Annotated in this window: 103 protein-coding genes, 1 tRNA gene and 2 pseudogenes (1 of these 106 cut by a window edge); 67 read left to right on the top strand and 39 right to left on the bottom strand. The window is 62.7% G+C overall.

Going from position 1 to position 115343, the window contains the following annotated elements:
* Positions 1–28 carry the 3' end of a formyltetrahydrofolate deformylase gene (gene purU, locus DK261_RS32095; protein ID WP_007931173.1) on the top strand. Its footprint begins 821 nt before the window's first position, so only the last 28 of its 849 coding nucleotides appear in the window; the start codon falls outside the window, past its left edge; the stop codon is at positions 26–28.
* Positions 29–137: 109 nt separating this feature from the next.
* Positions 138–320 carry a hypothetical protein gene (locus DK261_RS32090; RefSeq protein ID WP_016703378.1) on the top strand — a complete coding sequence of 61 codons (183 nt, stop codon included), beginning with the start codon at positions 138–140 and terminating at the stop codon, positions 318–320.
* Here DK261_RS32090 and DK261_RS32085 read toward each other — a convergent pair.
* The 5 genes and pseudogenes from DK261_RS32085 to DK261_RS34025 all read right to left on the bottom strand — a co-directional run.
* Positions 307–1302: a lysylphosphatidylglycerol synthase transmembrane domain-containing protein gene (locus DK261_RS32085; protein ID WP_110177441.1), complete on the bottom strand. Its 996-nt coding sequence runs from the start codon at positions 1300–1302 to the stop codon at positions 307–309. The two genes, DK261_RS32090 and DK261_RS32085, sit on opposite strands and share 14 nt — an antisense overlap.
* A complete protein-coding gene (locus tag DK261_RS32080) occupies positions 1299–2075 on the bottom strand; it encodes a DUF2334 domain-containing protein (protein ID WP_028683246.1) in 777 nt (258 codons plus the stop codon). The genes DK261_RS32085 and DK261_RS32080 overlap by 4 nt, the downstream gene beginning before the upstream one ends.
* Complete coding sequence (locus DK261_RS32075; protein ID WP_110177439.1) at positions 2068–3189, bottom strand: glycosyltransferase family 1 protein; 1122 nt, start codon at positions 3187–3189, stop codon at positions 2068–2070. Before DK261_RS32075 ends, DK261_RS32080 begins: the two co-directional genes overlap by 8 nt.
* A gap of 169 nt (positions 3190–3358) precedes the next feature.
* Complete coding sequence (locus DK261_RS34030; protein WP_371920946.1) at positions 3359–4123, bottom strand: methyl-accepting chemotaxis protein; 765 nt, start codon at positions 4121–4123, stop codon at positions 3359–3361.
* A gap of 93 nt (positions 4124–4216) precedes the next feature.
* Positions 4217–5248: pseudogene (locus tag DK261_RS34025) on the bottom strand (cache domain-containing protein); the annotation flags it as partial.
* 180 nt (positions 5249–5428) lie between these two features.
* Here DK261_RS34025 and DK261_RS32065 point away from each other — a divergent pair.
* A complete protein-coding gene (locus DK261_RS32065; RefSeq protein WP_009050484.1) occupies positions 5429–6916 on the top strand; it encodes a helicase HerA-like domain-containing protein in 1488 nt (495 codons plus the stop codon).
* Positions 6917–6931: 15 nt separating this feature from the next.
* Here DK261_RS32065 and DK261_RS32060 read toward each other — a convergent pair whose 3' ends face one another.
* Positions 6932–7387, bottom strand: coding sequence for a DUF721 domain-containing protein (locus DK261_RS32060; RefSeq protein WP_009050483.1), 456 nt, complete (start codon positions 7385–7387; stop codon positions 6932–6934).
* A 306-nt stretch (positions 7388–7693) separates the two neighbouring features.
* Between DK261_RS32060 and secA the strand changes: the two genes are divergently transcribed.
* From secA to DK261_RS32040, 4 genes are all read left to right on the top strand, one after another.
* Positions 7694–10435 carry a preprotein translocase subunit SecA gene (secA, locus tag DK261_RS32055; RefSeq protein ID WP_110177437.1) on the top strand — a complete coding sequence of 914 codons (2742 nt, stop codon included), beginning with the start codon at positions 7694–7696 and terminating at the stop codon, positions 10433–10435.
* Between the two features lie 123 nt (positions 10436–10558).
* Entirely contained in the window at positions 10559–11776 is a 1218-nt protein-coding gene (argJ, locus tag DK261_RS32050; protein WP_028683243.1) for a bifunctional glutamate N-acetyltransferase/amino-acid acetyltransferase ArgJ, read from the top strand.
* A gap of 104 nt (positions 11777–11880) precedes the next feature.
* Entirely contained in the window at positions 11881–12513 is a 633-nt protein-coding gene (locus tag DK261_RS32045) for a glutathione S-transferase (protein ID WP_028683242.1), read from the top strand.
* On the top strand, positions 12510–13448 hold the full coding sequence (locus tag DK261_RS32040) for a Nudix family hydrolase (protein ID WP_110177435.1): 939 nt from the start codon (positions 12510–12512) through the stop codon (positions 13446–13448). The genes DK261_RS32045 and DK261_RS32040 overlap by 4 nt, the downstream gene beginning before the upstream one ends.
* A 79-nt stretch (positions 13449–13527) precedes the next feature.
* Here DK261_RS32040 and DK261_RS32035 read toward each other — a convergent pair whose 3' ends face one another.
* Genes DK261_RS32035 through DK261_RS32025 form a run of 3 tightly spaced genes read right to left on the bottom strand, consistent with a single transcriptional unit; the run spans position 13528 to position 17108 of the window.
* A complete protein-coding gene (locus DK261_RS32035) occupies positions 13528–14106 on the bottom strand; it encodes a cob(I)yrinic acid a,c-diamide adenosyltransferase (protein ID WP_009050478.1) in 579 nt (192 codons plus the stop codon).
* 2 nt (positions 14107–14108) lie between these two features.
* Positions 14109–16145, bottom strand: a complete 2037-nt coding sequence (locus DK261_RS32030) for an ATP-binding protein (protein WP_009050477.1) — start codon at positions 16143–16145, stop codon at positions 14109–14111.
* Between the two features lie 45 nt (positions 16146–16190).
* On the bottom strand, positions 16191–17108 hold the full coding sequence (locus DK261_RS32025; RefSeq protein WP_110177433.1) for a putative 2-dehydropantoate 2-reductase: 918 nt from the start codon (positions 17106–17108) through the stop codon (positions 16191–16193).
* Positions 17109–17253: 145 nt separating this feature from the next.
* Between DK261_RS32025 and DK261_RS32020 the strand changes: the two genes are divergently transcribed.
* Complete coding sequence (locus tag DK261_RS32020; protein WP_007931144.1) at positions 17254–17739, top strand: YajQ family cyclic di-GMP-binding protein; 486 nt, start codon at positions 17254–17256, stop codon at positions 17737–17739.
* A 136-nt stretch (positions 17740–17875) separates the two neighbouring features.
* On the top strand, positions 17876–18715 hold the full coding sequence (locus DK261_RS32015) for a mechanosensitive ion channel family protein (RefSeq protein WP_009050475.1): 840 nt from the start codon (positions 17876–17878) through the stop codon (positions 18713–18715).
* Between the two features lie 191 nt (positions 18716–18906).
* Here the strand turns inward: DK261_RS32015 and DK261_RS32010 are convergent, their stop codons facing one another.
* Positions 18907–20253, bottom strand: coding sequence for an OprD family porin (locus DK261_RS32010; protein ID WP_009050474.1), 1347 nt, complete (start codon positions 20251–20253; stop codon positions 18907–18909).
* Positions 20254–21176: 923 nt separating this feature from the next.
* Here DK261_RS32010 and DK261_RS32000 point away from each other — a divergent pair.
* Together DK261_RS32000 and DK261_RS31995 are read left to right on the top strand one after the other, a co-directional pair.
* Complete coding sequence (locus DK261_RS32000) at positions 21177–21602, top strand: HIT domain-containing protein (protein ID WP_009050473.1); 426 nt, start codon at positions 21177–21179, stop codon at positions 21600–21602.
* A 3-nt stretch (positions 21603–21605) separates the two neighbouring features.
* Complete coding sequence (locus tag DK261_RS31995; RefSeq protein WP_009050472.1) at positions 21606–21812, top strand: SlyX family protein; 207 nt, start codon at positions 21606–21608, stop codon at positions 21810–21812.
* Between the two features lie 78 nt (positions 21813–21890).
* Here the strand turns inward: DK261_RS31995 and DK261_RS33780 are convergent, their stop codons facing one another.
* Positions 21891–22496 carry a cold-shock protein gene (locus DK261_RS33780; protein WP_009050471.1) on the bottom strand — a complete coding sequence of 202 codons (606 nt, stop codon included), beginning with the start codon at positions 22494–22496 and terminating at the stop codon, positions 21891–21893.
* 459 nt (positions 22497–22955) lie between these two features.
* Between DK261_RS33780 and DK261_RS31985 the strand changes: the two genes are divergently transcribed.
* The 22 genes and pseudogenes from DK261_RS31985 to DK261_RS33740 all read left to right on the top strand — a co-directional run.
* Entirely contained in the window at positions 22956–23429 is a 474-nt protein-coding gene (locus DK261_RS31985; protein ID WP_009045289.1) for a Dps family protein, read from the top strand.
* A 262-nt stretch (positions 23430–23691) separates the two neighbouring features.
* Positions 23692–23913: an FmdB family zinc ribbon protein gene (locus DK261_RS31980; RefSeq protein WP_110177431.1), complete on the top strand. Its 222-nt coding sequence runs from the start codon at positions 23692–23694 to the stop codon at positions 23911–23913.
* A 96-nt stretch (positions 23914–24009) separates the two neighbouring features.
* Positions 24010–25785 carry an aspartate--tRNA ligase gene (gene aspS, locus DK261_RS31975; protein ID WP_009050470.1) on the top strand — a complete coding sequence of 592 codons (1776 nt, stop codon included), beginning with the start codon at positions 24010–24012 and terminating at the stop codon, positions 25783–25785.
* A gap of 117 nt (positions 25786–25902) precedes the next feature.
* The gene (locus DK261_RS31970; protein ID WP_007931120.1) at positions 25903–26649 is read left to right on the top strand and encodes a YebC/PmpR family DNA-binding transcriptional regulator; all 747 of its coding nucleotides are present in this window, start codon (positions 25903–25905) and stop codon (positions 26647–26649) included.
* A 162-nt stretch (positions 26650–26811) separates the two neighbouring features.
* Positions 26812–27336: a crossover junction endodeoxyribonuclease RuvC gene (ruvC, locus tag DK261_RS31965; RefSeq protein WP_007931118.1), complete on the top strand. Its 525-nt coding sequence runs from the start codon at positions 26812–26814 to the stop codon at positions 27334–27336.
* Between the two features lie 114 nt (positions 27337–27450).
* Positions 27451–28059 (top strand): Holliday junction branch migration protein RuvA, encoded by a 609-nt coding sequence (ruvA, locus tag DK261_RS31960; RefSeq protein WP_009050469.1) that lies wholly within the window; start codon positions 27451–27453, stop codon positions 28057–28059.
* The gene (ruvB, locus tag DK261_RS31955; protein ID WP_009050468.1) at positions 28060–29118 is read left to right on the top strand and encodes a Holliday junction branch migration DNA helicase RuvB; all 1059 of its coding nucleotides are present in this window, start codon (positions 28060–28062) and stop codon (positions 29116–29118) included.
* Between the two features lie 139 nt (positions 29119–29257).
* Entirely contained in the window at positions 29258–29725 is a 468-nt protein-coding gene (gene ybgC, locus DK261_RS31950) for a tol-pal system-associated acyl-CoA thioesterase (protein WP_009050467.1), read from the top strand.
* Positions 29715–30410, top strand: a complete 696-nt coding sequence (tolQ, locus tag DK261_RS31945) for a protein TolQ (protein WP_007931111.1) — start codon at positions 29715–29717, stop codon at positions 30408–30410. Before ybgC ends, tolQ begins: the two co-directional genes overlap by 11 nt.
* A 14-nt stretch (positions 30411–30424) precedes the next feature.
* On the top strand, positions 30425–30877 hold the full coding sequence (gene tolR, locus DK261_RS31940; protein WP_007931110.1) for a protein TolR: 453 nt from the start codon (positions 30425–30427) through the stop codon (positions 30875–30877).
* Positions 30877–31956, top strand: a complete 1080-nt coding sequence (tolA, locus tag DK261_RS31935; protein WP_007931108.1) for a cell envelope integrity protein TolA — start codon at positions 30877–30879, stop codon at positions 31954–31956. The genes tolR and tolA overlap by 1 nt, the downstream gene beginning before the upstream one ends.
* Positions 31957–31994: 38 nt before the next feature.
* Complete coding sequence (gene tolB / locus DK261_RS31930) at positions 31995–33254, top strand: Tol-Pal system beta propeller repeat protein TolB (protein WP_007931107.1); 1260 nt, start codon at positions 31995–31997, stop codon at positions 33252–33254.
* Positions 33255–33306: 52 nt separating this feature from the next.
* Complete coding sequence (gene pal / locus DK261_RS31925) at positions 33307–33804, top strand: peptidoglycan-associated lipoprotein Pal (RefSeq protein WP_003178634.1); 498 nt, start codon at positions 33307–33309, stop codon at positions 33802–33804.
* Positions 33805–33810: 6 nt separating this feature from the next.
* Complete coding sequence (ybgF, locus tag DK261_RS31920; RefSeq protein ID WP_007931106.1) at positions 33811–34635, top strand: tol-pal system protein YbgF; 825 nt, start codon at positions 33811–33813, stop codon at positions 34633–34635.
* Positions 34636–34801: 166 nt separating this feature from the next.
* Positions 34802–35449 carry a 7-carboxy-7-deazaguanine synthase QueE gene (gene queE, locus DK261_RS31915; protein WP_009050465.1) on the top strand — a complete coding sequence of 216 codons (648 nt, stop codon included), beginning with the start codon at positions 34802–34804 and terminating at the stop codon, positions 35447–35449.
* A 1-nt stretch (position 35450) separates the two neighbouring features.
* Complete coding sequence (gene queC / locus DK261_RS31910; RefSeq protein ID WP_053269774.1) at positions 35451–36152, top strand: 7-cyano-7-deazaguanine synthase QueC; 702 nt, start codon at positions 35451–35453, stop codon at positions 36150–36152.
* 63 nt (positions 36153–36215) lie between these two features.
* Positions 36216–36291: transfer RNA gene (locus DK261_RS31905), tRNA-Lys, on the top strand.
* 546 nt (positions 36292–36837) lie between these two features.
* Positions 36838–39138 (top strand): hypothetical protein, encoded by a 2301-nt coding sequence (locus DK261_RS31900; protein WP_016703390.1) that lies wholly within the window; start codon positions 36838–36840, stop codon positions 39136–39138.
* A 95-nt stretch (positions 39139–39233) separates the two neighbouring features.
* Positions 39234–40916 carry a hypothetical protein gene (locus tag DK261_RS31895; RefSeq protein ID WP_016703391.1) on the top strand — a complete coding sequence of 561 codons (1683 nt, stop codon included), beginning with the start codon at positions 39234–39236 and terminating at the stop codon, positions 40914–40916.
* 4 nt (positions 40917–40920) lie between these two features.
* A complete protein-coding gene (locus DK261_RS31890; protein ID WP_028683230.1) occupies positions 40921–41889 on the top strand; it encodes a hypothetical protein in 969 nt (322 codons plus the stop codon).
* Entirely contained in the window at positions 41886–42809 is a 924-nt protein-coding gene (locus DK261_RS31885; protein ID WP_028683229.1) for a hypothetical protein, read from the top strand. The genes DK261_RS31890 and DK261_RS31885 overlap by 4 nt, the downstream gene beginning before the upstream one ends.
* 80 nt (positions 42810–42889) lie before the next feature.
* A pseudogene (locus tag DK261_RS33740) lies at positions 42890–43049 on the top strand (DNA polymerase V subunit UmuC); the annotation flags it as partial.
* 14 nt (positions 43050–43063) lie between these two features.
* On the opposite strand, the gene DK261_RS31875 reads toward DK261_RS33740, so the two are convergent.
* Together DK261_RS31875 and DK261_RS31870 are read right to left on the bottom strand one after the other, a co-directional pair.
* Positions 43064–43786 carry a FadR/GntR family transcriptional regulator gene (locus DK261_RS31875; protein ID WP_009050459.1) on the bottom strand — a complete coding sequence of 241 codons (723 nt, stop codon included), beginning with the start codon at positions 43784–43786 and terminating at the stop codon, positions 43064–43066.
* 109 nt (positions 43787–43895) lie between these two features.
* Positions 43896–45632, bottom strand: coding sequence for an IlvD/Edd family dehydratase (locus DK261_RS31870; protein WP_016703395.1), 1737 nt, complete (start codon positions 45630–45632; stop codon positions 43896–43898).
* Between the two features lie 193 nt (positions 45633–45825).
* On the opposite strand from DK261_RS31870, the gene DK261_RS31865 reads away from it, so the two are divergent.
* The 7 genes from DK261_RS31865 to araH all read left to right on the top strand — a co-directional run bounded on the left by DK261_RS31865 (position 45826) and on the right by araH (position 54387).
* On the top strand, positions 45826–47148 hold the full coding sequence (locus DK261_RS31865; protein ID WP_016703396.1) for an MFS transporter: 1323 nt from the start codon (positions 45826–45828) through the stop codon (positions 47146–47148).
* A 20-nt stretch (positions 47149–47168) separates the two neighbouring features.
* The gene (gene araD1, locus DK261_RS31860; RefSeq protein WP_016703397.1) at positions 47169–48161 is read left to right on the top strand and encodes an AraD1 family protein; all 993 of its coding nucleotides are present in this window, start codon (positions 47169–47171) and stop codon (positions 48159–48161) included.
* Between the two features lie 43 nt (positions 48162–48204).
* Positions 48205–49785 (top strand): aldehyde dehydrogenase (NADP(+)), encoded by a 1581-nt coding sequence (locus DK261_RS31855; RefSeq protein WP_041984495.1) that lies wholly within the window; start codon positions 48205–48207, stop codon positions 49783–49785.
* A 50-nt stretch (positions 49786–49835) separates the two neighbouring features.
* The gene (locus DK261_RS31850; protein WP_041984498.1) at positions 49836–50711 is read left to right on the top strand and encodes an SMP-30/gluconolactonase/LRE family protein; all 876 of its coding nucleotides are present in this window, start codon (positions 49836–49838) and stop codon (positions 50709–50711) included.
* Between the two features lie 88 nt (positions 50712–50799).
* On the top strand, positions 50800–51804 hold the full coding sequence (locus DK261_RS31845) for a substrate-binding domain-containing protein (protein ID WP_009050453.1): 1005 nt from the start codon (positions 50800–50802) through the stop codon (positions 51802–51804).
* Between the two features lie 59 nt (positions 51805–51863).
* Entirely contained in the window at positions 51864–53408 is a 1545-nt protein-coding gene (gene araG, locus DK261_RS31840; RefSeq protein ID WP_038634463.1) for an L-arabinose ABC transporter ATP-binding protein AraG, read from the top strand.
* A gap of 10 nt (positions 53409–53418) precedes the next feature.
* Positions 53419–54387 (top strand): L-arabinose ABC transporter permease AraH, encoded by a 969-nt coding sequence (araH, locus tag DK261_RS31835; protein ID WP_009050451.1) that lies wholly within the window; start codon positions 53419–53421, stop codon positions 54385–54387.
* Between the two features lie 83 nt (positions 54388–54470).
* On the opposite strand, the gene DK261_RS31830 is transcribed toward araH, so the two are convergent.
* Positions 54471–55619 carry an aldose epimerase family protein gene (locus tag DK261_RS31830; RefSeq protein ID WP_110177429.1) on the bottom strand — a complete coding sequence of 383 codons (1149 nt, stop codon included), beginning with the start codon at positions 55617–55619 and terminating at the stop codon, positions 54471–54473.
* Positions 55620–55811: 192 nt separating this feature from the next.
* Here DK261_RS31830 and DK261_RS31825 point away from each other — a divergent pair, with 192 nt between their 5' ends.
* Positions 55812–56594: an SDR family NAD(P)-dependent oxidoreductase gene (locus DK261_RS31825; RefSeq protein ID WP_009050449.1), complete on the top strand. Its 783-nt coding sequence runs from the start codon at positions 55812–55814 to the stop codon at positions 56592–56594.
* 67 nt (positions 56595–56661) lie between these two features.
* Here the strand turns inward: DK261_RS31825 and DK261_RS31820 are convergent, their stop codons facing one another.
* Complete coding sequence (locus DK261_RS31820) at positions 56662–57546, bottom strand: AraC family transcriptional regulator (protein ID WP_110177427.1); 885 nt, start codon at positions 57544–57546, stop codon at positions 56662–56664.
* Positions 57547–57967: 421 nt separating this feature from the next.
* On the opposite strand from DK261_RS31820, the gene DK261_RS31815 reads away from it, so the two are divergent.
* From DK261_RS31815 to DK261_RS31760, 12 genes are all read left to right on the top strand, one after another.
* Positions 57968–58159, top strand: coding sequence for a Flp family type IVb pilin (locus DK261_RS31815; RefSeq protein ID WP_009050447.1), 192 nt, complete (start codon positions 57968–57970; stop codon positions 58157–58159).
* Positions 58160–58857: 698 nt separating this feature from the next.
* Positions 58858–59049, top strand: a complete 192-nt coding sequence (locus tag DK261_RS31810; RefSeq protein WP_009050445.1) for a Flp family type IVb pilin — start codon at positions 58858–58860, stop codon at positions 59047–59049.
* A gap of 27 nt (positions 59050–59076) precedes the next feature.
* On the top strand, positions 59077–59595 hold the full coding sequence (locus DK261_RS31805) for a prepilin peptidase (protein ID WP_009050444.1): 519 nt from the start codon (positions 59077–59079) through the stop codon (positions 59593–59595).
* A gap of 14 nt (positions 59596–59609) precedes the next feature.
* Entirely contained in the window at positions 59610–60929 is a 1320-nt protein-coding gene (locus DK261_RS31800) for an ATPase AAA (RefSeq protein ID WP_009050443.1), read from the top strand.
* A gap of 16 nt (positions 60930–60945) precedes the next feature.
* Positions 60946–61752 (top strand): Flp pilus assembly protein CpaB, encoded by an 807-nt coding sequence (gene cpaB, locus DK261_RS31795; protein WP_009050442.1) that lies wholly within the window; start codon positions 60946–60948, stop codon positions 61750–61752.
* A 37-nt stretch (positions 61753–61789) separates the two neighbouring features.
* The gene (locus DK261_RS31790) at positions 61790–63127 is read left to right on the top strand and encodes a TadE/TadG family type IV pilus assembly protein (protein WP_028683223.1); all 1338 of its coding nucleotides are present in this window, start codon (positions 61790–61792) and stop codon (positions 63125–63127) included.
* 8 nt (positions 63128–63135) lie between these two features.
* On the top strand, positions 63136–63606 hold the full coding sequence (locus DK261_RS31785) for a TadE/TadG family type IV pilus assembly protein (protein WP_009050440.1): 471 nt from the start codon (positions 63136–63138) through the stop codon (positions 63604–63606).
* Complete coding sequence (locus DK261_RS31780) at positions 63606–64109, top strand: TadE/TadG family type IV pilus assembly protein (protein WP_009050439.1); 504 nt, start codon at positions 63606–63608, stop codon at positions 64107–64109. Before DK261_RS31785 ends, DK261_RS31780 begins: the two co-directional genes overlap by 1 nt.
* Positions 64103–65323 (top strand): AAA family ATPase, encoded by a 1221-nt coding sequence (locus DK261_RS31775; RefSeq protein WP_009050438.1) that lies wholly within the window; start codon positions 64103–64105, stop codon positions 65321–65323. Before DK261_RS31780 ends, DK261_RS31775 begins: the two co-directional genes overlap by 7 nt.
* A gap of 3 nt (positions 65324–65326) precedes the next feature.
* The gene (locus tag DK261_RS31770; RefSeq protein WP_009050437.1) at positions 65327–66760 is read left to right on the top strand and encodes a CpaF family protein; all 1434 of its coding nucleotides are present in this window, start codon (positions 65327–65329) and stop codon (positions 66758–66760) included.
* A gap of 2 nt (positions 66761–66762) precedes the next feature.
* Entirely contained in the window at positions 66763–67749 is a 987-nt protein-coding gene (locus tag DK261_RS31765; RefSeq protein ID WP_009050436.1) for a type II secretion system F family protein, read from the top strand.
* 27 nt (positions 67750–67776) lie between these two features.
* Positions 67777–68745, top strand: coding sequence for a type II secretion system F family protein (locus DK261_RS31760; RefSeq protein WP_009050435.1), 969 nt, complete (start codon positions 67777–67779; stop codon positions 68743–68745).
* 74 nt (positions 68746–68819) lie between these two features.
* On the opposite strand, the gene DK261_RS31755 is transcribed toward DK261_RS31760, so the two are convergent.
* The 3 genes from DK261_RS31755 to DK261_RS31745 form a co-directional block, all read right to left on the bottom strand.
* Positions 68820–69092, bottom strand: a complete 273-nt coding sequence (locus DK261_RS31755; RefSeq protein ID WP_009050434.1) for a DUF3613 domain-containing protein — start codon at positions 69090–69092, stop codon at positions 68820–68822.
* Positions 69093–69094: 2 nt separating this feature from the next.
* Positions 69095–69817: a lipopolysaccharide assembly protein LapB gene (locus DK261_RS31750; protein WP_009050433.1), complete on the bottom strand. Its 723-nt coding sequence runs from the start codon at positions 69815–69817 to the stop codon at positions 69095–69097.
* 107 nt (positions 69818–69924) lie between these two features.
* Complete coding sequence (locus DK261_RS31745; protein WP_009050432.1) at positions 69925–71169, bottom strand: type II and III secretion system protein family protein; 1245 nt, start codon at positions 71167–71169, stop codon at positions 69925–69927.
* Between the two features lie 511 nt (positions 71170–71680).
* Between DK261_RS31745 and nadA the strand changes: the two genes are divergently transcribed.
* The gene (gene nadA / locus DK261_RS31740) at positions 71681–72739 is read left to right on the top strand and encodes a quinolinate synthase NadA (protein WP_009050431.1); all 1059 of its coding nucleotides are present in this window, start codon (positions 71681–71683) and stop codon (positions 72737–72739) included.
* Between the two features lie 62 nt (positions 72740–72801).
* On the opposite strand, the gene DK261_RS31735 is transcribed toward nadA, so the two are convergent.
* From DK261_RS31735 to arcD (DK261_RS31680), 12 genes are all read right to left on the bottom strand, one after another.
* On the bottom strand, positions 72802–73290 hold the full coding sequence (locus DK261_RS31735; protein WP_009050430.1) for an RDD family protein: 489 nt from the start codon (positions 73288–73290) through the stop codon (positions 72802–72804).
* A 97-nt stretch (positions 73291–73387) separates the two neighbouring features.
* Positions 73388–73600 (bottom strand): cold-shock protein, encoded by a 213-nt coding sequence (locus DK261_RS31730; RefSeq protein ID WP_007931076.1) that lies wholly within the window; start codon positions 73598–73600, stop codon positions 73388–73390.
* A gap of 392 nt (positions 73601–73992) precedes the next feature.
* Positions 73993–75117, bottom strand: a complete 1125-nt coding sequence (gene gcvT / locus DK261_RS31725) for a glycine cleavage system aminomethyltransferase GcvT (protein ID WP_110177425.1) — start codon at positions 75115–75117, stop codon at positions 73993–73995.
* Between the two features lie 41 nt (positions 75118–75158).
* Positions 75159–76535 (bottom strand): L-serine ammonia-lyase, encoded by a 1377-nt coding sequence (locus tag DK261_RS31720; RefSeq protein WP_028683221.1) that lies wholly within the window; start codon positions 76533–76535, stop codon positions 75159–75161.
* A gap of 114 nt (positions 76536–76649) precedes the next feature.
* Complete coding sequence (gene gcvP, locus DK261_RS31715; RefSeq protein WP_110177423.1) at positions 76650–79502, bottom strand: aminomethyl-transferring glycine dehydrogenase; 2853 nt, start codon at positions 79500–79502, stop codon at positions 76650–76652.
* A gap of 9 nt (positions 79503–79511) precedes the next feature.
* Complete coding sequence (gcvH, locus tag DK261_RS31710; protein ID WP_009050426.1) at positions 79512–79895, bottom strand: glycine cleavage system protein GcvH; 384 nt, start codon at positions 79893–79895, stop codon at positions 79512–79514.
* A 441-nt stretch (positions 79896–80336) separates the two neighbouring features.
* On the bottom strand, positions 80337–81845 hold the full coding sequence (locus tag DK261_RS31705) for a sigma-54-dependent transcriptional regulator (RefSeq protein WP_038634446.1): 1509 nt from the start codon (positions 81843–81845) through the stop codon (positions 80337–80339).
* A gap of 229 nt (positions 81846–82074) precedes the next feature.
* Entirely contained in the window at positions 82075–82437 is a 363-nt protein-coding gene (locus DK261_RS31700; RefSeq protein ID WP_009050424.1) for a DUF5064 family protein, read from the bottom strand.
* A 61-nt stretch (positions 82438–82498) separates the two neighbouring features.
* The gene (gene arcC / locus DK261_RS31695; protein ID WP_009050423.1) at positions 82499–83428 is read right to left on the bottom strand and encodes a carbamate kinase; all 930 of its coding nucleotides are present in this window, start codon (positions 83426–83428) and stop codon (positions 82499–82501) included.
* A 97-nt stretch (positions 83429–83525) separates the two neighbouring features.
* Positions 83526–84536, bottom strand: a complete 1011-nt coding sequence (locus DK261_RS31690; RefSeq protein WP_009050422.1) for an ornithine carbamoyltransferase — start codon at positions 84534–84536, stop codon at positions 83526–83528.
* A gap of 86 nt (positions 84537–84622) precedes the next feature.
* Complete coding sequence (gene arcA, locus DK261_RS31685; protein WP_009050421.1) at positions 84623–85879, bottom strand: arginine deiminase; 1257 nt, start codon at positions 85877–85879, stop codon at positions 84623–84625.
* Between the two features lie 36 nt (positions 85880–85915).
* Positions 85916–87343 (bottom strand): arginine-ornithine antiporter, encoded by a 1428-nt coding sequence (gene arcD, locus DK261_RS31680; RefSeq protein WP_009050420.1) that lies wholly within the window; start codon positions 87341–87343, stop codon positions 85916–85918.
* A 448-nt stretch (positions 87344–87791) separates the two neighbouring features.
* Between arcD (DK261_RS31680) and arcD (DK261_RS31675) the strand changes: the two genes are divergently transcribed.
* Together arcD (DK261_RS31675) and DK261_RS31670 are read left to right on the top strand one after the other, a co-directional pair.
* Complete coding sequence (arcD, locus tag DK261_RS31675; protein ID WP_009050419.1) at positions 87792–89219, top strand: arginine-ornithine antiporter; 1428 nt, start codon at positions 87792–87794, stop codon at positions 89217–89219.
* Entirely contained in the window at positions 89216–90073 is an 858-nt protein-coding gene (locus DK261_RS31670; RefSeq protein WP_016703412.1) for a DNA-3-methyladenine glycosylase, read from the top strand. The genes arcD (DK261_RS31675) and DK261_RS31670 overlap by 4 nt, the downstream gene beginning before the upstream one ends.
* A gap of 177 nt (positions 90074–90250) precedes the next feature.
* Here DK261_RS31670 and DK261_RS31665 read toward each other — a convergent pair whose 3' ends face one another.
* The 9 genes from DK261_RS31665 to gap all read right to left on the bottom strand — a co-directional run bounded on the left by DK261_RS31665 (position 90251) and on the right by gap (position 101442).
* Positions 90251–91600, bottom strand: coding sequence for a CoA transferase (locus DK261_RS31665; protein ID WP_110177421.1), 1350 nt, complete (start codon positions 91598–91600; stop codon positions 90251–90253).
* 199 nt (positions 91601–91799) lie between these two features.
* Positions 91800–93938, bottom strand: a complete 2139-nt coding sequence (locus DK261_RS31660; protein ID WP_110177419.1) for a methyl-accepting chemotaxis protein — start codon at positions 93936–93938, stop codon at positions 91800–91802.
* 219 nt (positions 93939–94157) lie between these two features.
* Complete coding sequence (locus DK261_RS31655; protein WP_009050415.1) at positions 94158–94559, bottom strand: YbaN family protein; 402 nt, start codon at positions 94557–94559, stop codon at positions 94158–94160.
* Positions 94560–94695: 136 nt separating this feature from the next.
* Positions 94696–95304 carry a biliverdin-producing heme oxygenase gene (locus DK261_RS31650; protein ID WP_028683216.1) on the bottom strand — a complete coding sequence of 203 codons (609 nt, stop codon included), beginning with the start codon at positions 95302–95304 and terminating at the stop codon, positions 94696–94698.
* 150 nt (positions 95305–95454) lie between these two features.
* Positions 95455–98043: a TonB-dependent receptor gene (locus DK261_RS31645; protein ID WP_110177417.1), complete on the bottom strand. Its 2589-nt coding sequence runs from the start codon at positions 98041–98043 to the stop codon at positions 95455–95457.
* Positions 98044–98165: 122 nt separating this feature from the next.
* Positions 98166–99149, bottom strand: a complete 984-nt coding sequence (locus DK261_RS31640) for a FecR domain-containing protein (protein ID WP_016703417.1) — start codon at positions 99147–99149, stop codon at positions 98166–98168.
* A 103-nt stretch (positions 99150–99252) separates the two neighbouring features.
* Entirely contained in the window at positions 99253–99771 is a 519-nt protein-coding gene (locus DK261_RS31635; RefSeq protein WP_009050411.1) for an RNA polymerase sigma factor, read from the bottom strand.
* A gap of 72 nt (positions 99772–99843) precedes the next feature.
* Positions 99844–100308: a methylglyoxal synthase gene (locus DK261_RS31630; RefSeq protein ID WP_023966804.1), complete on the bottom strand. Its 465-nt coding sequence runs from the start codon at positions 100306–100308 to the stop codon at positions 99844–99846.
* 129 nt (positions 100309–100437) lie between these two features.
* Positions 100438–101442: a type I glyceraldehyde-3-phosphate dehydrogenase gene (gene gap, locus DK261_RS31625; protein WP_009050409.1), complete on the bottom strand. Its 1005-nt coding sequence runs from the start codon at positions 101440–101442 to the stop codon at positions 100438–100440.
* 223 nt (positions 101443–101665) lie between these two features.
* Between gap and edd the strand changes: the two genes are divergently transcribed.
* The 11 genes from edd to DK261_RS31565 all read left to right on the top strand — a co-directional run.
* Positions 101666–103492 carry a phosphogluconate dehydratase gene (edd, locus tag DK261_RS31620; RefSeq protein WP_009045235.1) on the top strand — a complete coding sequence of 609 codons (1827 nt, stop codon included), beginning with the start codon at positions 101666–101668 and terminating at the stop codon, positions 103490–103492.
* Entirely contained in the window at positions 103489–104445 is a 957-nt protein-coding gene (locus tag DK261_RS31615; RefSeq protein ID WP_009050408.1) for a glucokinase, read from the top strand. Before edd ends, DK261_RS31615 begins: the two co-directional genes overlap by 4 nt.
* Before the next feature lie 264 nt (positions 104446–104709).
* Positions 104710–105441, top strand: a complete 732-nt coding sequence (locus tag DK261_RS31610) for a response regulator (RefSeq protein ID WP_007926317.1) — start codon at positions 104710–104712, stop codon at positions 105439–105441.
* A 31-nt stretch (positions 105442–105472) separates the two neighbouring features.
* On the top strand, positions 105473–106900 hold the full coding sequence (locus tag DK261_RS31605) for an ATP-binding protein (protein WP_198421981.1): 1428 nt from the start codon (positions 105473–105475) through the stop codon (positions 106898–106900).
* Positions 106901–107143: 243 nt separating this feature from the next.
* Entirely contained in the window at positions 107144–108403 is a 1260-nt protein-coding gene (locus tag DK261_RS31600; RefSeq protein WP_110177415.1) for an AGE family epimerase/isomerase, read from the top strand.
* 118 nt (positions 108404–108521) lie between these two features.
* A complete protein-coding gene (locus DK261_RS31595; RefSeq protein ID WP_009050405.1) occupies positions 108522–109829 on the top strand; it encodes an ABC transporter substrate-binding protein in 1308 nt (435 codons plus the stop codon).
* Between the two features lie 190 nt (positions 109830–110019).
* Complete coding sequence (locus DK261_RS31585; RefSeq protein ID WP_008032969.1) at positions 110020–110928, top strand: carbohydrate ABC transporter permease; 909 nt, start codon at positions 110020–110022, stop codon at positions 110926–110928.
* A complete protein-coding gene (locus tag DK261_RS31580; RefSeq protein WP_025805845.1) occupies positions 110921–111766 on the top strand; it encodes a carbohydrate ABC transporter permease in 846 nt (281 codons plus the stop codon). The genes DK261_RS31585 and DK261_RS31580 overlap by 8 nt, the downstream gene beginning before the upstream one ends.
* Before the next feature lie 3 nt (positions 111767–111769).
* Positions 111770–112930: an ABC transporter ATP-binding protein gene (locus DK261_RS31575; RefSeq protein WP_016703424.1), complete on the top strand. Its 1161-nt coding sequence runs from the start codon at positions 111770–111772 to the stop codon at positions 112928–112930.
* Between the two features lie 121 nt (positions 112931–113051).
* Entirely contained in the window at positions 113052–114401 is a 1350-nt protein-coding gene (locus DK261_RS31570; protein ID WP_038634427.1) for a carbohydrate porin, read from the top strand.
* A gap of 245 nt (positions 114402–114646) precedes the next feature.
* Positions 114647–115343 (top strand): D-hexose-6-phosphate mutarotase (locus DK261_RS31565; RefSeq protein ID WP_110177533.1); only part of this gene is annotated, 697 nt, incomplete at its 3' end.

The following is a 115343-nucleotide window of genomic DNA, read 5'->3' as shown; positions in this document are numbered from 1 at the left end:
GCACGGCAACAAGACTGTAGTGTTCTAATCGAGAGTATTCTGATCGAGAGTGCTCTGATCAAAAAATGCTCTGATCGAATTCGCCGGGCCCGGGCATCCAAGCTCCAGACCCGGCGATTTTTGATGAGGATCGGCCGATGAGTGATCCACTGGATAAAGCCACATCCAAGGCACCCGCCACCCTCGGCGAGGGCTGCCTGAGTCGCTACGACCCGGACGACATGAGCGCCGAGGACGGTACCGAGTTTCCCGGCGCCGCCGAGTTGTGGCAGCAGTTGCAGCAGGATGCCCCGGATACAGACCCGCCTAAGCCTGCTTGAGCTTCATCAGGGTGCGCAGCAAGGGGCGCCCGACCATCAGCAGGAATACCGGCCCGCCGGCCAGCAGATAGAAATAATAGGTAACGGCCCGCCAGATCAGGATGGCCGCGGCCGCCGTCGTTTTCCCCACCATGGGCGCCAGCAGCGCCGCCGATGTCAGCTCCGCCGCTCCCGCGCCGCCGGGCAGCAGGCTGAATTGCTCTGCGCTCAGGGCGAGCATCTGGATCAGAAAGGTCCAGGCCCATTGCAGGTCCACCCCCAGCCCGCGCAACGCCAGGTACAGCACGCTGTAGCGCAGCGCCCAATGCAGGCAGGTCAGGGCAAAGACTCCTGTCAGGGTCTGCCAGGGCAGTTTCAGGCTGTCGCCGAAGGCCTTGAGGAAGTGCAGCCACTTGCGCGCCAGGCGTCGACGGGTAGCGGGGCGAACCTTGAAGGGCGCCAGTAGATGGCCGCTGAGCAGGATCAGGCGACGGTGGTAGCGGGCTATCGCCAGGCAGATGCATAACCCGCCGAACAGCGAAAGGCTGCTGAGGATCAGCAGCCATTCCAGGCGCTGGCTGAGGTTCTGGAACAGCGCGTAGAACAGGATCCCCAGCAGCGCGCAGAGGAAAAACAGCAGGTCGCTCAACTGATCCATGGCAAACACCGCGCTGCCGCGGGCCGGGCGCACACCATTGCGCGCCAGCAGGGCCATCAGCGTCAGGGGGCCGCCACTGCCGCCGGGCGTGGCGCAGATGGCGAACTCGGTGGACATCACCACCGCGAGGCTCTTCCAGCGTCCCAGCTGGCCGCGGTGTCGGCCCAGCAGCAGGCTCAGGCGCAGCGAATTGATGACCCAGCACAGCAGGATCATGCTCAGCATGCCGAGCAGCAACGGCAGGGAAAAACGCTGGACCCGCCCCCACAGTTCGCCGCCGCCCAGCAGCAGCGGCACCAGGATCGCCACCAGCAAGGCCATGGCCAGCCAGATCGCCCGGCTCATGGGGTACCGCGCGCCCTTGGCGGCTGGGTGTCGAGCCAGTCGGCCTTGGTCAGCGGCTTTCGTCCTTGTTCCAGCAGGCGCTCGAGGGTGTCCAGCCAGTACTGGCGCGAGTCGGGGTAACGCATGTCCACCGGGTGCAGGCCGAGGCGAATCACCGGTGCCTGCCGCCAGCGTCGTTCACGTTGCAGGCTGACCAGCCGGGAGGCTTTTCGGCGCCAGGCGCTGCGGGCACTCCACACCAGGCCGGGGGCGGCGATCGGCGAGAAGTCCGGCAGCCGGTACAGCTGTTGCGGGCCGCTGGTGTAGCGCAGAGGCAGTTGGCGCAGGGCCTGGCGTGTGCCCGGGCTCATCAGCCAGGCGGGGGCGACAAACCCCTGCAGGGGCCAGTTATAGCGCTGGAACAGTTCCAGGCCAGCATGCAGGCGTGCCAGGGCAGCATTTTCCGAGAGGCTGTAGAACTCGCCCTCATGGGTGTACACGCGGCGCATGAACCCGTCATACGGGGTACGCGGTGGCGGACCCTCATCGCAATGGAAGTAACCGTGCAGCACCAGTTCGTCGCCCCGTTCCAGGCGCGCGCTGAGCAGCCGGCGAAACCCGGGGTGAGCATCGAGCGGGTTGTGTCGGTGAAAATCCGGTACCACCAGCCAGGTCATCGGCACGTTGCCCATGGCGTCGACGGCTTCGACGAAGGGTTGGTAGTCGATCCAGGTCTGTGGCGCGACATCGTGCAAGACCAGCAGCACGCTGGGCACACCGGCGGACTCAACCATGGGCCAGCATCGGCTGCTGGGTGCCGAGTACGGCGCGGTAGTGCTCCAGCAGGCTGGCGACCACCGTATCCCAGGCGTAGTAGCGTTCGACATGGCGGCGCGCCCGTTGGCCTCGCTCGGCACAGCCTTGGGCGAACAATTCCTGTACGGCCTGGGCCATCGCCAGCGGATTGTTTGGCGCGCACAGCAGGCCACCTTCCGCGGTGACGATTTCCTGAAAGGCCCCGGCGGCCACCGCGACCACGGGAATGCCACTGGCCATGGCTTCCAGGATCACCAGGCCAAAGGTTTCCTGATCCCCGGCATGTACCAGGGCGTCGGCGCTGGCCATCAGGCGGGCGACCTGAGGGGCCGGGCAGAACTGGTCGATCACCGTGACATTCTCCGGCACCGCGGTCGGCATGGCCGAGCCCACCAGCAGCAGGTGGTAGCGCTTGTCCAGGCGCTGCATACAGTTGAGCAGCACCGGCAGGTTCTTTTCCTTGGAGCCACGGCCGGCAAAGATCAGCAGGCGGCTGTCTTCGGCAATCCCCAGTGCGGCGCGCAGGCCAGGGTCGCGGTGGCTCGGGTGGAAGGTCTGCAGGTCCACGCCCAGGGGTTGCACATAGACGTTGCGCACGCCCAGGCCGATCAGTTTGTCGGCCATGACCTGGCTGGGGGCCAGGACCCGGTCGAAATTGCCGTACAGCTTGCGCACATAGGCCTCGACATTCGGGGTGAACCAGGGGCCCATGCGGTTGCTGACCAGCAGCGGCAGGTCCGAGTGATAAAAGCCGATCACAGGTACATCCAGCTGGCGGCGGGCATCCAGGGCCGCCCAGGCGGTGAGGTAGGGGTCGCCGACTTCGATCAGGTCCGGTTGCAGGTCATGGAGCACATTGCGCCAGGGCCCCAGGCGCAGGGGAAAACGGTAGCCCTTGCCAAAGGGCAGGGCGGGAGCGGGGACTTTATAGATGCCGTCGCGTTCGCTGAAGTGAGCCCCGGGGATCAGCAAACTGTGGCGGATTCCTGGTTGGCGTCCCAGGCGACGATGCTTGGCGTCCAGATAAGTGCGCACGCCACCGCTGGCAGGGGCGTAGAACATGGTTATGTCAGCGATATGCACGATGATCATCCCTCCGATCCGGTGTTCTCCTTAGGGTTGACCCTTATCAAGGATAGATGTTCGGTCGGGATGCCGTGGCGGTTGGCGACGCGTCTGGATGAACGGCTTGCTGTGGATCCAGGGGCGATTGTTGCCAGCCGATGCCTGGGTTTTGCCCAGGCATCGGCTGGCGGAAGGGTCAGATACGGAAGCTGCCGACCAGTTGCTTCAGGCGGGCGGCCTGCTGCTCGAGGTCGGAACAGGCACGCAGGGTCGACTGCAGGTTTTCCACCCCTTCCTGGTTCAGGGTGTTGATTTCGGTGATGTCCATGTTGATCGACTCCACCACCGAGGTCTGTTCCTCGGTCGCGGTGGCGACCGACTGGTTCATGCCGTCGATCTCGCCAATGCGCTGGGTCACGCTGTTCAGGCGTTCGCCGGCCTGGTTGGCGATCTCCACGCTGTCCTGGCTGTGGCGCTGGCTGTTGCTCATGGTGCTGACCGACTCGCGGGCACCAACCTGCAGCTCCTCGATCATGGTCTGCACCTGTTGCGCCGATTCCTGGGTGCGATGGGCCAGGTTGCGCACTTCATCGGCGACCACGGCGAAACCGCGTCCGGCCTCGCCCGCCCGCGCCGCTTCGATGGCGGCGTTGAGGGCCAGCAAGTTGGTCTGCTGGGAGATGCTGGTGATGACTTCGAGGATCTGCCCGATGTTCACCGTCTTGCTGTTGAGGGTTTCGATGTTGCTGCTGGAGGCGCTGATCATGTCCGACAGCTGGTTCATCGCCAGGATGCTGCGGTCCACCACCTGCTGGCCGTCCTCGGCCAGGCTGCGCGCATCGCTGGCCTGCTGCGAAGCCTGGGCGGCGTTGCGGGCGATTTCCTGGGCGGCGGCGCCGAGCTGATTGATCGCCGCGGCCACGCTGTTGGTGCGGCTGGCCTGCTCGTCGGAGTTGAGCATCGACGAATTGGAGGCGCTGACCACCCGCAGGGCGACTTCGTTGACGTGCTCGGTGGCCGACGACACTTCGCGGATCGAACCGTGGATGCGCTCCACGAAGCGGTTGAACGCGGTGCCGAGGATGCCGAATTCATCCTGGTTCTGGATGGTCAGGCGACGGGTCAGGTCGCCTTCGCCGTCGGCGATGTCCTGCATGGCGCGGGTCATGACGTGCAGGGGCTGCATCAGCACCCGGATCAGCATGCCCAGCAGGGCGATGATGATGGCCACGGCGATGATAGTGGCAATGATGGCGGAGGCGCGGAACTCGCTGAGCATCGAGAACGCCTTGTCCTTGTCCACGGACAGGCCGATGTACCAATTCACCGACGGCAGGCCCTTGATCGGGGTGAAGGTGACGATGCGGGTCTTGCCCTCGACTTCGATTTCGCTGAAGTCGCCACTGATGCGTGGGGTGTTCTGCGGATAGGCCTCGCTCAGGCTCTTCATCACCAGCGCCTTGTCCGGGTGCACCAGGATCTTGCCGTCGGCGCTGACCAGGAAGGCATAGCCCATGCCGTCGAAATCCAGGGCATTGAGGGTTTCGACCAGGGTCTGCAGGCTCAGGTCGCCACCCACCACGCCGATGCTCTGCCCGGCATGACGCGAGGCGGTGGCGACGGAAATGATCAGCTGGCCGGTGGCGGCATCTATATAGGGTTCGGTGAGGGTCGAGCCGCTGCTGCTTTCGGCGCCCTTGTACCAGGGGCGAACCCGGGGATCGAAACCGTCGGGCATCTTCGCATCCGGGCGGATGGTGAAGCTGCCGCTGGCATCGCCCAGGTAGGAGGCCATGAAGGTCGAGGTCAAGGCCTTCTGTTCGAGCAGGCTGGCGACCTTGGTCGATTGCGGGTCGATTGCCAGGTTCTGCGCCAGGTTTTCGATCAACAGGATGCGCCCGGTGAGCCAGGTCTGGATGTTGCTCGCGGTCACATCGCCCATTTCATGCAGGTAATTGTCCAGGTCTTCGCGGATCGCGTTGCGCTGTAAATAATCGTTGTACAGCGTAAAGGAGGCGAAGGCGGCAATAACGATGAGGGCGGCGGCAAGCAGGATTTTATGGCTGAAGCGCAGGTTTTTGTTCATGGCTTGTGGTGTCCGCTAGGTCTTAATGTCACGAGCGTGCTCTTATAAAAGCGCGCAAAATGGGCGGGGTTGAAAGTAAGTTGATATTTCCACCTCTCCTTGGGGAATTATCTGGCCTATTTTTCAGTCTTTTCTGATCTATCGGCCGGTCAAGGCTAAAGATTAACCATGGGTGACAAAATGCCGGATTCATCGCAACTCGTTATCGGTGCCGATCTCGCGGGGCAACCGATTGCCCAGGCCATGCGCCTGGCAAATCGTCACGGGCTGGTGGCAGGCGCTACCGGGACAGGGAAAACCGTCACCTTGCAACGGCTGGCAGAAACTTTCAGCGATGCCGGTGTCGCGGTGTTCGCCGCGGACATCAAGGGTGACCTGTGTGGCCTGGGCGCCGCGGGCAATCCCCAGGGCAAGGTTGCCGAACGTATTGCCGGGATGCCGTGGCTGAACCACAAGCCCCAGGCTTATCCGGTCACGTTGTGGGACATTCACGGGCAGTCCGGGCACCCGCTGCGGACCACCCTGAGCGAAATGGGCCCGCTGCTGCTGGGCAGCCTGCTGGAACTGACCGACAGCCAGCAATCGGCGTTGTATGCGGCATTCAAGGTGGCTGACCGCGAAGGCCTGTTGCTGCTCGACCTGAAAGACCTCAAGGCGTTGCTCAACCACCTCAAGGACAACCCGCAGCTGCTGGGGGATGACGCGGCGCTGATGACCACCGGCTCCAGCCAGGCCCTGTTGCGGCGGCTGGCCACCCTGGAGCAGCAGGGCGCCGAAGCCCTGTTCGGCGAGCCGGCCCTGCAACTGGAAGACATCCTGCAGCCGGCCAGTGACGGGCGCGGGCGGATTCACCTGCTCGACGCCAGCCGCCTGGTGCACGAGGCGCCCAAGGTCTATGCGACCTTCCTGTTGTGGCTGCTGGCCGAGCTGTTCGAGCAACTGCCGGAGCGCGGCGATGCGGAAAAGCCGCTGCTGGCGCTGTTTTTCGACGAAGCCCACCTGTTGTTCGCCGGCACGCCCAAGGCGTTGCAGGAGCGGCTGGAGCAGGTGGTACGGCTGATTCGCTCCAAAGGCGTGGGCGTGTACTTCGTCACCCAGTCGCCAGGCGACTTACCGGACGACGTGCTGGCGCAACTGGGGCTGCGCGTCCAGCACGGCTTGCGGGCATTCACCGCCAAGGAACAGAAATCCTTGCGCGCCGTGGCGGACGGCTTCCGGCCGAACCCGGCGTTCGATGCCCTGTCGGTGCTCACCGAGCTGGGGATTGGCGAGGCGCTGGTCGGTACCCTGCAGGAAAAAGGTACGCCGGAGATGGTCCAGCGAGTGCTGGTGGCACCGCCGCAGTCGCGCATCGGGCCGTTGACCGAGGCCGAGCGTGCGGCGCTGATCAACAGTTCGCCGTTGGTCGGCCGTTATGACAAGCCGGTCGACCGCGAGTCGGCCTATGAAGTGCTGATGGGACGCAAGGGCCTGGCACCGGAGGCCGAGGTTGCGCCAGGCAAACCGGCCGCCGAGGAGCCGAGCTTTACCGATCGGGCTGGCGAGTTCCTCGGTACCGCCGCCGGTCAGGCCCTGAAGTCCGCCATGCGCCAGGCCGCCAATCAATTGGGGCGGCAGCTGGTGCGTGGGCTGATGGGGTCTCTGCTGGGTGGCAGCAAGCGCCGCTGATCGGCGGTTGGCCAGTTACGTCCGTGATTTGGCGTGGCTGGCCAGGCGCTCCAGGGCGGCGCGCAGGTTGGGATCGGTGATGCCGTCGGCAGTGGCCTGAATGGTCTCGGCGGCGTTGCTCGACAGGTCCATGGTGTGCCCGGTCGCACCGCGTTGCACGGTGGGAGGCTGCACTTTGAACAGGATTCGCGTCAGATTGTTGAACTCATTGAACTCCAAAAGCTGACGTTGCAGGCGTTTTTGCTGATAACGCAGGCGCGTCGCCCAATGGCCGTCGGTGACGATCAGCAGCAGGCTGCCTTCGCGCCAGGAGGCAACATGGCAGTGCTCGCGCGCGGCCGGTTGCAGCTGGCTTTCCAGCAGGCGCTGCAAGTGCGCCAGGCGCTGGGCGTGGCCGAGTATGGCTTTGAGAGGCTTGGCTTCGCGAAGGAGTACGGCGGGTGCTCTGGCCGTAAGAGGGCGAAATGCCATGATCAGACACCTGAAGTTACAGAGCCGCCATGGTAGCAGAAAGCGCCGGCCTGACCTCGTTCATCGCTGCGGCGAGGCTTTATCCATTAAATCAATGGTTAACTTCGTATTCGTCCGGGTTGAAACTGGCGTAAAAGGCCTTATTGTAAGTGGGCCCCGTCACAGCGCTGTACCAGCATCGTGGAATAACGCCACTTTCCTCACCATCGTTTCCGGGTAGAATACTCGTTCGCATGCGGCCATGAGGGCTGCACGGGCGACTCACGGGGCCGCCCTCCATCCCTATGTGTGGAAGATCCTGCCGATATGTTTGCGCCTTTGTTAAAGAAACTTTTTGGAAGCAAGAACGAGCGTGAAGTCAAACGCATGCTCAAGACGGTACAGATCGTCAATGCCTTCGAAGAGCAAATGGTGGCCCTTTCGGACGATCAGTTGCGCGCCAAGACTGCAGAGTTCAAGGCCCGCATAGCCAAAGGTGAATCCCTCGACAAACTGCTTCCCGAAGCCTTTGCGGTCGCCCGCGAAGCCGGCAAGCGGGTCATGGGTATGCGCCACTTCGACGTACAGTTGATCGGCGGCATGACCTTGCATGAAGGCAAGATCGCCGAAATGCGTACCGGTGAAGGCAAGACCCTGGTGGCAACACTGGGCGTTTACCTCAACGCGCTGTCCGGCAAGGGCGTGCACGTGGTTACGGTGAACGACTATCTGGCCCGCCGCGACGCCAACTGGATGCGCCCGCTCTATGAATTCCTCGGCCTGACGGTCGGCGTGGTCACGCCGTTCCAGCCGCCGGAAGAGAAGCGCGCTGCCTACGCCGCCGACATCACCTACGGCACCAACAACGAATTCGGTTTCGACTACCTGCGCGACAACATGGCTTTCAGCATGGAAGACAAGTTCCAGCGCGAGCTCAATTTTGCCGTGATCGACGAAGTCGACTCGATCCTGATCGACGAGGCCCGTACCCCGCTGATCATCTCCGGCCAGGCCGAAGACAGCTCCAAGCTCTACACCGAGATCAACAAGCTGATCCCGCGCCTTGAGCAGCACATCGAGGAAGTGGAAGGCGAGGTGACCAAGGCCGGTCACTTCACCGTCGACGAGAAGACCCGTCAGGTCGAACTCAACGAAGCCGGTCACCAGTTCATCGAAGAGATGCTGACCCAGGTCGGCCTGCTGGCGGAAGGCGAGAGCCTGTACTCGGCGCACAACCTGGGCCTGCTGACCCACGTGTATGCCGGACTGCGCGCGCACAAGCTGTTCAACCGCAACGTCGAGTACATCGTCCAGGATGGCCAGGTGGTCCTGGTGGACGAGCACACCGGTCGTACCATGCCGGGTCGCCGTCTGTCCGAAGGCCTGCACCAGGCCATCGAAGCCAAGGAAAACCTCAACATCCAGGCCGAGAGCCAGACCCTGGCGTCGACCACCTTCCAGAACTACTTCCGTCTGTACACCAAGCTGTCCGGCATGACCGGTACCGCGGACACCGAAGCCTTCGAGTTCCATCAGATCTACGGTCTGCAGGTGATGGTCATCCCGCCGAACAAGCCGCTGGCGCGCAAAGACTACAACGATCTGGTGTTCCTGACCGCGGACGAGAAATATGCCGCGATCATCAACGACATCAAGGAATGCATGACCCAGGGCCGTCCGGTTCTGGTGGGCACCGCGACCATCGAAACTTCCGAGCACATGTCCAACCTGCTCCAGAAGGAAGGCATCGAACACAAGGTCCTGAACGCCAAGTTCCACGAAAAAGAAGCGGAAATCATTGCCCAGGCCGGCCGTCCGGGTGCCCTGACCATCGCCACCAACATGGCCGGTCGCGGTACCGACATCCTGTTGGGCGGTAACTGGGAAGTCGAAGTCGCCTCCCTGGAAAACCCGACTCCTGAGCAGATTGCCCAGATCAAGGCCGACTGGCAGAAGCGTCACCAGCAGGTGCTGGAATCCGGCGGCCTGCAGGTGATCGCGTCCGAGCGTCACGAATCGCGCCGAATCGACAACCAGCTGCGTGGTCGCGCCGGTCGTCAGGGCGACGCCGGTTCCAGCCGTTTCTACCTGTCCCTGGAAGACAGCCTGATGCGCATCTTCGCCTCCGACCGGGTGAAGAACTTCATGAAGGCCCTGGGCATGCAGTCCGGCGAAGCGATCGAGCACCGCATGGTGACCAACGCGATCGAAAAGGCCCAGCGCAAGGTAGAAGGCCGCAACTTCGACATTCGCAAGCAACTGCTCGAGTTCGACGACGTCAACAACGAACAGCGTAAAGTGATCTATCACATGCGTAACACGTTGCTGGCCGCGGACAACATCGGCGAAACCATCTCCGACTTCCGCCAGGACGTGCTCAACGCCACCGTCAGCGCGCACATCCCTCCACAATCGCTGCCTGAGCAGTGGGACGTGGCCGGTCTGGAAGCGGCGTTGCAGAGCGACTTCGGTGTGACCCTGCCGATCCAGCAATGGCTCGACGAAGACGATCACCTGTACGAAGAAACCCTGCGCGAGAAACTGCTGAACGAGCTGGTGGCGGCGTACAACGAGAAAGAAGACCAGGCCGGTGCCGAAGCACTGCGCACCTTCGAGAAGCAAATCGTTCTGCGCGTCCTGGACGACCTGTGGAAAGACCATCTGTCGACCATGGATCACCTGCGCCACGGTATTCACCTGCGTGGTTATGCGCAGAAGAACCCGAAACAGGAATACAAGCGCGAGTCCTTCACCCTGTTCTCCGAACTGCTGGATTCCATCAAGCGCGACTCGATCCGTGTGCTGTCGCACGTTCAGGTTCGCCGCGAGGATCCGGTCGAGGAAGAGGCGCGCCTGCGCCAGGAAGCCGAGGCACTGGCTCAGCGCATGCAGTTCGAGCACGCCGAAGCTCCGGGCCTTGAGCAGCCGGAAGCGCTGGAAGAGGGCGTCGATGTCGACGTGGCCCTGGCCTCCGCTCCGGTACGCAACGAGCAGAAACTGGGTCGCAACGAACTGTGCTACTGCGGTTCGGGCAAGAAGTACAAACACTGTCACGGCCAGATCAACTAAGATTTTCGCCAGACACTGAAATACCCGCGCCGCGACCGGCATCAGCCGTCGCGGCGTTTTTCCATTCGCCGCACTGCCTTTCGCGATGGCAGTGCACACATCAGGTTAAAGAGGAGCGCATTCATGGCTGTTGGTCTTGGTCCTTTGCCAACGTTGCACCCGGTTGCCGGTTTTGAACTCGGTATCGCTTCGGCGGGCATCAAGCGCCCGGGGCGCAAGGATGTTGTGGTCATGCGCTGCGCCGAGGGTTCCACAGTGGCCGGTGTGTTCACCTTGAACGCGTTCTGCGCCGCTCCGGTGATCCTGGCCAAGCAGCGTGTGCAAGGCCCTGTGCGTTACCTGCTGACCAACACCGGCAACGCCAACGCCGGTACCGGCGAGCCAGGCCTGGCCGCCGCGACCCGCACCTGCGCCAAGCTGGCCGAGCTGACGGGCGTCGACGCCAGCGCCGTACTGCCGTATTCCACCGGGGTCATCGGCGAGCCACTGCCGGTCGAGAAGATCGAAGGCGCGCTGCAGGCCGCGCTGGACGACCTGTCCGTGGACAACTGGGCCGCCGCGGCCACTGGCATCATGACCACCGACACTCTGCCCAAGGGGGCCAGCCGCCAGTTCCAGCACGACGGCGTGACCATCACTGTCACTGGTATCAGCAAGGGCGCGGGCATGATTCGTCCGAACATGGCGACCATGCTCGGCTACATCGCCACCGATGCCAAAGTGTCCCGTGAAGTGCTGCAGAACCTGTTGCTGGACGGCGCCAACAAGTCGTTCAACCGCATCACCATCGACGGCGATACCTCCACCAACGACTGCTGCATGCTGATCGCCACTGGCCAGGCAGGCTTGCCGGAAATCACCGAAGCCAGCGGCCCGCTGTTCGCCGCGCTGAAGCAGGCGGTATTCGAAGTGTGCATGGAAGTGGCCCAGGCCATCGTGCGTGACGGCGAAGGGGCGACCAAGTTCGTCACGGTCGAAGTCAACGGCGGCGGCAATCACCAGGAGTGCCTGGATGTCGGCTACACCGTGGCCCACTCGCCGTTGATCAAGACCGCGCTGTTCGCGTCCGACCCGAACTGGGGGCGTATCCTGGCCGCTGTCGGTCGTGCCGGCGTGCCGGACCTGGATGTGAGCAAGATCGACGTTTTCCTCGGCGAAGTCTGTATCGCCAGCCGTGGCGCGCGCGCCGCCAGCTACACCGAAGCCCAGGGCGCGGCGGTGATGCAGCAGGAAGAAATCACCATCCGCATCGAGCTGGGACGCGGTGATTGCAGCGAAACCATCTGGACCACCGACCTGTCCCACGAGTACGTGAAAATCAACGCGGAATACCGTACCTGATACACCGCTACTCGCTTCTACATGGACGCGACGCATCACGTGTAGGAGCGAGCCTGCTCGCGATGGAGGCCCATGGCCTCCATCTCCTCTGAAAGGTGCCCGACATGAATCTTCACCTGATCATCGGCGACAAACTCTATTCCTCCTGGTCGCTGCGCGCCGCCCTGGCGCTTGAGCTGGCCGGCGCGACTTACACCGAAGAACTGATCAAGCTGAACCAGCCCGATACCCGCGAGCGGATTCTCAAGCATTCGCCGACCGGCAAAGTCCCGTTGCTGAAGACCGAACACGGCACCATCGCCGATTCCCTGGCGATTGCCGAATACCTGGTCGAGCGTTTCCCCGAAGCCGAGCTCTGGCCGCGCGATGTGGCCGCCCGTGCCCAGGCCCGCTCGGCCTGTGCGCAGATGCACAGCGGTTTCTTCGGCCTGCGCGGCAACCTGCCGTTCGACCTGAGCCGCGATGCTGCGCTGTCGCCCATGCCACCCGAAGCCCAGGCCGATATCGAGCGGATGCTGGCCTTGTGGGCCGAGTGTCGCGCGGCCGCGACCGAGCCAGGACCTTTCCTGTTTGGCCGGGTCAGCCTGGCGGACGCCTTTTTTGCGCCGATCGCCGTGCGCCTGCGCACCTATCGGGTGGCGCTGCCGGCTGTCGATGCAGCCTATGTTGAAACGATCTATCAATGGCCAGCCTTCAAGGCGTGGCAGAAAGCCGGTTTAGAGGAAGTAGTGCGGTGAAACGAGTACATGTGGCGGCGGCCGTTATCCGTGATACCGACGGCAGGATCCTGATTGCCCGACGTGCCGATACCCAGCATCAGGGCGGCCTCTGGGAGTTTCCCGGCGGCAAGGTCGAAGCGGACGAGGCGGTGGAAGCGGCGCTGACCCGTGAGCTGCAGGAAGAGCTGGGCATTCTGGTGTCCCAGGCGCGACCATTGATCAAGGTGCAGCATGACTACCCGGACAAGCAGGTGTTGCTGGATGTCTGGGAAGTTTCCGCCTTTACCGGCGAGCCCCATGGCGCCGAGGGCCAGCCTTTGGCCTGGGTCACGGCCCGCGAGCTGGAGAACTACGAGTTCCCGGCGGCCAACCAGCCGATCGTGGCGGCGGCGCGCTTGCCGAGCGAATACCTGATCACCCCGGAAGGGTTGGAAACGCCGGCGCTGTTGCGGGGCATGCAGAAAGCCATTGCCGGTGGCGGCAGGTTGATCCAGCTACGTGCACCCAATGGCTACGACCCGCAATACCGCGACCTGGCGGTGGATGCGGTTGGCCTGTGCGCGGGCAAGGCGCAATTGATGCTCAAGGGGCCGTTCGAATGGCTGGGGGATTTCCCCTCGGCGGGCTGGCATATCACCTCGGCGCAGCTGCGCAAATATGCCAGCGCCGGGCGTCCCTTTGGCAAGGAGCGCTGGCTGGCGGCGTCCTGCCATGACGCTGAAGAGCTGTCCTTGGCGCAGCAGATGGATGTGGACTTCGTGACGCTGTCGCCGGTCCAGCCGACCCAGACCCACCCTGATGCGCAGCCGCTGGGTTGGGAGCAGGCCGCCCGACTGATCAGCGGTTTCAACAAACCGGTGTACCTGCTGGGCGGCGTCGGTCCGGACCAGCGCGAGCAGGCCTGGCAGGCCGGGGCGCAAGGGGTGGCGGGGATTCGCGCGTTCTGGCCCTGATGCCAGTCACCGGCCGGTTCGCTCCTGCATAAGCTGCAGGAGCGGGCTTGCTGGTGATCAGAGAGGGTAAAGGCGCCTGCTATTCGGGTTTCGCCGCCGCCTGCCAGAGAATCTCGGCGATCCCCTGGCGCTTGGCAATCAGGCGCGCCGCCACGAACAGCAAGTCGGACAGGCGATTGATGTAGGCCAGGCCGACCCCCTCCAGCGGTTCCACGGCATTCAAGTGCTGGCAACGTCGCTCGGTACTGCGCGCCAGGCTGCGGCAAACATGAGCCTGGGCGATCAAGGCCGAACCGCCCGGCAAAATGAAATTCTCCAGCGGCCCCAACTCTTCGTTCCAGGTATCGATAGCTGCTTCCAGGCGTTCGACTTCCGTGGCATTCAGTGCCTGATACACCGGCATGGCTAACTCACCACCCAGGTCGAAGAGGCGGTGCTGGCAGGGCGCCAGGACATCGATCAATTCCTGCAAACCCGGATGCTCGGTGCGCTGTTCAATCAGCCCGGCCAGGAGCAACCCGAGCTGGCTGTTCAGCGTATCGACTTCGCCGATGGCTTCGACCCGCGGATGGTCCTTGGGAACCCGGCGCCCGTCACCCAGCCCGGTTTCGCCTTTGTCGCCGGTGCGGGTGTAAATCTTCGACAAGCGAAAGCCCATGCTTACCTCTCCAGTGGGGGATGTTCCAGTGGTGGCGGCTGACTGCCCGCCAGTGGCAAACGCAAGGTGAAGCATGTGCCCTGGCCCTGCGTCGACTGCACTTCCATCTGGCCTTTGTGATTGTTGGTGATGATGAAGTACGAAACCGACAGCCCAAGGCCGGTGCCCTGGCCGATTTCCTTGGTGGTGAAGAACGGCTCGAAGGTCCGTTTGCGCACGTTTTCGCTCATGCCGATGCCGTTGTCCTCGACCTGGATTTCCGCCCAGGGCGGGTTCAGCCGAGTACGCAGGATAATGCGCCCGGGTTCGCTGTCGTCTACCCGCTGGTGAATGGCCTGGGCGGCGTTTTTCAGCAGGTTGAGCAGGACCTGTTCCAGTTCGTTGGCGGTACCGGGCACCGGCCCCAGTTGCGGGTCGAACTGGCGGATGATGGCCTGGCCCTTGAAGTCGAAGCCTATGGCCAGGTCGAAGTCGTTGCCGGCAATTTCCACGGCCTGGTCGATCAGTGCCGGCAGGTCACAAGGCGCCATCTGCCGGTTGCTGCGCCGGCTGAAGCTGAGCATATGGGTCACGATCTTCGCCGCCCGGGCGCCGGCCTGCTGGATGCCGTCGAGCAGTTGCGGCACTTCGCGGCTCTGCAGGTAATGGTTGACGGTTTCCAGTTCGATGCCCAACTGCTCGGCATGCTCCAGGTTCTTCGGCAGCTCGGGTGACAGGCGCCGACGAATGTTCTGCACGTTGTGCAGGATCGCTCCCAGCGGGTTGTTGATTTCATGGGCCATGCCGGCGGCCAACCCTCCCACGGAGAGCATTTTTTCCGACTGCACCATCATTTCTTCCAGGGACAGGCGCTGGGTGATGTCGTCGATCCGGATCACCACGCCGCGCCCGGCACCGCCCATCAGCGGGTAGAAGGTAAGGGCGTAATGCCGGGCCTCGTCGTCCTTGACCCAGGTGACCCGCTCGACCTTGGTGACCGTATGCTGCTCTACGGTTTCCTTGAGTTGCGGCAGGAACGGCTTGAGCGGTTCGAAGGCGAGGAAGATCGGCTGGTTCAGCGCTTCGTCCAGGCGCGTGCCGGAGAGGGCGCTGGCTTCCTGGTTCCATTGGGTGACATAGAGCTGCTCGTCCAGGGCGATCAGGGCCGAGGGCATCGAGTCGATGATGCTGTTGAGGTAGTTCTGGAAGCCGGTGAGTTTCTTTTCGATCTTGCTGCGCACCTGGACTTCCAGTTCCAGCTTGCGGTTGGTGTGGCGGGTTTCTTCGGCCAGTCCCTGGGCCTGGTCATAGGCCGCCTGGGAGTCGTCGCGGGCGCGCTTGAGTTGCTGCTCTCGCGCCTCGATGCGCGACAGCATGGTGTTGAAGGCCTCGGCCAGGCTGCCGATCTCATCGCGGTTGCCGCGGGCGGCGCGCAGGGAATAGTTTTCCTCGCGTGTCACTTGTCGGGACAGTTCTTCCAGCTGGTGGATGGGTTGGGTGATCAGCCGCTTGATCTGCCGGGCAATGATCAACCACAGCAGCACACTGAAGATCAGGATACCCAGGCTCGCGGTCAGGGTGCCGGTGTAGAAGGCCATCGGCAGTTCACTGCTGGCCACCAGCAACAGATGGCCGGGGGGCTGGCCGGCGCGGGGCAGGGTGATGATCTGGTTGCTGCGAAATTCGGTCAGTTGCCAGGCTTCGATATGCCGATAGCGCTCCGGCAGGCTCAGGCGTTCGCCATGTTGCAACTGGGCCAGGCGCGTGCCCTTGCCGTCATAGATCGCTGCGGCGCGCAGGGGGGAGTAGCTGTTGAGTTCGTTGAGTAGCTTCTCGGCGTTTTGTGGCGAATCCAGCGCCTGCGCGGCCAGGGTTGGGTTGGATACCAGCCTTCCGATGGTCTGCAAGGCTTGCGGGGCCATGCTTTCCTGGGAGATCCAGTAGGCGGCGCTGATGAAGGTCAGGTTGGCGACCAGCAGTACGGTAATCAGCAGGACGAGCAAGGCGGCCAGCAGTTTTTGGCCGACCGGCAGGTTTTCAAGGCGCTGGCGCAATGGCATCGGGGACGTCGCTAGAGAGGAACACGTGGGCAGCGTAGCCGCTGCTCAGTCGCTGGGCAATCCGCGCTGTTGCAGGTGTTCCACCAATAGCCGACGCAGGCGGCTGAGGTTGGGCAGGTGCAACTGGTGCCTGGCGGCAACGTCGCAGGCATGCCCCAATAAATAGCTGATTTCGGTCCTGCGTCGGCTGGCGACGTCCTGGTACATGGAGGAGTAGTTGGCGGCGGTCGCCTGGATCACCCGCTCCACTTCCTGCTGCAGGTTTTCGGCCGCGGTGGGCTGGCCGCAACGTTCCAGCAGTTCGCTCAACTCGACGCACAGCATCGCCACTTCGCAATGATGCTGCAGCAGGCCGCCGTTGCGGCAGTCATGCAGGACCGTCAGGGGATTGATCGCGCAGTTGAGCGCCAGCTTGCGCCAGAGGCGGGTCAGGATGTCCGCGCTCCATTCATGGGGGATGCCGCTGGCGCTCAGGTCGTCGAGCCAGAAGGGCGCGGTGGGGTGGCTGGCGTCCCCCAGCCAGGTGTAGCCATGACCGGCGAACACCACGCGCCAGTCGCCGTCGCGAAAGGCGCCTTCGGTGCTCGAGGCATAAATGCAGCGGGCCTGCGGCACCTGGGCGGCCACGGCGTCCTGGCTGCCCAGGCCGTTCTGCAGCAGGATCAGTTCGGCATCGGGCGCCAGGCGCGCGACCAACTGGCTGACGGCCTGTTGCGCGTCATAGGCCTTGCAGGCCACCAGCAGGCGGGTAATGGGTTCAGGGTTGTCGACGGTCTCGCCGGGAATGGCATGAAAACTGGCCTGCCCTTGTTCCACCAGCGTCAGCCCACCCGCGGCCTGGTAAGCCTGCAGGCGAGCCTGGTCGCGCAGGATCAGGCGTACCGGCAAGCCGGCCCGGGCCAGGCGTGTTGCCCAGAGGGTGCCGAGGCTGCCCGTGCCCAGAATGTGCCAGGTAGTCGACATCAGCGTGGTGCTCGGTTTGGCAGGCGCATGCGCGGCTCGCAGTGAAGGAGGGGAAAGACCCGTTATAATGAGCCCGGATTTTAACCGCAAACCGGGCGTGCTCCATCTTTATCGAGCTGCGCCCCTTTTTTATTGGAGAAATTACATGCCGTCGTTCGACGTGGTATCCGAACTGGACAAACACGAAGTCACCAACGCCGTGGAAAACGCCGTCAAGGAGTTGGACCGCCGCTATGACTTGAAGGGCAAGGGCAGTTTCGAGTTCAAGGAAAAGGAACTCACCGTCAACCTCACCGCTGAAGCTGAATTCCAGCTGGAAGCGATGATCGAGATCCTCAAGCTGGCCCTGGTCAAGCGCAAGATCGATGTGCAGTGCCTTGAGGTCAAGGACGCTTACGCTTCGGGCAAGGTGATGAAGCAGGAAGCGACCCTCAAGGAAGGCATCGACAAAGAGCTGGCGAAAAAGATCGTTGCCCATATCAAGGACGCCAAGCTGAAGGTCCAGGCTGCGATCCAGGGCGAGCAGGTACGGGTGACCGGCAAGAAGCGCGACGATCTGCAGGAAGCCATCGCCGCCCTGCGCGCGAAAGAGTTCGGCATGCCGCTGCAGTTCAACAACTTCCGCGACTGATCGGATTTTTCGGGAACCTCGCGAGCTTATTGGCGTCCGAGGCCCGAGTAATGGGCGGAAACGATTGAGCTTCCATGGAACCACTCGTTTCACCCTTGTTTTTGTATGCCCGACCGCCGGGAATCAGGAGAGATAGATGGATTTGAATGCTGAAGTGGACAACCTGGTCAAGGCTTCCCAAGCCTGGATTCCGATGATCATGGAATACGGCAGTCGGGTACTGCTGGCCGTCATCACACTGGCCATCGGTTGGTGGCTGATCAACAGTCTGACGCAAAAAGTCGGCAAGCTGCTGGCGCTGCGTAATGCCGACCAGGCCTTGCAGGGTTTTATCAGCAGCCTGGCGAACGTCATTCTCAAGGTGCTGCTGATTGTCAGCGTGGCCTCGATGATTGGTGTCGAAACCACTTCGTTCGTTGCCGCGATCGGTGCGGCGGGCCTGGCCATCGGCCTGGCCTTGCAAGGCAGCCTGGCTAACTTCGCTGGTGGTGTGCTGATCCTGCTGTTCCGTCCTTTCCGCATCGGCGACGTGATCGAAGCCCAGGGCATCAGCGGCACGGTCGACAGCATCCAGATCTTCCACACGGTGCTGCGTACCGGCGACAACAAGACCGTCATCGTGCCTAACGGCAACCTGTCCAACGGCATCATCACCAACCACAACCGCCAGCTGACCCGCAAAGTGATCTTCGATGTCGGCGTGAACTACGAGGCTGACCTGCAAAAGGCCCGTGAGGTCCTGCTGGACCTGGCCAAGGACGAGCGCGTGCTGGCCGATCCGGAGCCAGTGGCGGTAGTTTCCATGCTGGGTGACAGCGCCATTACCCTTTCGCTGCGTGTCTGGGTGAAGACTGCCGACTACTGGGACGTGATGTTCCGCTTCAACGAGTTGTCCCGTGATCGCTTGAAGGAAGCGGGTATCGATATTCCGTTTCCACAGCGAGTGATTCGTGTGGTTCAGGAAGCGGCTGTTTGAGTCAGTAGCGGGGATATGGGTTAAAAGTCTGATCGAGTGGTCAGGCTTTTAAAGCGGTACTCGCTGGAGAATGTTTGAAACATGGTTGTAACAATAGACTGTCGATAACCGAAGATTCAGCGAGTTGCCAGCCCCAATAAAAAGGCCCATCGAATGATGGGCCTTTTTTATTACTCGCTAAGTAACCGCTATTACAAGATCGACAGTGGGTAGTCGACGATCAGGCGGAACTCGGAGATATCGCCTTCGGCCTGATCTGCGTTAGCAGTGTGCCAGGCTTGACGAGCGCGGAACGACAGGTCTTTGGCTGGGCCAGTCTGGATGACGTACTTGGCTTCCAGGTTGGTTTCGTGGTGTTTGCCATCTTCACCGTAACCGTAGTTGCGGTATGGGCTGTCAATGTCCATCTTGGTGCCGTCGATGTCCCAGCCTTTTACGTAGCGGGCCATGAAGCTCAGGCCTGGAACGCCGTATTCAGCCATCTTCAGGTCATAACGAGCCTGTACCGATTTCTCGCCTGGGCCGTTGAAGTCGGAGTATTGGATGGAGTTGGCGAGGAAGATCGAGTCGCCACCGCGGTTGTTGTCACCCACACCGATATAGTCGAACGGAGTGTCACCGTTGACCTTCTGGAAGCCCAGGGTAAGGGTGTGCGCCTTCAGGAACGAGTAGGCCGCTGCCAGCGAGTAGGTGGTGTTGCTGATATCACCAGCTTTGGCTTTGCCAGTATCGGTGGTGCGGTAGATGTTACCGTCCAGGTTGATCGACTGGTCGCCGCCCAGTGGAATGGTGTAGTTCAGGTTGGCGTAGTACTGGTTCCAGACGTCTTCCAGTTTGCCACCATAGAGCGAAGCGCTCAGTTCAGGGGTGATCGCATACTTGCCGCCGATATAGTTCATGCTGTTGGAGGTGACAGCAAGTTTGTCAGAACTGGCGTAATTAGCATGCAACTCACCGTCGCGGTTCATTTCGTCCTGGCTGGAAGCCGAGTAGAAATGACCAGCCTCGAGATCGAGACCTTCGAGTTCGCTGCTCTGCAGTTGAATACCGCTCGCAGTTTGAGGCAGCAGACGAGAACCGCCTACGGCGAACACTGGGCTGGTGGAAGGCTGCATGTCGCCGATTTTCAGCTCGGTCTTGGAGATGCGGAACTTCGCTGCCGCACCGGCTTTACCGAAGCTGTCGTGGTTATGACCTTCACTGTCGGTGCTCAGGTTGCCCGAACCGGAATAACGGTCTTCACCGTCCAGTTTGATACCCAGGTAACCGAAAGCATCAACGCCTACCCCAACAGTGCCTTGGGTATAGCCAGACTTGAAGACACCATGGAAGCCTTGGGTCCAGTCTTTGTCGTCACGGTTGTGGTAGCCGGTCTTGTTACGGTTGTAGTAGTAGTTGCGAAGCAGCAGGTCGAGCTTGCTGTCTTCAACGAAACCTTTAGCGTCGGCCTGGTTGCCAACAAAAGGTTCGGCCATAGCCACTTGCGTACCGGCTGCTGCAACTGCCAGTGCGATCATGCTCCACTTCATCACGCGCATCGTGATTTGCTCCTTTGGTTTTTAGAAGAGTACTGCCGTCCCACCTGTTTTATTATCTGGGCGGCTCTTTCTTTTTGTGTCGGCGCAAACTTATATCACGCCGACAATGTTGGCGATACTTGCGTATCAGTCCTTTCAGCTTCTTTACGACCCTGTCGCAAAATGCTCGATCAATGTCGCAAATCCGCAGTCCGCATGTATCCGGACTGACAACTTCAGCGCTGTTTTCGAAGGCTTGAACCTGGAACAAAAAGAACTTTGGTCAAGCAGTCAAATCTCCATGGGGCAGCCTTGCCACTATTGTTATTAGTCTCAGGAAAGGCCGTTTTCCGATGGCTTCTCCCTGGGACAATATGAGTGTGAATGCAACAAGCGTGCACAAAACGCGAAGGCGCCGAGTTTTTTTCGGTGATTGCCCTTCAGGCTGTAAAAACCGCATAAAACAGTGGTTTTAAGGTCGTTTTGTTTGGGCTTGACGTTCCCTGTCCTCCTGGTGTTGCTCCTTGAAAAAAACGCATGCCATTCCAAAACGTTACCGGTTCACCCTGGTGAGTGAGTAGATGGCGGATGGTCAACGCACTGAGCGTAGACGCACTGTGAGATTTTGGTGCAAAAGTTTCTTGATGCAGCTCAATAGTCATCCGGCGTCGGGCACTGGAAGAATGCGCAGGGAAGGGGCTCTTTAGCGGTTTTCTCCTTGTTTTTTATGAGCTTCGTTCTGTCATGGTGCAGCCCGCTGGAAAATGTTCCAGGCCGGGGCGCTCTGACGTGTGGCATCTGGGATGAGTGTTGAGGCGGATCTGCGCAGCAGAGCGATGAACGCAAGAGCTTTCGCAGGTATGCTGCCGTTCTGTCGCTTGGCGGGCAGCCGGTCATGGCGTTCGCTAAGCTGAAACTTGATGAGCTGAGCGGGAGTGCGCGCGGTGTTCGCTTTAGATCCACGACTTCAACAAGACACATTGCCCATTGGGGACTTCCCCCTTTGCCGGCTGCTGTTGTCCAACGATTCCAATTACCCGTGGTTCATCCTGGTACCGCGCCGGGAAGATATCAGCGAGTTGTTTCAACTGGATGACGCGGACCAGCAGCAACTATGGCGAGAAACCACAGCGCTGGCGGAGTTGCTTAAAGACTCGTTCGATGCGGACAAGTTGAATGTGGCGACTCTGGGTAATGTCGTCAGCCAGTTGCACATGCACGTTATCGTTCGCAAGCGCGACGACGCGGCCTGGCCTGCTCCGGTATGGGGCAAGCTGCCTGCCAAGCCCTATGACGCCGAACAGGTGGCCGTGATTCGTGAGCGGTTACGACTGGTCCTGACCGATGATTTCAAGTTTCTGGAGGGCTGAGTCATGAGCCTGGAAGAACGGGTAACCGATCTGGAAAGCCGATTGGCTTTTCAGGATGACACCATTCAAGCCCTGAACGATGTGCTGGTAGGGCAGCAGCGGGTGGTCGAGCGCCTGCAGTTGCAGATGGCCGCTTTGCTCAAGCGTCAGGAGGAAATGGTGGGGCAGTTCGAGTCATTCGAAGAAGAGGCTCCGCCGCCACATTACTGAGCACCGGACGGTCTGCCGTCCAGGCAATAAAAAACCGCGAGCAGCCTGGCTGCGTCGCGGTTTTTTTATGGGCGTGAATCAGCGGCGTGGCAATGCCGCAATCACGTCTTCGGCTTGCAGGCCCTTGTCACGATTCATGACGGAGAACTCCACGCGCTGGCCTTCCACCAGGACGCGGTGACCTTCGCCACGGATGGCGCGGAAATGCACGAAGATGTCATCGCCGGAGTCGCGAGAGATGAAGCCGAACCCCTTCGAAGTGTTGAACCACTTGACGGTGCCGGTATCGCGATTGCTCATGTCGTAGGTTTGCGAAGTGTTCGCCGAAGGAGACGATTTGTAGAAGCTGACGGCCAGGTGCAGAAGAACGGCAATCGCCGCGGTCACCAGGCTGAACAGCACAGCCGGTTGACCTGCGATAACCGGCATCGGTGCCAGCAGGGTCAAGGTCTGCAAGACCACCGCCAGCACCAGAAGCGCGCTGACCAGGTTTTGCAGTTGGTGACGCGGGCCTTTGTTCCAGTAGGGGATAACCGGAGCCAGTGTCAGGTTGAGCAGGCCGAAAAAGGCCAGGTAAAGAGCATCGGGTTGTTGCAGGAAGGGAACGGCTTCGGATCGCAGGCTAGGGATAAAGGACAGCAGCAAGGCTGCTGCGCCCGTTAGCAGGTGGACGATTTTCAACATTTTAATGAACTCACGTTAAGACGGATCACAAGGAAGAGCTGAGCGTGCACGGTTCGCTTCTGAACAATGGGAGGCGGTGAGCACGTGCGCGGGATCAGCCTATGCGCTGAAGCCGAGAAATAGGCAACAGCGACACGGCCTCTATTTAACAGCAAAGCCCAGGCCTTCTCAAATCAGGTGCTGTGGCCGGGTGGAGGGCGAAAGTCCTGATTGTCCTGAGGGAATACCGGACTATCGGGCAAAGCCTTGTTCTAGAGAGCCAGCATCTAAGAAATCGGGAACGGTGGCTTCTCAGGTGGGTCACAACCGGCGTGGGCTTTCTTGCAGGTACTGGTCGCCCGCTCGGGGGGGCAATCTGTCGCACGGTCTCGGGCAATCCCGGGCTGCGGGTGCAGGGTAGTCTTGCTAGAGTGGTCCGGTACCTGACCTGTTGAATTCAATGTGCTAACGGAGATAGACATGGCAATCGATATCGGTATCAGCGCAGAAGATCGCAAATCCATCGTGGAGGGGCTCTCTCGCCTGCTTTCAGATACTTATGTGCTGTATCTGAAGACCCATAATTTCCACTGGAACGTCACGGGCCCGCAGTTCCGTACGCTGCACCTGATGTTCGAAGAGCAGTACAACGAACTGGCGCTGGCGGTGGACCTGATCGCCGAGCGTATCCGCGCCCTGGGGTTCCCGGCGCCAGGCGCCTATTCCATCTACGCGCGTCTTTCTTCGATCAAGGAAGAAGAGGGCGTACCAAGCGCCGATGAGATGATCAAGCAACTGGTGGCGGGGCAGGAAGCGGTGACCCGCACTGCGCGTGGCATTTTCCCGATCATCGACAAGGTCAGCGACGAACCCACCGCGGACCTGTTGACCCAGCGGATGCAGGTGCATGAGAAAACCGCGTGGATGCTGCGCTCGCTGTTGAGCGAGCAATAATCCCGCAGACCGAATGGCGCCGTTATCGGCGCCATTTGCTTTTATGGGGCATGACTTGTCGTCCGATCATGGCGGTTCGCCCTCAGGCCCGATGGCTGGGGTATGGCAGCGGAGTGCTGGCTTCGTTTCGGCGGGCGGTGGTCTATCGGTGCCGTCATACGGCTGCACAGGGCCGATTTAATGGATATAATCCCGCCCTTTGCTATATAACCCGGGCCTCGGCACGGGTTAAGCCAGACGTTAAGTACGCCGAGACGCTCTCATGCCCATGTACGACTACCAATGTGCTTCCTGTGGTCATCAGCTGGAAGCCATTCAAAAGATCAGCGCGCCTGCGTTGGTCGATTGCCCTGCCTGCCAGGCGCCCGAGCTGAAAAAAATGCTGTCCATGCCAGGTTTCCGCCTCGGCGGTTCGGGCTGGTATGAGACCGACTTCAAGACCGGCGCCAAGAAGAACCTGGCCGGTGGCGACAAAGCTGATTAAGTTGAACGACACGCGCGAGCTCTTGCATTATCCGGTACCCCGAGGTGCGCAAGGCCTCCCATCGAATTTCGAATTACGAGAAGTGAAACCACTACCATGATGCGCAGCCATTATTGCGGCCAACTGAACGAAAGCCTGGAAGGTCAGGAAGTTACCCTTTGCGGATGGGTCCACCGTCGTCGCGACCATGGCGGGGTGATCTTCCTCGATATCCGTGATCGTGAAGGTCTGGCCCAGGTGGTGTTCGACCCGGACCGCGCTGAAACCTTTGCCGCCGCGGACCGTGTGCGCAGCGAATACGTGGTCAAGATCACCGGCAAGGTGCGCCTGCGTCCGGCCGGTGCCGGCAACGCCAACATGGCTTCGGGCATGATCGAAGTCCTGGGCTACCAGCTGGAAGTGCTGAACGAAGCGGAAACCCCGCCGTTCCCGCTCAACGAATACTCCGACGTGGGCGAAGAAACCCGCCTGCGCTATCGTTTCATCGACCTGCGCCGTCCGGAAATGGCCGAGAAGCTGCGTCTGCGCTCGCGCATGACCACCAGCATCCGTCGCTACCTGGACGAGAACGGTTTCCTCGACGTCGAAACCCCGATCCTGACCCGTGCCACCCCTGAAGGCGCGCGTGACTATCTGGTGCCGAGCCGTACCCACGCCGGCAGCTTCTTCGCTCTGCCGCAGTCGCCACAGCTGTTCAAGCAGTTGCTGATGGTCGCCGGCTTCGACCGCTACTACCAGATCGCCAAATGCTTCCGCGACGAAGACCTGCGTGCGGACCGTCAGCCTGAGTTCACTCAGATCGACATCGAAACCAGCTTCCTCGATGAAAAAGACATCATGGGCCTGACCGAAGGCATGATCCGCAACCTGTTCAAGGAAGTGCTGGATCTGGAATTCGGCGAGTTCCCGCACATGACCTTTGAAGAGGCCATGCGTCGCTACGGTTCCGACAAGCCGGACCTGCGTATCCCGCTGGAACTGGTGGACGTTGCCGACCAGCTCAAGGAAGTCGAATTCAAGGTGTTCAGCGGCCCGGCCAATGATCCGAAATGCCGTATCGCCGCCTTGCGCGTTCCTGGCGGGGCGAGCATGCCGCGCAAGCAGATCGACGACTACACCAAGTTCGTCGGCATCTACGGCGCCAAGGGCCTGGCCTACATCAAGGTCAACGAACGCGCCAATGGCGTTGACGGTCTGCAGTCTCCAATCGTCAAGAACATCCCGGAAGCCAACCTGAACGTGATCCTCGATCGCGTGGGTGCGGTCGACGGCGACATCGTGTTCTTCGGCGCCGACAAGGCCAAGATCGTCAGCGAGGCCCTGGGCGCGCTGCGGATCAAGCTCGGTCACGACCTGAACCTGCTGACCTGCGAATGGGCTCCGCTGTGGGTCGTCGACTTCCCGATGTTCGAAGAGAACGACGACGGCAGCTTCACCGCGCTGCACCACCCGTTCACCGCGCCGAAGTGCTCGCCGGAAGAGCTGGAGGCCAACCCGGCGACCGCGCTGTCCCGTGCCTACGACATGGTGCTCAACGGCACCGAGCTGGGTGGCGGTTCGATCCGTATCCATCGCAAGGAAATGCAACAGGCGGTCTTCCGTCTGCTGGGCATCGATGAAGCGGAACAGGAAGAGAAATTCGGCTTCCTGCTGGACGCCCTGAAGTACGGCGCACCGCCGCACGGCGGCCTGGCGTTCGGTCTGGACCGTCTGGTGATGCTGATGACCGGCGCCCAGTCGATCCGTGAAGTGATTGCCTTCCCGAAAACCCAGAGCGCTGCTTGCGTGATGACCCAGGCTCCTGGCCTGGTCGACGCCAAGGCGCTGCGCGAGCTGCACATCCGCCTGCGCGAACAGCCAAAGGCTGAGTAAGGCCGACCTGAAGGCGCATCTGCGGATGCGCCTTTTTCTATTGGGTCGAGATATTTGTTGCCCGCCCGCCGTTACAGGCGTTGCGGGCATTGTTTCAAAGAGAATTTGGAGCGCGTTATGGCAGGTCATTCCAAGTGGGCGAACATCAAGCACCGCAAAGAGCGTCAGGATGCCAAGAGAGGCAAGATTTTCACCAAGTGGATTCGTGAGCTGACGGTCGCCGCTCGCCAGGGCGGTGGCGAACCCGGTTCCAACCCGCGTTTGCGTCTGGCCCTGGACAAGGCCCTGGGCGCCAACATGAGCCGCGACATCATCGATCGCGCCATTGCCCGTGGCGCTGGTGCGACCGAGGCCGACAATGTCGAAGAGCTGACCTATGAGGGGTATGGCCCGGGCGGCGTGGCGGTGATGGTCGAATGCATGACCGACAACCGCAACCGTACTGCAGCGGCCGTGCGCCATGCGTTCAGCAAATGTGGCGGCAACCTGGGTACCGACGGTTCGGTGGCGTATCTGTTCGAGCGCAAGGGGCAGATTAGCTTTGCACCGGGCGTCGATGAGGACGCACTGACCGATGCGGCGTTGGAAGCCGACGCCGATGACGTGGTTGTTCACGAAGACGGCTCGATCGATGTGTTTACCTCGTTCACTGGCTTCTATGCGGTACGCAACGCACTCGAAGAGGCCGGTTTCAAGGGCGACGACGCGGAAATCGTCATGCAGCCGACCACCAGCGCCGAGCTGGACCTGGAAGGCGCCGAGAAGATCCTCAAGCTGATCGACATGCTCGAAGACCTGGACGATGTGCAGAACGTCTACTCCAACGCGGATATTCCCCAGTCGGTGGCCGAGCAACTCGGCTGATGCTGATAGCACGATAAAAGATCGCAGCCTTCGGCGGTTTCCCCCCTTTACACACAGGGTTACGCTGTACCTGTAGGGGAGCTGTCGAAGGCTGCGATTTTTTGTTTCTCCAGCTTCTCCCGGCGTTACCTTAGGCAACCGAATTTTCTCTTTGCAGGCGTTATGACTCTTATTCTTGGTATCGACCCGGGTTCGCGCATCACCGGTTACGGCGTGGTACGTGATACCGGGCGTGGCTGCGTGTACGTGGCTTCGGGCTGTATTCGCACGGGCGCCGGCGAGCTGCATGAGCGGCTGCAAATCGTCTATCGCGGGGTTCGTGAGGTCATTCAGACCTACGGTCCGGTGACCATGGGCATTGAAAAGGTGTTCATGGCGCGTAACGCCGACTCGGCCCTGAAACTGGGCCAGGCCCGTGGCGCGGCGATTGTGGCGGGGGCCGAGGAAAGCCTGGAAATCGCCGAATACACCGCCACTCAGGTCAAGCAGGCCGTGGCGGGCACCGGCGGGGCCAACAAGGAACAGGTGCAAATGATGGTCATGCACTTGCTCAAGTTGACCAGCAAGCCGCAGATCGACGCTTCGGACGCCCTGGCGATTGCCATCTGTCATGCCCACACCCGTTCCAGCCTGCTGCCCCACGGCCTGGGTACCGCACGCAGTCGTGGCGGCCGCCTGCGTCTCTGATAGCATCTGCGCAAACATTTGATGAGTGGAGCATCCCGCGCCTGTCTGCCCGGCCCGGATCTTCGCTCTGTGACCCGCCGGCCGCTGATCTGGCCTGAGCTAAGGATCTGAAACGTGATTGGACGCTTGCGCGGCACCCTGGCTGAAAAACAGCCGCCGCACCTGATTCTCGATGTAAACGGTCTGGGTTACGAGGTGGAAGTCCCCATGACCACCCTGTACCGCCTGCCGTCGGTCGGTGAACCGCTCACCCTGCACACCCATTTGGTCGTGCGTGAAGATGCCCAGTTACTCTATGGCTTTGCCAGCAAGCGCGAGCGGGACTTCTTTCGCGAACTGATTCGCCTCAATGGCGTAGGGCCGAAACTGGCGCTGGCGCTGATGTCCAGCCTGGAGGTCGACGAACTGGTGCGTTGCGTGCAAGCACAGGACACCTCGGCGCTGACCAAGGTGCCGGGGGTCGGTAAAAAGACCGCGGAGCGTCTGCTGGTCGAGCTCAAGGACCGCTTCAAGGCCTGGGAAACCGTGCCGAGCATGTTTGCCCTGGTGCCGAACCAGCCGGATGCGCCGATGCCGGTGGCCAGTGCCGAGACCGATGCGGTCAGTGCCTTGATCTCCCTGGGCTACAAGCCGCAGGAAGCCAGCAAGGCGGTTTCCGCGATCAAGGAAAAAGGCCTGAGCAGTGAAGACATGATTCGCCGCGCCCTGAAGGGAATGATTTAAGTGATAGAAGCAGATCGTCTGATCGCCGCCACGGGCCCCCGTGAGCGCGAGGAAGTCCAGGACCGTGCGATTCGCCCCGTCAGCCTGGCCGAATACATCGGCCAGCCGACGGTGCGCGAGCAAATGGAGCTGTTCATCCAGGCTGCCCGCGGGCGCAACGAGTCGTTGGACCACACCCTGATCTTCGGCCCGCCGGGGCTGGGCAAGACCACGCTGGCCAACATCATCGCCCAGGAAATGGGGGTGTCGATCAAGAGCACCTCGGGCCCGGTGCTGGAGCGCCCCGGGGACCTGGCGGCGCTGCTGACCAATCTCGAACCGAACGACGTACTGTTTATCGATGAGATCCATCGTCTGTCGCCGATCGTCGAGGAAGTGCTGTACCCGGCCATGGAAGATTTCCAGCTGGACATCATGATCGGCGAAGGGCCAGCGGCCCGTTCGATCAAGCTCGACCTGCCGCCGTTCACCCTGGTGGGGGCGACGACTCGCGCGGGCATGTTGACCAACCCGCTGCGCGATCGCTTCGGCATTGTCCAGCGCCTGGAGTTCTATAGCACCGCGGACCTGGCGACCATTGTCGGGCGTTCCGCCGGCATTCTCGGCTTGCCGCTGGACCCGGACGGCGCCTTCGAAATCGCCCGGCGCGCCCGCGGCACGCCGCGTATCGCCAACCGTTTGTTGCGTCGGGTGCGGGACTTTGCCGAGGTTCGTGCCAAGGGCCACATCACCAAGCCCATCGCCGATCTGGCGTTGAACCTGCTGGATGTCGACGAGCGTGGCTTCGACCACCAGGACCGGCGCCTGTTGTTGACCATGATCGAGAAGTTCGACGGCGGGCCGGTGGGGGTCGACAGCCTGGCGGCCGCGATCAGCGAAGAGCGGCACACCATCGAGGACGTACTCGAGCCCTATCTGATCCAGCAGGGCTATATCATGCGTACGCCGCGGGGCCGTGTGGTGACCCGGCATGCCTATCTGCACTTCGGTCTTAACATCCCGTCACGATTGGGCGAGATGCCCGTGGTAGACGAATTCCTCGATGCCGTGGACGATTAATAACCGCTTGGGCAGCGATTTATTCGCAGCCTGTGTGGTCCTAGGGGGCTGGCATTGCCGTTATTTCGCCAGAAAGGCGTTCGAGAATGAAAAACAGTTGCCTGGCCGGATTGGCAACCTGAGGAGTAAGCACTAGAGTATGCGCGCGCAAAACGGGCTTGGGTCGTTCGCACATCGTTGTCGCGTTTATTACGAAGACACCGATGCCGGCGGCATCGTGTATTACGTTAATTACCTTAAGTTTATGGAACGGGCTCGAACCGAGCGGCTACGAGATCTGGGCTTTGCCCAATCGCAGCTGGCAGGGGAGAACCTGTTGTTCGTCGTGCATTCCAGCGAAGCGCGCTACCACGCGCCGGCGCGACTGGACGACGAGCTTCTGGTAAGTGCAGAAGTCATCGAATTGAACCGGGCCAGCCTGCGCTTCAAACAGCAGGTCAGGCGAGCCACGGATAATGCACTGCTCTGCGAAGGGCAGTTTCTGGTGGCCTGTGTGCGCACCGACAATTTGAAACCCCGGGCCATTCCCGAAGCTCTACGTGCGGCCTTTGCCGACGTGAGCGGCGCGGGTACACACTCAGAGCAGGAGATAAAGCGTGGAAGCTAACGTCGTCGACCATTCCTCCATGTGGAGCTTGGTCAGCAATGCCAGCATCGTTGTGCAGTTGGTAATGCTGACCCTGGTAGCCGCATCGGTGACCTCATGGATCATGATCTTTCAGCGCAGCAACCTGCTGCGCGCCGGTCGACGCGCCCTGGAGAGCTTCGAAGAGCGCTTCTGGTCGGGCATCGACCTGTCCAAGCTGTACCGTCAGGCGGGCAGCAACCCGGACCCTGATTCCGGTGTGGAGCAGATCTTCCGTGCCGGTTTCAAAGAGTTTTCGCGCCTGCGCCAGCAATCGGGCGTTGATCCCGAGGCGGTCATGGAAGGTGTCGCGCGTGCCATGCGTGTCGCCATCTCCCGCGAAGAAGAGAAGCTCGAGCAGAGCCTGCCGTTCCTCGCCACCGTCGGTTCGGTCAGCCCGTACATCGGTCTGTTCGGTACCGTCTGGGGGATCATGAACTCCTTCCGCGGCCTGGCCAGCGCCCAGCAGGCGACCCTGGCGACCGTAGCACCGGGTATCGCCGAAGCCCTGATCGCCACCGCGATCGGCCTGTTTGCCGCGATCCCGGCCGTTATTGCCTATAACCGTTTTGCGGCCCGTGGCGAGACCCTGATCAGCCGTTACTACACCTTCGCCGACGAGTTCCAGGCGATCCTGCACCGTAAAGTGCACACCAGCGAAGAGTGAGCAGGTAAATCCCCATGGCCCGAGTTCGCCACAAACGCAAGCCGGTTGCCGAGATGAACGTGGTGCCCTACATCGACGTGATGTTGGTACTGCTGGTTATCTTCATGGTGACCGCGCCGATGCTCAATCAGGGCGTGAAAGTCGATCTGCCCAAGGTTTCCAGCGAAGCCTTGCCGCAGGACAACAACACCCAGGTCCTGACCATTTCGATCAAGGCTGACAAGACCTACTACTGGAACCTTGGCAGTGAAGTCGACACTGACAAGCAGATGGACAAGGCCATGACCTTGCCGCAGATGACCGACGCCGTGACCAAGATCATTCGCGCCGGCAATGAAGGCGGCAAGCATACCCAGGTGTTCATTCGCGGCGACAAGTCCGTTGACTACGGTGCCGTCATGGGCGCCATGGGCGGGCTGCAGAAGGCCGGCGTCGGTAACGTTGGCTTGATTACCGAGGCGCCCTGATGCAGCAACAGCGAGAGCCGTCCGCCTCGGAAAGCTACTTCTGGCCTAGCGTGTGGGCAATTGCCCTGCACGTTCTGGTGTTCGGCATGCTGTTCGTCAGTTTTGCCATGACGCCGGAGTTGCCGCCGTCCAAGCCGATCGTCCAGGCGACCCTGTATCAGCTGAAATCGAAAAGTCAGGCGACCACCCAGACCAATCAGAAGATTGCGGGAGAGGCGAAGAAATCCGCCGCGCGCCAGACCGAAGTCGAGCAGATGGAGCAGAAAAAGGTCGAGCAGGAAGCGGTCAAGGCTGCGGAACAAAAGAAAGAAGAGGCTGCTCAAAAAGCCGAGGAAGCGAAAAAGGCCGACGAAGCCAAGAAAGCGGATGAAGCGAAGAAGGCTGATGAAGCCAAGAAAGCCGACGACGCGAAGAAGGCTGCGGAAGCGAAAAAGGCTGAAGAGAAACAATTGGCTGATATAGCCAAAAAGAAAGCCGAAGAAGAAGCCAAGAAAGCCGCCGAAGAAGAGGCCAAGAAAAAGGCCGCTGAAGAGGCGAAGAAAAAGATAGTCGAAGACGCGAAGAAGAAAGCCGCGGAAGACGCCAAGAAGAAAGCTGAAGCAGACGAGGCGAAGAAGAAGGTCGCCGAGGACGCGAAGAAGAAAGCCGCCGCCGACGCAGCCAAGAAAAAGGCTCAGGAAGCAGCGCGTAAATCCGCCGAAGATAAAAAGGCCCAGGCCCTGGCTGATTTGCTTTCCGACACGCCGCAGCGTCAGCAGGCCTTGGCGGACGAGCAGGGCGACGAAGTCGCGGGCAGTTTCGACGATCTGATTCGTGCTCGTGCGGCGGAAGGCTGGGCTCGTCCTCCTTCGGCGCGCAACAACATGACTGTCGTGCTGCAAATCGGCATGTTGCCGGATGGTACGGTGACTTCCGTGTCGGTGGCCAAGTCCAGCGGCGATGGTCCGTTCGATGCCTCGGCGGTAGCTGCGGTCAAGAACATTGGACGTTTGACAGAAATGCAGGGAATGAAGCCGAGCGATTTCGCTCCGTATCGTTCATTCAAGATGACATTCACACCTGAGGATCTAGCCTTGTGAGAAACCTTCTTCGAGGATTGCTTGTCGTTATTTGCTGTATGGCAGGGATAGCGACAGCGGATGAAAAGAACATTCTGGTCACCAGTGGCAGTGACCGGGCCACGCCCATCGCCGTAGTGCCGTTCGGTTGGCAAGGGGGCAGCGTGCTGCCCGACGACATGGCTGAAATCATCGGCAACGACCTGCGCAACTCGGGTTACTACTCGCCGATTCCAAAGCAGAACATGATCAGCCTGCCGACCCAGGCCAGCGAAGTCATCTACCGTGACTGGAAGGCCCTGGGCGCCCAGTACATCATGGTCGGCAGCATTGTCCCGGCGGGCGGTCGCCTGCAGGTGCAATACGCCCTGTTCAACGTCGCCACCGAACAGCAAGTGCTGACCGGTAGCGTCTCGGGCAGCGTCGACCAGCTGCGCGACATGGCTCACTACATCTCCGACCAGTCGTTCGAGAAGCTCACCGGTATCAAGGGCGCCTTCTCGACTCGCATGCTGTATGTCACGGCAGAGCGTTTCTCCGAGAAGAACACGCGCTACACCCTGCAACGCTCCGACTATGACGGCGCGCGTGCGGTGACCCTGCTGCAATCCCGTGAGCCGATCCTGTCGCCGCGCTTCGCGCCGGACGGCAAGCGCATTGCCTATGTGTCGTTCGAACAGAAGCGTCCGCGCATCTTCGTTCAGCACATCGACACTGGCCGTCGCGAGCAGATCACCAACTTCGAAGGCCTGAACGGCGCGCCTGCCTGGTCGCCGGACGGCCAGCGCCTGGCGTTCGTGCTGTCCAAGGACGGCAACCCGGACATCTATGTGATGAACCTGGGGTCGCGTCAGATCTCGCGTGTGACCGCAGGTCCTGGCATCAACACCGAACCGTTCTGGGGCAAGGATGGTTCGACCATCTACTTCACCTCGGACCGTGGCGGCAAACCACAGATCTACAAGACCAGCGCCGGTGGTGGCGGTGCGGAACGGGTGACTTTCGTGGGCAACTACAACGCCAACCCGAAACTGTCCGCGGATGAAAAAACCCTGGTCATGATTCACCGGCAGGACGGCTTCACAAACTTCAAGGTAGCTGCCCAGGATTTGCAGCGTGGCAACGTAAAAATCCTTACCGACAGCACACTTGATGAGTCGCCTACTGTTGCGCCCAACGGCACCATGGTAATCTACGCCACCCGCCAGCAGGGCCGGGGAGTCTTGATGCTCGTGTCCATTAATGGACGCGTGAGGCTCCCGCTTCCTACCGCTCAAGGCGAAGTCAGAGAACCGTCCTGGTCCCCTTACCTGAACTGACGCGGCGCTTTACGTTTTACTTAACACACTGGGGTTCATTAGGAGTTTCACGATGGAAATGCTGAAGTTTGGTAAGTTTGCTGCGCTGGCTCTGGCCATGGCTGTAGCTGTAGGTTGCTCCTCCAAAGGCGGCGACAACGCTGGTGAAGGCGCTGTTGATCCAAACGCTGGTTACGGCGCTAACACCGGTGCAGTTGACGGCTCCCTGAGCGAAGAAGCCGCTCTGCGCGCAATCACCACCTTCTACTTCGAATACGACAGCTCGGACCTGAAGCCAGAAGCCATGCGCGCTCTGGACGTTCACGCCAAGGACCTGAAAGCAAACGGCGCTCGCGTTGTTCTGGAAGGCAACACCGACGAACGTGGTACTCGTGAGTACAACATGGCTCTGGGCGAGCGTCGTGCGAAAGCCGTTCAGCGCTACCTGGTGCTGCAAGGCGTTTCCCCAGCTCAGCTGGAACTGGTTTCCTACGGCGAAGAGCGTCCAGTTGCTACCGGCAACGACGAGCAGTCCTGGGCTCAAAACCGTCGCGTCGAACTGCGTAAGTAATTCGTCATGCGAACGTGCCGTCGTGCTCTAACTGTCTTGGCTCTCAGCCTCGCGCCGCTTTCGGTGTGGGCTGCGGTTCCTGTGGTCGATAACAACTCGGGCTATAACAATAGCGGAGGCAGTTATCCGCCAGCGGGTTATGGCACGAACGGCGCCTATGCCGGGGGAGGGGTTTCGACCCCTGTCTCGGCACAGGGCGAGCTGTTCCAGCAACTGCAGCAAATGCAGGATCAAATCGCACGGCAACAAGGTGTGATTGAAGTACTGCAAAACGATATTGCGCGCATGAAGCAGGAAAGCCTGGAGCGTTACCAGGATCTTGATCGGCGCATTGGAGCGGGCGGTGCACCTGCCGCGACTCCTGATAATTCTTCTGCCGGTGGTGATGCAAGTGCCGCCGGTGCCGCTGCCGGGGCTGCCTCGCAAGCTCCAGCGGCAAGCAGTGAACCGGGCGATCCGGCGAAGGAAAAGCTGTATTACGAGGCAGCCTTCGACCTGATCAAGGCCAAGGACTTCGACAAGGCCAGCCAGGCTTTCGCCGCGTTCCTGCGTAAATACCCGAATAGCCAGTACGCGGGTAATGCCCAGTACTGGTTGGGCGAAGTGAACCTGGCCAAAGGCGACCTGCAAGGGGCCGGCCAGGCATTCGCCAAGGTATCCCAGCTGTATCCGAAGCATGCCAAGGTGCCGGACTCGCTGTACAAGCTGGCTGACGTAGAGCGCCGCCTGGGTCACACTGACAAGGTCAAGGGCATTCTGCAGCAGGTGGTGGCCCAATATCCGGGTACTTCCGCCGCCCAGCTGGCTCAGCGCGATCTGCAACGCATGTAATCGAGTTTGAGCTGTTTGGAAGAAACCCGCGCTTGCCGCGGGTTTTTTCGTTAGAATCCATGCCCTTTTTATGAAACACGCTTCCTGGGATTACCGTGTTTGCGGGATTCCTCGAGGTGCCTGACGGAGGCGGACAGCCTGTTTAGCTGTTACGCCCGTGGCGACTATGCAAGACACATTGAGAATTACCGAAGTTTTCTACTCGTTGCAGGGTGAAACTCGGACTGCCGGCCTGCCCACGGTATTTGTGCGCCTGACCGGTTGTCCGCTGCGTTGCCAGTACTGCGACAGTGCCTATGCCTTCAGCGGCGGCACCATCCGCACCCTCGAGAGCATTCTCGAGCAGGTCGCCGGTTTCCGCCCGCGTTATGTCTGTGTGACCGGGGGCGAACCTCTGGCGCAACCTAACGCCATTCCCCTGCTCAAGCAGCTGTGTGACGCCGGTTACGAAGTCTCGCTGGAAACCAGCGGAGCCCTGGATATTTCCGCGGTCGATCCGCGGGTCAGTCGAGTGCTCGACCTGAAGACGCCGGGATCGGAAGAGGTCCAGCGCAATCGTTATGAAAACATCGAGCTGCTGACGCCGAACGACCAGGTCAAGTTTGTCATCTGTTCCCGTGAGGACTACGACTGGGCGGTTTCCAAGCTGATCCAGTATGGTCTGGAGCGGCGGGCGGGCGAGGTGCTGTTCTCGCCGAGCCATCACGACCTGAATGCGCGCGATCTGGCCGACTGGATCGTCGCGGATAACCTGCCGGTGCGCCTGCAATTGCAGCTGCATAAATATCTTTGGAATGACGAGCCGGGGCGCTGATATGACTGATCAAGCACAGAACCAAGTGGCCGCTGAAAAGCGTGCGGTAATCCTGCTGTCCGGCGGCCTGGATTCGGCCACCGTGGTGGCCATGGCCCGTGCCGAAGGTTACCGCTGCTACACCATGAGCTTCGATTACGGCCAGCGTCATCGCGCCGAGTTGCAGGCGGCCGAGCGTGTCGCTCGCGACCTGGGCGTGGTCGAGCACAAGGTGATCGGCCTCAACCTCAACGGTATCGGCGGCTCCGCGCTGACCGACAGCTCCATCGATGTGCCCGAGGCTCCGAGCGAAGGGATCCCCGTCACCTACGTGCCGGCACGTAACACCGTGTTCCTGTCCCTGGCACTGGGCTGGGCAGAAGTATTGGGCGCGCGGGACATCTTCATTGGTGTCAACGCTGTGGACTATTCGGGGTACCCGGATTGCCGTCCGGAGTTCGTCGAGGCCTTCGAGCGCATGGCCAACCTGGCGACCAAGGCCGGGGTAGAGGGGCAGGGATTCCGTATCCAGGCACCACTGCAGAACCTGAGCAAGGCCGATATCGTCAAGGCAGGCGTCAAGCTCGGGGTTGATTACGGCCTGACCGTGTCCTGCTACCAGGCCGATGATCAAGGGCGTGCCTGCGGCAAGTGCGACAGCTGCCGTCTGCGTGCAGAAGGTTTTGCCGCGGCCGGTGTCAGCGACCCAACAGCTTATTTTTGATTTTTTTCATATTTGGTGTTGAATTCTTTTTATAAATCAGTATTATACGCGCCACCACACAGCGGGTCGTTAGCTCAGTTGGTAGAGCAGTTGGCTTTTAACCAATTGGTCGTAGGTTCGAATCCCACACGACCCACCATTTTCTAGCAGTATTTAAAATCCGAAAGGCCCACGAAAGTGAGGATTTTCGGGTTTTTTTTTGCCTGCAGAAAAGAGGGGGCGGGGCTGGAAGGTGTTCAAGGTACAACAGGGGCCTCTAAGGTCTACGTACTTGTGATGGTCCTACCGCGCTTCTTTCGGCCCATACCGCCCATGGCCCTTCAAGATCTTGTGGCTTCAGCATTCTCCCCCTCATGAAGGGAGCACAGGCCACTACCCATCCATGTCGTCTCACATGCACGAACGCGTTGCGACGATGCGTGCCTGCACCAGACCCGATGCCATTCGGCCACTCAAAGGCCGCGATCGGACAGCATCCGGTTCGATACGAAAAAGCAGAATACATGCCACATGCACCTACCAACTCTGGTAGTTGCCGGTGCTCAAGAATGCCCGAATGATGATCCGGCCGCTCACTCGTCCTTATCAATGACTCAAACAACGCTCGCCGGCACGCGGGTGACAAGGTCGAGCGTTCCGGCACGACGCTCACTTCATGTCACAGGACGTTACGGGAGACAGAGTTATGTTGGATATCGGAACCTCGGATACCTTGAAGTACGATTTCGGCGGAAGGTCATACACGATCCAGATTTACAAGGACAATCAGGACGCGAAAAAGTATTACATCGTTCCGCAGCCGCAATTCGCGATCGCCACGAGCGGTCTGCCGGAATTCTCGCTGCAGCAGTTCACGAATGGCGCGGGCGTTTCCGGACAGTGCAATTTCCAGACTGTGCTGCAAACTCCGCCGGGGGCCATCGAGGCCGTGCAGCAGAAGTTCGGCAGCGACGTCCGGATCGGCGGCTGGGACTGGACTCTCGGTACCACCTGGTTCAACTACCAGTATCCCGACAAAGACGGGCAGATACACAGCTATTCGGCGGTGGCCTGGCCTTCTCTGGCGCCGACCACCGGTGATATCGGGCAGGCGAGTGCCCGTGCGTCGTTCTTGATCTCCCTGCCGGACCAGGCCGCGGTCGCGGCGTTCATCACCGCGTTCAGCAGCCCGGGTGGTGGTGGCACGTACGATGTCCAGTACCAGATGCACGTGCCGGGATCGTTACCGGGCGTGACGGTCACGATTGGATTCGACTCGAGCGTCGCCTATCAGTACGAGCAGACCATCCAGGTCGACAAAAACGTCTGGGGTTCGGAAACCAGCCGCACCGTCGAAATCAATCAGTACCTGAGCCAGTCGCAGTCCGGCACGATCGATTATATCTGGGGCAAGATCGACCCGATGTCGGCGCAGGGGCAGGCGATCACCAACTGGGCTCAGCAAACCCTGCAGAATGCCGTCACCCAGTCTGTCAACGCGACCATCGCGATGATGCAGACGAACAATCCATCAGGAAACGACTACTCCTTCAGCATGAGCCAGGTGAGTTCGTTCTCGTACACCTACTCGCAGAACACGGTGGTCGATTGGATTGCGCAGTCGTCGAGCCTGCTGCCTGCCTTCCCGGCGGATGTGTGGGATCGGGTCTACAAGGTGGTCGACTACACCCCGCTCTCGGTCGTGTTCCAGCTGACCAACGTCGACCTGATCAGCGCCGGGGTCGCCTCGGTGCAGGTTCTGGTGCAATCGCCGTCGGGCAACGACTCCGCGACCCTGACCAAGGACAACACCAGTTGGCCCTTCAAGCGCCCCGCGGTCAGCAATCCGGATGGCTCGCCCAACCTGCGCTATTCGTACAAATACATCGTTACCTACACGGACAAAACGTCGTATGAGTCGCCGACGATCCAGGGCGACGCCGCCGCCGTGGGAGGCGCGAGCGTGACATTCACTGCCGGTTCGCTCGCAGCGCTGGCCGTTACGTTCCAGACGTCGGGCATCCAGTTTGGGACCTCTGCGCAATCGGTGCGGCAAGTGCAAGTCGACTTCGTATTCGTCAATACCAACGTGGCACCCGGCCAGGCGGCAGAGGCCAAGACGCTGAACTATGTGTTCTATGCGAACGAGGAAAAGTGGCCCGTATCGTTCCTGACCGCGCTCCCTTATACGACGAACTACACCTACTCGGTGATCTACGTCATGGGCGACGGTTCGCGCGTGTCCCTCGCGCCCAGCCAGCCAACCAACCAGAACTCTGTGCAGATCGGATCCCCGCTGGCCCTGCAGCAGGTCACCCTGTATCCGGTATGGGCGCCGGGCATGGAAAACGTCTATGTATCCGCGTACTACGTCGATCCGGACAACAGCATTTCGGTGCAGGGCAATGTCTGGCAGGTCGACCAGAAAGGCGATCCGATCGACCCGTGGAAATTTCTCGCGCCGAACAACAAGAACGCCTACTGCGACGTGACGGTGCAATACGTAGACGACGGCGAAATCATCGGTTACCCGACGCCGTGGTACGTGCCGCAGCGGCAACCGATCAACGTTACCGCGAAGCAGACTCCGACCATGGTGACCATCGATCCGTCGCTGATCCAGTGGAACCTGTATGACATGGTCAAGATCGACATCTACCTGCTGAATGCGACCGGGCAACCGATCAAGCAGCACCCGTTCCAGTTCCTCAAGGGAACGGGCAGTCAGTACTACTCGTTCATGCTCGACGGGCAGGAGCCCAGCCTGACCTGGTACTACTCGGGTGCCTACTATCCGAAGGACGCAGCGCCAGTCGTCATCCAGCAGACGAAGATGACATCGGCGTTGCTCGTGCTGCCAAGGACATGGAGCGAGAGGCAGGTGCTGGCCAACGAACGGCCCTACCTCGTTCCGCAAGAGCATGCGCACGCGATCGAGGCAGCTCACCTTCGTCTGATCACGGGCGTCAACGTGGCCAGAGAGGAAGCGCTCACGAGTGTGAAATAACGTGCGCCACCGCCCGGCTTGCGCCGGGCGGACTGCAATGTCGCGGGGGCTGTTGCCCCCGCATTCCTGCACGCACTCATAGGTTCGGAGCCACCATGGCGAACATCCTCTATCGCATCGTCGGTCACGGGCTGGACGGGGATACCCCACCGCTCAGCTTGATCGTGCTGAATCTCGTTTATCTCGACACGGAGCACAATTACTGCGCGAACCACTGGTGCGCGCTCACCGCCGCGCATCCGGAGGACACGTGGCAGTTCGACCCTGGCCCTGCCACCGCCGGCGGCGTCCTGTATGAGGGCCAGCAATTCGGCCCCACCGGCGAAGCCACGCCGATTCCACTCACGGTGGCCGACGGTACGACGATCCAGGTCGGCGCCGGCATTCCCGCCACCACCGCCGTCACCGTCACACCGCTGCTGATCGACTGGACCCGGGTCGCGCGCATCGACGTGGAGCTCGCCGGTCATTCGCTGACCTTCACCACCGCCAGCGCCACCGCCCGCTGGCTGTCGCTGCCGCCCGCAGGTTACCCATGGACGGCGACCTACACGCTGAACGACGACTCGACCTGGGTGCAGTCGGGCGCCGGTTCGACGCCGCTGCTGGTGCTACCGGCGCTGCCGCCCGTCACACCGGTCACTTTCTCGCCGGTCGCGGACTACTTCGAAACGCTGCCGATCGAATCGATCGCGCTGACCGTCGCCAACCCGGGCGGGGCGCCTGGTCACAACGTCTTCAATCCGGGCCGCACACAGCCATGGTCGACCGGCATCTTCCAGACGGCGATTTCCCCGGTCGCGTGGTGGCTCGACTACCACTATCGCTATGTCGTCACGTTCAAGCCGGAGGCGGGACTCCAGCCGTTCGACTCGGGCGAGATCGACGGGCTGGGCGCGACATCGATCACGCTCGACGAGGTCGGCATTCGCGACTTCGTCCTCGACGGCCAGATGCCCGCCCTCATCCAGAGCGTCAGCGTCCGCTATGAGTTCGGCGGGAATAGCGAGAGGAGCGCGCTGCCGGTGCGCCTCGTCGCGCGCAGCGACTATACGCCGGGTTCGTTCTCCTACTGGCTCGAGTACACGATCGCCGGCAAGACGCCGGACCAGGCCGGTCAGGAGACCGGCACCGTCATCCAGCCCGGCGCGCAGCCCGCCCTCGCGTTCGTCAAGGCCGAGTCTCCGTTGCAGGAGAAGTCGGTCACGTTGACCGCGCACAGGCTCGGCGTGGGGGATCAGGTGCAGCTTGCGCTCAGCACGAGCGAATCGGGCAACCTGGGTATCCCGTCATGGACATGGGCGATCCAGGGCTTCGGTCCGGCGGGTGTCACGCTCGACCGCGTCCATCCGTCCATCACGTACCGGTACATGGTGGTCGATCCGGATTCAGCCGCGACCAGCTTCGCGGGCACGCTGCAGGTCAACGATGAGCTCACGCCGTTCGATATCCCGACAGCCGCCGTCAGCGTGGACATCACGCCTCATACGCTACCGGCGTCGGTCACGCTCGATCCATCGCGGATCGACTGGAGCGTGAACGAGCAGGTGAAGGTGACGGTAACGTTCACCAACCCGCCAGGCGACGGGCAAGACTTCACGTTCACCCGCGAAAGCGGCTACGAGTATGCAAGTAGCACGTCCGTCGACGGTGTGACGCCGATCTACGATTACCTTGCCCTTTATTACCTGGCAGACGGGACGACGCGTATCGAGTCCGCGAACAATCAGACGAGCATGCTGCTGGTTCTGCCCCCGCGCGGCACCGGGCAGGGATAGCGCGATGGCCTGGCACCCGGCACTCGAGCGCACGCTGCAGATCGCCCGGCACTTTCACGGCAACGACGCGGAGCAGGCGCGTGCGCAGCTCCTGCGCCTGCTCGACGATCGGGTCCGGGCGGCCGACGGCTTCACGGGCAGCCTGCTGACCATGAGCGGCTTCCCGGTCGAGATCGCGTTCTCCACCGCTGACGATGCGTTGCGCTATACGTTCGACCCGGCGCTGCCCGGCAGCGATCCGCGCGGCAGGGTCGATACCGCGCTCGGGCAGCTGGCGGCGCTTGGCGCCGCGCCGGTGCCCGCGTCCACCGTCGACGCGGTTCGCCGGCTCCAGGCCGGTCATCCGCTGCGCTTCGGCGCGTATGTCGGTGGGCGGCATCGCGCGGGGCAGTGTCGCACCAAGCTCTACTTCGAGGTGCCGAAGGATGCGGCGGCCGATGCCGACGCCTTCGCCGCCGAGGTGATCGGCAGGCCCAAGTCGCTTCCGGACAAGCAGCAGCACATCGAGCTGATCGGCGTGGACCCCGACTCGCAGCGCACGGAGTTCTACTCGCGAATCGAAGGCATGATCGCGCCCGACCTGGTCGCGCTGCTGGCGCGGGTGAATCTTGCGTCGCGCTACCGCGAACTCGTCGAGCTGTTGGGCGAATGCTGCGTCCTGCCGATCTGGCGCGAACTCCCGGGCGATCTGTACGGTTTCAGCTATTCGGTCTCGGCGCGTGGCGAGCCAACCGCGTTCACGCTCTACACCCACGCACGCGCGTTGTTCGGCGGCGATGGACGGACCCGTGCGCGGATCCTGGAGCTTGGCCGGCGCCACGGATGGGATCTGCGCTTCTACGCGCAATTGACGGAGCCGCTCGCCGCGCTCGACGACCCGACAACCCATCACACCATGTTTGGCATCACCCTGTACGGCGACGCCGGACTCGGCGTCACCTTTGGCGTTGCGCCGCCACTGGAGCCGACATGAGCGGCGTCCACCCGGGCGCCAGCGCAGCCGCGCTGGATGCGCTGCTCGCCGCGCAATCGCCCAGCGGTGCGTTCGGCTCCATCGTCGATCTGCCAACAGGCCCGGTCGCCGACGAGAACGGTTTCGTGACCGCGCTGGTCCTGCATGAGCTCTCGGCATGGCCCGCGACACCAGCGCTGGCCGCGGCACGCATGCGCGCACTCGACTTCCTGGCGTGCTGCGAGCGGCCGGACCGGCGCGGCGCGTTCTCGTTCTATCCGCCCGATCGACAGCCGGAGTGGATGCCCATTGCGCTGTTGCCGGACGCCGACGACACCGCACTCTTCACCCTTGCGCTGGTCGACGGCGGCCGCTGGCCGGCGCAGCAGTTGACGCTCGCCGCGCGCCGGGTGCTCGAGGCGTTTCGCCTGAGGTGGGTCGCAGCCGATGCAAGGCCCTGGTATCGCGAAGGCGTCTATCTGACCTGGCTGGATGAATTGGTCTACCCGAACATCGTCGATCTATGCGTGAACATCAACGTTGCTGCATTGCTCAAGCGTGCGGGGCCTGAGCATGCCTGCGCACTGGCCGCGATCGTCGACATGGTGGATGCCGGACTCGCGTGGGCGGGCACATCGCCGCAGCGAGCGTTCCTGCTGACGCCTTACTATCCGCATCCGGCCGAACTCGGTCATGCGATCGATCGCGCGATCCGCCTGGGTGTGACCGAGTTGCTGCCGTGCCGGGACAAGCTGCGGGACCTTGGCTGGTCGTACGCGGCCGATCCTGCCGGCTGGCCGCTCAATACCCCGGTCTGCAGTTCGGACGATGGGCGAATCGTCTGGCGTGCGCCTGTGCTCCAGCAAGCGCGGCAACTCTGTCGTCGCCCGTCAGCCATGACGGCTGCGTCATTGCCCGCAGCCACGACGCCAAGCCCTTAGTGAAGAGGGCGAGCCGTATTCCAGATCAAAGCAAGCTCGGGCAGCACGGCACGTCGCATTCTCCTCGAGCTACGCGCTCTAGCGGCGTAGTGAGCATCTGCGACACGCATAAGCGCGACTGGGGGTTGCGCAACATCGATGTGTCCGAGGGCCGCCGAATGAAAACGCATTTTTGAGGCGGTGGGCATCAAGACCGCCATGGACCTGGCCAGGGCCGACCCAGTGGCACTGCGTCACCGGTCTGCTGGCGTGGCTTACAGCGGGGTCAGGACATTCATCACGGTGTCCAGGGCTACGCGGGTGTCGTCCAGTTGCACCAGCGAGGCGTGCCGGGCGCCGAGGGCGTCGCGATTCTTGATGGCGGTCAGGATCGCCTTGTGCCGGGGCAGGCTGAGACGCTGGATGTCGGGGCGGCGGTTGGTGATGCTGATGGACTCGCGCAGCGGCAGCGACAGCATGTTGCACATGTAGGCGAGCAAGTCGTTGCGGGTGGCGTCGGCGATCGCCCGGTGAAAATCCAGGTCGGCCTGCAAGAGCTCCTCGTGGGTCTTGGCCGTCTCCATGGACTGGTAGGCTTTCTCGATCACCGCGATGTCCGGGTCGGTCGCGGTGGTGGCGGCCATGGCGGCGATTTCCGGCTCGAGGATGCGGCGCACGCCGGCCAGGGTGTTGAAGAACTCGCTGTGAGGCGTCGACTGCATCAACCAGGACAGCACGTCCGGGTCCAGCAAGTGCCATTTCGCCCGTGGCCGCACCACGGCGCCGACCCGTGGCTTGGAGTACACCAGGCCCTTGGCACTGAGCACCCGGGTGGCTTCGCGCAGCACCGAGCGGCTGACCTGGTATTCCTCACACAGCGTTGCCTCCAAGGGCAATCTATCTTCCGGCTTGAAGCGTCCGGAGACGATGTGCATGCCCAGATCCTGAACGATCCGGGCATGCATGCTCTTACGGGGTTTGGAAGGCTGGTGATCCATAACAGGGAGGCTGCTCTGAAGAAATTGGCTGCATCATAACATCGCTCCCGTATCTATCAGGCGCTCCTGCATGCCTGGACCGGTGGGCGACAGGCCCGCATCAGCCCCCTCAGTGGGAATGCCGCGGGACCTCGGCGCCCCGGCAGCCCACCAGGAAATCGAAGTCGCAGCCCTGGTCCGCCTGCAGTACGTGGTCGATGTACAGCTGGCGATAACCGCCGACGATCAGCGACTGCGGTGCCTGCAGGTCGGCCATGCGCGCCGCCAGTTCGTCCTCCGGAATGTCCAGGTGCAGGCGCCCGCTGGCACAGTCCAGCTCGATCCAGTCGCCTTCCTTCACCGCCGCCAAGGGGCCGCCGGCCGCCGCTTCCGGCGCTACGTGCAGGACCACGGTGCCATACGCGGTGCCGCTCATGCGCGCGTCGGAAATCCGCACCATGTCGGTCACGCCCTGGGCCAGCAACTTGGCCGGCAAGCCCATGTTGCCGACCTCCGCCATGCCGGGGTAACCCTTGGGACCGCAGTTCTTCATCACCAGGATCGAGTCGGCGTCGACCTCCAGTTCCGGATCGTTGATTCGCGCCTTGTACATGTCGAAGTTCTCGAACACCACCGCGCGGCCGCGATGCTGCATCAGTTCGGCGCTGGCGGCGGACGGCTTGAGCACGGCGCCGAGGGGCGCCAGGTTACCGCGCAGCACACAGATGCCACCGTCCGCGCGGATCGGATTGTCCAGGGTGCGGATCACTTCGTCCTGGCCGTAGATCGGTGCCTCCCGGGTGTTTTCGCCGATGGATCTGCCGTTGACCGTCAGTGCATCCGGGTGGGGAATCAGCTTGGCTTCGCCGAGGCGGCGCAACACTGCCGGCAGGCCGCCGGCATAGTAGAACTCTTCCATCAAGAAGCGCCCGGACGGTTGCAGGTCGACAATGGTCGGCATGCCGCGACCGATGCGGGTCCAGTCGTCCAGATCGAGTTCGACGCCGATGCGCCCGGCGATGGCTTTCAGGTGAATCACCGCGTTGGTCGAGCCGCCGATGGCGGCGTTGACGCGGATGGCATTTTCGAACGCCTCCTTGGTGAGGATCTTCGACAGCCTCAAGTCTTCGCGAACCATCTCCACCGCGCGCATGCCGGACATGTGCGCCAGTACATAGCGGCGGGCATCGACCGCCGGGATCGCCGCGTTGTGGGGCAGGGAAGTGCCCAGGGCCTCGGCCATGCAGGCCATGGTCGAGGCGGTGCCCATGGTGTTGCAGGTGCCCGCCGAGCGCGACATGCCGCCTTCGGCCGCAAGGAAGTCGTCGAGGGTGATGGTGCCGGCCTTGACCTGTTCGCTGAGCTGCCACACCACGGTGCCAGAACCTATGTCCTGGCCCTTGTGCTTGCCATTGAGCATCGGCCCGCCAGTGACGACGATGGCCGGCACGTCGCAACTGGCCGCGCCCATCAGCAGTGCCGGGGTGGTCTTGTCGCAGCCGGTCAGCAGCACCACGCCATCGATCGGGTTGCCGCGGATGGCTTCCTCGACATCCATGCTGGCCAGGTTGCGGGTGAGCATGGCGGTCGGGCGCAGGTTCGACTCGCCGTTGGAGAACACCGGGAACTCCACGGGAAAGCCGCCGGCCTCGATCACCCCGCGTTTGACATGCTCGGCAATCTGGCGGAAGTGCGCGTTGCACGGGGTCAGCTCCGACCAGGTATTGCAGATCCCGATGATGGGCTTGCCATGGAACTGGTGGTCGGCGATGCCCTGATTCTTCATCCAGCTGCGGTACATGAAGCCGTTCTTGTCGGCGGTACCGAACCAGTGGGCGGAGCGCAGGTTGGGTTTCTTATCTGACATGATCAGCTCTCTTATTGTAAGACTATATTGTTCTGGTCTGGCCATAACATAAGCGCAAAATCTTGGGTTTGGAAGTATTGTTGGCTAAATAGTAATACTATATAGTCGTTTTCAACTGAGGTATGGCCCTGGCGGTTTTCCGCGAGAGGCGTCCCCCGAGCTTCTATAAAAACAACAATCGGAGACCGATCTCATGAGCCAGGAGCTGCGGCTTGTCCGGCGCATCACGCTGAAACTGATTCCCTTCCTGATCCTGCTGTACCTGATCGCCTACGTGGATCGTTCCGCCGTCGGCTTCGCCAAGTTGCACATGGGCGCCGATATCGGCATTGGCGATGCGGCCTATGGGTTGGGCGCCGGCCTGTTCTTCATCGGCTACTTCCTCCTGGAAATCCCCAGCAACCTGATGCTCGACCGCTTCGGCGCACGGCGCTGGTTCGCCCGGATCATGATCACCTGGGGCGCCATCACCATTGGCATGGCGTTTGTCCAGGGCCCCTACAGCTTCTACCTGATGCGCTTTCTGCTCGGCGCGGCGGAAGCCGGGTTCTTCCCCGGCGTTCTCTACTACATCACCCAATGGTTCCCGGTGCGCCATCGCGGCAAGATCCTCGGGCTGTTCATCCTGTCCCAACCCATCGCGATGATGATCACCGGCCCGGTGTCCGGCGGCCTGCTGGGCATGGACGGCATCCTCGGCCTGCACGGCTGGCAGTGGCTGTTCATCGTCATCGGCACGCCGGCGATCCTGCTGACCTGGCCGGTGCTGCGTTACCTGCCCGACGGCCCGCAACAGGTCAGCTGGATGGACCCGGCCGAAAAGGCCTGGCTCACCGGCGAGCTGAACAAGGACCTGCAGGCATACGGCCAGACCCGCCACGGCAATCCGCTGCATGCCCTCAGGGACAAGCGGGTGTTGCTGCTGGCGCTGTTCTATCTGCCGGTGACCTTGAGCATTTATGGCCTGGGCCTGTGGCTGCCGACGTTGATCAAGCAGTTCGGCGGCAGCGACCTGGCCACCGGCTTCGTGTCCTCGGTGCCGTACCTCTTCGGGATCGTCGGCTTGCTGGTGGTGCCGCGCAGTTCCGACCGCCTGAACGATCGCTACGGCCACCTGGCGGTGCTCTATGTGCTGGGGGCGATCGGCCTGTTCCTCAGCGCCTGGCTGTCGGCGCCGCTGCTGCAACTGGCGGCCCTGTGCCTGGTGGCCTTCGCGCTGTTTTCCTGCACCGCGGTGTTCTGGACCTTGCCCGGGCGTTTCTTTGCCGGCGCCAGCGCGGCGGCGGGGATCGCCCTGATCAACTCGGTGGGCAACCTGGGCGGCTACATCGGTCCGTTCGTGATCGGTGCGCTCAAGCAGTACACCGGCAGCCTGGCGTCGGGGCTGTACTTCCTGTCCTGCGTGATGCTGTTCGGCTTGCTGCTGACGGGCGTGGTCTATCGGTTGCTCGAGCGCAGGCACGTGCTGCCGGTCGAGCAGTTCGCCGCCAGTGCCCGCGGCGCCACGCGTACTTAATGGCCTAGAGGAGAAAGTTCATGCGTTTAGTGCAGTTCGAATTGAATAACGGCGAGCGTCGGGTCGGTGTGGTCGAGGACGCCCTGGTTCGTGAAGTGCAGTCGGTGGGCACGGTGCGCGAGCTCGCGCTGGCGGCCATCGAGGCGGGTGTCGGCCTGCGCCAGCAAGTGCAAAGCCTCGGCCTGGGCATCAGCCACGACTACGCCGAGCTGCTGGCAAGCCTGAGGATCCTGCCGCCGTTGGATCACCCGGACCCGGCGCACATGCTGGTCAGCGGCACCGGGCTGACCCACCTGGGCAGTGCTGCGGCGCGTGACAAGATGCACCAGCAGGGCGCTGACGACACGGCGCTGACCGACACCATGCGCATCTTCAAGTGGGGCGTGGAGGGCGGTAAGCCCGCTGCCGGTCAGGCCGGCGTGCAACCGGAATGGTTCTACAAGGGCGACGGCAGCATCGTCGTGCGCCCGGGCCAGGCCTTCCGCCTGCCGGCCTTTGCCGAAGACGCCGGCGAAGAGCCGGAAATCGGTGGCCTGTATGTCATCGGCCATGACGGCAAGCCTTATCGCCTGGGGTTCGCGGTGGGCAACGAGTTCTCCGATCACGTGATGGAGCGTAAGAACTATCTCTACCTGGCCCATTCCAAATTGCGCAGTTGCAGCTATGGTCCTGAACTCAGGGTCGGCGAGCTGCCCCAGCACCTGGCGGGCACCAGCCGCATTCTGCGCAATGGCCAGGTGCTGTGGCAGAACGAGTTCCTCAGCGGCGAAGCCAATATGTGCCACAGCCTGGAGAACCTCGAGTACCACCATTTCAAATACCGCCAGTTCCTGCGGCCGGGGGATGTGCACATCCACTTCTTCGGCACCGCGACCCTGTCGTTCGCGGACGGTATCCGCACGCAGCCGGGGGACGTATTCGAAATCAGCCAGGCGGCGTTCGGTGCGCCATTGATCAACGGTATTGCCGGCGCCGACGCGGTACTGGCGCCCGGTTGCGTAGGCGCCCTTTAAGCAGGCGCTCTTCCAGAAGACAAGCAGGTTCGAGGAGACAGGCATGACCCAGGTTTTTGGCCACAACTACATCGGCGGCCAGCGCAGCGCCGCCGGCACCGTCATTCTTCACAGCATCGATGCCAGCACCGGCGAAGCCTTGCCCCAGGCGTTCTACCAGGCCACGGCGCAGGAAGTCGAGGCCGCCGCCAAGGCTGCCGCGGCGGCCTACCCGGCCTACCGCGCCCTGAGTGCGCAGCGGCGCGCGCAATTCCTGGAGGCGGTGGCGGATGAGCTGGATGCGCTGGACGATGAGTTCATCGCCCTGGTCTGCCGGGAAACCGCGTTGCCTACCGCGCGGATCCAGGGCGAGCGCAAGCGCACCAGTGGCCAGATGCGGCTGTTCGCCGAGGTGCTGCGGCGCGGCGACTTCTACGGCGCGCGTATCGACCGGGCGCTGCCCGAGCGCCAGCCGCTGCCGCGTCCGGATCTGCGCCAGTACCGCATCGGCCTGGGGCCGGTGGCGGTGTTTGGCGCGAGCAACTTTCCCCTGGCGTTTTCCACGGCGGGCGGCGACACCGCGGCAGCGCTGGCAGCCGGTTGCCCCGTGGTGTTCAAGGCCCACAGCGGGCACATGGCGACCGCCGAGCGGGTCGCCGATGCGATCATCCGGGCGGCCGAGGCCAGCGGGATGCCCGCCGGCGTGTTCAATATGATCTTTGGCGCCGGCGTCGGCGAAGCGCTGGTCAAGCATCCGGCGATCCAGGCGGTCGGTTTCACCGGCTCGCTCAAGGGTGGGCGAGCGCTGTGCGACATGGCGGCGGCGCGCCCGCAACCGATCCCGGTGTTTGCCGAGATGTCGAGCATCAACCCGGTGATCGTGTTACCCCAGGCGCTGCAAGCGCGGGCGGAAACGGTCGCCCGTGACCTGACCGCGTCGGTGGTGCAGGGCTGCGGCCAGTTCTGTACCAACCCGGGCCTGGTGATCGGCATCCGCTCGCCGCAGTTCGCGGCTTTCACCGAGCAGGTTGCCCGGCTGATCGGCGATCAACCGGCGCAGACCATGCTCAACGCCGGCACCTTGAGCAGCTACGGCAAGGGGCTGCAAAAACTCCTGGCGCATCCGGGCATCGAGCACCTGGCCGGCGATCCGCAAGCCGGCAACCAGGCGCGGCCACAGCTGTTCAAGGCGCAGGCCAGCCTGTTGGTCGATGGTGATGAAGTGCTGCAGGAAGAAGTCTTCGGCCCGACCACCGTGTTCGTCGAAGTGGCCGACCAGGCCCAGCTCGTCGCCGCCTTGAACGGCCTGCGCGGGCAACTGACGGCGACCCTCATTGGCGAGCCCGCGGACTTCACGCAATTCGGCGAGTTGACCGGGTTGCTGGAGCAGAAGGTCGGCCGCATCCTGATCAACGGCTACCCGACCGGTGTCGAGGTCTGTGACGCGATGGTGCACGGCGGGCCTTTCCCGGCCACCTCCGATGCCCGTGGCACATCCGTGGGGACCCTGGCCATCGAGCGTTTCCTGCGCCCGGTGTGCTTCCAGAACTACCCCGACAACCTGCTGCCGGATGCCTTGAAGAACGCCAACCCGCTGCGTATCCAGCGCCTGGTGGATGGACGGCCATCGCGCGACGGGCTGTAACGCGCCTCGGCCAATGTCTGCCTGAAAACAACAACAATGCAGGAGGTTTCATGTCGTGGACCGCGCTGACCGCACACCGTGCGCAGCTTGGCGAAGGCCCGTTCTGGGATGCGCCGGATCAGGCCCTGTATTGGGTCGACATTGCCGGCCGGCAGGCATTGCGCCTGTGTGGCGAACGGCTGCTGGCCTGGCAACTGCCGGAACCGGTGTCGGCCTTCATCCCCTGTGAGCGCGGCGATGCGCTGGTGACCTTGAGCAGTGGCGTGTACCGCCTCGACCTGGGCTCCGCGCCCGCGGCGCCGCGCCTGAGCCTGCTGTGCGTGGCCGATCCGCAACCGGGCAACCGCGCCAACGAGGCCCGTTGCGACGCCCAGGGCCGGCTCTGGCTGGGCACCATGCAGAACAACATCGGCGAGCAGGGCGAAGACCTTCCCGTGCTGCGGCGCTCCGGTGGCCTGTTCCGCATCGATACCCAGGCGCGTGTCACGCCGCTGCTCCAGGGCCTGGGGATTCCCAATACCTTGCTGTGGAGCGAGGACGCCAGCCGCCTGTATTTTGCCGACAGCCTGGACGGCACGCTGTACCAGTACCCGATCGCCAGCGATGGCCGGCTCGAACCCGCGCGCAGCTGGTTCGGGCCACATCCGCGCGGTGTCCCGGACGGTTCGGCGATGGACGCCCAGGGCTATATCTGGAATGCCCGCTGGGACGGCGGCTGCCTGCTCAGGCTGGCGCCCGACGGCGAGGTCGACCGGGTGCTCGAACTGCCGGTCAGCCGCCCCACCAGTTGCGTGTTCGGCGGCGCGGACCTCAAGACCCTGTACATCACCAGCGCGGCCAGCCCGCTCGATCATCCTCTGGACGGCGCGGTGCTGGCCGTCCGGGTCGATACCCCAGGGAAGCTCTGTCATCGATTTGCCGGTTGAGGTTTCAGGCCGAACCTGTGTGCAACGAAGCGATGTGTAACGAAGCTGTGTGCAACGAACTCTGAAAACAACAACAAGGAGTCACCTTATGAATCGTCGTCGTGGGATCCGTTACCTGTGTTGTGCCGCCCTGGCCATGTCGGCCGCCAGCCTGAGCTGCCTGTTGCTCGCCGCCGAGCCGGTGAAGATTGGTTTCCTGGTCAAGCAGGCGGAGGAACCCTGGTTCCAGACCGAATGGGCCTTTGCCGAAAAGGCCGGCAAGGACAAGGGCTTCACCGTGATCAAGATCGCCGTGCCGGACGGCGAGAAAACCCTGTCGGCGATCGACAGTCTCGCCGCCAACGGCGCCAAGGGCTTCGTGATCTGCCCGCCGGACGTGTCCCTGGGCCCGGCGATCATGGCCAAGGCCAAGCTCAACGACTTGAAAGTGATTGCCGTCGACGACCGTTTTGTCGATGCCAAGGGCCAGTTCATGGAAGACGTGCCCTACCTGGGCATGGCCGCGTTCGAGGTGGGGCAGAAGCAGGGCGCCGCCATGGCCGGCGAAGCGAAGAAGCGCGGTTGGGACTGGAAGGACACCTACGCGGTGATCACCACTTACAACGAACTCGACACCGGTAAGAAGCGCACCGACGGCTCGGTCAAGTCCCTGGAGGAAGCCGGCTTGCCCAAAGACCACATCCTCTTCGCCCCGCTCAAGACCCTCGACGTGCCGGGCAGCATGGACGCGACCAACTCGGCGCTGGTCAAGCTGCCCAGCGGGGCGAAGAACCTGATCATCGGCGGGATGAACGACAACAGCGTGCTGGGCGGCGTGCGCGCCACCGAAAGCGCCGGGTTCGCCGCGGCCAATGTGATCGGCATCGGCATCAACGGCACGGACGCCATCGGCGAGCTGAAGAAACCCGACAGCGGCTTCTTCGGCTCGATGCTGCCCAGCCCGCACATGGAGGGCTACAACACCGCGAGCATGATGTTCGAGTGGGTCACCACCGGCAAGGAGCCGCCCAAGTACACCGCGATGGACGACGTGACGCTGATCACCCGGGACAACTTCAAGCAAGAACTGGAAAAGATTGGCCTGTGGAACTGAGGCCGGTGGTTTTCCCCGGCGGCCCTTTCGACCGGGCCGCCTGACCTGATGAGGTGGTTATGCACGCGCAACTGAATAAACGACAACACAGCGCCGGCGCCAGTTTGTGTTTCAACGGTATCGGCAAGACCTTCCCCGGGGTCAAGGCGCTGGACGGCATCAGCTTCACCGCCCACCCGGGGCAGGTGCACGCCTTGATGGGCGAGAACGGCGCAGGCAAGTCGACCTTGCTGAAGATTCTCGGCGGCGCCTACACGCCCAGCAGCGGCAGCGTGCAGATCGGCGAGCAGAGCATGGCGTTCAAGTGCGCGGCCGACAGCATTGCCTGCGGGGTGGCGGTGATCCACCAGGAGTTGCACCTGGTGCCCGCCATGAGCGTGGCCGAGAACCTGTTCCTCGGCCATCTGCCGGCCCGTTTCGGGGTGATCGACCGTCGTGCGCTGCGCCAGCATGCGCTGGAATGCCTCAAGGGGCTGGCCGATGAAATCGATCCCGACGAGAAGCTCGGCCGCCTGTCCCTGGGCCAGCGCCAGCTGGTGGAAATCGCCAAGGCGTTGTCCCGTGGCGCCCATGTGATTGCCTTCGACGAGCCCACCAGCAGCCTCTCGGCCCGGGAAATCGAGCGCTTGATGGCGATCATCGGGCGCCTGCGGGACGAGGGCAAAGTGGTGCTGTACGTGTCCCATCGCATGGAGGAAGTGTTCCGTATCTGCGATGCGGTGACGGTGTTCAAGGACGGTCGCTACGTGCGCACCTTCGAGGACATGAGCGCACTGACCCACGACCAGTTGGTCACCTGCATGGTCGGTCGCGACATCCAGGACATCTACGATTACCGCCCCCGGCCCCGCGGCGCGGTGGCGCTCAAGGTCGATGGCCTGCTGGGGCCGGGCCTGCGTGCTCCGCTGAGTTTCCAGGTGCACCAGGGCGAGGTGCTCGGCCTGTTCGGCCTGGTCGGCGCGGGGCGTACCGAACTGCTGCGCCTGCTGGGTGGCCTCGAACGGGCAAGCGCCGGAAGCCTGGCGCTGTGTGGCGAGGCGCTGCACCTGCGCTCGCCGCGCGATGCCATCGCTGCCGGGGTGCTGCTGTGTCCCGAGGACCGCAAGAAGGAGGGCATCATTCCGCTTTCCAGCGTCGCCGAGAACATCAACATCAGCGCGCGCGGTGCCCATTCGAGCTTTGGCTGGCTGTTGCGTGGCGGCTGGGAGAAGGGCAACGCCGACAAGCAGATCAAGGCGTTGAAGGTAAAGACGCCCAACGCGGCGCAGAAAATCGTCTACCTGTCCGGCGGCAACCAGCAGAAGGCCATCCTCGGCCGCTGGCTGTCGATGCCGATGAAAGTCCTGCTGCTCGACGAACCCACGCGCGGCATCGATATCGGCGCCAAGGCCGAGATCTACCAGATCATCCATGACCTGGCGGCCAGCGGCATCGCGGTGATCGTGGTGTCCAGCGACCTGATGGAAGTGATGGGCATCTCCGACCGCATCTTGGTGCTGTGCGAAGGCGCGCTGCGTGGCGAAAAGAGCCGCGAACAGGCCAATGAATCCAACCTGCTGCAACTGGCTTTGCCGCGCCAACGCGCCGACGGCCCGGAGAACTGAAGAGGTGAACATGACAATTCAAGACAACGCGTTGCCGACGGCGCGCAAACCCCTGGACCTGCGTGGCCTGCTCGATAACTGGGCGATGCTGTTGGCGGCGGTGGGGATCTTCGTGCTCTGCACCTTGCTCATCGACAACTTCCTGTCGCCGCTGAACATGCGCGGCCTGGGCCTGGCCATTTCCACCACCGGCATCGCCGCCTGCACCATGCTCTATTGCCTGGCGTCCGGGCATTTCGACCTGTCGGTCGGTTCGGTGATCGCCTGTGCCGGGGTCGTCGCGGCCGTGGTGATGCGCGACACCGACAGCGTATTGCTCGGGGTCGGCGCCGCGCTGCTGATGGGGCTGCTGGTCGGGCTGATCAACGGCATCGTGATTGCCAAGCTGCGGGTCAATGCGCTGATCACCACGTTGGCGACCATGCAGATCGTCCGTGGCCTGGCCTATATCTTCGCCAACGGCAAGGCGGTCGGCGTATCCCAGGAGTCGTTCTTCGTCTTCGGCAACGGCCAGTTGTTCGGTGTGCCGGTGCCGATCCTGATCACCATCGGCTGCTTCCTGTTTTTCGGCTGGCTGCTCAACTACACCACTTACGGGCGCAACACCATGGCCATCGGCGGCAACCAGGAAGCGGCGCTGCTGGCCGGGGTCAACGTCGACCGGACCAAGATCGTCATCTTCGCCGTGCACGGGGTGATCGGCGCGCTGGCCGGGGTGATCCTGGCATCGCGCATGACCTCCGGCCAGCCGATGATCGGCCAGGGGTTCGAGCTGACGGTGATTTCCGCCTGTGTGCTGGGCGGGGTGTCGTTGAGCGGCGGGATCGGCATGATCCGCCATGTGATCGCCGGGGTGCTGATACTGGCGATCATCGAAAACGCGATGAACCTGAAAAATATCGACACCTTCTACCAGTACGTGATCCGCGGTTCGATCCTGCTGCTGGCGGTGGTCATCGACCGCATGAAACAACGCTGATCCAGGGGGCTTTATCAGGGGCATGCCGACGTCGCCGGACCACTGCCTTGCCGGGTCGGCAGGGCAGTGGTGGCTACCGCGCTTCAGTCGGCGGAGAACTTCAGGACGGTGTCCTGGCTGTAGACCTGGCCGGGGTTCAGCCGGGTGCTGGGGAAGTCCGGCTGGTTGGGCGAGTCGGGGAAGTGCTGGGTCTCCAGGGTGAACGCGCCCCAGTGGCTGTAGGTCTTGCCCGCCTTGCCCTTGAGCGTGCCGTCGAGGAAGTTGCTGGTGTAGAACTGCACCCCGGGTTCGCTGGTGTAGAGCTGCAAGCGACGACCGGATTGCGGGTCGCGCACCTCGGCGGCGAGCTGGCCGACGTCGCCCTTGGCGTCGAGCACCCAGTTGAAGTCGAAGCCACCCTGTTTCGGCTCGGCGAACTTGAGCTGCGGATGATCGTCCTTGATGTGCTGGCCGATGGCGGTCGGTTGCCGGAAGTCCAGCGGCGTGCCGGCGACCGGGGCCAGTTCGCCGGTCGGAATCAGCTTGGCGTTGACCGGCGTGTAGTGGCTGGCGTGCAAGGTGGCGAGCTGGGCGAGCACATCGCCGTTACCGGCGCCGGCGAGGTTGAAGTAGCTGTGGTTGGTGAGGTTCAGCACCGTGGGTTTGTCGGTGGAGGCGCTGTACTCGATGCGCAGCTCGTTGTTGTCGTTGAGGCTGTAGGTGACCTCGACCTGCAGGTTGCCGGGAAAGCCCATTTCGCCGTCTTTGGACAGGTAGCTCAAGGTCACCCCGACAGCGTCCTTGCGCTTGATCGGCCGGGCCTTCCAGACGCGCTTGTCGAAGCCCTGGGCGCCGCCATGCAGCGAATTCGGGCCGTCGTTGAGGGGCACCTGGTAACGCTGGCCGTCCAGCTCGAACGCCCCGCCGGCCAGGCGATTGCCGTAGCGGCCGATGGTGGCGCCGAAGAACGCGGTGCCGCGCTGATAGCCCTGGACGTCGTCGAAGCCCAGGACCACGTCGTCGAAGGCGCCGTTCTTATCCGGCACCTTCAACGATTGCAGGACCGCGCCATAGGTGATGACCGTGGCTTGCAGGCCATGGCTGTTGCGCAACACATATTGCTCGACAGCGCTACCGTCGAGGGTCGTGCCAAAGGCTTTGTGTTCGCTGGACAGGCCCGCGGCCTGGGCGCCGAGGCTGGCAAGCAGCAGCGACAGGCCGAGGCCGGAAAGCCGGTGGGGGGAGTGCGGCATGGTTGAACTTCCTTTTGTTGTTCTGAATGGAATAGTTCTACTAATTTGCATTTTTTCATTGTTGCTCCCACAAATTTATCGCTTTGATTGGCTTTTTTACAATATAAAATAAGACTAATTGGTCGGCGCAGCAGAGATACCTGAATGCTTCGCTGGCCCGAACAGAAATGATCACTGCGCAGGAACCGTCATATGAACAATGAGAAAGGGGCTGGCATGCAGGCTGTGTACGCGGATCTCAACGGCAAGACCGTATTGATTTCCGGTGGCGCCTCGGGAATTGGCGAAGCCCTGGTTTGCGCCTTTGCCCAGCAAGGCGCCAGGGTCGCATTCGTGGACATGGCGCAAAGCCAGGGCGAGGCGTTGGCAGCCCGGTTATCGGCGCAGGGCCATTGCGTGGCGTTCGCGCCCTGCGACGTCACCGACGAGGCCGCTTACCAGGCCGCGATCGAGCGTTTTGCGCAGACGCTGGGGCCTGTCACGGTGCTGGTGAACAATGCCGCCAATGATGTGCGGCACAGCCTGGAGGAAGTCGACTCTTCGAAATTCGACAAGCTGATCTCGGTCAATCTCAAGCACGCCTTTTTCGCCAGCCAGGCGGTGGTGCCGATGATGAAGGCCGCCGGCGCCGGCAGCGTGATCAACCTGGGTTCCATCGGCTGGATGATGGCCTCCAGCGGGTACCCGGTCTACGCCGCCAGCAAGGCGGCCACCCACGGTCTGACCCGGGCCCTGGCGCGGGAATTGGGGCCCTGGCGGATCCGGGTCAACACCCTGGTGCCCGGCTGGGTGATGACCGAGAAACAGCTGGCGTTGTGGGTGGATGATGCCGCCCGCGAGCTGATCAGCCGCAGCCAATGCCTGCCGGGCAGCGTGGAGCCCGGGCATATCGCGCAGATGGCGCTGTTCCTGGCGTCCGATGCGTCCGCCATGTGCTCGGCGCAAAACTTCATCGTCGATGGCGGCTGGGTATAGCACCCGGCGAACGACGCCGTGGCCTTGCCAGAATGGTGGCGCGGCGTCGGCGAGCGGGTGCTCAAGTTCATCGGCCTTCGATACGCAGCGGCAGGCTGTCGATCACCTGCGACAGCGCTTGCTCCAGTTCCGCCTCTTCTTTTTTTACCAGTTCCGGGCTTCTTCGGCGTTGCCGGTATTCGCTGGGGCTGGCGCCCGTGAATTGCTTGAAGGCGCGGGCAAAGTAGGACGGGTCCTTGAAGCCGACTTCATAGCCGATGCTGGTGATGGGCATCTGGCTGTTGTCGAGCAGATTCTTGGCGCAATCCATGCGCTTGCTCAGGATGTAGTCCATGAACCCCAGGCCATGGACCTCCTTGAACAGCCGGCTGAAGCGAAACGTGGTCATGCCACAACGTTTGGCCAGCTCTTTCTGGTCGATGCTTTCACGAAAATTCTGCTCGATGTACAGCAGCACATCGCTGAGTGCCTGATGTTTCTGGTGCTCTACGGTCAGCCGGATGCTGTCCGGCAGGGACGGGCCGTGTTCGATCTGCAGCGTCTTGTTGCCGGGGCCGCCGTTGTGGCGCAGTTCGTAGAGCTGCTTCAGCGCATGCAGGAAGCGCCGGATCTCGGCACTCGAGAGCGGGAGCACCATGTATTCCCAGACCCGCGAACGCATGGCCCAGACTGCAAGTTCTTCGGAGTGCTGCACCGTGAACATGGCGATGGGAATGGAGGGAATCTTGTGTTTGATCTCCAGCAGCAGATTGAGCCCCGGCATGTCCGGGCGGTCATAGTGCATGCAGATCATGTCCGGTACGGGATGAGTGTCCTTTTCGGGCAGAGACGCGTCTTTCGACACCCGGCAATCGCAGGCTGGGCGAAACAGCGCGATCAGTTCTTCAGACGATCGGTCGCGCGTGAGGTCGAACCATAACAGAGAGGGTTTCTGGGCCGACTCAGGTTTCATTTCCTTATTCCTTCCTGGTGTCTCGCTGTCACTTCCTGGGGTGTCAGTATCGCCATTGTGCTTTGCGGGCAAAGGATCAAGTTCTGATAGCGCTTCATAAATTTTCTTGATTACCTTCTATGTCTGACAGCGAGATAAGAGTCACAGGCAGCTCCTTGCTGTTGCGATCGCCTTTTCTTGCAGCACTGGGCACAGCTGAATCAATTTAGTGTTATATGAGAACAGTTCCTTTTATGAAAAAATCCATCTGCCAGGTTTAGTTTCACTGGAGTTTCTTTGCTGTCTTGCCAAGTGGCGCAAAAAAGTCCTAGAAACCGGCAATAAACTCCTAACTCTTTGTGTTAGCCCCTGACTAGGATTCAGTCAGGCGGCACAAATACTGATCGCCTTAAAGCAACTTTTCTTATATGAGGTGAACAAGATGAAACTGCAAACAATCAAAACCTCGGTTCTGGCCTTCATCAAGGATGAAGATGGTTTGACCATCGTCGAGTATGCCGTGGCCGGTGGCCTGATTACGCTGGGCGCCGTTGCCGCGTTCGTGACCCTGGGCGGCAACGTGGCCACCGCCATTACCAGCCTGGGTTGCGCTGTTCAGGGCCAGGTGTGCTAACGACAGCCGTTGTGCCGAATCCTCGGTCCTGGGCTGGAGTTGCTTGTTGCTCGTACGCAGCCAGACTTCTCGGGTCTGGCTGCGATGAGCGGTTTCCCTCGGGCTGAGGCCGTACCTGTGGTCCATGTGTGTTTTCCCACCTTTTCTGTCTACTCTCGCCTGGACAGATGGAGCCTCCGCAATCGGTATGTGCAGTCAGCGCACAGTACATGATGGATGGCTCCAGTCTTGGTCTCGAACGAGATCAAGTCGCGAGTGATCCTTTGGCCGAGCACGGCTCCATCGCTCTGCAGCGGCCTGCAAATTCTCTTTGCAGCTTCTGGAGTATCGTCGCTGTATTGCTCGCGTGAAGATCAAATCCTGATATGAAAACCCTGGGTTACTTCGTTTCGCACTATGGTTTTTTTGCAACGAACATGGCCGGGGCTTTTGTCTTTGTCGGCTGTGGCTTCGGCCGGTCTCGCGTCGAGGGCGAGATTGTTTCAAGGCGGCTCTTCAATTATTCCTTCCTTAGATAAGCCACCTGTTCCTTGGGGATGTGCTGTTCCTGGTGTTTTTTTGCATCTTTCAACAACAGCAATAAAGTCCTAACGATCAGCAAAAAACTCCTAACCCTTCCAATGTTCCCCTGACTAATGTTCAACCAGGCAGTACGAGAGTGCTGCTCTTACATAAAAACACTTGAGTGAGGTGGGAAAATGAATCTGCAATCGATCAAGACTTTGGTTATCAAGTTCGCCAAAGACGAAGACGGCCTGACCATTGTGGAATATGCCGTGGCCGGTGGCCTGATCACTTTGGGCGCTGTTGCCGCATTTATCACTTTGGGCGGCAACGTGGCCACTGCCATCACCAGCCTGGGATGCGCAGTCCAGGGTCAAGTCTGCTAACACCAATTTCCACCGAGGGCTGCAGTCATGGGCAAAGAGCAATTGTTCGTTGTTGCATTGATGCTGGGACTGCTGGGGATTGCGGTGGTGAGCGATCTTCGTCGCCACCGTATTCCCAACCTCTTGGTGCTGTTGGGGCTGGGACTGGGGATGGCCGGCCAGGTCTATTCCTCAGGCGTCATCGGGTTTGGTTATGGACTGCTGGGCATGTCGATCGGTTTTGTCGTTTTTCTTCCCCTGTACGCCTTTGGCGGGATGGCAGCCGGCGACGTCAAGCTCATGGCCATGGTTGGCACCTTTCTCACTCCGCAGCACGCCCTCTGGGCTGCGTTTTTCAGCCTGATCGCCGGCGGCGCGTGCGGGGTACTGATTGTGTTGGTACGTGGTCAGGTTCAACAGACCATGGGGCGCTACTGGCAGATGGTGAGAGCCAAGGCCTATTTTCCGCCGGCGGATGATGAAGTGGCCGGCAAACCCTTTCCCTATTCGGTTGCGATCCTGCTCGGCACATTGGCCAGCTTTCTCTGGTTGCCCCTTGGCCAGTAGCTCAGGAGAACATTATGTACGCCATCAGTAACAGCCGTCCGACCGGCAATGACCGGGAAGCAGTGCAGCGACTGGCTCCACAGCCACGCACGATCCTCGAGACCGGGCTGGCGGACAATTTCCTCGGAGACCTGGTCTGCAAGCATCTGCACGATGCGGGCGTACTGGACATGCCCCGACTGGTAGAGCGCCTGGCGCTGACGGGGGCGGTGGTTGAAGAGGTCCTGACCTTCCTGCGTCAGGATCATCGGGTCGAGATCCTTGGCCAGGCCGGTGGCCAGGGCTTGCGCTACGGGCTGACCGAGCGCGGCCGCAATGCTGCCCGCGATGCCTTGTCGCGCAGTGGCTATATCGGCGCGGCGCCCTTTCCGGTGAGCGCCTACCGCTCGCTGCTCAAGGTACAGACCATTCACCATGGCCGTATCAGTGCCCGGGACATGCAGGCGTCCTTCGGCTCCATGGTGCTGGCGCAGAACATGCTCGATCAGTTGGGCGTGGCCCTGAATTCCGGGCGCGCCATCATGATTTACGGGCCGGCGGGGACGGGCAAGACCTATGTCAGCAGCCGGTTGATCCGGCTGTTTTCCGAGTCCGTCTGGGTGCCCCATGCAATTGCGATCAACGACGCGGTGATCGAGATCTACGACCCCCAGGTACACCGACGCCTGGATGTCGGCGATCCGCAGAACAGCCTGATGCTCAACGAAGGGATCGACCGCCGGCTCCTGTGCTGCGAACGGCCGATCATCATCACTGGCGGCGAACTGACCATGGAACAGCTGGATATCCGCTACGACCCCTTCACTCGCCAGTACCAGGCGCCGTTGCAGCTCAAGGCCAGCAATGGCCTGTTCGTCATCGACGACATGGGGCGCCAGCGCATGGCGCCCGCGGAATTGCTCAACCGCTGGATCGTGCCGATGGAGGAGAAGCGCGACTTCCTCAACCTCGGCGGCGGCCGACACTGCGAGTTGCCGTTCGACCTGATCCTGGTGTTTTCCACCAACCTGAACCCGTTGGAACTGGCCGACGAGGCGTTCCTGCGGCGGATTGGCTACAAGCTGCAGTTCGGCTACCTCAAGCCCGAGGAGTACGAACGTATCTGGATTCAAGAGACAGAGCGCCTGAACATCCAATACGACCCGCTGCTGTTGCGCTACGTCCTGGATGAGCTCTATGGCGCTGAAAACATGCCGCTGGTGCCTTGCCACCCACGGGATCTCTTGAGCATGGCGCTCGATCGCCAGCGTTATGTGGGCGCCAGCGGACCGCTGTCAACCCTGGAACTGGAATGGGCCTGGCACAGCTACTTCGTCCAGCTCGATTTTCTTTGAGTAAGGAGATTTCGACATGAGTTCTCGTACTTTCACTCTGGTGGCCTTGTCCGTGGTCCTGGGCCTGGGCGCCGCATGGATGGCCAACACCTGGCTCAATGCAAGGCTCAATGCCACCCCCGACGACAACCAGCAGAACGTGGTGGTGGCGACCGTGGAAATCGCTTTCGGGCAAATGGTCGAGCCACAGCAGGTCGCGCTGGTCCGCATGCCCAAGGAGACCGTGCCCGAAGATGCTTTCGACGCGACCGAGAAGGTCGTGGGCAAGATCGCCACCTTCTCCATGCTGCGCGGCGACATCCTGCGTGGTGCGCGCCTGGCCGAACACCTGGGCGGCAGCACCCTGGCGTCGCTGATCGAGCCCACCAAGCGTGCGATCTCGGTCCGGGTGGACGATGTGGTCGGCGTGGGTGGGTTCCTGTTGCCGGGTAACCGGGTCGATGTGCTGGCTACCCGGCAGACCGGCAATACCGGCGACGCCGAATCCAAGACCATCCTGGAAGACCTGCGGGTGCTGGCGGTGGACCAGACGGCCAGTACCGACAAGACCCAACCGGTGGTCGTGCGCGCCGTGACCCTGGAAATGACCCCCCAGCAGGCCGAGGAACTGGTCAAGGGGATGGCGGCCGGCAAGCTGCAACTGGCCCTGCGCAACCCGCTGGACAACCAGAAGCAACCGGCGATGGTCGAGCCGGTCGCGATGATCCAGGAAGTGCCTGCCCCTCCCGTGGTGCGGCCGATTGTCCGGCGTCGTGCCAGCGGCGATAGCGGGATCACGGTGATCCGCGGGATCGAGGTCAACGTTGTGAAGTCCCAGCTGTAAATGATCGGGTACGACATAGACGAACAATGAGGGCTTGATGATGAGTGCGCGTATCCAACAGCCATTGAGTGCATTTCCTCGGCAGCAGCGCGGCGCAATGCTTGTACTGGTAGTGATTGCCCTGGCCGCGATGCTGCTAATGGGGGCCCTGGCGCTGGATGGCGGCCATATGCTGGTGAACAAGTCCCGCCTGCAGAATGCGGTGGATGCGGCGGCGCTGAGCGGTGCCAAGACGCTCAGCACGGTCATGGGCACGACAGGGGCCGCGAGCCTGACGCAGACCGCTGCGCTCAATACCCTGACCCTGAATGCCAGTGCCAGCGGCAATCAGGAACTGGCCGCCGCCATCGGCAACAATGTCGGCGGTTTTGCCTCGGTGGAATTGGCGTCCACTGTCTATGGACCTTTCTCTTTCCCCGGGCCGGCCAATGCGAGCTATGTGCGGGTGACGGTCACCAACTATTCCCTGGCCGGATTCTTCTGGGGCGTCTTTCAGACCCTGGGCAATGGCGTCGGTAACAAGTTCGTGAGCGCGGTCGCTACCGCCGGGCCAAGCCCCGCCAGCCCTTGCGACCTCACGCCACTGATGGTGTGCGGCGATCCAACGAAAAACAACCCGTCCACCGGGATGTTCTGGGGGTTCCAGTTCGGCGATCCGCAGGTGTTGAAAACCGCCGCAGGCAACAGCTCGCCGATTGGCCCCGGCAACTTCCAGCTGCTCGATTTCGGCTCGGGCGGCAGCACGGTCAGGCAGGGGCTGGCAGGCGGTATCAGCCAGTGCAACAGCGTCGGTTCGAATGTCCAGACCAAGCCGGGGAACACCGTCGGGCCTGCCTCGCAGGGCCTCAATACGCGCTTCAACGAGTATTCCGGCGGTCTCAAGGCGGCGGACTATCCACCGGACATGGTGATCACGGTCAACCAGAAGTCGTTCACTTACGACGATGCGCTCAAGCAGATCCAGTACAACAATCAGGCGGTTACCTCGAGCAGCGGCAATTTGTCCGCGGCCGGCAGCGCCTTGTACGACTACCACGACTGGGTCCAGGACTCCGCCAGCTGCGTTGCCGGTAGCGGCGGTGGCTGCCAGAACGGCGGGGCGTTCGAACGGCGGATCATCAAGATCGTGATCGGTGACTGTTCGGGCAAGAACGACGGGGCGTCGTCGATACCGGTGCTGGGTTTCGGTTGCTACTTCGTCCTGCAGCCTGCATCGCAACAGGGCAATGAGTCGCAGATATTCGGTCAGTTCCAGAGTGTGTGCGAAGGCGACAACGTGCCTGGTCCCAACCCGGCCAATACCACCGGGCCGCAGATCATCCAGCTGTACAAGACCTATATCGACAACAGCCAGACGCCAAGTACCGACTCTTAGGAGGCTTTATGGGACGCACAGGATTCAGGTCGCCGCGCAACCAGGGCGGGTTGGCGATGGTGGAGCTGGTGTTGACGCTGCCGCTGCTGTTGTTGCTGATGCTGACCTTCGCCGAGTTCGGCCGCATGTTGTTCCAGTACAACAGCCTGATGCAGGCCAGTCGCGACGCCGGGCGTTATGTCGCTGACAAGGCGTGGAACGCCACCCTCGGCAAGCTCGACCTGAGCGGCACGCTGCAGGCCCAGGCCAAGAACGTCGCTGTCTATGGCGTGCCCGCCAACCCCAATGGCTACCCGGCGGTGGTGTCGGGGCTGACGCCGGCGAATGTCACGGTCACCGCGGTGGGGGCCGAGCATGTCCAGGTCAGCATTACCTACACCTATGTGCCGGTGATCGGCAGTGCCTTGCCCGTCTTGTATGGCAGCAACGTGCCGCTGGGCCTGGCCTTGACTTCCACTGTCGTCATGAGGGCCTTGTGATGAACGTCAAAGGTATGCGGGGGCTGTACACCGTCGAGTTCGCGATCACCAGCCTGGTGCTGTTCACCGTGTTGTTCGGTGTACTGGAAATGGGCCGGCTGTACTTCACGGTCAATGCCCTGAATGAAACCGTGCGTCGCGGCGCCCGCCTGGCGGCGGTGTGCGATATCGCCGATCCGGTGATTCTGCGTCGGGCGATGTTCAACGCTTCCACCGACAGCGGTCCGAGCAGCCTGCTCAATAACCTGACGTCCGCCAACCTGAACCTGGTTTATCTGGACGCCAATGGCGCGGTAGTCGCCAACCCCAACGATCTGAGCGGCAGCAACGGCTTTGTCGCCATTCGGTATGTCCAGCTACAGGTATCCAATTTCAGTTTCAATCTGCTGATTCCTGGGTTCAACGGGGTGTTTGTTCTACCGGTATTCAGGTCGACCGTGCCACGTGAAAGCCTCGGTCGGCAGCCCCAGGCAGCAGTCACACCGGAGATCACACCATGTTGAGCACCCGAGAAGCGCCCGTCGTCGCTGCTGCTACTGAAAAGCAAGGCAAACGCCTGCTGATCAGTGGGCGCGACGCGACGACCTTGAATCATCTGAAAGCGTTGAGCCAGGGGCTGCCGAATCTGCAGGTCAGCACTCGCCTGGTGAGCAACGGGCATACCGATCCGCTGTATGGGCTGGAGCAGATGCCCGACTTCCTGCTGTTGCGCGTCAGCCATCTGTGGCGTGAAGAGCTGGCGGCCTTGTTGCAGCATCCGCTCAAGGAACGGCCACCGCTCCTGGTCTGCGGCCCGCTGGATGAGCGCGAGGGCATGCGCCTGGCAATGCAGGCCGGCGCCCGGGACTTTCTCCCCGAGCCAGTCGCGGCAGAAGAGTTGCAGGCGGCCATCGGCCGTATGCTCATGGAGGCCAATGCGGAGCTGGGGATCGGTGGCAAGGTGATTGCGGTGATGAATGCCAAGGGCGGTTCGGGAGCCTCGATGCTCGCTTGCAACCTGGCGCATCAGCTCGCCACCCGCGGTGGCAGGACCCTGCTGCTGGACCTGGACCTGCAGTTCGGCAGCGTGGCGCATTGCCTGGATGTGGTGCCTACCCACAGCCATGTGGATGTGCTGAAGCAGGTCGAATCCCTGGACAGCATCGCCTTGCGTGGCTATTGCAACCACTTCAGCCCGACCTTGCATGTACTGGGCGGGCGTACCGGGGAGCTGTGCCTGACGCAGGATGTGCACCTGGATCAGCTGGAAAAACTGTTGCGTCTGGCCCGTGGGACCTACGACTGGGTGGTGGTGGATCTGCCGCGGCAGATCGATCACCTCACCGGCGTCACGCTCGAACAGGCCGATCGCATCTACGTCGTGTTGCAGCAGAGCCTGAGCCATCTGAAGGACGGCACCCGCCTGACCCGCATCCTGCGCGACGACCTGAACGTGCAGAGCAACCGGATACAGGTGGTGGTCAACCGCTACAACAAGACCTCGCCGGTGAGCCTCAAGGATATTGCCGATGCCCTGCGCTGCCCGAACCCGCAAACCCTGCCCAATGACTATGCGGTGGTCAGCGAGAGTCAGAACACCGGTGTGCCGCTTGAGCTGCACGCTCCACGTTCGGTTGTGACCCTGGCGCTGCGCGAGCTGACCCAGAACCTGATCGGAATTGAGGTCGCCGAGAAGAGTTTATTCAAACGTACCTTCAATCGTCTGTTCGGAGGCTAGGCCATGCTCAGCGACTTTCGTAATCGCCTGCGTCAGCAACCCGGCAAACAGGCACCGGCAGAGGCGCAGGACGCGTCCCTCGACAGTAAAGAGTGCGCCAGCGTGCTCATGGCCTGGGAGGCCAGTGTGCCGGACCTGCTCTATGAAACCAGGACCAAGCTCGGCTCGATGGAGGCCGAGTGGCGGGAAAAGATCTACCAGCAGTTGCTCAAGGTCATGGACCTGTCGCTCCTCGACTCCCTGGAGCCGGCCGAGGCCGGGCGGCAGATCCGCGACATCTGCCAGCGCTTGCTCGATGAGCATTCGGCGCCGGTCAATGCCAGCAGCCGCCAGTTGATCCTCAAGCAGATCGCCGACGAGGTGCTCGGCCTCGGGCCTCTGGAACCGCTGCTGAATGACGCGAGTGTGTCCGACATCCTGGTCAACGGTCATGCCTCGGTGTATGTCGAGCGCTTCGGCAAGCTGCAACGAACGGATGTGCGTTTTCGCGACGACCAGCACCTGCTGAATATCATCGATCGCATCGTTTCCAGCCTGGGACGGCGCATCGATGAGTCCTCGCCGCTGGTGGACGCTCGCCTGAAGGACGGCTCGCGGGTCAACGCCATCATTCCACCGCTGGCCATCGACGGGCCGAGCATGTCGATCCGCCGCTTCGCCGTGGATTTGCTCAACACCGAGAGCCTGGTGCAGATGGGCACCCTGACCCCGGGCATCGCCCTGATGCTCAAGGCCATTGTCCGCGGCCGGTTGAATGTCCTGATCTCCGGAGGGACCGGCAGTGGCAAGACCACCATGCTCAACGTGTTGTCCAGTTTCATTCCGCACAACGAGCGGATCGTGACCATCGAGGACTCGGCCGAGCTGCAACTGCAGCAGCCCCATGTGGTGCGCCTGGAAACCCGGCCGTCGAACATCGAGGGCCGTGGCGAGGTGGGCCAGCGGGAGCTGGTGCGCAACAGCCTGCGTATGCGGCCGGACCGCATCGTGATCGGTGAGGTGCGTGGCGCCGAGGCGCTGGACATGTTGACGGCGATGAATACCGGCCACGACGGCTCGCTGACCACCATCCACGCCAACACCGCCCGCGATGCCCTGGGACGGATCGAGAACATGGTGTCGATGACGGGGGCGACCTTTCCGATCAAGGCCCTGCGTCAGCAGATCGCTTCGGCCATCGGCGTGGTCATCCAGCTGGAGCGGCAGGAAGACGGTACGCGGCGGCTGGTCAGCGTGCAGGAAATCAACGGCATGGAAGGGGAAATCATCACCATGACCGAGATCTTCGCTTTCGTGCGCAGTGGCCTGGGCGAGAAAGGCGAGGTACTGGGCGAGTTCCGCCCCACCGGCATGGTTCCGGCATTTCGCGATGTGCTGGCCAAACGGGGCATCGAGCTGCCGCTCAGCCTGTTCCGGCCAGACTGGATGGAGGGCTAGTCATGAATCAAGTCCCCAGTGAATTTATCCTGGCGTTTCTCGGCATGGTGTTCACCGCCATATTCCTGCTCAGCCAGAGCGTGGCGGTGCCGGTGTTCGGCGAGGCCGGCAAGGTGCGCAAGCGTATTCGCAGCCGCCTCGACCTGCTGGAGCGGGCCAGTAACCTGGAGAACATGCAGTCGGTACTGCGCCAGAAATACCTGCGTCGCCTGTCCCCGCTGGAGGCGCGCCTGGAGCAGTTGCCGGCGATGGAGGCCCTGGCGCAGATGATCGAGCAGGCCGGACACGAATACCGCGCCTATCGGGTGCTGATGCTCAGCCTGGTCCTGATGCTGGCGGCGGGTATGCTGCTGTGGCTGTTCACGCAACTGTGGTGGGTGGCGCTCCCGGCGGCGGCCGTGGCCTTCTGGCTGCCGGTGTTGAAGATCTCCCGGGACCGCAACAAACGCTTTGCCCTGTTCGAGGAGCAGCTGCCGGATGCACTGGATGCCATGTGCCGGGCGCTGCGTGCCGGACATCCGTTCAATGAAACCCTGCAATTGGTGGCCGACGAGCACAAGGGGCCGGTTGCCCACGAGTTCGGCCTGACCTTTGCCGACATCAACTACGGCAACGATGTGCGTCGGGCCATGCTTGGCCTGCTGGAGCGCATGCCGAGCATGACCGTGATGATGCTGGTGACCACTGTGCTGATCCACCGCGAGACGGGTGGCAACCTGACGGAGGTGCTGGATCGTTTGAGCAGCTTGATTCGCGGCCGCTTCCGCTTTCAGCGCAAGGTCAAGACGCTCTCGGCCGAAGGGCGCATGTCGGGCTGGATCCTGGTGGCGATGCCTTTTGTACTGGCGGCGGGGATTGTGATTTCGAGCCCGACCTATCTGCCTCTGCTCATCAATGAGCCGCTGGGACAGAAGATGGTGCTTGGCGCGTTTGTGGCGATGCTGCTGGGAATCCTCTGGATACGCAAGATCATCCGGATTCAGGTGTGAACACAATCACTCGTAGGGGGTGAGGTCATGGAGTATCTACTGAGCCTGATCAATCGTCTGGTCGGTAATGAACAACTGGCGCGCATGGTCTTTGCCGCAGCCATCGGCCTGAGCGTGGTGCTGGCCGTGGCCACCCTGGTGTTGCTGGTGCAGGGGCTGCAGGACCCGGTGCACCGTCGTCTGCTGCTGATCAAGCGCGGCCATGGTGGCGATGGTCACCGGCAGGGGGCGCCGAGCAACCTGCAATTGATGCTGGAGCAGGTCGGCCAGCGTTTTGTCTCCGGTGAGCAGGAGCAGACCTCGGCGACCCGGACCTTGCTGACCCATGCGGGCTTTCGTTCCCCGGCCGCTGTCCAGATGTACTGGGCGGTGCGCCTGTTGACGCCATTGGTATTGGTGGCGCTGGCGGTCATGGCGCTGCCGCTGATACCGAAGGTATCGCTGCTGCTGGGGATGGGGCTGGTGATCCTGGCGCTGGGGGTGGGCTGGCTGGTACCGGCCATCTATGTCGACAGCCGCAGGAACGCGCGGATGACCCGTTTGCTCGTCGCCTTTCCGGATGCGCTGGACTTGATGGTGGTCTGCGTGGAATCAGGCCTTGCCTTGCCCCAGGCGATCGAGCGGGTGTCGGAAGAGATAGCGGTCAGCCAGCCTGAGCTGGCCATGGAGCTGGCACTGGTCAACTCCGAGATCCGCGCCGGGATTCCCAGTACCGAAGCGCTCAAGCATCTGGCCGAGCGTACCGGGCTGGAGGACATTCGCGGGTTGGTGAGCCTGTTGGCGCAGAGTATTCGCTTCGGGACCAGCGTGGGGACGACCCTGCGTATCTATGCCGAGGAGTTTCGTGACCGGCGTACTCAGCAGGCCGAAGAGAAAGCCGCGAAAATCGGCACCAAACTGGTGTTTCCGCTGATCTTCTGCCTGTGGCCAAGCTTCTTTCTGGTCGCCATAGGACCGGCGATCATCGGCGTCTTCAAAGTATTCGGGAAGTTATGAAAGAGGGGAGGGGCAAGGGCCATCGGCATGGATGGCATTGCCCCCTCTGAACTGAACGCCATCGCGATTCATTGTCACTTTGAACCACCCGAACTACCCGAACCTACGTACTCCTTGTAGTACTCGGGGATCGGGTGTTTGTAGTTGTCCAGCCAGCGCTGCAGGGTCAGTTCCCGTTCGCTGGGCGAGGCGTTCTGCGGAATGGGCGACTTGACCTGGTTACGACTCTGCAGCAGCAGCCAGGTTTCGGTCGGCTGTTGTGACAGGGAGGCCGGGCCGGGTTCGATAGCCTGGGTCACCAGCGGAAGAAGCAAGAGTCCCAGGCAGCTGAGCGTTTGGTATTTCATCACTACCTCTGCGTTATTGGTTGATTGACACTTGATGGCGACGAATCCGTAGCACTGACTGCCTGACCGTTAGCTGACTTCTTCACCGCGTTCCTGAGTTTTTCGGCCCGCTCCTTGGCGTTGGTGACTTGTTCGGGCTTCAGGCCGGCACGATTGACCAGGTCCGAGGCCTGTTTCCAGTTGCCTTGATAAATCAGCAAGGTCACCAGGTTGAGGGTTGCCAACTGATCGTCCTGTTTCAGCTCCATGGCCGTGAGGAACTCAAAGCGGGCTTGCCTGGTATCCCCCTGGTTGAGGTAGACCACCCCCAGATCGTTGCGGATCTTCTCGTCGGTGGGGGACAGGCGCGCCGCGCGTTTCAGATGTTCCAGGGCCAGAGCGTTATCGTGGCGTGACGCTGCCAGTTGACCCAGGCCATGCTCGCCTTCGGCGGCCAGGCAGGTGCTGAGCAGGCTGCGGTACAGCGGTTCGGCATCGCTCTGGCCGAGCTGGCGATAGACCTTGGCCTTGCGCATGCGGACCTGCGGCAGGTCTTCCGGCAGGCGTTGCAGATTGGCCAGGCCGGCGTGCAGCTTGCCTTCGCCGATCATGTCGTCGGCCAGGCTCAGCGACAGTTCCTGATCCGAATCCAGTTTGCTGCATGCCTGCTTCGACCAGGCACTGCTGCCGTTCGTGGCGCAGCCGCTGAGCATGAGCAGCCCCAACGCAGCAATGACTACTTTCATTTTTCGCTCCTGGAACAATCCGATTGTCGAGGAATGGCCAACACCGGACTTGCCGAGTCCGGTGTCATCGAGCCTGAGCGTGGCCAGCGACGAGCCAGAACCCTGGTTCATTGCGAAAGCCCGCTGGCGGCCTGGTCATAATTGCCGTTTTCCAGGAAGTACAGACGGAACCAGTTCGGGTCGTAGTTGCGCAGTGGCTCGCCAGGCAGTACCGGCAGCTTGGCGTTGACCGCCAGCGGTTGCACCAGATGCGGGGTGACGATCATCAGCAGTTCCTTCTCTTCGCGCCTGATCGAAGAATCACGGAAAAATGCGCCCAGGATCGGAATCTCTCCCAGGCCGGGGAACTTGCTCACGGCCGTGGTATTGGTGGTGCTGATCAGGCCGCTGATCACGAAGCTCTCACCGTCGGCCAGGGAGATGCTGGTGTCGGTGCGACGCACAACCAGGGCTGGCACCGAGATGCCGTTGACGGTAATCCCGTTGTTGAAGTCCAGTTCGCTGACTTCCGGGGCGACCTTCAAGGCGATGCGGTCATTTCCGACGATTGTGGGGGTCAGGGTCAGGCGAATACCGAATTCCTTGTACTGGATGGTAATACTGTCGCTGCCGCTGCTGGGGACCGGGATCGGCACTTCACCACCGGCCAGGAAGCTTGCGCTCTGTCCGCTCAGCGCCACCAGGCTCGGACGCGCCAGGGTGTAGGCAAACCCACTGCCTTCCAGGGCGTTGATCAGCCCAAGGACGTTACCGCCACCAAAGCCGATATTAAACTGGCCGTTGTTGAGCGGTATTCTCGGTGCGAGGCCACCGATATTGCCGGGCGTCACCGTCACCAACGGGACCGTGCCCGGGGAGCTGAACAGGAAGTTACCGCTCTTGCCGAAGATCGAGGTGCCGGCCTCTTTCAGCTTGGTGCGGCTGACTTCGACAAAGCGGATATCGGTCTGCACCTGGCTGGCCAGAGACGGGTCTTCGGAGGGGGGCAGTAGCGAACTGACCATCGAATGCGGGCCTTTGCCCTGGACGAACACCATGCTCTGGCGAGGTTCCTTGTCGCAGGCTGTCCAGACCATCAGGCTGGTGGCGCCGGGCGCAATGCCCGTCAGCAGGTATGAATCCCGCCCATTGAGATACACATCGGCAATTTTCGGGTCGCCCACGGCCAACCGGGTAATGGCAACGGGGGAGTGCATTATCGTCTGCTGACCCTCTCCCACTTCCACCGTCGACGGCAGTGGCTGCAATCCAGCGCAGTTATTTGATGCCGCCATGGCCATCCCGGTGGGGAGGCCAGCGATCATCAATGTCCACGCCACTCTCCTGAGCACCTGTACATAATCACTGTTCATGCACTGCTTCCTTGTTTGGGCTGGGAAAACCGCAAGGGCCGGTCAGCAGGGATCATTTCTCCGTCATCTGAACCAGAGCCCGCCAAGTGTTGCTGCAACCAACCAGCAGTTAGCTGTTTCTGTAACTGACGTTAGCGCAGAAAGATAAAATTGCTATGAAGTGTAAAAAAACGCTTGGTCGATCGAGGGGATTCGCCGCCGGGTCGAGGCTCGCCTGCCTGTAATGCTCAAAAATGGTGCGAGTGCGCATTGCGCGTCACTGAGCCGTTTGCGCTGAGGCGCTTCTGCAGAGGCTGCAATTTGTGGGCTTTCGTGCTGGGTCGAGCCGTGTGGCACGGGCGTGACACAGGTCAGAATCATCTTTTACATCAAGGGGATATTCTGTAGCCTTGCGCAGTTTCAACGCTGCACCTACCTGATGAATACTCACTCTCCCGGCGGTACCCTCAACGGGTCCGGAGCCGGGTGTATACTCGACTTTCGCGCATAAGCGCCCGCAGGTCTTGCGATCATGACGCACATTTCCGAACGCCTTCTGGTTCAGGCCCACCTTGACGCCAAGCAGCCCAAGCCGCTGACTGCCGCAGAAGAAGCCCATTACCGTGCCGCGATTGCTGCCGAGCTCAAGGCTCAGGACGCCGTGCTGGTGGCTCACTTCTACTGTGACCCGGTGATTCAGGCCCTGGCCGAAGAGACTGGCGGCTGCGTGTCCGATTCCCTGGAAATGGCCCGTTTCGGCAACGCTCACCCGGCCAAGACCGTGGTGGTCGCCGGTGTCAGGTTCATGGGCGAGACGGCGAAGATCCTCAACCCCGAGAAACGCGTGCTGATGCCTACCCTGGAAGCCACCTGCTCCCTCGACCTGGGTTGCCCGGTGGAAGAGTTCTCGGCGTTCTGCGACCAGCATCCGGAACGCACTGTGGTGGTCTATGCCAATACCTCGGCAGCGGTCAAAGCCCGTGCCGACTGGGTGGTGACCTCCAGTTGCGCCCTGGAAATCGTCGAAAGCCTGATGGATAACGGCGAAACCATCATCTGGGGGCCGGACAAGCATCTGGGCACCTACATCCAGCGCCAGACCGGTGCCGATATGCTGCTGTGGGACGGTGCCTGCATCGTTCATGAAGAGTTCAAGTCCAAGCAGTTGGAGGACATGAAGGCGCTCTATCCCGATGCGGCCATTCTGGTCCACCCGGAATCGCCGACCTCGGTGATCGAACTGGCCGATGCGGTGGGTTCCACCAGCCAGCTGATTGCCGCCGCGCAGCGTTTGCCGAACAAGACGCTGATCGTGGCGACCGACCGCGGCATCTTCTACAAGATGCAGCAGCTGTGCCCGGACAAGGTGTTTATCGAGGCGCCAACGGCCGGTAACGGCGCGGCTTGCCGCAGCTGCGCCCATTGCCCGTGGATGGCCATGAACACCCTGGAGCGCACCTTGCAGTGCCTGCGTGAGGGCAGCAACGAGATATTCGTCGACCCGGCGCTGATTCCCCAGGCCATTCGCCCGCTCAAGCGCATGCTCGATTTCACCCAGGCCGCGCGGATGAAGCTGGCGGGCAATGCCTGATCGCCTTCGACAAGCGCACAGAAAAACGCCCCGACATTCGGGGCGTTTTTCTGTGTGGCGGATTATTTTTTCTGTTTGGGGATGCGCACGATCTGGCTGGACGAGTAGATGTCGTGCCAGCTGCGCTTCTGCTTGTCCACCAGGACCCAGATGAAACCCAGCCCGGCGCATAGCCAGGAAGCGATCGAGACCATGAAGCGCAGGAGGGCCTGCCACAGGCTGATGCTGCTGCCGTCGGCGTTTTGCACGCGAATGCCCCAGACCTGCATGCCCAGGGTCTGGCCGGAATGGGTCCAGAACTTGGCGAAGAAGGCGAACAGCACGAACAGCAGGACGGTCGAGTAGAGGGGATCGCCGTCCAGGGCGCCGGATTCGGTCAGGGTGCGCATCCGGGTTTCACCGAGGATCTGCAACTGGATGAACTTGTAGATGCCGCCCGTGACGATCAGCAGTGCGGTGCACAGCAGGAAATCGTAGAACATCGCTGCCAGACGACGGCCCAGGCCAGCGGCGGGAAAATCGCCCTGGGGGGTTAGCAGGTGCTTTGGCATCACAGGCCTCTCGATCGAAGAAAGAAGCCATTTTACGGAATTGCGCGCACAAAAAAGCCCCTGATGTCAGCATCAGGGGCTTTTTCGTTACAGACGATCAGCCTTCGGCTTGAACTTCGTCAGCCTGCATGCCTTTTTGGCCCTGCACAGCGATGAAGGTCACTTTCTGGCCTTCTTTCAGGCTCTTGAAGCCGTTGCCCTGAATAGCGCGGAAATGCACGAACAGATCCGGACCGCTTTCTGGAGTGATAAAACCAAAACCTTTCTCGTCGTTAAACCACTTGACGGTACCGCTCTGACGTTGGGACATTTCTTATTTCCTTTGACGCTAAAAAATTAATGACAGTCTCTTTCTCATGAAGGAGTACTGGGCTGGGTTGCAGGAAAGTAAGAGACGTCGAACGGGTTGTAGCAAACTTGTTGGCTACTGCCCAGGTCACGATTCCAAGCGACCCATGCAAACACAGTGGGGAAACTCTACGCCAACTATGGGAGAAAAAACAAGCCCTGCGAAACCCCGGTTTTCCTCAGCTTGCAGCTGTTTGCCGGAACTAGGCGTCTGGGCTTATTCGATAGAGTTGTTCAATTGTTTTCAACTGTTATAAGGCAAGTTCAATATCGAAAATATGCACTATTTTATGGCGGTTGCGTTACAGATTAGTGCACTTTTAACGCAACCGCGTTACTTATAGAAACAGTTGATCAACCGCGATAGTAGCGTTGTGCAACGAATGGCATTTTGCTTACAAGCATTGGCACCTTTTTCCCACGAACAATTGCCCAAACTGGCGTATCGAGTGCGACATAAGCGCTATCGATGTAACCCATGGCCAACGGACCGCCCAGGGTCGGACCAAAACCGCCGCTGCAAACACTGCCGATCACCTCGCCCGCTTCGTTGACGATTTCCGCGCCTTCACGCACCGGTGTGCGTTCCTGGGGCAGCAGGCCCACGCGCTTGCGCTGCACGCCATTGAGCTGTTGGGCGAACACCTGTTCCGCGCCCGGGAAACCGCCGGCCCGCACGCCATCGGCACGACGTGGCTTGGAGATGGCCCACAGCAGGCTGGCTTCGATCGGGGTGGTCTGGCTGTTCATGTCATGGCCATACAGGCACAGGCCGGCTTCCAGGCGCAGCGAGTCACGGGCACCGAGGCCGATCGCCGCCACTTCCGGTTCGGCCAGCAGGGCGCGGGCCAGGGTTTCGGCGTCGGCCGCCGGCACCGAGATTTCGAAACCGTCTTCGCCGGTGTAGCCCGAACGGCTGACAAAACAGTCCACGCCCAGCAGCTTCACGCGGGTGAATTGCATGAACGTCATCTTCGCCACTTCCGGCGCCAGGCGCGCCAGCACGGTGACGGCCGCCGGGCCTTGCAGGGCGAGCAGGGCGCGCTCCTCGAACAGCGGCTCGATGCTGCACGCCTGGCCAATGTGCTGGCGCAGATGGGCCAGGTCCTGCTCCTTGCAGGCGGCGTTGACCACCAGGAACAGCTCGTCGTTGCCCAGGTTGGCGACCATCAGGTCGTCGAGGATGCCGCCGTTTTCATTGGTGAACATGGCATAGCGCTGCATGCCCACGGGCAGGTCGATGATGTCCACCGGCACCAGGGTTTCCAGGGCCTGGGCGGCATTGGCGCCGCTCAGGCGGATCTGGCCCATGTGCGAGACGTCGAACAGGCCGGCCTGCTCGCGGGTGTGCTGGTGTTCTTTCATCACGCCCAGCGGGTATTGCACGGGCATGTCGTAACCGGCGAACGGCACCATGCGCGCGCCGAGTTCGAGGTGCAGCGAATGCAGCGGGGTCTTCAACAGTGTTTCGGTGGACATGTTCAGCTCCTGGATAAACGTGAGATGCGTGTGTGCCTGCATCAGCACTCGATGATGTTGACTGCCAAACCGCCGCGGGCGGTTTCCTTGTATTTGCTTTTCATGTCGGCGCCGGTCTGGCGCATGGTGCGGATCACCTTGTCGAGGGAGACGAAGTGTTGTCCGTCACCCCGCAGGGCCATGCGCACGGCGTTGATCGCCTTGACCGAACCCATGGCGTTGCGCTCGATGCAGGGCACCTGCACCAGGCCGCCGATCGGGTCGCAGGTCAGGCCGAGGTTGTGTTCCATGCCGATCTCGGCGGCGTTTTCCACTTGTTGCACCGTACCGCCGAGCACTTCGCACAGGGCGCCGGCCGCCATCGAGCAGGCCACGCCGACCTCGCCCTGGCAGCCGACTTCGGCGCCGGAGATGGAGGCGTTTTCCTTGTAGAGAATGCCGATGGCGGCGGCGGTCAGCAGGAAACGCACCACCCCGTCTTCGTTGGCGCCGGGGATGAAGCGCATGTAGTAGTGCAGCACCGCCGGGATGATGCCGGCGGCGCCATTGGTGGGCGCGGTGACGACGCGCCCGCCGTTGGCGTTTTCTTCGTTGACCGCCAGGGCATACAGGTTGACCCAGTCCAGCACCGACAAGGAATCGCGCAAGGCCGCCTCGGGGTGTTTGCACAGCTGGCGGTGGAGGGCGGCCGCGCGGCGCTTGACCTTCAGGCCTCCCGGCAGGATCCCTTCATTGCGGCAGCCGGCATCCACGCAATCCTGCATCACTTGCCAGATCTTCAGCAGGCCGGCGCGGGTTTCCGCTTCCGGTCGCCAGGCGCTTTCGTTGGTCAGCATCACCTGGCTGATGGACAGGCCATAGGTGGTGCAATGGCCGAGCAAGTCCTTGGCGCTCTTGAAGGGGAAGGTCAGCTTGGTGGTGTCTTCGACGATGCGGTCGGCCCCCGCGGCGTCCTCGTCGACCACGAAGCCGCCGCCCACCGAGTAGTACTCGCGGCTGCGGATCTGCAACCCGGCGGCATCGAAAGCACGGAAGATCATGCCGTTGGGGTGGTAGGCCAGGGGCTTGCGGATCATGGCCAGGTGTTCTTTCTCGTTGAACGCGATGACGTGTTCGCCGAGCAGGGTCAAGCGTGCGCTGCTGCGTATTTCCTGCAGGCGCGCGGCGATGTTTTCGGTATTCACGGTATCCGGGTGTTCACCTTCCAGGCCCAGGAGCACGGCCTTGTCGCTGCCGTGGCCCTTGCCGGTGGCGCCGAGCGAGCCGTACAGCTCGACCTTGACGCAGGTGGTGGCGCCCAGCAGCCCGTCACGCCGCAGGCCTTCGACGAAGCGCGCGGCCGCGCGCATCGGGCCAACGGTGTGGGAGCTGGAGGGGCCGATGCCAATCTTGAACAGGTCGAACACGCTCAAGGACATGTTGGTTCTCCGGTTTCTTGTTATAGAGGCAGCGACAAGCCAGAAGCGACAAGCTGCAAGTCAGAAGCCGATCGGCTCTTTCTTGCAGCTTGAGGCTACTAGCTTGTTGCTGCCTTAGGCGTAGCTTTCGATCGACGGGCAGGCGCACACCAGGTTGCGGTCGCCGAACACGTTGTCGACGCGGCCGACCGGAGGCCAGTACTTGCCGTCGATCAGCGAGGCCACCGGGTACACCGCCTGTTCACGGCTGTAGGGGTGCGACCACTCGCCAACGATTTCCGCCGCGGTGTGCGGGGCATTTTTCAGCGGGTTGTCGTCCTTGTCCAGGCTGCCGTTTTCCACCGCGCGGATTTCTTCGCGGATGCGGATCATGGCGTCGCAGAAGCGGTCCAGTTCTTCCCTGGATTCGCTTTCGGTCGGCTCGATCATCAGGGTGCCGGCCACCGGGAACGACATGGTCGGGGCGTGGAAGCCGAAGTCGATCAGGCGCTTGGCGACGTCGTCGACGCTGATGCCGCTGCTGTCCTTGAGCGGGCGCAGGTCGAGGATGCACTCGTGGGCCACCAGGCCGTTGCTGCCGGTGTAGAGCACCGGGTAGTGCTCTTCCAGGCGACGGGAGATGTAGTTGGCGTTGAGGATCGCCAGCTGCGAGGCACGCTTGAGGCCTTCGCCGCCCATCATGCGGATGTACATCCAGGTGATCGGCAGGATGCTCGCGCTGCCGAACGGCGCGGCGCAGACCGCGCCTTCCTTGCGTTCCATGGCCGCGTGGCCCGGCAGGAACGGCGCCAGGTGCGACTTGACGCCGATCGGGCCGACGCCCGGGCCGCCACCGCCGTGGGGAATGCAGAAGGTCTTGTGCAGGTTCAGGTGCGACACGTCGCCGCCGAACTTGCCCGGGGCGCAGAGGCCGACCATGGCGTTCATGTTGGCGCCGTCGATGTACACCTGGCCGCCGTTGTCATGAATGATGCCGCAGATTTCGCGGATGCCTTCCTCGAACACGCCGTGGGTCGACGGGTAGGTGATCATCAGCGCGGCGAGGTGCTCGCGGTGCTCGATGGCCTTGGCCCGCAGGTCTTCGATATCGACGTTGCCGCGGGCGTCACAGGCGGTAACCACCACGCGCATGCCGGCCATGTTGGCGGTGGCCGGGTTGGTGCCGTGGGCGGACGAAGGGATCAGGCAGATGTCGCGACGGTCGTCGCCACGGCTCTGGTGATAGGCACGAATGGCCAAGAGCCCTGCGTACTCACCCTGGGAGCCGGCGTTCGGCTGCAGGGACACCGCGTCGTAGCCGGTGGCGGCGCAGAGCATGGCTTCCAGTTCGGACGTCAGTTGCTGGTAGCCGGCGCTTTGCTCGGCCGGGGCGAACGGGTGCAGGGCACCGAACTCGGCCCAGGTGATCGGGATCATTTCGCTGGCGGCGTTGAGCTTCATGGTGCACGAGCCCAGCGGGATCATGGTGCGGTCCAGGGCCAGGTCCTTGTCCGCCAGCTTGCGCAGGTAGCGCATCAGCTCGGTTTCCGAGTGATAGCGGTTGAACACCGGGTGGCTGAGGATCGCCGACTGACGCACCAGCGGCGCCGGGATACGGCTCTGTACGGTGCTGGCCAGCGCGGCGAAATCCGGCTGCGCCTGACCGTCGGCCAGCAGGCTCCACAGGGCCTCTACATCGGCCTGGCCGGTGGTTTCGTCGAGGGACAGACCCAGGCGTTCGGTGTCTATCACCCGCAGGTTGATGCGCTGGGCGCGGGCCTTGTCGTGCAGCGCCGAGGTGCGCGCGCCGGTGTGCAGGGTCAGGGTGTCGAAGAAGCTTTCCTGCTCGACCTTGATCCCCAGCTTGCTCAGGCCCTGGGCCAGGATCGCGGTCAGCTGGTGGATGCGCCGGGCAATCCGGGTCAGGCCTTTGGGGCCGTGGTACACGGCGTACATGCTGGCGATGTTGGCCAGCAGCACCTGGGCGGTGCAGATGTTGCTGGTGGCTTTCTCGCGACGGATATGTTGCTCGCGGGTCTGCATGGCCAGGCGCAGTGCCGGCTTGCCGAAACGGTCCACGGACACCCCGACCAGACGGCCCGGCATGTCGCGCTTGAACGCGTCCTTGGTGGAGAAGTAGGCCGCATGCGGGCCACCGAAGCCCAGTGGCACGCCGAAGCGCTGGGCGCTGCCGATGGCCACGTCGGCGCCGAATTCGCCCGGCGGGGTCAGCACGGTCAATGCCAGCAGGTCGGCGGCGACCGCCACCAGGGCGTTGGCGGCGTGGAAGCGCTCGGTCAGCTCGCGGTAGTCGAACAGGTCACCGTTGCTCGCCGGGTATTGCAGCAGGGCACCGAAGAACGGGCTGACGTCGGTCAGTTTGCGCTCGTCGCCGACCACCACGTCGATGCCCAGCGGCTCGGCACGGGTGCGCAGCACGTCGAGGGTTTGCGGGTGGCAATGGCTGGAGGCGAAGAAGGCGTGGCTGCCCTTGTTCTTGCTCAGGCGCTTGCAGAAGGTCATGGCTTCGGCGGCGGCGGTGGCTTCGTCGAGCAGGGAGGCGTTGGCGATCGGCAGGCCGGTGAGGTCGCTGATCAGGGTCTGGAAGTTCAGCAGCGCTTCCAGGCGGCCCTGGGAGATTTCTGGCTGGTACGGGGTGTAGGCGGTGTACCAGGCCGGGTTTTCCAGGAGGTTGCGCAGGATCGGCGACGGCGTGTGGCAGTTGTAGTAGCCCTGGCCGATGTAGGTCTTGAACAGCTGGTTCTTGGCAGCGATGGCCTTGATCGAGGCCAGTGCGTCGGCTTCGCTCTGCCCAGCGGGCAGGTCGAGGACGCTGGTGCCCTTGATGCTGTCGGGGATCACGCTGGCGCTCAGGGCTTCCAGGGAGTCGAAGCCCAGGCTGTTGAGCATGGCTTGCTCGTCGTCCTGGCGCGGGCCGATGTGGCGCGCGATGAATTCATTGGCGGTGCTCAGGTTGACTTGAGTCATGGCGGCTCCTCAGGCGTCGGCGTTGGCTTTGATCAGGCGGTCGTAGGCGTCCTGATCCAGCAGTTGGCCGACAGCGGCGGCGTCCGCGGGAATGAAGCGGAAGAACCAGCCTTCGCCCAGCGGGTCTTCGTTGACCAGCTCGGGGCTGGTGTCCAGGGCCGGGTTGGTTTCCACCACTTCCCCGTCCAGGGGCATGTACACGCCGCTGGCGGCTTTTACCGATTCCACGGTGGCGGCTTCAGCGCCCTTGTCGTAGGCCTGCAATTCCGGCAATTGCACGAACACCACATCGCCCAGGGCGTTTTGCGCGAAAGCCGTGATGCCGACGGTAACGCTGCCATCGGCTTCGGTACGCAGCCATTCGTGATCTTCAGTAAAACGCAACTCGCTCATGGAAACTCCTCAAGGGGCCAGATTCGTCTGGTGGACGCGATTGAATGCTCGTGCAAGGCCGAGCTGAATGGGTAAGCCCATAGCAAAAATGCGGCCAATGTTTTTAAGTTGTTATAAATCAATAAGTTATGAGTTTCTCCCGGCAGGCAAAAGTTGACAGCTGTAGCGAAATCGCTACAGCTGGAGCGTCAGGGAAAAGCCTATGGGGATCAAAGCCTTGCGTTGCGCCGATTACAACCGACTGTAGCGATATCGTTCCGCTGTAGCGCTTTCAGTACAGGTGGAGGTCGCTTTTCGCACTGTTTTTCTGTAGGAGCGAAGCTTGCTCGCGATGAGCCTGAGAGCGCTGCGCGGGCTCCAGGCACTGCGGCGCCGTTGAGATTTTTCGCGAGCAAGCTTCGCTCCTACAGAAGCAGAGCGGAAGCGACAGCCATCAGGCTTTCAGGGCTTGTTGGGAATGCCGTACTTGCGCAGGCGATGGGCGATGGCGGTGTGGGAGGTCTGCAGGCGGCTGGCCAGCTGGCGGGTCGAGGGGTAGTTGACGTACAGGCTTTCCAGCAGTGCCTTCTCGAACTCTTCGACGGCCTGTTCCAGGCTTTCGACTTCGGTGTCGTTCTGGCGTGCCACCGAGGTGCCGGCGATATCCAGGTCGCCGATGTCCACCAGGCTGCTTTCGCAGATCGCCGCCGCGCGGAAGATCACGTTCTGCAACTGGCGCACGTTACCCGGCCAGCGGTTGCCCAGCAGCGCCGGATAGGTGCCGGGCGCCAGGCGGCAGACCGGGCGCTGGATCTGCGCGCAGGCCTGCTGCATGAAATAGCGCGCCAGCAACAGGATGTCCTGGCCGCGCTCGCGCAGGGGCGGCACTTCCACATTCAGCACGTTGAGGCGATAGAACAGGTCTTCGCGAAAGGCGCCTTCGGCGACCATCTTTTCCAGGTCGCGGTGGGTGGCGCTGAGGATCCGCACATTGACCTTGACCTCACGGTCGCCGCCGACCCGGCGAAAGCTGCCGTCATTGAGAAAACGCAGCAGCTTGGCCTGCAAATAGGGCGACATTTCGCCGATCTCGTCGAGAAACACAGTGCCCTGGTTGGCCAGCTCCATCAGTCCCGGCTTGCCGCCGCGCTGGGCGCCGGTGAAGGCGCCGGGCGCATAGCCGAACAGCTCGCTTTCGGCGAGGTTTTCCGGCAGGGCGGCGCAGTTCAGCGCGAGAAACGGCGCGCCGTGCCGCGCACTGATGGCGTGGCAGGCCCGCGCCACCAGCTCCTTGCCGGTACCGGTTTCGCCCTGGATCAGCAGCGGTGCATCCAGCGCGGCGACGCGCTGGGCGCGGGCCTTGAGGGTACGGATGGCCGGCGAATCGCCGAGCAGGGCATCGAAGCCTTCGGCATGGTCGTGGTGCAGGGCCGACAGGCGCTCGCCGATGCGATTGGGCTGATACAGGGTCAGCAGCGCGCCGGCGTCGGTGATCGGCGTGGCGTCCAGCAGCAGGGTCTGGCCGTTGAGGGTGATTTCCCGCAGGGGCAGGCGAAAGCCCTGTTCCAGCAGGGTTTCCAGCAGCGCCGGGTCGTCGAACAGCTCGGCCACGCTTTCCCCGGCCGGCTCGCGGCCATACAGGGCGATCAGCGCCGGGTTGGCCAGCAGCACCTTGCCGGCGCTGTCCAGGGCCAGCACCGGGTCGGTCATCGCCGCCAGCAGGGCGTCGAGCTGCAGATGGCGACGCTGGCCGGGCAGGATGTCGACCACCGTCACCGCCTGCACGCCGCGCACGCTGAACAGCGCGTCGCGCAGCTCTTCCAGCACTTGTGGGCTGAGGGTCGGGGCGTCGATGTAGACGTTGGGCGGCACCATCTCCACCGCATCCAGGTTGAGGTTGCGCCCACCGAGCAGGGCCAGGACTTCCTGGGTGATACCGACGCGGTCGATAAAGCTGACGTGGATGCGCATGGGGCGGACAAGGGTTCTGGAAAACGGAGGGTGGCAAGTATGCCTTGGCGGACGCCATTGGTGAAATTCGCCGTGGCCACAGGCTTCTGTAGGAGCGAAGCTTGCTCGCGATGAACTAGAAGACACCGCGGCGGATCAGGCTACCCGCGTCATCCTTGACGACCATCGCGGGCAAGCCTCGCTCCTACAAGTCAGCGGGTAGGGGAAGCCCGCGACCCGCGGGCTGGGGTTACTCGAGATGTTCGGGTTTTACCGGGTCCCCGGATTTCACGTTCAACTGCACCCGCACATCCTCGAACATCGCGTCGTAGTGCTTGTGCACCGAACCGATGCTGCTCATTGCCTTGGGAATCCCGTACTTCTCGGCGATTTTCGTCACGTTGCTGGCGAAGTTGTACGCCTGATCCTTGGGCAGGAAGAAGGGTTCATCGACCGCTTTGCCCTGGATCGTTCCATGCATCTTGAACTGCATCCCCTTGCCTTCCTTGGGATCCTGCGCAACCTCGTAGTCGATGCAGATGTTGTAGCTGACATCGTCCTTGTTCAGCGCGTGTCGTTCGATGTGCAAATGACCGGGTTCGAACTGGGCCATGGTTCTCTCCTTTCAAGGCATGGGAGAGGGGCAGGCCTGGAACCTGCACCCTGAGTTTCTCTTATCGGTAGGTGATGCCCGGCTGGGCCGTGCTGATGCGCGTGCCGGCCTGGCCCTGGACGATCGCTTCGATGTCCGAGAGTGAACCGATCACTGCGACTTTTCCAGTATGGCGGGCGAACTCGCAGGCCGCCTGGACCTTTGGTCCCATGGAGCCGGCGGCGAAGCCGAGCTTTTCCATTTCGTCCGGGTGTGCCTGGGCAATGGCTTTCTGCGACGGCTTGCCCCAGTCGATAAAGGCCGCGTTGACGTCGGTGGCGATCACCAGCAGATCGGCCTCCAGCTGTTCGGCCAGCAGCGCCGAGCACAGGTCCTTGTCGATCACCGCCTCGATGCCCCTGAGCTTGCCATCCTCGCCATACATAGTGGGGATGCCGCCACCGCCGGCGCAGATCACGATACTGCTCTTTTCCAGCAGCCATTTGATCGGGCGGATTTCAAAGATGCGCTTGGGTTTCGGGCTGGCCACCACGCGGCGGTACTTGTCGCCATCGGGGGCGATGGCCCAGCCTTTTTCCTTGGCCAGTTTTTCCGCCTCTTCCTTGCTGTAGACCGGGCCGATGGGCTTGCTCGGGTTCTGGAACGCCGGGTCCTTGGCGTCGACCTCGACCTGGGTCAGCAGGGTGGCGAAGGGCACTTCGAAGTCCAGCAGGTTGCCCAGTTCCTGTTCGATGATGTAGCCGATCATGCCTTCGGTTTCGGCGCCTAGCACGTCCAGCGGGTAAGGTGACACCGAGGTGTAGGCCGCCGCCTGCAGCGACAGCAGGCCGACCTGCGGGCCGTTGCCGTGGGCGATCACCAGCTGGTTGCCGGGATGGATCTTGGCGATCTGTTCGGTGGCGATCCGGATATTGGCGCGTTGATTGTCCGCGGTCATGGGTTCACCACGGCGGAGCAGGGCGTTGCCGCCCAGTGCGACGACGATACGCATAATGCATTCCTTCCAGAATTCGGTGATCCCGTGGGCGCAAGTCGCGCGCCCACGGGGCGAGGGGCCGGCCGTCAGGCGGTCGGCCCGGTCATCGTGGTTACAGGTCGGCCAGGGTCGAGACCAGGATCGCCTTGATGGTGTGCATGCGGTTTTCCGCTTGCTCGAAGGCGATGCAGGCCGGCGACTCGAACACGTCGTCGGTCACTTCGATGCCGTTGGCCAGGTGCGGATACTGCTCGGCGATCTGCTTGCCGACCTTGGTATCGCTGTTGTGGAACGCCGGTAGGCAGTGCATGAACTTGGTCCGTGGGTTGCCGGTGGCCTTCATCAGCTCGGCGTTGACCTGGTACGGCAGCAGTTGCTGGATACGTTCGGCCCAGGCTTCCACTGGCTCGCCCATCGATACCCAGACGTCGGTATGGATGAAGTCGACGCCCTTGACCGCGGCTTTCGGGTCTTCGGTCAGGGTGATGCGGGCGCCGCTTTCTTCCGCGTACTTCTTGCAGCGGCTGACCAGGTCGTCATGGGGCCACAGGGCTTTGGGCGCGCAGATGCGCACGTCCATGCCGAGCTTGGCGCCCACCAGCAGCAGCGAGTTGCCCATGTTGTTGCGGGCGTCGCCCAGATAGGCGTAGCTGATGTCGTGGATCGGCTTGTCGGCATGCTCACGCATGGTCAGCACGTCGGCGATCATCTGGGTCGGGTGGTACTCGTCGGTCAGGCCGTTGAACACCGGCACCCCGGCGAACTTCGCCAGTTCTTCGACGATTTCCTGCTTGAAGCCGCGGTACTCGATGGCGTCGTACATGCGCCCGAGCACGCGGGCGGTGTCCTTCATGCTTTCCTTGTGGCCGATCTGCGACGAGTTCGGGTCGATGTAGGTGACGTTGGCGCCCTGGTCATAGGCGGCGACCTCGAAGGCGCAGCGGGTACGGGTCGAGGTTTTCTCGAAGATCAGGGCGATGTTGTTGCCCTTGAGGTGCTGCTGCTCGGTGCCGGTGTACTTGGCGCGCTTGAGGTCGCGGGACAGGTCGAGCAGGTAGCGCAGCTCGCGCGCGGTGTGGTGCTCGAGGCTCAGCAGGTTACGGTTGTGGATGTTGAAAGCCATGATGGATCTCCTTTGATTTCGGTCGTCCACTTGCCGAGGCCCTTCGTGGGGGCAACGGCAAGCTGCTATGTCGGAATAAGAGGCGCTTAGTAATCGATCGGGTCGCGGATGATCGGGCAGGTCATGCAGTGGCCGCCGCCACGGCCGCGACCGAGTTCGCTGGCGCTGATGGTGATCACTTCCACCCCGGCCTTGCGCAGCAGGGTGTTGGTGTAGGTGTTGCGGTCATAGCCGATGACCACGCCCGGTTCCAGGGCCACCACGTTGTTGCCGTCGTCCCACTGTTCGCGTTCGGCGGCGAAGCTGTTGCCGCCGGTCTCCACCACGCGCAGTTGCTTGAGGTTGAGGGATTCGGCCACCACCTCGATGAACGATTTGTTCTCCCGTCGCACGTCCATGCCATAGGGCTTGCTGGTGTCGGGGCGGATGACGAACGGCACGATTTCCTTGACCACTTCCGGGAAGACCGTGACCAGGTCGCGGTCGCAGAAGCTGAACACGGTGTCCAGGTGCATCGCCGCGCGGGATTTCGGCAGGCCGGCGACCACGACTTTTTCCACCGCGCCCTTGGCGAACAGGGATTGCGCAAGCTGGCCGATGGCCTGGCGCGAAGTCCGCTCGCCCATGCCGATCAGCACCACGCCATTGCCGATCGGCATGACGTCGCCACCCTCGAGGGTGGCCTGGCCGTGATCCTTGTCCGGGTCGCCGTACCAGATCTCGAAGTCGGCGTGGGTGAACTCGGGATGGAACTTGTAGATGGCGCTGGCCAGCAGGGTTTCCTGGCGCCGGGCCGGCCAGTACATCGGGTTGAGTGTCACGCCGCCGTAGATCCAGCAGGTGGTGTCGCGGGTGAACTGGGTGTTGGGCAGCGGCGGCAGCAGGAAGCTGGAGTGGCCCAGGTAGTCGCGGTACATCTTGATCACGCTGGCGCCTTCGCTTTCCGGCAGGTCCTCGCCGGCCACGCCGCCGATCAGGAACTCGGCCAGCTTGCGCGGCTCCAGGCTTTCGAGCCAGCTGCGCACTTCGTTGGTCAGGCCGACGCCGACGGTGTCGGGGGTGATCTTGCGATCCAGGATCCACTTCAGGGCTTCGGGGTTCTGCACCGTATCGGTCAGCAGGTTGTGCATTTCCAGGACTTCGATCCCACGCTCGCGCATTTTGGTGACGAAGTCGAAATGGTCGCGCTTGGCCTGGTTGACCCAGATCACATCATCGAACAGCAGTTCATCGCAGTTGTTCGGGGTCAGCCGCTGATGGGCCAGGCCTGGGGAGCAAACCATGACTTTGCGCAGTTTGCCGGCTTCGGAATGGACGCCGTACTTAACTTTTTCCGTGGTCATTACAGTGATCCTCCAGAGGTAGAAACAATCGTGCGGTTACAGGGTCAGGAAGCCGTCGTAGAGCCCGTAGGCGGCCACCAGGGCGCCTATGACCACTGCGGCGAAAATCAGCTTCTCGACGTTGGTGAAAATCGGTTTGCCCAACTCCAGCTTGGCCTTGGCGAACAGGATCGCGCCGGGGGCGTAGAGCAGGGCGGAGAGCAGCAGGTACTTGACCCCGCCGGCGTACAGCAGCCAGATCGCGTAGATCAGGGCGATGGAGCCGATCAACAGGTCTTTCTTGCGTTCGGCCAGGGCCGCCTCATAGGTCTCGCTGCGCACCGCCAGCAGCACGGCATAGGCCGCCGACCACAGGTAGGGCACCAGGATCATCGAGGTGGCGAGGTAGATCAGCGACAGGTAGGTGCTGGCCGAGAACAGGGTGATGACCAGGAATATCTGCACCATGGCGTTGGTCAGCCACAGGGCGTTGACCGGCACATGGTTGGCGTTCTCCTTGCGCAGGAACTCCGGCATGGTGTGGTCCTTGGCCGCGGCGAACATGATCTCCGCGCACAGCAGCACCCATGACAGCAGCGCCCCCAGCAGCGAGATGATCAGGCCGACGCTGATCAGCACCGCGCCCCAGTGGCCGACCACATGCTCCAGCACCGCCGCCATCGACGGGTTCTGCAGCTTAGCCAGTTCCGGCTGGGTCATGATGCCCAGCGACAGCACGTTCACCAGCACCAGGAACAGCAGCACGGTGATGAAGCCGATCACGGTGGCCTTGCCCACGTCCGAGCGTTTTTCCGCGCGGGAGGAGAAGATGCTCGCGCCTTCGATGCCGATGAACACCCAGACGGTGACCAGCATCATGTTGCGCACCTGGTTCATCACGCTGCCCAGGTCGGGGTTCTTCATGCCCCAGATGTCCGCAGTGAAGATGTCCAGCTTGAAGGCGAACAGGGCGATCAGCACGAACAGCAGCAGCGGCACCACTTTGGCGACCGTGGTCACCAGGTTGATGAAGGCCGCCTCCTTGATCCCGCGCAGCACCAGAAAGTGCACGGCCCACAGCAGGACCGAGGCGCCGATTACCGCGGCCGGGGTGTTGCCCTCACCGAAGATCGGAAAGAAGTAGCCCAGGGTGCTGAACAGCAGCACGAAGTAGCCGACGTTGCCCAGCCAGGCGCTGATCCAGTAACCCCAGGCCGAAGAAAAACCCATGTAGTCGCCGAAGCCGGCCTTGGCATAGGCGTAGACACCGCCGTCCAGATCAGGCTTGCGGTTGGCCAGGGTTTGAAACACGAAAGCCAGCGTCAACATACCGACAGCGGTAATAGCCCAGCCAATAAGAACAGCGCCTACATCGGCACTTGCCGCCATGTTTTGTGGCAAGGAAAAGATCCCGCCGCCAATCATCGAGCCGACTACCAAGGCGACTAACGCACCAAGTCGTAGTTTTCCGGGAGTGTCAGACATTGCGTGACTCCATTGCAGGAGAAGAGAGACGTCAGAGTAGATCTGCGCGTAATACAAACAGCTGACTTAGATCAGGTCATCGCTACATTCCATTGTGAATGAATGACTTAAGCAGTCTTTGCTTTCGCCGGCAGGATGCCTGGAAGTGCCATTACTGAAGGCCTGGAAGGCTGGATGACAGGGCTTCTCATTGATGCCAGATTGAAACTAGTCCGCTTTCAAGAATGCGCAACTAGTAAAAAAGTTATAAAGGGGGTGGCCGGTTGATGGCATTCAGTCTTTACAAAAAATAAAACTCGCCAAGATTCAGTAAGTTCTGATCGGAGTCATGTCATTGGATCCATAAAAGATCAATAATTGACTCTTTTAGTTCGTTGCCAGCGTGTGGAAGTAATTTATTTGCATATAGTTTGGTTGTCGGACAATTGGACTGCACGCAGAGGTAGGCATGCCACAAACCACGCAAAAACTGCGACTCGGCGCCCTGATCGCGCTGGTGGTGGGTTCGATGATTGGCGGCGGGATCTTTTCCTTGCCGCAGAACATGGCGGCCCGGGCCGACGCGGGGGCGATCCTCATCGGTTGGGCGATCACCGCCGTGGGCATGCTGACCCTGGCCTTCGTCTTCCAGACCCTGGCCAACCGCAAGCCTGAACTCGATTCGGGGGTGTACGCCTACGCCAAGGCCGGCTTCGGCGACTACATGGGGTTTTCGTCCGCCTGGGGCTACTGGATCAGCGCCTGGCTGGGCAACGTCGGCTACTTCGTGCTGCTGTTCAGCACCCTGGGCTATTTCTTCCCGGTGTTTGGCCAGGGCAACACCCCGGTGGCCATCGCCTGCGCCTCGGTCTTGCTGTGGGCGGTGCATTTCCTGGTGCTGCGCGGGATCAAGGAAGCGGCCTTCATCAACCTGCTGACCACCGTGGCCAAGATCGTGCCGCTAGTGATGTTCATCGTGATTGCCGCGGTGGCGTTCAAGGCGGACATTTTCACCCGCGACATCTGGGGCCGCGGCAACCCGAACTTCGGCGGGGTGATGGACCAGGTGCGCAACATGATGCTGGTCACGGTCTTCGTGTTCATCGGCATCGAAGGCGCCAGCGTCTATTCGGCCCGGGCCGAGAAGCGCGCGGATGTCGGCCGGGCCACGGTGATCGGTTTTATCGGGGTGCTGGCCCTGCTGGTGCTGGTCAATGTGCTGTCCCTGGGGATCATGAGCCAGCCGGAACTGGCGACCTTGCAGAACCCGTCCCTGGCGGCGGTGCTGGAGCACATCGTCGGCCCCTGGGGGGCGTTGCTGATCAGCGTCGGCCTGGCGGTTTCCCTGCTCGGTGCCTTGCTGTCGTGGGCGCTGCTGTGTGCCGAAATTCTGTTCGCCACCGCCCGCGACCGGACCATGCCGGCCTTCCTGAAAAAGGAAAACGCCAACCACGTACCGGTCAACGCCCTGTGGCTGACCAACAGCATGATCCAGGTGTTTTTGCTGATCACCCTGTTCTCCGCCGGGACCTACACCAGCCTGATCTACCTCGCCTCGTCGATGATCCTGGTGCCTTACCTGTGGTCGGCGGCCTACGCGGTGCTGCTCAGTGGCCGTGGCGAAACCTACGAACATGCCTCGGCCGAGCGCATGAAAGACCTGTGCATCGGTGGCGTGGCCCTGTGTTATGCGGTGTGGCTGTTGTACGCCGGAGGGGTCAAGTACCTGCTGCTGTCGGCCCTGCTGTATGCCCCGGGGGTGATCCTGTTCGCCAAGGCCAAGCGCGAGCAGGGCGAGCCGTTGTTCACCGGTATCGAGAAAGGCATTTTCGCCTGTGTGGTCGCCGGGGCCAGCCTGGCCGCCTATGGCCTGTACAGCGGTGTGCTGTCGCTGTGAGGCTCGCTTACCAGCCGCCTTATGACTGGCCGGCGATGCTGGCGTTTCTCCGGGCGCGGGCCATCGCCGGGCTGGAGACCGTCAGCGGCGACCGCTATTCGCGCAGCATCAGCCTCGATGGCATGCACGGCTGGTTCAGCGTGGGCCCGGGCGACAGCGATGCGCTGGCCCTGACCCTGGACTTTCCCGATCCGCAAGCCCATGCGCGGATCGTGGCGCGCATCCGCCGCCTGCTGGACCTGGACACCGACCTGGCGCCGATTCATCGACAACTGTCCACCGACCCGCTGATGGCCCGTTTGATCGCCTCGCGGCCGGGGCTGCGCGTGCCCGGCGCCTGGGACGGTTTCGAGCTGGCAGTGCGCGCGGTGCTGGGGCAGCAGATCACGGTGGTGGCGGCCATCCGTCTGGCGGGCAAGCTGGTGGCGCAATATGGCCAGCCATTGAGCTGCGTGGGGGCGCCAGCGGGGTTGAGCCATGTGTTTCCTGAGCCGGGGCGAATGGCGGGCGCCGACCTGGCGAGCCTGGGCATGCCGCGTAGCCGGGGGCGGACCCTGTCCGGCGTGGCGCAGGCGCTGCTCGACGATCCGCAGCTGTTTGCTCCCAAGGCCAGCCTCGAACAGAGCCTGTCCGCCTTGCGGGCGCTATGGGGTGTTGGCGACTGGACTGCGCATTACGTGGCCTTGCGCCAGTTCCGCGAAGCGGATGCTTTTCCCGCGGCCGACGTGGGCCTGCTCAATGCCCTGGCGGCGCTCGAAGGCGGGCCGGTCAGCGCCAGCCAGCTGCTGGCCCGCGCCGAGGCCTGGCGGCCATGGCGCGGTTACGCGGCGCAGCACCTGTGGACGGCCTTGTAATCCCCCCGCACCTGTAGCCGCTGCCGAGCACCGCGAGGCTGCGATCGGCTGCGCAGCGGCCGTAAAACAGGCGGCGCGTTACGTCATTCATACCGCATGCGCAGGCTTGGCGAGGACTACGTCCTCGATCGCAGCCTCGCGGTGCTCGGCAGCGGCTACAGGTTACGCGTTACAGGCTCACCATTTCGGGCGATGGGCGCCCAGGTCGCTGGCGGGGTAGGCCCATTGCAGGGGCGTGCCGCTGATCTGCAGGGGGACTTGCAGGCGATAGGCCGGGCCCCAGGAGGTCTGCTCCACCAGCAATCCCTGGTCGTCCTGGTCTTCGGCGCGCAAGGCGGGCTCGGCGCTGCCAGGGGCGTGCTCGATCAACAGCTTGGCGGTCCGCGCCAGCGACAGCCGTGCGCTGCCGACGGCCCCGGTTTTCAGTCGTTCGTTCAGGGTGCGGATCGCGGCGGCGGCCATCAGGTAGCCGGTGGCGTGGTCCAGGGCCTGCACCGGCAGCGGTACCGGTTTTTCGGCCTGCTGCCAGCGCTGGCCGGCCTCGGCAATGCCGCTGCTCATCTGCACCAGGCTGTCGAAGCCACGGCGGTTCTGCCAGGGGCCGCTCCAGCCATAGGCGTTCAGGCACACATCGATCAGCTCCGGGGCGAGGCGCTGGCGCTCGGCCGCGCCGTAGCCGAGGCGTTCCAGGGCATCGGCGCGGTAGCCGTGCAGCAGCAGGTCGGCTTCCCCCAGCAGGCTTTCGAAGACCTGGCGATCGGCGGCGTCGTGCAGGTTCAGGCGGGCGCAGCGTTTGCCCAGGGTGACTTCCGGGACCACGCCGGGCTCGTTCCACTCCGGCGGGTCGATGCGCAGCACGTCGGCGCCCAGCCCGGCCAGAAAGCGGCTGGCGATGGGGCCGGCCAGCACCCGGGTCAGGTCCAGCACCTTGATCCCGGCCAGGGGGCGTGACAGCGACCCGCGCCAGGGCTGCGCGGCGTCTGCACCTTGTTTCACGTAGTGCACCAGGGGCTCGGCATTCACGGCCTGCCCCTGGGGATGGGCTTGCCACTGGGCCCAGCTGCGCATTTCGGCGGCGCAGCCACCTGCCTCGACCACCGCCTGCTCCAGGTCGCTCTTGTTCCACTGCGCAACCTTGGCGGCCATGGCCGGCCGGTCCGCGACCCGGCCGAGTACCTGTTCGGCCGCCTGGCGATGATGGGGCGCATTGGTGTGCAGGCGAATCCAGCCGTCCTGGGTGGCGTAGTCGCCGGCGACCGGGTCCCACAGCGGCGGCACGCTCCAGCCCAGCGGCCGCAGGGAGGTGGCGAACCAGAAGGAGGCCAGGCGTCGGTCGACGCTCAGGGTGGGCATGCGCCCGGTCTGGCTGAACAGCAGCCCGGCCGCCGCCTGGCCGGCCGCGGCGATGCTGGCGCTGGCCAGTTCGGTCACGGCGAAGGCCGAGGGCAGGGCGCCGCTCGAGGTCAAGGCAATCGGGGTAAGAGGCAAGCCAAGCGCGGCTTGAACAGACGACAGCACATCGGTCATTGCAGGCCCTCCGCAAGAGAGGGGGCAGCATAAATCAAAAAAGTGAAGCGCCGCAGCCCCGTGACGGAGCAAGAACTATCTGTAGGAGCGAGCTTGCTCGCGATGGTCGTCAACGATGGCGCGCACTCACTGGCTCAATGCGGCGCGCTCCGGTTCATCGCGAGCAAGCTTCGCTCCTACAGTCCTACAGAGGCGAGGATCAGACCCGGAACTGGTCCATCAGCTTCATCTGCTGGGTGGTCAGGGCGTTGAGCTGGCTGCTGACCTGGGCCGATTCGGTGGCCTGCTCGGTGAGGGATTCGGTCACGCTGCGGATCGCCGAGACGTTGCGGTTGACCTCTTCGGCCACCGCGCTCTGCTGTTCGGCGGCGCTGGCGATCTGCAGGTTCATGTCGCTGATCACCGTGACCGCGTCGCTGATCTTGCCCAGGGCCTGCACCGCTTGCTGGATCTGCCCGGCGTTGCTCTGGGCCTGGGCCTGGCTCGAATGCATGGTCGCCACCACGCCCCGGGTGCCGCTCTGGATGCGCTCGATCACCACGCGGATTTCTTCCACCGAATCCTGGGTGCGCTTGGCCAGGTTGCGCACCTCGTCGGCGACCACCGCGAAGCCGCGGCCGCTTTCCCCGGCGCGCGCCGCCTCGATGGCGGCGTTGAGGGCCAGCAGGTTGGTCTGTTCGGCGATGCTGCGGATCACTTCCAGCACCGAGCCGATCTGTTCGCTGTTGACCGCCAGGGCCTCGACCTCGACCACTGCCTTGCTGACTTCCTCGGCCAGGGTGCTGATGTCGCGGGTGCTGCGCTCGATGATGGTCATGCCGTCCTTGGCCGACTGGTCGGCGCCACGGGCGGCGTTGGCGGCGTTCGAGGCACTGTTGGCGACGTCGTGGGCGGTGGCGCTCATTTCATTGGACGCGGTGGCCACCTGGTCGATTTCGCGGAACTGCACCTGCATGCCTTCGCTGGTCTGGCGGGCGATCTCCGAGGACTGGTCGGCGGTGCCGCGGGCGTCGGTGATGCTCTGCTTGATCTGCGCGATGGTCGGTTGCAGCTTGTCGAGGAAGCGGTTGAACCAGCTCACCAGCTCGCCCAGTTCGTCTTGCTTGCTGTACTTCAGGCGCTGGGTCAGGTCGCCGTCGCCGCTGGCGATTTCCTTGAGCATCTGCGCGACGCTGTTGATCGGCCGGGTCACGCCGGAGGCGGTCAGCCAGATCAGCAGCAGGCCGATCACGCCGGCGACCGCCGCCACCAGCAGGGACACCAGGGTGCCCTGGGCCTGGGCGTCGTCGAGCACGCTCTGGAGTTTCACGGTGTCGGCCAGCAGCACCTGCTCCGGCAGGTCGATCACCACGCCCCAGGGACGGGCGTCGGCGATCGGGCTGACCGGATACACGGCGCGGATCAGGTCGCCCTGCTTGAGGATTTTCGGGGTATTGCCAGCCAGCAGTTGCAGCACATCCTTGCCTTCGGCGCCGAGGGTGTCGGCGATGCCCTTGCCGACCTTGGCCGCATCGTTGCTGTAGGCGGCGAGGATGCCGCTGCCGGCGACGATCAGCATGTGCCCGGCACCGTCGAACAGCCCGTTCTGGGACTCGGCGGCCGCGGCCTGCAGGGCATCCAGGGCGATGTCCACGCCGACCACGCCTATGACTTTGCCGTCGACGATCAGCGGCAGAGAGATGGTGGTCATCAGCATCAGCTTGCCGCCCACGGTGTCGGCGTACGGGTCCAGCAGGCAGGTGCGCTTGCTGTCGCGCGGGCAGGTGTACCAGCTGTTGTAGGGGGTGCCGCTGACGCTCAGGGTGGTCTTGTTCATGTCCTCTTCGACCATCACCGTGTTCAGCCCGGTGCCGCCGGCACGGCTCCAGTAGCTGGCGAAGCGCCCGGCTTCGTTGGAGGCATGGCCGGCGTCGTTGGCGAACTCGCTGTCCTTGCCGTCGAGGGCGTTGGGCTCATAGGCGAGCCAGATGCCCAGCACCTTGGTGTTGCGTTCGAAGGCGGTTTTCAGGCTGTGGTTGAGTTCTTCGCGCAGCGTCGCGGCGTCCAGCGAACGCTTGCCGGCCATGGTCCGCAGGTCGTTGATCTGGTCGGCCAGGGCGGTGATCACCAGCAGGCTCTCGCCAAAGGTTTTCTGCACCCGCACCGCCTGCTCGGCGGCCCGGGCCTGCAGCAGGCTCTGCACGCTGTCGGTGAGCATTCGCGAGCTGGAACTGCTGACCAGTTGATCGTTCTGGTTGGTCTGGTAGATGTTCATCCCGACGATCAGGCCCACCACGCCGAGCAGGCAGAGTCCGGACAACAGCACGATTTTCAGGCGAATGGACAGAGAGTCGAACATGGGGCGATCTCGCGAATGGATAGGAGGTGAGCGGTGAGTCGGATGACTCCGGTCGCCAAGTCCATTCAGCGCCATGCCCGGAACATCGGCTTGAGCGGCATTTGCCTGAGAAAAAGCCGACGAGCGGTCATGTGTTTGACATAAACAGGGAGGAGGGAGGTTTCGCCGCTGGGCCTGTCGCGAGCAACCGAGCGTCGGCCGGCTGCTCTGGCCGAGGAATCAGGAGGCCTGGGCCAGGGCTTCCGGGCGCGACCAGATCCACAGGTTGCCCAGGCCCATGCCGGCCAGCGCCAGGTACAGGGTCCAGTGATGAGTGAGCAGGCTCAGCATCAGGCCGGCGCACAGCAGCATGCTGACGGTGGCGCTGATCTTGGCCCGGCGGCTGATGATCCGGCCGTTGCGCCAGTTGCTCAGGATGGGGCCGAACAGGCGATGGTTTTCCATCCAGGCGCTCAGGCGTGGCGAGCTTTTGGTCGCGGCCCAGGCGGCGAGGAGCACGAATTCGGTGGTCGGCAGGCCGGGCACGACGATGGCGATCAGGCCGATGGCCAGGCTGACGTAAGCCAGGCAACCGAAGAACAGGCGGGAGGCCTTGGACGGGGATCGGGTTGTGCCGGTCATGGGTTCGATGATGAGGTGACGAGCATGGGGCTCAATCCACAAAGGGTGGGAAAAACGGCTGGCGCCAGCAGGTTCGTTCCTGCAGCGGGCGTGAGTCTACGCCTTCAATGCAGGAACGAGCGCGCCGGCGAAAAAATCAGGCCAGTTCAGGCGCCGTGTCGTAGGCCTTTTCCAGCAGCACGGTAAAACGGTTGAAGGCATCCAGTGCGCCCTTTTCCGCCGCGGCTTCTTCTTCGGCGCTGAATGCCAGGCCGTCGAGGGTGCGGGTGAAGGACTTCCAGCCTTCGGCGCGACCGCCGGCCGGCTCGCCCAGGTGCCGGGCACCGAAGGTTTCGCCGAGGCCCAGGCCCACCGCGCGCTTGATCAGGAACGCCGCGCCCAGCTTGGAGCCTTCGGAGACGAACAGCCAGCCCAGGGCTTCGGCCTTGCTCGGGTTCTGCACCGCGCCCGCCACCGGGGCCGGGACTTCGGTCTCCAGGTCCGCCAGGTCGGCCTTGGCCGCTTCGGCGCGGCAACGTTCTGCCAGGTCCGGGACGATGGCGATCAACGCCGGGTCGTTGTAGAGGGCGACCAGTTCGGACTGGAACAGGTACTGGGCGACGACGAAGCGGGCAAAGCTGCTGGCGCTTTCGAACGGCGCGTGGGCCTTGACCAGGGCGTCGAGCCTGGCATGGGGTTCGTGGGTGATCTGGTTCAGGCGCTGGGAGCGCAGGCTTGGGCGCTGTGGGGAATCCTGGGTGGTCATGACAATGTCCTTGGGAAGTGAAAATGAGAGCTACTGAAAACGAGAGCTGCTGAAAATGAGAAGCACTTGCTAACTAGACGAACAAGAAGACGCGGCACAGTAAAAAATCCTCACTGCGCTCCATCGAAAAGCGCAGTGAGGTAGACCGGATCAGATGTCCCAGATCAGGTTGACCGCGAAGTTGCGACCCGGCTGGGTCAGGCGGTCGAGGTTGGCCGGGCTCAGCACCGCGGCTTCGCCGACGCTGTCGTAGCCGCGCACGTCGTCCCACAGCCAGTACTTCTTGTCGGCCAGGTTGTAGATGCCGGCGCTGACGGTGACATCGTCGCTGACCTTGTAGAAACCGGTCAGGTCGAGCACGCCGTAGCCCGGGGTCTTGAACTGGCTGCTGGTGCCATCCGGGGTCTTGAAGCTGCTGCTGTCGACGCGGTCTTTCTTCTTGACCAGGGTCCAGCTGAGCAGGGCGCCGTAGTGGTCCTGGTCGTAGCCCAGGCCGAACACGCCGGTTAGCGGGTTGACCGCGTTCAAGGGTTCGCCGGTGTCGTTGTTGCGACCGTAGGCGTAGGCCACCGAACCCTGGGTGTACAGGCCCTGCGGCGCGCCCAGGGTGTCGAGGTTGAGCCGGCCTTTGACTTCCACGCCCTTGATGGTGGCGTGCTTGATGTTGTTGCTCTGGAACGTCAGCTCGTCGTAGCCCGGGGTCACCGCGTCTTCGTTGATGAAGTCGCGGTACTTGTTATAGAACACCGCCACGTCGAAGTTGCCGGACTCGAAGTTGCCGCGCAGGCCGGTTTCATAGCTCTGGCTTTTCTCCGGCTTGAGGTTCGAGTTCGGCGCCACGCGGTAGCCCGTGGTGGTGTTCTCGAAGCGGCCGTACAGCGCCTTGGCGGTCGGGGTGCGGAAACCTTCGGCGTACTGGCCGTACCAGGTGTACTGGTCGGTCAGGGCGTAGGTCAGGCCGAACTTGGGCGATACCCGGTGCCAGGTCTTGTTCTCGTCGCTCACTTCACCATTGCCATCGGCGGCCACGGTGTTGAGGAACTCCTGGGTGATGTGCGGCTTGAGCTGGGTGTAGTCGTAGCGCAGGCCCGGCAGGAAGGTCCACTTGTTCCAGCTGATCTGGTCCTGGGCGAACAGGCTGTAGGTGTTGATGGTCGGGTCCGGGAAGTCGCTGGACTTCTTCAGCACGTCGGACGGGCTGATGGCGCCGACCGCCGTGCAACCGCGACCGACCGCCAGGCAGGTGCCGCTGCCGCTGCGCGAGCCAGTGACCTTTTCCTGCTTGATAGTGGTGCCGTAGGTCAGCAGGTGCTCGGTTTCGCCGATGGCGAAGGCCTTGTCGGCCTGGGCGTCGAAGACCCACTGCTTCTCCTGGTAGAGGGTTTCGCGGCTGCGCATGACGTTGCGGGTGAACGGGAAGTAGTTTTCCAGGGTGCTCTGGTCGGTCTTGGCGATCTGGTAGTTGAGGCTCCACTTCACGTGGTCGGCCAGCAGGCTATCGAGGGCGAAACGGTTGTCCAGGCCGAAACGTTCGCGGGTGATGGTGTCGTTACCGGTGCGCGAGCGGTACATGCCCAGCGGCTGGCCGGCGTTGAACGGGCCGCCCACGGCGCTCTTCTGGTTGGTGTCGCGGTCGTCCTTGTACTTCTCGTAGGTCAGGCCCAGGCGCGCGTCGTCGGCATAGTTCCAGCCGGCCTTGGCCAGTACGTTGGTGGTGCGCACGTCTTCCGGGTTGGCGGCGGTGCGCGCCAGGCCGGTGCCGTTGTTGCTGCCGTAGGAGTCGGTTTCGTGGCCGTCGCGCTGACTGAAGTGCAGCAGGCCGTCGAACTGGCCGCTGCGCCCGGCCACGGTGGCGGATTTCAGCCAGCTGTCGTCGGCCGAGCTGTAGCCGGTCTTCAGGCGGGCGCCGACGTCTTTACCGGGCTTGATGATATCGTCCGGGTCGAGGGTGAAGTAGCTGACCGCGCCGCCGATGGCGTTGCTGCCGTACAGCACCGACGCCGGGCCGCGGAGGATCTCCACGCGCTTGATGATTTCCGGGTCGACGTAGTTGCGCTGGGTCTTGGCATAGGGGCCGTTGAAGAAGCCGTTGGGAATCTCCACGCCGTCGACCTGGGTCAGGATGCGGTCGCCGTCGATGCCGCGGATGTTGTAGCCGCTGATACCGCCACGCTGGCCGGCGCCGCCGACCGAAACGCCCGGCTCGTAGCGCACCAGTTGCTTGATGGTGTTGACGTTGTTGCGGTCCAGGTCCTGGCGGTCATGCACGGTCACGGTGCTGGGCACGCTGTTGACGTCCTGCTCCTGGCGCGTGGCGCTGATGGTCACCTGTTGCAGGGTCAGGGCGCCGCCGCTGGCGCGCTTTTCCAGGACGATGTTGTTGGCGCCCAGCTTGCGGTAGCTCAGGTTGGTGCCCATCAGCAGGCGGTCCAGGGCTTTTTCCGGCGGCAGCGAGCCGCGCACGCCCGGGGACGCGATGCCTTCGCCCAGTTCCGCCGGCAGGCCGACCTGCCAACCGGTGACGGCGCTAAAGGCGTTCAGCGCCGACACCAGCGGCTGCTGGTCGATGGCGAAGCTGTAGTCGCCCATGTTGCGCGCCGGTTGGCTGGTGGCGGTGGCGGCCATGACCGGCGCGGCCCCGGCCAGCAGGATGGCGGCAGTCAGCAGGGACAGCGTGCAGTTCTGCAGGCGGGCCTGGCGGGAAGATGAAGAGGACCGGCTGTTGAGGCGAGAGGACATCGATAGCGCTCCGTGTCGCACGAATCTTTATAGGTGCTGATTCGACATGTTTAATGCGAATCAATTGCATTGGCTATAACGAGACGAACGACCGACAGCGATCGCGTAAAAATAAATGCGTGCTAGTTGAGAATCACCAGCGCAGGAAACTCCTGCAGGTGCGCCGAGGTGATGTGAGCCAGGGAGCGCACCACGTCCAGCGGCTGGTCGAGGCGGTAGTTGCCGGTAACCGCGACATCAGCCAGGCGCTCATTGTTGTTGACGATCCAGCCCGGGTAATACCGGCGCAACTCGGCCAGCACCTGGTTCAGCGGGCAGTTCTCGAACACCAGCCGGCCCTGGACCCAGGCCAGGTCCTTGTCGAGGTCGAGCTTGGCCGGGCGGTCGAAACCGTTGGGGCCGATGCGGATGCTTTCGCCGGCCGACAGGCGCACCCGGGCATCGTCGTGGGTGGCGCGCAGGTCGACATCGCCACGCTGTACCCGCACCTGGGCCACGCCGTCCAGGTAACGCACGGCGAAGGCGGTGTCGCGCACGCTGGCGCGTACCGGGCCGGCATCGAGTTCCAGCGGCTGGCCGCGGCTGGCGGGGATCTCGAAGAAGGCTTCGCCCTGGTACAGGCGAGCCACGCGCTGGCGCTCGTCGATGGTGCTGGAGAAGGCCGAATTGGTGTTGAGCAGGACTTTCGAGCCGTCCTCCAGTTGCAGGCGCTGGCGCTCGCCGACCACGGTCAGGTGGTCGGCCTGCAGGCGCAGTGGCAGGTTGCTGAAACTGAACAGGCCGAGGATCAGCACCGCCGCCACCGCCAGGGGCCGCCAGTGCGGACGCAGGCGCGACAGCACACTGACCTTGGGTTTTTGCCTGTCCAGGCTTTGCGCGCAGCGCACCACTTGCGGACCGTTCCAGATCGCCTGGGCCTTGTCGAAGGCTGCGTTGTGCAGGGGCGAGGCGTTCAGCCAGTCATGGAATTGCCGGGCCTGCTCGGGGCTCGGGCTCTCCAGCAGGATCAGCCAGTCCAGGGCCTGGTCCATGGCTTGATCCGCGGCGCAGGGGGGGGATGTTTCCCCGTCCTGGGCGGTCGGCTGGGTGCGGTGGGTGTCCGTCACGGGTGTTCCTCGGCTGTGTCTGTGCACGGCTGTTTTTTAGATGGAGAGCGCAGGGCGGTCAAGGGTAGCAAAGGGCTGCGGCCGACGCCCGCCCGGCTGGGCCTCAATGCCCGTTCAAGCGCTCGGCGACGCCGATGCAGATGGCCATGATCAGCTTCAGTTCCTTTTGCACGGTGCTCTGGGAGACCTCGAGCTTCTCGGCGATCTCCAGGTAGCTGTGGCCGTGCAGGCGGCTGAGGATAAAGATCTGCTGTTGGCGCGGGCTGAGTTGGGCAAGGCTCATGTTCAGGCGTTCCAGCAACTGTTCGGCATGGGCGGCATCCTCGGCGCTGCTCAGGGGCGCGGCCACGCTTTCGACCACGTCCAGCGGCACGTCTTCGAGCAGGGTGCGGGCCTGGATGCGGCGCGCGCGCAGGTGGTCGAGCGCCAGGTTGCGGGCAGTCTGGAAGACGAAGGGTTCGAGGTGGTCGATGGCCCGTTCGCTCAGGGCCCGGGTCACGCGCAGGTAGGTTTCCTGCAACAGGTCCTCGGCGGTGCTGGGGTTGTTGACCATCCGCTCCAGCGTGCGCAGCAGCGAAACGCGCTGGGTGAGAAAGACGTGATTGAAGCGGGATTGGCTCACAACAGGACCTGGCTGATTTTTCAGTGGATGATAATGCTTATCATCTACGTCGACGGTCAAGCCCTGAGTGAATCATCGACGCCCTGAGAGGTACGCCGGGTAGTCCGGAATCCGGTAGCTGTGTGCCTGCTCCATCAGCGGGCTGCTGAGCAGGTAGTCGGCGCTGCATTCGTTGCAGGCCACGGGAATGTTCCAGACCGCCGCGACCCGTAGCAGGGCTTTGATGTCCGGATCGTGGGGCTGGGGTTCGAAGGGGTCCCAGAAGAACACCAGCATGTCCACCCGCTGCTCGGCGATTCGCGCGCCGAGCTGCTGGTCGCCGCCCAGGGGGCCGCTGATCATGCTTTCCACCGGCAGGCCCAGGCGCTGGTGCAGCAGCTGGCCGGTGGTGCCGGTGGCCAGCAGATCGTGCTCGGCGAGCTTGTCTTTCTGCCGCTCGGCCCAGTCCAGGAGGAAACTCTTGCAGTGGTCGTGGGCCACCAGGGCGATGCGCTTGCGCGCCGCCATGCTGGCCTGGGTGAAGCTGATACCGATCATCGGTGGCGGCTCCTGGAGGGAGGGAATCTGCAGGAGCTGCCGAGGCTGCGATCTTTGCGCGCTTGAACCTCGAATGTGAAGATCAAAAGATCGCAGCCTGCGGCAGCTCCCGCGTCGCAGGCCGTGGGCTTACTCGGCGCTGCACAGGGCCAGGCAGTTATCCAGCATGCGGTTGGAGAAGCCCCACTCGTTGTCGTACCAGGCCAGTACCTTGAGCAGCTTGCCGCCGCTGACCTTGGTGTGATTGGCGTCGAAGATCGACGACAGCGGGTTGTGGTTGAAGTCGCTGGAGACCAGCGGCAGGCTGTTGTAGCCCAGGATCTTCGAGTGCTGGCTGGCGCTCTTGAGCAGGGCGTTGACCTCCTCGGCAGTGGTGTTGCGCTTGAGCTGCACGGTCAGGTCCACCAGCGATACGTTGATCACCGGCACCCGCACCGCCATGCCGGTCAGCTTGCCCGCCAGTTCCGGCAGCACCAGGCCCACGGCTTCGGCCGCGCCGGTCTTGCTCGGGATCATGTTCTGGGTGGCCGAACGGGCGCGGTACGGATCGCTGTGGTAGACGTCGGTCAGGTTCTGGTCGTTGGTGTAGGCGTGGATGGTGGTCATCAGCCCGCTTTCGATGCCCAGCTCGCGGTTCAGCACCTGGGCCACTGGCGCCAGGCAGTTGGTGGTGCACGAAGCGTTGGAAATGATCTGGTGCGACTGGCGCAGAATGTCGTGGTTCACGCCATACACCACGGTGGCGTCGGCGCCTTTGGCCGGGGCGGAAATGATCACTTTGCGGGCGCCGGCGCTGAGATGGGCGGCGGCCTTGGCACGGTCGGTGAACAGACCGGTGCATTCGAATACCACGTCGATCTTCTCGGCGGCCCAGGGCAGTTCGGCCGGATTGCGGATGGCGCTGACGGCGATCCGGTCGCCGTTGACGGTCAGGCTTTCCTGATCGTGCTGCACGTCGGCATCGAAAGTGCCGTGGACGGTGTCGTATTTGAGCAGGTGGGCATTGATCGAACTATCACCCAGATCGTTGATGGCGACGATCTGCAGATCCTGGCGATAGCCTTGGGTATAAAGTGCGCGCAGGACGTTACGGCCGATACGGCCAAAACCATTGATTGCGATTCGTAGAGTCATTAGAAAAGCGCCTGCCGTAGTTTTGTTGTTGGAATTACAAGATTATTCGCAAAAAAATAGAAAACAAGCCTTTTTGGTGGCAATATTTTGTTTTATCTACAACGAGTGACCTGAATCAACTGGTCCAAATGGTCAAGAAACCCTCTGCCATCCCCTGTGCCGCGGGCGTTTTGATCAGCATAGACAAACAGGTCGCCACATCCGTTAGCCTGGAGTTCTACACATGCATCCCCGCGTTCTTGAGGTCACCGAACGGCTTGTCGCCCGCAGTCGCGCCACTCGCGAGGCTTACCTCGCCCTGATCCGCGGCGCCGCCAGCGATGGCCCGCAACGGGGCAAGCTGCAGTGTGCGAACTTCGCCCACGGCGTTGCCGGCTGCGGCTCGGAAGACAAGCACAGCCTGCGCATGATGAATGCCGCCAACGTGGCGATTGTTTCGTCATATAACGACATGCTCTCGGCGCACCAGCCGTACGAGCACTTTCCCGAACAGATCAAGAAGGCCCTGCGCGAGATGGGCTCGGTCGGCCAGTTCGCCGGCGGCACCCCCGCCATGTGCGATGGCGTGACCCAGGGCGAGGCCGGCATGGAGCTGAGCCTGCCGAGCCGCGAGGTGATCGCGCTGTCCACCGCGGTGGCCTTGTCCCACAACATGTTCGACGCCGCGCTGATGCTCGGCATCTGCGACAAGATCGTCCCGGGCCTGATGATGGGCGCGTTGCGCTTCGGCCACCTGCCGACCATCTTCGTCCCGGGCGGGCCGATGCCGTCGGGCATTTCCAACAAGGAAAAGGCCGACGTGCGCCAGCGCTACGCCGAAGGCAAGGCGACCCGCGAAGAACTGTTGGAATCGGAGATGAAGTCCTACCACAGCCCGGGTACCTGCACCTTCTACGGCACCGCCAACACCAACCAGCTGCTGATGGAAGTCATGGGCCTGCACTTGCCGGGCGCGTCCTTCGTCAACCCCTATACGCCACTGCGCGACGCCCTGACCCATGAGGCGGCGCAGCAGGTCACCCGCCTGACCAAGCAGAGCGGCAACTTCACGCCGATCGGCGAGATCGTCGACGAGCGTTCGCTGGTCAACTCCATCGTTGCCCTGCACGCCACTGGTGGTTCGACCAACCACACCCTGCACATGCCGGCGATTGCCCAGGCCGCGGGCATCCAACTGACCTGGCAGGACATGGCCGACCTGTCCGAGGTGGTGCCGACCCTGTCCCACGTCTATCCGAACGGCAAGGCCGACATCAACCACTTCCAGGCGGCGGGCGGCATGGCGTTCCTGATCCGCGAACTGCTGGAGGCCGGCCTGCTCCACGAAGATGTCAACACCGTGGCCGGGCGTGGCCTGAGCCGCTACACCCAGGAACCGTTCCTGGACAACGGCAAGCTGGTGTGGCGCGACGGCCCGATCGAAAGCCTCGACGAAAACATCCTGCGTCCGGTGGCCCGTGCGTTCTCGCCGGAAGGTGGCCTGCGGGTGATGGAAGGCAACCTCGGTCGCGGGGTGATGAAAGTCTCCGCCGTGGCGCTGCAGCACCAGATCGTCGAAGCGCCGGCGGTGGTGTTCCAGGACCAGCAGGACCTGGCCGATGCGTTCAAGGCCGGCGAGCTGGAAAAAGACTTCGTGGCGGTGATGCGCTTCCAGGGCCCGCGCTCCAACGGCATGCCGGAACTGCACAAGATGACGCCGTTCCTCGGCGTGCTGCAGGACCGCGGCTTCAAGGTCGCGCTGGTCACCGACGGGCGCATGTCCGGGGCCTCGGGCAAGATCCCGGCGGCGATCCACGTCAGCCCGGAAGCCCAGGTCGGCGGTGCGCTGGCGCGGGTGCGCGACGGCGACATCATTCGCGTGGATGGCGTAAAGGGCACGCTGGAGCTTAAGGTAGACGCCGATGAATTCGCTGCCCGCGAACCGGCCAAGGGCCTGCTGGGTAACAACGTCGGCAGCGGTCGCGAATTGTTCGGTTTCATGCGCATGGCCTTCAGCTCGGCGGAGCAGGGCGCCAGCGCCTTTACCTCTGCCCTGGAGAACCTTAAGTGAAGTTAGCGCTGGTCGGTGACATTGGTGGAACCAATGCGCGTTTTGCGTTGTGGAAAGACCAGCGCCTGGAGTCGATCCAGGTGCTGGCGACGGCGGACCACGCCAGCCCGGAAGAAGCCATCGGCGTATACCTGGGCGGCCTCGGCCTGGCGCCGGGTTCGATCGGCGCGGTGTGCCTGTCGGTGGCCGGCCCGGTCGGCGGCGACGAATTTCGTTTTACCAACAACCACTGGCGCCTGAGCCGCAAGGCTTTCTGCCAGACCTTGCAGGTCGATGAGCTGCTGCTGGTCAATGACTTCTCGGCCATGGCCCTGGGCATGACCCGCCTGCAACCGGGCGAGTTCCGGGTGGTCTGCGAAGGCACCGCCGAGCCGCTGCGCCCGGCGGTGGTGATCGGGCCGGGCACCGGCCTGGGCGTCGGCACGCTGCTGGACCTGGGCGAAGGCCGCTGGGCCGCCTTGCCGGGCGAGGGCGGGCATGTCGACCTGCCGTTGAGCAGTCCGCGGGAAACCCAGTTGTGGCAGCACATTTACAGCGAGATCGGTCATGTCAGCGCCGAGACCGCGCTCAGCGGCGGCGGTTTGCCCCGGGTCTATCGGGCGATCTGCGCGGTGGACGGGCATGAGCCGGTGCTCGATACCCCGGAAGCCATCACCGCCGCGGGCCTGGCCGGCGACCCCATCGCCCTGGAAGTGCTCGAGCAGTTCTGCTGCTGGCTGGGCCGGGTGGCGGGCAACAACGTGCTGACCACCGGCGGGCGCGGTGGCGTGTACATCGTCGGCGGGGTAATCCCGCGGTTCGCCGACTTTTTCGTCGAAAGCGGTTTCGCCCGTTGTTTTGCCGACAAGGGCTGCATGAGCGATTACTTCAAGGGCATTCCGGTATGGCTGGTGACGGCGCCGTACTCGGGCCTGACCGGCGCCGGGGTGGCGCTCGAGCAGGCGTTTGCCTGATCGAACGTATGGGGCTTGTCGCAAGCAGGCTTCGCTCGGGTTTCGTGTTGGTACGCTGCTTCTGTAGCCGCTGCCGAGCGAGCGAGGCTGCGACCGGCCGCGAAGCGGACGTAAACCGGGCCCCCCGTTCTTTCTGGCAAACCCAGTGTTCAGGTTTTGCGAGGACTTCGTCCTCGATCGCAGCCTCGCAGGCTCGGCAGCGGCTACGGAACCGATCCATGAGGCATAATCCCGCTCCATTCATAACAACAAAGGACGGCCCGCGTGAGTTCAGTCAGTAAGTCGATCTTGTTGGTTGATGACGATCAGGAAATCCGCGAGCTGCTGGAGACCTACCTCAGTCGCGCCGGCTTCCAGGTCCGCAGCACGCCCAACGGCGCTGGTTTTCGCCAGGCGCTGAACGAGGCGCCGAGCGACCTGGTGATTCTGGATGTGATGCTGCCGGACGAAGACGGTTTCAGCCTGTGCCGCTGGATCCGCCAGCACCCGCGGGTCGGTCAGGTGCCGATCATCATGCTCACCGCCAGCTCCGACGAAGCCGACCGGGTCATCGGCCTGGAACTGGGGGCCGACGACTACCTGGGCAAACCCTTCAGCCCTCGCGAATTGCAGGCGCGGATCAAGGCCCTGTTGCGCCGCGCGCAGTTCGGCCAGGAACGGGCCGGCGGCGAGGTGCTGTGCTTCGACGAGTGGCGCCTGGACATGGTCAGCCACCGCCTGTTCCACAACGACGGCGAGGAAGTGATCCTCTCCGGCGCCGACTTCGCCCTGCTCAAGCTGTTCCTCGATCACCCCCAGGAAATCCTCGACCGCGACACCATCGGCAATGCCACCCGCGGGCGCGAACTGATGCCCCTGGACCGCATCGTCGACATGGCGGTCAGCCGCCTGCGCCAACGCCTGCGCGACACCGAAAAGCCGCCGCGGCTGATCCGCACCGTGCGCGGCAGCGGTTACCAATTGGCAGCCAATGTGGTTGCCGGCAATGCTCACTGAGTGGCCGCGCAAGCTGCTGGCGCGGGTGCCGGTGCCGCGTTCGCTGCTGGGCCGGATGTTGCTGCTGACGCTGCTGGCGGTGTTGTTCGCGCAGACCTTGTCCAGCGTGATCTGGGTTTCCCAGCTGCGCGCCACCCAGCTCGAAGGCCTGGTCACCAGCGCCCGCAGCCTGGCCCATTCGATGACCGCCAGCGTCAGCTACTTTCGTTCGCTGCCGGTGGCGTACCGGCCGCTGGTGCTCGACCAGTTGCGCAGCATGGGCGGCACCCGTTTTGTCGTGACCCTCAACGACAAGCCGCTGGGCATGGAAGTGCTGCCCATCACGCCGCGCAAGCAGGCGGTGCTCAAGGCGGTGGACGAAGTGCTGCGCCAGTCCCTGGGCAACGACGCCTATATCTCGGTGACCTTCGTCAGCCCCGAGGACCTGCGGATTTTCAACGGCGGCCTGAAGCTCGATGAGTTGCCGCGCTCCTGGGCCCACTACGCCCTGACCCTGGAGCCGGTGAACCCACCGGTGCTGGTCACCCAGATCCAGATGGCGCCGGGCGAATGGTTGTACATCGCCTCGTTGTTGCCCGAGCCCTACACCAGCCTCGAAGAACAGGGGCTGCCGGCGCAGCAGGTGTGGTTCATCGTGCTCACCAGCGGTTTCCTGTTGCTGTTCATCGGCCTGCTGGTGCATTGGCAGAGCCGGCCGCTCAAGCGCCTGGCGCGGGCCGCGCGGGACATGTCCCTGGGCGCCGATGTGCAGCCGGTGGCCGAAGGCGGCGGCAGCGAAGTGGTGGAGGTCGGCCGGGCCTTCAATGCCATGCGCGAGCGCATCAGCCGTTACCTGACCGAGCGCAGCCAGCTGTTCAGTGCGATTTCCCACGACCTGCGCACGCCCATCACCCGCCTGCGGCTGCGGGTCGAACTGCTGGAAGACGAGCAGTTGCAAAGCAAGTTCGGCCGCGACCTGGATGAGCTGGAGCTGCTGGTCAAGGGCGCGCTGCAATGCGTCAAGGACACCGACATTCACGAGAACATCGAGCCGGTGGACCTCAACCAGGTGCTCGACTGCCTGGTGGAGCCTTACCTGGCACCCAACGGCAACGGCCGTGTGACCCAGCAGGGGCGGGCGCTGGCGCCTTATCCGGGCAAGCCCCTGGCGCTCAAGCGCTGCATGGGCAACCTGATCGACAACGCGCTGAAGTACGGGCAGAACGCCCACCTGCACATCGACGACGATGCCAACGCGTTCATCCTGCACGTCGACGACGAAGGCCCGGGCGTGCCGGAGCAGCGCCTGGAGCAGGTGTTCGAGCCGCACTTCCGCCTGTCCGGCCAGCAGCAGGGCTACGGCCTGGGCCTGGGCATCGCGCGCAACATCGCCCACAGCCATGGCGGCGAGGTGAGCCTGCAGAACCTGCGCGAAGGCGGTTTGCGCGTGACCCTGTACCTGCCGCGTTCCATGGATTGATGCCCCTGTAGCCGCTGGCGAAGCCTGCGATCGGCCGCGTAGCGGTCGTAAAATTTCATGCCGCGCTTGGTTGTATGACCGGGCGCCAGTTTTGCGAGCCCTGCGGTCTCGAGCGCAGCCTGCGGCAGCGGCTACAGGGAGTTTTGTCACGGTTTGGTGACATTTCCTGTGACCTTCGTTACCTGCCCGCGCGAACCCGTTGTTTAGACTCAAGTCCCTGATAAAAACAACAACAGGTCCGCCATGAACCCTATTCCCCTGACGTTCAGCAGCTGGCTGAACGATCCTGCCCATCATCAATGGCTGGCCGCCGAAGGCCAGCGCCTGCTGGGTTTCGCCCGCGCGGCCCGGCTGCCCGAAGGCTTCGGCGACCTGGACGAACGCGGGCGCCTGCCGAGCGGTGTCCGGGCCGGCACCATGAACACCGCGCGCATGACCCACAGTTTCGCCATGGCCCATATCCAGGGCATTCCCGGCTACGCCGCGCTGGTGGATCACGGTATCGCCGCGCTCAACGGCGCGCTGCGCGATGGTGAATACGGCGGCTGGTTCGCCACTCCCGGACATAGCGACGGCAACAGCGGCAAGGCCGCGTACCTGCATGCCTTCGTCGCCCTGGCGGCGAGTTCCGCGGTGGTGGCCGCGCGCCCCGGCGCCGAAGCCTTGCTGGCGGAGGCGATCCGGGTCATCGAAAGGCATTTCTGGAGCGAGGAGGAGGGCGCGATGCGCGAGTCCTTCAACCGCGACTGGAGCGGCGAGGAGGCCTATCGCGGCGCCAACAGCAACATGCACGCCACCGAGGCGTTCCTCGCCCTGGCCGATGTCACCCAGGACCCGCGCTGGCTCAACCGCGCCCTGCACATTGTCGAGCGGGTCATCCATCAGCATGCCGCCGCTGGCGATTACCGGGTCATCGAGCATTTCGACCGTCAGTGGCAGCCGCTGCCGGATTACAACCAGGAGCATCCGGCCGACGGTTTCCGCCCCTATGGCACCACCCCCGGGCACGCTTTCGAGTGGGCTCGCCTGCTGCTGCACCTCGAAGCCGCGCGTTGCCAGGCCGGCATGCTCAGCCCCGGCTGGCTGCTGCTGGATGCCCAGAAACTGTTCGAAACCGCCTGCCGTGACGCCTGGGACGTCGATGGCGCGCCGGGCATTGTCTACACCCTGGACTGGCAGCAGCGCCCCGTGGTGCGCCAGCGCCTGCACTGGACCCACGCCGAGGCCGCGGCGGCGGCCAGCGCCTTGCTGCAACGCACCGGGGAAGCGCAGTACGAAACCTGGTATCGGCGCTTCTGGGAATTCACCGCCGAGCACTTCATCGACCCGCTGCACGGCAGCTGGCACCACGAGCTGGACAGCAACAACAGGCCCAGCGCCGAGATCTGGGCCGGCAAGCCGGACCTGTATCACGCCTGGCAGGCGGTGCTGATTCCGCGCCTGCCTTTGGCGCCGAGCATGGCATCGGCGCTGGCCGAAGTGTCTAGACTGCAGGTTGTGTAACCATGTGGTGACATTCGCGCATCCCTTCGTTACCTGCGCGGGTAGGCCCCCTGTTTAGAATCCTATGCAGCGCAAGCACCAGACTTGCATGCATAACAACAAGAAAGGTACACCTCAGATGAATGCGATTTCTCGTCTAGCTGCTGTCATTTCCGTTGCCTCGTTGTTTCCCCTCAGTGCATTCCCTCTCGTTTCCGTTGCCGCCGACGCCAAAGGCTCCGTGGAAGTCGTCCATTGGTGGACGTCCGGCGGTGAAAAAGCGGCGGTCGATGTGCTCAAGGCCCAGGTCGAAAAAGACGGCTTCACCTGGAAAGACGGCGCAGTCGCCGGCGGTGGCGGTGCCACGGCCATGACCGTGCTGAAAAGCCGCGCCGTTTCCGGCAATCCGCCGGGCGTTGCCCAGATCAAGGGTCCGGACATCCAGGAGTGGGGCAGCACCGGCCTGCTCAGCACCGACGCCCTGAAAGACGTGGCCAAGTCGGAAAACTGGGACGGCCTGCTCTCCAAGAAAGTCTCCGACACCGTGAAGTACGAAGGTGACTATGTCGCCGTGCCGGTGAACATCCACCGCGTCAACTGGCTGTGGATCAACCCGGAAGTCTTCAAGAAGGCCGGGATCGACAAGGCCCCGACCACCCTCGAAGAATTCTATGCCGCCGGCGACAAGCTCAAGGCCGCCGGCTTCATCGCCCTGGCCCACGGCGGCCAGCCATGGCAGGACAGCACCGTGTTCGAAGACGTGGTGCTCTCGGTCATGGGCGCCGATGGCTACAAGAAAGCCCTGGTCGACCTGGACCAGAAGACCCTCGCCGGCCCGGAGATGACCAAGGCCTTCACCGAGCTGAAGAAAGTCACCAGCTACATGGATCCGAACCGCGCCGGGCGTGACTGGAACATCGCCGCCGCCGACGTCATCAATGGCAAGGCCGGCATGCAGATGATGGGCGACTGGGCCAAGAGCGAGTGGACCGCGGCGAAGAAAGTCGCCGGCAAGGACTACCAGTGCGTGGCCTTCCCGGGCACCGACAAGGCCTTCACCTACAACATCGACTCCCTGGCGGTGTTCAAGCTCAAGGCCGATCGCAAGGGCGATATCGCCGCCCAGCAGGACCTGGCCAAGGTCGCCCTGGGCAAGGACTTCCAGAAGGTCTTCAGCATCAACAAGGGCTCGATCCCGGTGCGCACCGACATGCTCAACGACATGGCCGCGCAAGGCTTCGACTCCTGCGCCCAGGCGGCGGCCAAGGACTTCCTGGCTGACGACAAGACCGGCGGCCTGCAACCGAGCATGGCGCACAACATGGCCACCTCCCTGGCCGTGCAGGGCGCGATCTTCGATGTGGTGACCAACTTCATGAACGACAAGGACGCGGATCCGGCCAAGGCCAGTGCGCAGCTGGCATCGGCCGTCAAGGCCGCCCAGTAACTCCGAACGCCGCAAGCCTGCTTGCGGCGATTTATCTGACGGCGCTTTCCCCCTGTAGGAGCGAGCTTGCTCGCGATAGCGATCGGTCTGTCGGCATCCATGTTGAATGTCCCGCAGTCATCGCGAGCAAGCTCGCTCCTACACAAGAGGGGATCGCTTCGGCCTTCATTTCTTCAACTGGATTATCCCGATGAGCTCTGTGGCGGTTTTCAGCAAAGCCTCACCGTTCGACGCGCTGCAGCGCTGGCTCCCCAAGTTGGTCCTGGCGCCAAGCATGCTGATCGTCCTGGTCGGTTTTTACGGTTACATCATCTGGACGTTCATTCTGTCCTTCACCAACTCCAGCTTCATGCCGAGTTACAAGTGGGTCGGCCTGCAGCAATACATGCGCCTGATGGACAACGACCGCTGGTGGGTGGCGAGCAAGAACCTGGCGCTGTTCGGCGGCATGTTCATCGGCATCAGCCTGGTGCTGGGCGTGTTCCTGGCGGTGCTGCTGGACCAGCGCATCCGCAAGGAAGGCTTTATCCGCACCGTCTACCTGTACCCGATGGCGCTGTCGATGATCGTCACCGGCACCGCCTGGAAATGGCTGCTCAACCCTGGCCTGGGCCTGGACAAGATGCTGCGTGACTGGGGCTGGGAAGGCTTCCGCCTGGACTGGCTGGTGGATCAGGATCGCGTGGTGTACTGCCTGGTGATCGCCGCCGTGTGGCAGGCCTCGGGCTTTGTCATGGCGATGTTCCTCGCCGGTTTGCGCGGCGTCGATCAGTCGATCATTCGCGCCGCCCAGGTCGATGGCGCGAGCCTGCCGACCATCTACCTGAAGATCGTCCTGCCGAGCCTGCGCCCGGTGTTCTTCAGCGCCTTCATGATCCTCGCGCACATCGCGATCAAGAGCTTCGACCTGGTGGCGGCAATGACCGCCGGCGGCCCTGGCTACTCGTCCGACCTGCCGGCGATGTTCATGTACTCCTTCACCTTCAGCCGTGGCCAGATGGGCATAGGTTCGGCCAGCGCCATGCTGATGCTGGGCGCCGTGCTGACCATCCTGGTGCCGTACCTGTACTCCGAACTGCGAGGCAAACGCCATGACTAACCAGCTCGGAAAACCTGCGCTGAACTTCAGCCGCATCGCCATCTACGCCACCCTGCTGCTGGCCGCGGCGGTGTACCTGGTGCCGCTGGTGGTGATGCTGCTGACCAGCTTCAAGACCCCGGAAGACATCCGCACCGGCAACCTGCTGAGCTGGCCGGCCGTGATCGACGGCATCGGCTGGATCAAGGCCTGGGACGCGGTGGGTGGCTACTTCTGGAACTCGGTGAAGATCACCGTGCCGGCGGTGGTCGTCTCGACCTTCATCGGCGCCATCAACGGCTACGTGCTGTCGATGTGGCGCTTCCGCGGTTCGCAGCTGTTCTTCGGCCTGCTGCTGTTCGGTTGCTTCCTGCCGTTCCAGACCGTGCTGCTGCCGGCGTCCTTCACCCTCGGCAAGTTCGGCCTGGCCAACACCACCAGCGGCCTGGTGCTGGTGCACGTGGTCTACGGACTGGCGTTCACCACGCTGTTCTTCCGCAACTACTACGTGAGCATCCCGGACGCCCTGGTCAAGGCCGCGCGCCTGGACGGCGCGGGCTTCTTCACCATCTTCGGCAAGATCCTGCTGCCGATGTCGGTGCCGATCATCATGGTCTGCCTGATCTGGCAGTTCACCCAGATCTGGAACGATTTCCTGTTCGGCGTGGTGTTCGCCAGCGGCGATGCGCAACCGATCACCGTGGCCTTGAACAACCTGGTCAACACCAGCACCGGGACCAAGGAATACAACGTTGATATGGCGGCGGCGATGATCGCCGGGCTGCCGACACTGCTGGTCTACATATTCGCTGGCAAGTATTTCCTGCGTGGGCTGACGTCCGGCGCGGTCAAGGGGTAAAAGATGGCAACTCTCGAATTACGCAACGTCAACAAGACCTACGGTACTGGCCTGCCGGATACCCTGAAGAACATCGAACTGAAGATCGATGACGGTGAGTTCCTGATTCTCGTGGGGCCTTCGGGCTGCGGTAAGTCCACCCTGATGAACTGCATCGCCGGCCTGGAAAACATTAGCGGCGGGGCGATCCTGGTGGACGACGCCGACATCAGCGGCATGAGCCCGAAAGACCGTGACATCGCCATGGTGTTCCAGTCCTATGCGCTGTACCCGACCATGAGCGTGCGCGACAACATCGCCTTCGGCCTGAAGATCCGCAAGATGCCGGCCGCCGAGATCGACGAGGAAGTGGCGCGGGTGGCCAAGCTGCTGCAGATCGAACACCTGCTCAGCCGCAAGCCCGGCCAGCTGTCCGGCGGCCAGCAACAGCGCGTGGCCATGGGCCGGGCCCTGGCGCGGCGGCCGAAGATCTACCTGTTCGACGAACCGCTGTCCAACCTCGACGCCAAGCTGCGGGTCGAGATGCGCACCGAAATGAAACTGATGCACCAGCGCCTGAAAACCACCACGGTCTACGTCACCCACGACCAGATCGAAGCCATGACCCTGGGCGACAAGGTGGCGGTGATGAAGGACGGCATCATCCAGCAGTTCGGCACCCCGAAACAGATCTACAACGACCCGGCCAACCTGTTCGTGGCCAGCTTCATCGGTTCGCCGCCGATGAACTTCATCCCCCTGCGCCTGCAACGCAAGGACGGCCGCCTGCTGGCCCTGCTGGACAGCGGCCAGGCCCGTTGCGAGCTGCCCCTGGGCATGCAGGACGCCGGCCTGGAAGACCGGGAAGTGATCCTCGGCATCCGTCCGGAGCAGATCGGCCTGGCGAACGGCGAGGGCAACGGCCTGCCGACCCTGCGCGCCGAGGTCCAGGTCACCGAGCCGACCGGCCCCGACACCCTGGTGTTCGTCAACCTCAACGGCACCAAGGTCTGCTGCCGCCTGGCGCCGGATGTGGCGCCGCAGGTCGGCGAAACCCTGACCCTGCAATTCGATCCGGCCAAGGTTCTGCTGTTCGATGCCAAGAGTGGCGAGCGCCTGGGTGTTGCGGCCCCTGCGCAGTCCGAAGCCCATGCCAGCAACGTGGCGCAGTTCAAGGGGCGTTGAAGTCCGCGTTATTGGAGCAAGGACGTACCGAATGCGCGGCGGATGGCCTGTCATCCGTCGCATCAGGTGTAAACCGCGTTAGAGAAAAACAGTTAATAACAATAAAGACGAGGATGTAGGGATGAAAAAGAAGAGCACCAATGCACGCTTGATCTGCCAGTTGTCAGCGATTGCGGCAATGACCCTGGCCGGTAGCGCGCACGCTGACGAAGCGTTCAGCGCCGATTCGAAATGGATGACCGGTGACTGGGGTGGCGAGCGGACCAAACTGCTCGAGAAAGGGATCGACATCAAGGCCGATTACGTTGGCGAAATGGGCGCCAACCTGCATGGCGGCTACAACGACGACAAGACCGGACGCTACAGCGACCAGTTCGGCCTGGGCGTGGCCCTGGACCTGGAAAAGCTCTGGGGCTGGGATAACACCCAGGCGAAGATCCAGCTGACCAACCGTAACGGCCAGAACATCTCCAACGACCGTATCGGCGACCCGCGTGCCGGCACCTTGAGCTCCTCCCAGGAAGTCTACGGCCGTGGCCACATGGTGCGTCTGACCCAACTGTGGATCCAGCACCAGTTCCTCGACGGCAAGCTCGACGTCAAGGCCGGTTACTTCGGCGAAGGCGAAGACTTCAACACCTTCCCCTGCGACTTCCAGAACCTGGCGTTCTGCGGCTCCCAGGTGGGCAACTGGGCAACCAACATCTGGTACAACTGGCCGGTCAGCCAGGCGGCACTGCGGGTGAAGTACCACATCACGCCTGAGCTGTACGCGCAGATCGGCGCGTACAACCAGAACCCGTCGCAACTGGAGCACGGCAACGGCTTCAAGCTCAGCGGCAGCGGTACCAAGGGCACCGTGCTGCCGGTCGAGCTGGTCTGGTCGCCGAAGGTCAACAACCTGCCGGGCGAGTACCGCGTCGGTTACTACAAGAGCACGGCCGATGCCAGCGACGTGCGCGAGGACGTCAATGGCCAGGACGCCGCCGTCACCCGTGACAGCTATCGCGTGCACAGCAGCAAGCACGGCTACTGGTTCGTCGGGCAGCAGCAGCTCACCACTCACAACGGCGATGCGACCCGCGGTCTGAACATCGCGGCCAACGCCACGTTCCACGACAAGGACACCAACTTCATCGACAACTACCAGTCGCTGATGCTGGTGTACAAGGGCCCGTTCGACGCACGTCCCAAGGATGACGTCGGCATCGGTTTCGCCCGTATCCATGTCAACGACGACGTGAAGAAAAACGCCCAGTTGCTCAATGACACCAACGGCGTCAGCAACTACGACGATCCGCTGTTCTCGCCGCTGCGCGAGACTGAGTACAACTACGAAATCAACTACGGCTTCCATGTCACCAACTGGCTGACCGTGCGTCCCAACCTGCAGTACATCACCCATCCAGGCGGTGTGGATGAAGTCGACAACGCCCTGGTGGCCGGCCTGAAAATTCAGTCGGTGTTCTAACGCTGTTGCGATAAGCTCCTCCTCAATGTGCGCATTTTTGCGGATGGCCCAGGCTATCCGCTTTTTTTTGGGGACGAACCCGTTCCCTGTAGCCGCTGCCGCAGGCTGCGATCGGCCGGGACGGCCGTAGCGTCCTCAAGATCGCTGAAGGCCTGCGGCCTTATCGCAGCCTGCGGCAGCGGCTACAGGGTTTTGCGCATCAATGATGAATATCGGTACAGCAATGATCTTCAGGACCGTGGCCCATGCATGAGCATCCGCTACAACGCTTTTTCAAATCCTTGCGCGAGCGCCCGATCTTCGCGTGGGAGCGCTATCAGATGCGCGACGTGCTGGTGATCGACCATCCGCTGTGCCAGGCGGTGTTCAGTCGCCAGGGCGCGCAGCTCCTGCATTTCCAGCCGACCGGGCAGAAGCCCTGGCTGTGGTGTGCGGCGAAGTGGCCGCAGGTCGGGGCGATCCGTGGTGGGGTGCCGGTGTGCTGGCCCTGGTACGGCCGTCACCCGAGCGAAAACGCCTGGCCATCCCATGGCTGGGCCCGGCTGATCGACTGGAAGCTGCTCGACAGCCGCAGCGATGACGAGGGCGTGTACCTGCACTGGCAGTTGCAGCTGTGCGACTGGCAGGTCGACCTGCACGCGCACCTGGGCGAAAGCATGGACCTGCGCCTGAGCACCGAGCACCAGGACAGCCTGCCGTGCCAGCTGAGCCAGGCTTTGCACGCCTACTGGCGTATTGGCGACGTCGGCGAGGTAGCGCTGTCTGGGCTCGACGGCGCCGAGGGTTACGACCAGTTGAGCCGCCAGGCGTGCCGGCAAACAGGCGAGCTGCGGGTCGATGGTGGCTGTCAGCGGGTGTTCCAGCACGAGGGCGAGTTGCAGCTCAAGGACCATGCCTGGCAACGCGAATTGCGCATCGATACTGGCGACAGCGCCGACACCG

Origin of the sequence: Pseudomonas sp. RW409, from assembly GCF_003184125.1 — a bacterium.
Classification (GTDB): domain Bacteria; phylum Pseudomonadota; class Gammaproteobacteria; order Pseudomonadales; family Pseudomonadaceae; genus Aquipseudomonas; species Aquipseudomonas chlororaphis_I.
The sequence above is the reverse complement of the archived record's forward strand: the minus strand, read 5'-3'. Positions and strand labels throughout refer to the sequence as shown.

What these genes read in the sequence shown, in the direction of transcription:
- DK261_RS33780 (WP_009050471.1), bottom strand. Translation starts at nt 22,496, where the DNA reads ATGTTGAAAATCGTCCACCTGCTAACGGGCGCAGCAGCCTTGCTGCTG.
- queC (WP_053269774.1), top strand. Translation starts at nt 35,451, where the DNA reads ATGACTGATCAAGCACAGAACCAAGTGGCCGCTGAAAAGCGTGCGGTA.
- arcD (WP_009050420.1), bottom strand. Translation starts at nt 87,343, where the DNA reads ATGTCTGACACTCCCGGAAAACTACGACTTGGTGCGTTAGTCGCCTTG.
- tolR (WP_007931110.1), top strand. Translation starts at nt 30,425, where the DNA reads ATGGCCCGAGTTCGCCACAAACGCAAGCCGGTTGCCGAGATGAACGTG.
- DK261_RS31645 (WP_110177417.1), bottom strand. Translation starts at nt 98,043, where the DNA reads ATGTCCTCTCGCCTCAACAGCCGGTCCTCTTCATCTTCCCGCCAGGCC.
- DK261_RS31585 (WP_008032969.1), top strand. Translation starts at nt 110,020, where the DNA reads ATGAGCTCTGTGGCGGTTTTCAGCAAAGCCTCACCGTTCGACGCGCTG.
- gcvP (WP_110177423.1), bottom strand. Translation starts at nt 79,502, where the DNA reads ATGACTCAAGTCAACCTGAGCACCGCCAATGAATTCATCGCGCGCCAC.
- DK261_RS31895 (WP_016703391.1), top strand. Translation starts at nt 39,234, where the DNA reads ATGGCGAACATCCTCTATCGCATCGTCGGTCACGGGCTGGACGGGGAT.
- DK261_RS31760 (WP_009050435.1), top strand. Translation starts at nt 67,777, where the DNA reads ATGGAGTATCTACTGAGCCTGATCAATCGTCTGGTCGGTAATGAACAA.
- DK261_RS31750 (WP_009050433.1), bottom strand. Translation starts at nt 69,817, where the DNA reads ATGAAAGTAGTCATTGCTGCGTTGGGGCTGCTCATGCTCAGCGGCTGC.
- DK261_RS31815 (WP_009050447.1), top strand. Translation starts at nt 57,968, where the DNA reads ATGAAACTGCAAACAATCAAAACCTCGGTTCTGGCCTTCATCAAGGAT.
- DK261_RS31845 (WP_009050453.1), top strand. Translation starts at nt 50,800, where the DNA reads ATGAATCGTCGTCGTGGGATCCGTTACCTGTGTTGTGCCGCCCTGGCC.
- DK261_RS31665 (WP_110177421.1), bottom strand. Translation starts at nt 91,600, where the DNA reads ATGACCGATGTGCTGTCGTCTGTTCAAGCCGCGCTTGGCTTGCCTCTT.
- pal (WP_003178634.1), top strand. Translation starts at nt 33,307, where the DNA reads ATGGAAATGCTGAAGTTTGGTAAGTTTGCTGCGCTGGCTCTGGCCATG.
- DK261_RS31755 (WP_009050434.1), bottom strand. Translation starts at nt 69,092, where the DNA reads ATGAAATACCAAACGCTCAGCTGCCTGGGACTCTTGCTTCTTCCGCTG.
- DK261_RS31575 (WP_016703424.1), top strand. Translation starts at nt 111,770, where the DNA reads ATGGCAACTCTCGAATTACGCAACGTCAACAAGACCTACGGTACTGGC.
- DK261_RS31570 (WP_038634427.1), top strand. Translation starts at nt 113,052, where the DNA reads ATGAAAAAGAAGAGCACCAATGCACGCTTGATCTGCCAGTTGTCAGCG.
- ruvC (WP_007931118.1), top strand. Translation starts at nt 26,812, where the DNA reads ATGACTCTTATTCTTGGTATCGACCCGGGTTCGCGCATCACCGGTTAC.
- DK261_RS31785 (WP_009050440.1), top strand. Translation starts at nt 63,136, where the DNA reads ATGGGACGCACAGGATTCAGGTCGCCGCGCAACCAGGGCGGGTTGGCG.
- DK261_RS31770 (WP_009050437.1), top strand. Translation starts at nt 65,327, where the DNA reads ATGCTCAGCGACTTTCGTAATCGCCTGCGTCAGCAACCCGGCAAACAG.
- DK261_RS32035 (WP_009050478.1), bottom strand. Translation starts at nt 14,106, where the DNA reads ATGGGCTTTCGCTTGTCGAAGATTTACACCCGCACCGGCGACAAAGGC.
- DK261_RS31810 (WP_009050445.1), top strand. Translation starts at nt 58,858, where the DNA reads ATGAATCTGCAATCGATCAAGACTTTGGTTATCAAGTTCGCCAAAGAC.
- DK261_RS31830 (WP_110177429.1), bottom strand. Translation starts at nt 55,619, where the DNA reads ATGCCGCACTCCCCCCACCGGCTTTCCGGCCTCGGCCTGTCGCTGCTG.
- DK261_RS32090 (WP_016703378.1), top strand. Translation starts at nt 138, where the DNA reads ATGAGTGATCCACTGGATAAAGCCACATCCAAGGCACCCGCCACCCTC.
- queE (WP_009050465.1), top strand. Translation starts at nt 34,802, where the DNA reads ATGCAAGACACATTGAGAATTACCGAAGTTTTCTACTCGTTGCAGGGT.
- DK261_RS31690 (WP_009050422.1), bottom strand. Translation starts at nt 84,536, where the DNA reads ATGGCTTTCAACATCCACAACCGTAACCTGCTGAGCCTCGAGCACCAC.
- tolA (WP_007931108.1), top strand. Translation starts at nt 30,877, where the DNA reads ATGCAGCAACAGCGAGAGCCGTCCGCCTCGGAAAGCTACTTCTGGCCT.
- DK261_RS31630 (WP_023966804.1), bottom strand. Translation starts at nt 100,308, where the DNA reads ATGATCGGTATCAGCTTCACCCAGGCCAGCATGGCGGCGCGCAAGCGC.
- arcC (WP_009050423.1), bottom strand. Translation starts at nt 83,428, where the DNA reads ATGCGTATCGTCGTCGCACTGGGCGGCAACGCCCTGCTCCGCCGTGGT.
- DK261_RS32065 (WP_009050484.1), top strand. Translation starts at nt 5,429, where the DNA reads ATGCCGGATTCATCGCAACTCGTTATCGGTGCCGATCTCGCGGGGCAA.
- gcvT (WP_110177425.1), bottom strand. Translation starts at nt 75,117, where the DNA reads ATGTCCACCGAAACACTGTTGAAGACCCCGCTGCATTCGCTGCACCTC.
- DK261_RS31970 (WP_007931120.1), top strand. Translation starts at nt 25,903, where the DNA reads ATGGCAGGTCATTCCAAGTGGGCGAACATCAAGCACCGCAAAGAGCGT.
- DK261_RS31870 (WP_016703395.1), bottom strand. Translation starts at nt 45,632, where the DNA reads ATGTCAGATAAGAAACCCAACCTGCGCTCCGCCCACTGGTTCGGTACC.
- DK261_RS32025 (WP_110177433.1), bottom strand. Translation starts at nt 17,108, where the DNA reads ATGTCGACTACCTGGCACATTCTGGGCACGGGCAGCCTCGGCACCCTC.
- DK261_RS31735 (WP_009050430.1), bottom strand. Translation starts at nt 73,290, where the DNA reads ATGCCAAAGCACCTGCTAACCCCCCAGGGCGATTTTCCCGCCGCTGGC.
- DK261_RS32075 (WP_110177439.1), bottom strand. Translation starts at nt 3,189, where the DNA reads ATGATCATCGTGCATATCGCTGACATAACCATGTTCTACGCCCCTGCC.
- DK261_RS31985 (WP_009045289.1), top strand. Translation starts at nt 22,956, where the DNA reads ATGGCAATCGATATCGGTATCAGCGCAGAAGATCGCAAATCCATCGTG.
- argJ (WP_028683243.1), top strand. Translation starts at nt 10,559, where the DNA reads ATGGCTGTTGGTCTTGGTCCTTTGCCAACGTTGCACCCGGTTGCCGGT.
- nadA (WP_009050431.1), top strand. Translation starts at nt 71,681, where the DNA reads ATGACGCACATTTCCGAACGCCTTCTGGTTCAGGCCCACCTTGACGCC.
- ybgC (WP_009050467.1), top strand. Translation starts at nt 29,258, where the DNA reads ATGCGCGCGCAAAACGGGCTTGGGTCGTTCGCACATCGTTGTCGCGTT.
- DK261_RS31850 (WP_041984498.1), top strand. Translation starts at nt 49,836, where the DNA reads ATGTCGTGGACCGCGCTGACCGCACACCGTGCGCAGCTTGGCGAAGGC.
- DK261_RS31700 (WP_009050424.1), bottom strand. Translation starts at nt 82,437, where the DNA reads ATGGCCCAGTTCGAACCCGGTCATTTGCACATCGAACGACACGCGCTG.
- DK261_RS31875 (WP_009050459.1), bottom strand. Translation starts at nt 43,786, where the DNA reads ATGGATCACCAGCCTTCCAAACCCCGTAAGAGCATGCATGCCCGGATC.
- DK261_RS31745 (WP_009050432.1), bottom strand. Translation starts at nt 71,169, where the DNA reads ATGAACAGTGATTATGTACAGGTGCTCAGGAGAGTGGCGTGGACATTG.
- DK261_RS31995 (WP_009050472.1), top strand. Translation starts at nt 21,606, where the DNA reads ATGAGCCTGGAAGAACGGGTAACCGATCTGGAAAGCCGATTGGCTTTT.
- araH (WP_009050451.1), top strand. Translation starts at nt 53,419, where the DNA reads ATGACAATTCAAGACAACGCGTTGCCGACGGCGCGCAAACCCCTGGAC.
- DK261_RS31660 (WP_110177419.1), bottom strand. Translation starts at nt 93,938, where the DNA reads ATGTTCGACTCTCTGTCCATTCGCCTGAAAATCGTGCTGTTGTCCGGA.
- DK261_RS31790 (WP_028683223.1), top strand. Translation starts at nt 61,790, where the DNA reads ATGATGAGTGCGCGTATCCAACAGCCATTGAGTGCATTTCCTCGGCAG.
- tolB (WP_007931107.1), top strand. Translation starts at nt 31,995, where the DNA reads ATGGCAGGGATAGCGACAGCGGATGAAAAGAACATTCTGGTCACCAGT.
- arcA (WP_009050421.1), bottom strand. Translation starts at nt 85,879, where the DNA reads ATGACCACGGAAAAAGTTAAGTACGGCGTCCATTCCGAAGCCGGCAAA.
- gap (WP_009050409.1), bottom strand. Translation starts at nt 101,442, where the DNA reads ATGACTCTACGAATCGCAATCAATGGTTTTGGCCGTATCGGCCGTAAC.
- DK261_RS31580 (WP_025805845.1), top strand. Translation starts at nt 110,921, where the DNA reads ATGACTAACCAGCTCGGAAAACCTGCGCTGAACTTCAGCCGCATCGCC.
- araG (WP_038634463.1), top strand. Translation starts at nt 51,864, where the DNA reads ATGCACGCGCAACTGAATAAACGACAACACAGCGCCGGCGCCAGTTTG.
- DK261_RS31980 (WP_110177431.1), top strand. Translation starts at nt 23,692, where the DNA reads ATGCCCATGTACGACTACCAATGTGCTTCCTGTGGTCATCAGCTGGAA.
- DK261_RS31825 (WP_009050449.1), top strand. Translation starts at nt 55,812, where the DNA reads ATGAACAATGAGAAAGGGGCTGGCATGCAGGCTGTGTACGCGGATCTC.
- araD1 (WP_016703397.1), top strand. Translation starts at nt 47,169, where the DNA reads ATGCGTTTAGTGCAGTTCGAATTGAATAACGGCGAGCGTCGGGTCGGT.
- arcD (WP_009050419.1), top strand. Translation starts at nt 87,792, where the DNA reads ATGCCACAAACCACGCAAAAACTGCGACTCGGCGCCCTGATCGCGCTG.
- cpaB (WP_009050442.1), top strand. Translation starts at nt 60,946, where the DNA reads ATGAGTTCTCGTACTTTCACTCTGGTGGCCTTGTCCGTGGTCCTGGGC.
- DK261_RS32060 (WP_009050483.1), bottom strand. Translation starts at nt 7,387, where the DNA reads ATGGCATTTCGCCCTCTTACGGCCAGAGCACCCGCCGTACTCCTTCGC.
- DK261_RS31655 (WP_009050415.1), bottom strand. Translation starts at nt 94,559, where the DNA reads ATGACCGGCACAACCCGATCCCCGTCCAAGGCCTCCCGCCTGTTCTTC.
- edd (WP_009045235.1), top strand. Translation starts at nt 101,666, where the DNA reads ATGCATCCCCGCGTTCTTGAGGTCACCGAACGGCTTGTCGCCCGCAGT.
- DK261_RS31775 (WP_009050438.1), top strand. Translation starts at nt 64,103, where the DNA reads ATGTTGAGCACCCGAGAAGCGCCCGTCGTCGCTGCTGCTACTGAAAAG.
- DK261_RS31800 (WP_009050443.1), top strand. Translation starts at nt 59,610, where the DNA reads ATGTACGCCATCAGTAACAGCCGTCCGACCGGCAATGACCGGGAAGCA.
- secA (WP_110177437.1), top strand. Translation starts at nt 7,694, where the DNA reads ATGTTTGCGCCTTTGTTAAAGAAACTTTTTGGAAGCAAGAACGAGCGT.
- DK261_RS32020 (WP_007931144.1), top strand. Translation starts at nt 17,254, where the DNA reads ATGCCGTCGTTCGACGTGGTATCCGAACTGGACAAACACGAAGTCACC.
- DK261_RS34030 (WP_371920946.1), bottom strand. Translation starts at nt 4,123, where the DNA reads ATGCTCAACTCCGACGAGCAGGCCAGCCGCACCAACAGCGTGGCCGCG.
- DK261_RS31600 (WP_110177415.1), top strand. Translation starts at nt 107,144, where the DNA reads ATGAACCCTATTCCCCTGACGTTCAGCAGCTGGCTGAACGATCCTGCC.
- DK261_RS31650 (WP_028683216.1), bottom strand. Translation starts at nt 95,304, where the DNA reads ATGACCACCCAGGATTCCCCACAGCGCCCAAGCCTGCGCTCCCAGCGC.
- DK261_RS31865 (WP_016703396.1), top strand. Translation starts at nt 45,826, where the DNA reads ATGAGCCAGGAGCTGCGGCTTGTCCGGCGCATCACGCTGAAACTGATT.
- DK261_RS32080 (WP_028683246.1), bottom strand. Translation starts at nt 2,075, where the DNA reads ATGGTTGAGTCCGCCGGTGTGCCCAGCGTGCTGCTGGTCTTGCACGAT.
- DK261_RS31900 (WP_016703390.1), top strand. Translation starts at nt 36,838, where the DNA reads ATGTTGGATATCGGAACCTCGGATACCTTGAAGTACGATTTCGGCGGA.
- DK261_RS32085 (WP_110177441.1), bottom strand. Translation starts at nt 1,302, where the DNA reads ATGAGCCGGGCGATCTGGCTGGCCATGGCCTTGCTGGTGGCGATCCTG.
- DK261_RS32045 (WP_028683242.1), top strand. Translation starts at nt 11,881, where the DNA reads ATGAATCTTCACCTGATCATCGGCGACAAACTCTATTCCTCCTGGTCG.
- DK261_RS31855 (WP_041984495.1), top strand. Translation starts at nt 48,205, where the DNA reads ATGACCCAGGTTTTTGGCCACAACTACATCGGCGGCCAGCGCAGCGCC.
- DK261_RS31890 (WP_028683230.1), top strand. Translation starts at nt 40,921, where the DNA reads ATGGCCTGGCACCCGGCACTCGAGCGCACGCTGCAGATCGCCCGGCAC.
- DK261_RS32015 (WP_009050475.1), top strand. Translation starts at nt 17,876, where the DNA reads ATGGATTTGAATGCTGAAGTGGACAACCTGGTCAAGGCTTCCCAAGCC.
- DK261_RS31720 (WP_028683221.1), bottom strand. Translation starts at nt 76,535, where the DNA reads ATGTCCTTGAGCGTGTTCGACCTGTTCAAGATTGGCATCGGCCCCTCC.
- ybgF (WP_007931106.1), top strand. Translation starts at nt 33,811, where the DNA reads ATGCGAACGTGCCGTCGTGCTCTAACTGTCTTGGCTCTCAGCCTCGCG.
- DK261_RS31820 (WP_110177427.1), bottom strand. Translation starts at nt 57,546, where the DNA reads ATGAAACCTGAGTCGGCCCAGAAACCCTCTCTGTTATGGTTCGACCTC.
- DK261_RS31885 (WP_028683229.1), top strand. Translation starts at nt 41,886, where the DNA reads ATGAGCGGCGTCCACCCGGGCGCCAGCGCAGCCGCGCTGGATGCGCTG.
- gcvH (WP_009050426.1), bottom strand. Translation starts at nt 79,895, where the DNA reads ATGAGCGAGTTGCGTTTTACTGAAGATCACGAATGGCTGCGTACCGAA.
- DK261_RS31780 (WP_009050439.1), top strand. Translation starts at nt 63,606, where the DNA reads ATGAACGTCAAAGGTATGCGGGGGCTGTACACCGTCGAGTTCGCGATC.
- DK261_RS32010 (WP_009050474.1), bottom strand. Translation starts at nt 20,253, where the DNA reads ATGCGCGTGATGAAGTGGAGCATGATCGCACTGGCAGTTGCAGCAGCC.
- DK261_RS31730 (WP_007931076.1), bottom strand. Translation starts at nt 73,600, where the DNA reads ATGTCCCAACGTCAGAGCGGTACCGTCAAGTGGTTTAACGACGAGAAA.
- aspS (WP_009050470.1), top strand. Translation starts at nt 24,010, where the DNA reads ATGATGCGCAGCCATTATTGCGGCCAACTGAACGAAAGCCTGGAAGGT.
- DK261_RS31705 (WP_038634446.1), bottom strand. Translation starts at nt 81,845, where the DNA reads ATGCGCATCCACGTCAGCTTTATCGACCGCGTCGGTATCACCCAGGAA.
- DK261_RS32030 (WP_009050477.1), bottom strand. Translation starts at nt 16,145, where the DNA reads ATGCCATTGCGCCAGCGCCTTGAAAACCTGCCGGTCGGCCAAAAACTG.
- DK261_RS31805 (WP_009050444.1), top strand. Translation starts at nt 59,077, where the DNA reads ATGGGCAAAGAGCAATTGTTCGTTGTTGCATTGATGCTGGGACTGCTG.
- DK261_RS31765 (WP_009050436.1), top strand. Translation starts at nt 66,763, where the DNA reads ATGAATCAAGTCCCCAGTGAATTTATCCTGGCGTTTCTCGGCATGGTG.
- DK261_RS31595 (WP_009050405.1), top strand. Translation starts at nt 108,522, where the DNA reads ATGAATGCGATTTCTCGTCTAGCTGCTGTCATTTCCGTTGCCTCGTTG.